Annotated in this window: 108 protein-coding genes, 4 tRNA genes, 1 other RNA gene and 1 riboswitch (1 of these 114 running past the window's edge); of the genes, 56 read left to right on the forward strand and 57 right to left on the reverse strand. The window is 65.4% G+C overall.

The features are described from left to right. The 5 genes from QF777_03885 to QF777_03905 all read right to left on the reverse strand — a co-directional run. The coding region (locus QF777_03885) for a delta-60 repeat domain-containing protein (protein MDP6910690.1) at positions 1-2,214 on the reverse strand (2,214 nt) is incomplete at its 3' end. Between the two features lie 14 nt (positions 2,215-2,228). Continuing rightward, the gene (locus QF777_03890; protein ID MDP6910691.1) at positions 2,229-6,662 is read right to left on the reverse strand and encodes a pentapeptide repeat-containing protein; all 4,434 of its coding nucleotides are present in this window, start codon (positions 6,660-6,662) and stop codon (positions 2,229-2,231) included. 161 nt (positions 6,663-6,823) lie between these two features. Further along, a complete protein-coding gene (locus QF777_03895) occupies positions 6,824-11,197 on the reverse strand; it encodes a hypothetical protein (protein MDP6910692.1) in 4,374 nt (1,457 codons plus the stop codon). A 215-nt stretch (positions 11,198-11,412) separates the two neighbouring features. Next, positions 11,413-12,048 (reverse strand): TetR/AcrR family transcriptional regulator, encoded by a 636-nt coding sequence (locus QF777_03900; GenBank protein ID MDP6910693.1) that lies wholly within the window; start codon positions 12,046-12,048, stop codon positions 11,413-11,415. A gap of 185 nt (positions 12,049-12,233) precedes the next feature. Then, complete coding sequence (locus QF777_03905; GenBank protein ID MDP6910694.1) at positions 12,234-12,620, reverse strand: PPOX class F420-dependent oxidoreductase; 387 nt, start codon at positions 12,618-12,620, stop codon at positions 12,234-12,236. Positions 12,621-12,761: 141 nt separating this feature from the next. Between QF777_03905 and QF777_03910 the strand changes: the two genes are divergently transcribed. Both QF777_03910 and QF777_03915 read left to right on the forward strand, forming a co-directional pair. Continuing rightward, positions 12,762-13,778 (forward strand): class I SAM-dependent methyltransferase, encoded by a 1,017-nt coding sequence (locus QF777_03910; GenBank protein ID MDP6910695.1) that lies wholly within the window; start codon positions 12,762-12,764, stop codon positions 13,776-13,778. 353 nt (positions 13,779-14,131) lie between these two features. Beyond that, on the forward strand, positions 14,132-14,881 hold the full coding sequence (locus QF777_03915; protein ID MDP6910696.1) for a hypothetical protein: 750 nt from the start codon (positions 14,132-14,134) through the stop codon (positions 14,879-14,881). A gap of 164 nt (positions 14,882-15,045) precedes the next feature. Here QF777_03915 and QF777_03920 read toward each other — a convergent pair whose 3' ends face one another. Beyond that, positions 15,046-16,188 (reverse strand): hypothetical protein, encoded by a 1,143-nt coding sequence (locus QF777_03920; GenBank protein MDP6910697.1) that lies wholly within the window; start codon positions 16,186-16,188, stop codon positions 15,046-15,048. 183 nt (positions 16,189-16,371) lie between these two features. Here QF777_03920 and QF777_03925 point away from each other — a divergent pair, with 183 nt between their 5' ends. Genes QF777_03925 through QF777_03940 form a run of 4 tightly spaced genes read left to right on the forward strand, consistent with a single transcriptional unit; the run spans position 16,372 to position 20,900 of the window. After that, entirely contained in the window at positions 16,372-17,523 is a 1,152-nt protein-coding gene (locus QF777_03925; protein ID MDP6910698.1) for a LysM peptidoglycan-binding domain-containing protein, read from the forward strand. Between the two features lie 28 nt (positions 17,524-17,551). After that, positions 17,552-18,247, forward strand: coding sequence for a nitroreductase family protein (locus tag QF777_03930; protein ID MDP6910699.1), 696 nt, complete (start codon positions 17,552-17,554; stop codon positions 18,245-18,247). Between the two features lie 43 nt (positions 18,248-18,290). Further along, on the forward strand, positions 18,291-19,130 hold the full coding sequence (locus tag QF777_03935) for an LLM class F420-dependent oxidoreductase (protein MDP6910700.1): 840 nt from the start codon (positions 18,291-18,293) through the stop codon (positions 19,128-19,130). Positions 19,131-19,133: 3 nt separating this feature from the next. Further along, entirely contained in the window at positions 19,134-20,900 is a 1,767-nt protein-coding gene (locus QF777_03940) for a PEP-utilizing enzyme (GenBank protein MDP6910701.1), read from the forward strand. Position 20,901: 1 nt separating this feature from the next. On the opposite strand, the gene serC is transcribed toward QF777_03940, so the two are convergent. The 3 genes from serC to QF777_03955 form a co-directional block, all read right to left on the reverse strand. Then, positions 20,902-21,993, reverse strand: coding sequence for a 3-phosphoserine/phosphohydroxythreonine transaminase (serC, locus tag QF777_03945; GenBank protein MDP6910702.1), 1,092 nt, complete (start codon positions 21,991-21,993; stop codon positions 20,902-20,904). Between the two features lie 198 nt (positions 21,994-22,191). Then, positions 22,192-23,457, reverse strand: a complete 1,266-nt coding sequence (locus QF777_03950; protein ID MDP6910703.1) for a CapA family protein — start codon at positions 23,455-23,457, stop codon at positions 22,192-22,194. Further along, positions 23,454-25,082: an amidohydrolase family protein gene (locus tag QF777_03955; GenBank protein MDP6910704.1), complete on the reverse strand. Its 1,629-nt coding sequence runs from the start codon at positions 25,080-25,082 to the stop codon at positions 23,454-23,456. The genes QF777_03950 and QF777_03955 overlap by 4 nt, the downstream gene beginning before the upstream one ends. 62 nt (positions 25,083-25,144) lie before the next feature. Between QF777_03955 and QF777_03960 the strand changes: the two genes are divergently transcribed. Together QF777_03960 and QF777_03965 are read left to right on the forward strand one after the other, a co-directional pair. Further along, positions 25,145-26,203: a hypothetical protein gene (locus tag QF777_03960; GenBank protein ID MDP6910705.1), complete on the forward strand. Its 1,059-nt coding sequence runs from the start codon at positions 25,145-25,147 to the stop codon at positions 26,201-26,203. A 146-nt stretch (positions 26,204-26,349) separates the two neighbouring features. Then, positions 26,350-27,900, forward strand: coding sequence for a site-specific DNA-methyltransferase (locus tag QF777_03965; GenBank protein MDP6910706.1), 1,551 nt, complete (start codon positions 26,350-26,352; stop codon positions 27,898-27,900). Here the strand turns inward: QF777_03965 and QF777_03970 are convergent, their stop codons facing one another. Continuing rightward, positions 27,901-28,791, reverse strand: a complete 891-nt coding sequence (locus QF777_03970) for a glutaminyl-peptide cyclotransferase (protein ID MDP6910707.1) — start codon at positions 28,789-28,791, stop codon at positions 27,901-27,903. 86 nt (positions 28,792-28,877) lie between these two features. Between QF777_03970 and QF777_03975 the strand changes: the two genes are divergently transcribed. Together QF777_03975 and QF777_03980 are read left to right on the forward strand one after the other, a co-directional pair. Beyond that, positions 28,878-29,858, forward strand: a complete 981-nt coding sequence (locus QF777_03975; GenBank protein MDP6910708.1) for an alpha/beta hydrolase — start codon at positions 28,878-28,880, stop codon at positions 29,856-29,858. Next, a complete protein-coding gene (locus QF777_03980; protein MDP6910709.1) occupies positions 29,855-31,207 on the forward strand; it encodes an alkyl sulfatase dimerization domain-containing protein in 1,353 nt (450 codons plus the stop codon). Before QF777_03975 ends, QF777_03980 begins: the two co-directional genes overlap by 4 nt. Positions 31,208-31,255: 48 nt before the next feature. Here QF777_03980 and menC read toward each other — a convergent pair whose 3' ends face one another. Genes menC through QF777_04005 form a run of 5 tightly spaced genes read right to left on the reverse strand, consistent with a single transcriptional unit; the run spans position 31,256 to position 37,035 of the window. After that, a complete protein-coding gene (menC, locus tag QF777_03985) occupies positions 31,256-32,266 on the reverse strand; it encodes an o-succinylbenzoate synthase (protein MDP6910710.1) in 1,011 nt (336 codons plus the stop codon). Further along, positions 32,263-33,099, reverse strand: coding sequence for a 2-succinyl-6-hydroxy-2,4-cyclohexadiene-1-carboxylate synthase (gene menH / locus QF777_03990; GenBank protein ID MDP6910711.1), 837 nt, complete (start codon positions 33,097-33,099; stop codon positions 32,263-32,265). The genes menC and menH overlap by 4 nt, the downstream gene beginning before the upstream one ends. Continuing rightward, positions 33,096-34,871, reverse strand: coding sequence for a 2-succinyl-5-enolpyruvyl-6-hydroxy-3-cyclohexene-1-carboxylic-acid synthase (menD, locus tag QF777_03995; protein MDP6910712.1), 1,776 nt, complete (start codon positions 34,869-34,871; stop codon positions 33,096-33,098). Before menD ends, menH begins: the two co-directional genes overlap by 4 nt. Then, a complete protein-coding gene (locus QF777_04000; GenBank protein MDP6910713.1) occupies positions 34,868-36,247 on the reverse strand; it encodes an isochorismate synthase in 1,380 nt (459 codons plus the stop codon). The genes menD and QF777_04000 overlap by 4 nt, the downstream gene beginning before the upstream one ends. Further along, the gene (locus tag QF777_04005; protein MDP6910714.1) at positions 36,238-37,035 is read right to left on the reverse strand and encodes a MerR family transcriptional regulator; all 798 of its coding nucleotides are present in this window, start codon (positions 37,033-37,035) and stop codon (positions 36,238-36,240) included. The genes QF777_04000 and QF777_04005 overlap by 10 nt, the downstream gene beginning before the upstream one ends. 110 nt (positions 37,036-37,145) lie before the next feature. Here QF777_04005 and QF777_04010 point away from each other — a divergent pair, with 110 nt between their 5' ends. Genes QF777_04010 through QF777_04020 form a run of 3 tightly spaced genes read left to right on the forward strand, consistent with a single transcriptional unit; the run spans position 37,146 to position 39,075 of the window. Then, on the forward strand, positions 37,146-37,649 hold the full coding sequence (locus QF777_04010) for a glycine/sarcosine/betaine reductase selenoprotein B family protein (GenBank protein ID MDP6910715.1): 504 nt from the start codon (positions 37,146-37,148) through the stop codon (positions 37,647-37,649). A 54-nt stretch (positions 37,650-37,703) separates the two neighbouring features. Further along, positions 37,704-38,069 carry a hypothetical protein gene (locus QF777_04015; GenBank protein MDP6910716.1) on the forward strand — a complete coding sequence of 122 codons (366 nt, stop codon included), beginning with the start codon at positions 37,704-37,706 and terminating at the stop codon, positions 38,067-38,069. Positions 38,070-38,118: 49 nt separating this feature from the next. Further along, positions 38,119-39,075, forward strand: a complete 957-nt coding sequence (locus QF777_04020; protein MDP6910717.1) for an alpha/beta hydrolase — start codon at positions 38,119-38,121, stop codon at positions 39,073-39,075. A 48-nt stretch (positions 39,076-39,123) separates the two neighbouring features. Here the strand turns inward: QF777_04020 and QF777_04025 are convergent, their stop codons facing one another. Beyond that, positions 39,124-40,383 carry a CoA transferase gene (locus QF777_04025; protein ID MDP6910718.1) on the reverse strand — a complete coding sequence of 420 codons (1,260 nt, stop codon included), beginning with the start codon at positions 40,381-40,383 and terminating at the stop codon, positions 39,124-39,126. Positions 40,384-40,508: 125 nt separating this feature from the next. On the opposite strand from QF777_04025, the gene QF777_04030 reads away from it, so the two are divergent. The 3 genes from QF777_04030 (at position 40,509) to QF777_04040 (ending at position 43,574) form a co-directional block, all read left to right on the forward strand. Continuing rightward, entirely contained in the window at positions 40,509-41,066 is a 558-nt protein-coding gene (locus QF777_04030) for a hypothetical protein (GenBank protein ID MDP6910719.1), read from the forward strand. 64 nt (positions 41,067-41,130) lie between these two features. Next, positions 41,131-42,342, forward strand: a complete 1,212-nt coding sequence (locus QF777_04035) for an acyl-CoA dehydrogenase family protein (protein ID MDP6910720.1) — start codon at positions 41,131-41,133, stop codon at positions 42,340-42,342. 80 nt (positions 42,343-42,422) lie between these two features. Continuing rightward, on the forward strand, positions 42,423-43,574 hold the full coding sequence (locus tag QF777_04040) for an acetyl-CoA C-acetyltransferase (GenBank protein ID MDP6910721.1): 1,152 nt from the start codon (positions 42,423-42,425) through the stop codon (positions 43,572-43,574). A 31-nt stretch (positions 43,575-43,605) separates the two neighbouring features. On the opposite strand, the gene QF777_04045 is transcribed toward QF777_04040, so the two are convergent. Genes QF777_04045 through QF777_04055 form a run of 3 tightly spaced genes read right to left on the reverse strand, consistent with a single transcriptional unit; the run spans position 43,606 to position 46,495 of the window. Beyond that, positions 43,606-44,592: an enoyl-CoA hydratase/isomerase family protein gene (locus tag QF777_04045; protein ID MDP6910722.1), complete on the reverse strand. Its 987-nt coding sequence runs from the start codon at positions 44,590-44,592 to the stop codon at positions 43,606-43,608. Positions 44,593-44,602: 10 nt separating this feature from the next. Beyond that, positions 44,603-46,132: a class I adenylate-forming enzyme family protein gene (locus QF777_04050; protein MDP6910723.1), complete on the reverse strand. Its 1,530-nt coding sequence runs from the start codon at positions 46,130-46,132 to the stop codon at positions 44,603-44,605. A gap of 57 nt (positions 46,133-46,189) precedes the next feature. After that, positions 46,190-46,495 (reverse strand): hypothetical protein, encoded by a 306-nt coding sequence (locus tag QF777_04055; protein MDP6910724.1) that lies wholly within the window; start codon positions 46,493-46,495, stop codon positions 46,190-46,192. Positions 46,496-46,605: 110 nt separating this feature from the next. Between QF777_04055 and QF777_04060 the strand changes: the two genes are divergently transcribed. The 5 genes from QF777_04060 (at position 46,606) to QF777_04080 (ending at position 50,205) form a co-directional block, all read left to right on the forward strand. After that, complete coding sequence (locus QF777_04060; GenBank protein ID MDP6910725.1) at positions 46,606-47,751, forward strand: CoA transferase; 1,146 nt, start codon at positions 46,606-46,608, stop codon at positions 47,749-47,751. Positions 47,752-47,824: 73 nt separating this feature from the next. Continuing rightward, complete coding sequence (locus QF777_04065; protein MDP6910726.1) at positions 47,825-48,493, forward strand: TetR family transcriptional regulator; 669 nt, start codon at positions 47,825-47,827, stop codon at positions 48,491-48,493. Positions 48,494-48,546: 53 nt separating this feature from the next. Continuing rightward, entirely contained in the window at positions 48,547-49,887 is a 1,341-nt protein-coding gene (locus QF777_04070; protein MDP6910727.1) for a glutamate--tRNA ligase family protein, read from the forward strand. Positions 49,888-49,972: 85 nt separating this feature from the next. After that, positions 49,973-50,044: transfer RNA gene (locus QF777_04075), tRNA-Gln, on the forward strand. A gap of 85 nt (positions 50,045-50,129) precedes the next feature. Further along, positions 50,130-50,205 (forward strand) — tRNA-Glu (locus QF777_04080). A 51-nt stretch (positions 50,206-50,256) separates the two neighbouring features. Here QF777_04080 and QF777_04085 read toward each other — a convergent pair. After that, complete coding sequence (locus tag QF777_04085; GenBank protein ID MDP6910728.1) at positions 50,257-50,622, reverse strand: hypothetical protein; 366 nt, start codon at positions 50,620-50,622, stop codon at positions 50,257-50,259. A gap of 173 nt (positions 50,623-50,795) precedes the next feature. Further along, positions 50,796-50,921, forward strand: a riboswitch (SAM-I-IV-variant riboswitch). An 89-nt stretch (positions 50,922-51,010) separates the two neighbouring features. Between QF777_04085 and QF777_04090 the strand changes: the two genes are divergently transcribed. Beyond that, a complete protein-coding gene (locus QF777_04090; GenBank protein ID MDP6910729.1) occupies positions 51,011-52,327 on the forward strand; it encodes a bifunctional o-acetylhomoserine/o-acetylserine sulfhydrylase in 1,317 nt (438 codons plus the stop codon). A gap of 232 nt (positions 52,328-52,559) precedes the next feature. Here the strand turns inward: QF777_04090 and QF777_04095 are convergent, their stop codons facing one another. Continuing rightward, a complete protein-coding gene (locus QF777_04095) occupies positions 52,560-53,150 on the reverse strand; it encodes a histidine phosphatase family protein (protein MDP6910730.1) in 591 nt (196 codons plus the stop codon). A gap of 111 nt (positions 53,151-53,261) precedes the next feature. Then, positions 53,262-53,909: an alpha/beta hydrolase gene (locus QF777_04100; protein MDP6910731.1), complete on the reverse strand. Its 648-nt coding sequence runs from the start codon at positions 53,907-53,909 to the stop codon at positions 53,262-53,264. 139 nt (positions 53,910-54,048) lie between these two features. Here QF777_04100 and QF777_04105 point away from each other — a divergent pair, with 139 nt between their 5' ends. After that, entirely contained in the window at positions 54,049-54,318 is a 270-nt protein-coding gene (locus tag QF777_04105) for a hypothetical protein (protein ID MDP6910732.1), read from the forward strand. A 150-nt stretch (positions 54,319-54,468) separates the two neighbouring features. Beyond that, on the forward strand, positions 54,469-55,299 hold the full coding sequence (locus tag QF777_04110; protein MDP6910733.1) for an SDR family oxidoreductase: 831 nt from the start codon (positions 54,469-54,471) through the stop codon (positions 55,297-55,299). A 33-nt stretch (positions 55,300-55,332) separates the two neighbouring features. Here QF777_04110 and QF777_04115 read toward each other — a convergent pair whose 3' ends face one another. Then, entirely contained in the window at positions 55,333-55,641 is a 309-nt protein-coding gene (locus tag QF777_04115; GenBank protein MDP6910734.1) for a DUF5654 family protein, read from the reverse strand. A 290-nt stretch (positions 55,642-55,931) separates the two neighbouring features. On the opposite strand from QF777_04115, the gene QF777_04120 reads away from it, so the two are divergent. Continuing rightward, a complete protein-coding gene (locus tag QF777_04120; GenBank protein ID MDP6910735.1) occupies positions 55,932-57,113 on the forward strand; it encodes an FAD-dependent oxidoreductase in 1,182 nt (393 codons plus the stop codon). A 217-nt stretch (positions 57,114-57,330) separates the two neighbouring features. On the opposite strand, the gene QF777_04125 is transcribed toward QF777_04120, so the two are convergent. Next, positions 57,331-57,407, reverse strand: a tRNA-Pro gene (locus tag QF777_04125). A 133-nt stretch (positions 57,408-57,540) separates the two neighbouring features. On the opposite strand from QF777_04125, the gene QF777_04130 reads away from it, so the two are divergent. Beyond that, positions 57,541-59,121 (forward strand): AMP-binding protein, encoded by a 1,581-nt coding sequence (locus tag QF777_04130; GenBank protein MDP6910736.1) that lies wholly within the window; start codon positions 57,541-57,543, stop codon positions 59,119-59,121. A gap of 51 nt (positions 59,122-59,172) precedes the next feature. On the opposite strand, the gene QF777_04135 is transcribed toward QF777_04130, so the two are convergent. After that, a complete protein-coding gene (locus tag QF777_04135; protein ID MDP6910737.1) occupies positions 59,173-59,964 on the reverse strand; it encodes a crotonase/enoyl-CoA hydratase family protein in 792 nt (263 codons plus the stop codon). Between the two features lie 63 nt (positions 59,965-60,027). Further along, positions 60,028-60,570: a methylated-DNA--[protein]-cysteine S-methyltransferase gene (locus QF777_04140; GenBank protein MDP6910738.1), complete on the reverse strand. Its 543-nt coding sequence runs from the start codon at positions 60,568-60,570 to the stop codon at positions 60,028-60,030. Positions 60,571-60,597: 27 nt separating this feature from the next. Here QF777_04140 and QF777_04145 point away from each other — a divergent pair, with 27 nt between their 5' ends. Continuing rightward, positions 60,598-60,807 carry a hypothetical protein gene (locus tag QF777_04145; GenBank protein MDP6910739.1) on the forward strand — a complete coding sequence of 70 codons (210 nt, stop codon included), beginning with the start codon at positions 60,598-60,600 and terminating at the stop codon, positions 60,805-60,807. Between the two features lie 38 nt (positions 60,808-60,845). Here the strand turns inward: QF777_04145 and QF777_04150 are convergent, their stop codons facing one another. From QF777_04150 to QF777_04165, 4 genes are all read right to left on the reverse strand, one after another. Next, entirely contained in the window at positions 60,846-61,310 is a 465-nt protein-coding gene (locus QF777_04150; protein ID MDP6910740.1) for a universal stress protein, read from the reverse strand. Between the two features lie 95 nt (positions 61,311-61,405). Then, complete coding sequence (locus QF777_04155; GenBank protein ID MDP6910741.1) at positions 61,406-61,882, reverse strand: CarD family transcriptional regulator; 477 nt, start codon at positions 61,880-61,882, stop codon at positions 61,406-61,408. 97 nt (positions 61,883-61,979) lie between these two features. Then, positions 61,980-62,360 carry a hypothetical protein gene (locus QF777_04160; GenBank protein ID MDP6910742.1) on the reverse strand — a complete coding sequence of 127 codons (381 nt, stop codon included), beginning with the start codon at positions 62,358-62,360 and terminating at the stop codon, positions 61,980-61,982. Positions 62,361-62,413: 53 nt separating this feature from the next. Then, positions 62,414-64,129, reverse strand: coding sequence for a proline--tRNA ligase (locus tag QF777_04165; GenBank protein ID MDP6910743.1), 1,716 nt, complete (start codon positions 64,127-64,129; stop codon positions 62,414-62,416). Positions 64,130-64,267: 138 nt separating this feature from the next. On the opposite strand from QF777_04165, the gene QF777_04170 reads away from it, so the two are divergent. Next, on the forward strand, positions 64,268-65,539 hold the full coding sequence (locus tag QF777_04170) for an acyl-CoA dehydrogenase family protein (protein MDP6910744.1): 1,272 nt from the start codon (positions 64,268-64,270) through the stop codon (positions 65,537-65,539). Here QF777_04170 and QF777_04175 read toward each other — a convergent pair. Then, positions 65,536-66,294, reverse strand: coding sequence for an alpha/beta hydrolase (locus QF777_04175; protein MDP6910745.1), 759 nt, complete (start codon positions 66,292-66,294; stop codon positions 65,536-65,538). The genes QF777_04170 and QF777_04175 overlap by 4 nt on opposite strands. A gap of 55 nt (positions 66,295-66,349) precedes the next feature. Then, a complete protein-coding gene (locus QF777_04180; GenBank protein ID MDP6910746.1) occupies positions 66,350-67,645 on the reverse strand; it encodes an O-acetylhomoserine aminocarboxypropyltransferase in 1,296 nt (431 codons plus the stop codon). A 240-nt stretch (positions 67,646-67,885) separates the two neighbouring features. Between QF777_04180 and QF777_04185 the strand changes: the two genes are divergently transcribed. Further along, a complete protein-coding gene (locus tag QF777_04185; protein MDP6910747.1) occupies positions 67,886-68,869 on the forward strand; it encodes an NAD(P)-dependent oxidoreductase in 984 nt (327 codons plus the stop codon). Next, the gene (locus QF777_04190) at positions 68,866-70,041 is read left to right on the forward strand and encodes an alcohol dehydrogenase family protein (GenBank protein ID MDP6910748.1); all 1,176 of its coding nucleotides are present in this window, start codon (positions 68,866-68,868) and stop codon (positions 70,039-70,041) included. Before QF777_04185 ends, QF777_04190 begins: the two co-directional genes overlap by 4 nt. Positions 70,042-70,113: 72 nt before the next feature. Here QF777_04190 and QF777_04195 read toward each other — a convergent pair whose 3' ends face one another. Continuing rightward, positions 70,114-71,217 carry a beta-ketoacyl-ACP synthase III gene (locus tag QF777_04195; GenBank protein MDP6910749.1) on the reverse strand — a complete coding sequence of 368 codons (1,104 nt, stop codon included), beginning with the start codon at positions 71,215-71,217 and terminating at the stop codon, positions 70,114-70,116. Between the two features lie 245 nt (positions 71,218-71,462). On the opposite strand from QF777_04195, the gene QF777_04200 reads away from it, so the two are divergent. Together QF777_04200 and QF777_04205 are read left to right on the forward strand one after the other, a co-directional pair. Continuing rightward, a complete protein-coding gene (locus QF777_04200) occupies positions 71,463-72,047 on the forward strand; it encodes a disulfide bond formation protein B (protein MDP6910750.1) in 585 nt (194 codons plus the stop codon). After that, entirely contained in the window at positions 72,044-72,709 is a 666-nt protein-coding gene (locus QF777_04205) for a TlpA disulfide reductase family protein (protein ID MDP6910751.1), read from the forward strand. Before QF777_04200 ends, QF777_04205 begins: the two co-directional genes overlap by 4 nt. 130 nt (positions 72,710-72,839) lie before the next feature. Here QF777_04205 and QF777_04210 read toward each other — a convergent pair whose 3' ends face one another. Both QF777_04210 and QF777_04215 read right to left on the reverse strand, forming a co-directional pair. Beyond that, on the reverse strand, positions 72,840-73,256 hold the full coding sequence (locus QF777_04210) for a cupin domain-containing protein (GenBank protein ID MDP6910752.1): 417 nt from the start codon (positions 73,254-73,256) through the stop codon (positions 72,840-72,842). A gap of 130 nt (positions 73,257-73,386) precedes the next feature. Beyond that, positions 73,387-74,052: a VOC family protein gene (locus QF777_04215; GenBank protein ID MDP6910753.1), complete on the reverse strand. Its 666-nt coding sequence runs from the start codon at positions 74,050-74,052 to the stop codon at positions 73,387-73,389. A 92-nt stretch (positions 74,053-74,144) separates the two neighbouring features. Between QF777_04215 and QF777_04220 the strand changes: the two genes are divergently transcribed. After that, on the forward strand, positions 74,145-75,128 hold the full coding sequence (locus QF777_04220; GenBank protein ID MDP6910754.1) for a ZIP family metal transporter: 984 nt from the start codon (positions 74,145-74,147) through the stop codon (positions 75,126-75,128). A 180-nt stretch (positions 75,129-75,308) separates the two neighbouring features. On the opposite strand, the gene QF777_04225 is transcribed toward QF777_04220, so the two are convergent. Genes QF777_04225 through QF777_04235 form a run of 3 tightly spaced genes read right to left on the reverse strand, consistent with a single transcriptional unit; the run spans position 75,309 to position 77,891 of the window. Further along, positions 75,309-76,109, reverse strand: a complete 801-nt coding sequence (locus tag QF777_04225; protein MDP6910755.1) for an ABC transporter permease — start codon at positions 76,107-76,109, stop codon at positions 75,309-75,311. Then, a complete protein-coding gene (locus QF777_04230; protein ID MDP6910756.1) occupies positions 76,106-76,906 on the reverse strand; it encodes an ABC transporter permease in 801 nt (266 codons plus the stop codon). The genes QF777_04225 and QF777_04230 overlap by 4 nt, the downstream gene beginning before the upstream one ends. A 10-nt stretch (positions 76,907-76,916) precedes the next feature. Beyond that, positions 76,917-77,891, reverse strand: coding sequence for an ATP-binding cassette domain-containing protein (locus QF777_04235; protein ID MDP6910757.1), 975 nt, complete (start codon positions 77,889-77,891; stop codon positions 76,917-76,919). 170 nt (positions 77,892-78,061) lie between these two features. Between QF777_04235 and QF777_04240 the strand changes: the two genes are divergently transcribed. The 4 genes from QF777_04240 (at position 78,062) to QF777_04255 (ending at position 82,578) form a co-directional block, all read left to right on the forward strand. Next, positions 78,062-78,913 carry an alpha/beta hydrolase gene (locus QF777_04240; GenBank protein ID MDP6910758.1) on the forward strand — a complete coding sequence of 284 codons (852 nt, stop codon included), beginning with the start codon at positions 78,062-78,064 and terminating at the stop codon, positions 78,911-78,913. Between the two features lie 283 nt (positions 78,914-79,196). Next, on the forward strand, positions 79,197-80,306 hold the full coding sequence (locus QF777_04245) for a Zn-dependent alcohol dehydrogenase (protein MDP6910759.1): 1,110 nt from the start codon (positions 79,197-79,199) through the stop codon (positions 80,304-80,306). Positions 80,307-80,477: 171 nt separating this feature from the next. Beyond that, complete coding sequence (locus tag QF777_04250) at positions 80,478-81,665, forward strand: CoA transferase (GenBank protein ID MDP6910760.1); 1,188 nt, start codon at positions 80,478-80,480, stop codon at positions 81,663-81,665. Next, positions 81,658-82,578, forward strand: a complete 921-nt coding sequence (locus QF777_04255; GenBank protein MDP6910761.1) for an alpha/beta hydrolase — start codon at positions 81,658-81,660, stop codon at positions 82,576-82,578. Before QF777_04250 ends, QF777_04255 begins: the two co-directional genes overlap by 8 nt. Before the next feature lie 116 nt (positions 82,579-82,694). Here the strand turns inward: QF777_04255 and ssrA are convergent. Beyond that, positions 82,695-83,084, reverse strand: a transfer-messenger RNA (tmRNA) gene (gene ssrA, locus QF777_04260). A gap of 193 nt (positions 83,085-83,277) precedes the next feature. Between ssrA and QF777_04265 the strand changes: the two genes are divergently transcribed. Then, a complete protein-coding gene (locus QF777_04265) occupies positions 83,278-84,555 on the forward strand; it encodes an aminotransferase class III-fold pyridoxal phosphate-dependent enzyme (protein MDP6910762.1) in 1,278 nt (425 codons plus the stop codon). Between the two features lie 12 nt (positions 84,556-84,567). On the opposite strand, the gene smpB is transcribed toward QF777_04265, so the two are convergent. Further along, positions 84,568-85,041: an SsrA-binding protein SmpB gene (gene smpB, locus QF777_04270; GenBank protein ID MDP6910763.1), complete on the reverse strand. Its 474-nt coding sequence runs from the start codon at positions 85,039-85,041 to the stop codon at positions 84,568-84,570. Between the two features lie 87 nt (positions 85,042-85,128). On the opposite strand from smpB, the gene QF777_04275 reads away from it, so the two are divergent. From QF777_04275 to QF777_04285, 3 genes are all read left to right on the forward strand, one after another. Beyond that, positions 85,129-85,587: a M67 family metallopeptidase gene (locus QF777_04275; GenBank protein MDP6910764.1), complete on the forward strand. Its 459-nt coding sequence runs from the start codon at positions 85,129-85,131 to the stop codon at positions 85,585-85,587. Positions 85,588-85,689: 102 nt separating this feature from the next. Next, positions 85,690-86,424, forward strand: coding sequence for a ribonuclease PH (rph, locus tag QF777_04280; GenBank protein ID MDP6910765.1), 735 nt, complete (start codon positions 85,690-85,692; stop codon positions 86,422-86,424). A 35-nt stretch (positions 86,425-86,459) separates the two neighbouring features. Beyond that, positions 86,460-87,074: a non-canonical purine NTP pyrophosphatase gene (locus tag QF777_04285; protein MDP6910766.1), complete on the forward strand. Its 615-nt coding sequence runs from the start codon at positions 86,460-86,462 to the stop codon at positions 87,072-87,074. A 99-nt stretch (positions 87,075-87,173) separates the two neighbouring features. On the opposite strand, the gene QF777_04290 is transcribed toward QF777_04285, so the two are convergent. The 7 genes from QF777_04290 to QF777_04320 form a co-directional block, all read right to left on the reverse strand. Next, positions 87,174-89,696 carry an EAL domain-containing protein gene (locus tag QF777_04290; GenBank protein MDP6910767.1) on the reverse strand — a complete coding sequence of 841 codons (2,523 nt, stop codon included), beginning with the start codon at positions 89,694-89,696 and terminating at the stop codon, positions 87,174-87,176. A 1-nt stretch (position 89,697) separates the two neighbouring features. Then, positions 89,698-89,779 (reverse strand) — tRNA-Leu (locus QF777_04295). A gap of 38 nt (positions 89,780-89,817) precedes the next feature. Further along, positions 89,818-90,420 (reverse strand): ATP-dependent Clp protease proteolytic subunit, encoded by a 603-nt coding sequence (locus QF777_04300; protein ID MDP6910768.1) that lies wholly within the window; start codon positions 90,418-90,420, stop codon positions 89,818-89,820. Positions 90,421-90,447: 27 nt separating this feature from the next. Further along, positions 90,448-91,116 carry a ribulose-phosphate 3-epimerase gene (rpe, locus tag QF777_04305; protein MDP6910769.1) on the reverse strand — a complete coding sequence of 223 codons (669 nt, stop codon included), beginning with the start codon at positions 91,114-91,116 and terminating at the stop codon, positions 90,448-90,450. Positions 91,117-91,125: 9 nt separating this feature from the next. Beyond that, positions 91,126-92,934, reverse strand: a complete 1,809-nt coding sequence (gene aceK, locus QF777_04310; GenBank protein MDP6910770.1) for a bifunctional isocitrate dehydrogenase kinase/phosphatase — start codon at positions 92,932-92,934, stop codon at positions 91,126-91,128. Then, positions 92,931-93,509: a nuclear transport factor 2 family protein gene (locus QF777_04315; GenBank protein ID MDP6910771.1), complete on the reverse strand. Its 579-nt coding sequence runs from the start codon at positions 93,507-93,509 to the stop codon at positions 92,931-92,933. The genes aceK and QF777_04315 overlap by 4 nt, the downstream gene beginning before the upstream one ends. Continuing rightward, positions 93,506-93,988 (reverse strand): nuclear transport factor 2 family protein, encoded by a 483-nt coding sequence (locus tag QF777_04320; protein MDP6910772.1) that lies wholly within the window; start codon positions 93,986-93,988, stop codon positions 93,506-93,508. Before QF777_04320 ends, QF777_04315 begins: the two co-directional genes overlap by 4 nt. A gap of 43 nt (positions 93,989-94,031) precedes the next feature. Between QF777_04320 and QF777_04325 the strand changes: the two genes are divergently transcribed. The 5 genes from QF777_04325 to QF777_04345 all read left to right on the forward strand — a co-directional run bounded on the left by QF777_04325 (position 94,032) and on the right by QF777_04345 (position 99,752). Then, positions 94,032-95,240 (forward strand): aminotransferase class V-fold PLP-dependent enzyme, encoded by a 1,209-nt coding sequence (locus QF777_04325; protein ID MDP6910773.1) that lies wholly within the window; start codon positions 94,032-94,034, stop codon positions 95,238-95,240. Positions 95,241-95,259: 19 nt separating this feature from the next. Next, positions 95,260-96,150, forward strand: a complete 891-nt coding sequence (locus QF777_04330; protein MDP6910774.1) for an SDR family oxidoreductase — start codon at positions 95,260-95,262, stop codon at positions 96,148-96,150. Further along, positions 96,147-97,421: a CaiB/BaiF CoA-transferase family protein gene (locus QF777_04335; protein ID MDP6910775.1), complete on the forward strand. Its 1,275-nt coding sequence runs from the start codon at positions 96,147-96,149 to the stop codon at positions 97,419-97,421. Before QF777_04330 ends, QF777_04335 begins: the two co-directional genes overlap by 4 nt. Positions 97,422-97,500: 79 nt before the next feature. Next, positions 97,501-98,547 (forward strand): selenide, water dikinase SelD, encoded by a 1,047-nt coding sequence (gene selD, locus QF777_04340; GenBank protein ID MDP6910776.1) that lies wholly within the window; start codon positions 97,501-97,503, stop codon positions 98,545-98,547. Positions 98,548-98,561: 14 nt separating this feature from the next. Next, on the forward strand, positions 98,562-99,752 hold the full coding sequence (locus tag QF777_04345; GenBank protein MDP6910777.1) for a phosphotransferase: 1,191 nt from the start codon (positions 98,562-98,564) through the stop codon (positions 99,750-99,752). Between the two features lie 43 nt (positions 99,753-99,795). Here QF777_04345 and QF777_04350 read toward each other — a convergent pair whose 3' ends face one another. Continuing rightward, the gene (locus QF777_04350; GenBank protein ID MDP6910778.1) at positions 99,796-100,629 is read right to left on the reverse strand and encodes an enoyl-CoA hydratase/isomerase family protein; all 834 of its coding nucleotides are present in this window, start codon (positions 100,627-100,629) and stop codon (positions 99,796-99,798) included. Positions 100,630-100,694: 65 nt separating this feature from the next. Here QF777_04350 and QF777_04355 point away from each other — a divergent pair, with 65 nt between their 5' ends. Beyond that, complete coding sequence (locus QF777_04355) at positions 100,695-101,912, forward strand: amidohydrolase family protein (GenBank protein MDP6910779.1); 1,218 nt, start codon at positions 100,695-100,697, stop codon at positions 101,910-101,912. 33 nt (positions 101,913-101,945) lie between these two features. Then, positions 101,946-103,577: a carboxyl transferase domain-containing protein gene (locus QF777_04360; GenBank protein MDP6910780.1), complete on the forward strand. Its 1,632-nt coding sequence runs from the start codon at positions 101,946-101,948 to the stop codon at positions 103,575-103,577. A gap of 40 nt (positions 103,578-103,617) precedes the next feature. Here QF777_04360 and QF777_04365 read toward each other — a convergent pair whose 3' ends face one another. After that, positions 103,618-103,842, reverse strand: a complete 225-nt coding sequence (locus QF777_04365) for an acetyl-CoA carboxylase biotin carboxyl carrier protein subunit (GenBank protein ID MDP6910781.1) — start codon at positions 103,840-103,842, stop codon at positions 103,618-103,620. Between the two features lie 114 nt (positions 103,843-103,956). Between QF777_04365 and QF777_04370 the strand changes: the two genes are divergently transcribed. The 5 genes from QF777_04370 to QF777_04390 all read left to right on the forward strand — a co-directional run bounded on the left by QF777_04370 (position 103,957) and on the right by QF777_04390 (position 107,184). Further along, complete coding sequence (locus QF777_04370) at positions 103,957-104,190, forward strand: helix-turn-helix domain-containing protein (protein MDP6910782.1); 234 nt, start codon at positions 103,957-103,959, stop codon at positions 104,188-104,190. 384 nt (positions 104,191-104,574) lie between these two features. Next, positions 104,575-105,648 carry a SufD family Fe-S cluster assembly protein gene (locus QF777_04375; GenBank protein MDP6910783.1) on the forward strand — a complete coding sequence of 358 codons (1,074 nt, stop codon included), beginning with the start codon at positions 104,575-104,577 and terminating at the stop codon, positions 105,646-105,648. After that, on the forward strand, positions 105,645-105,980 hold the full coding sequence (locus QF777_04380; GenBank protein MDP6910784.1) for a non-heme iron oxygenase ferredoxin subunit: 336 nt from the start codon (positions 105,645-105,647) through the stop codon (positions 105,978-105,980). Before QF777_04375 ends, QF777_04380 begins: the two co-directional genes overlap by 4 nt. Beyond that, entirely contained in the window at positions 105,977-106,831 is an 855-nt protein-coding gene (gene sufC / locus QF777_04385; GenBank protein MDP6910785.1) for a Fe-S cluster assembly ATPase SufC, read from the forward strand. Before QF777_04380 ends, sufC (QF777_04385) begins: the two co-directional genes overlap by 4 nt. 32 nt (positions 106,832-106,863) lie before the next feature. Next, positions 106,864-107,184 (forward strand): 4a-hydroxytetrahydrobiopterin dehydratase, encoded by a 321-nt coding sequence (locus QF777_04390; protein MDP6910786.1) that lies wholly within the window; start codon positions 106,864-106,866, stop codon positions 107,182-107,184. A gap of 24 nt (positions 107,185-107,208) precedes the next feature. Here QF777_04390 and QF777_04395 read toward each other — a convergent pair whose 3' ends face one another. The 7 genes from QF777_04395 to QF777_04425 all read right to left on the reverse strand — a co-directional run bounded on the left by QF777_04395 (position 107,209) and on the right by QF777_04425 (position 111,962). Continuing rightward, positions 107,209-107,616 carry a hypothetical protein gene (locus tag QF777_04395; protein MDP6910787.1) on the reverse strand — a complete coding sequence of 136 codons (408 nt, stop codon included), beginning with the start codon at positions 107,614-107,616 and terminating at the stop codon, positions 107,209-107,211. Positions 107,617-107,713: 97 nt separating this feature from the next. Further along, positions 107,714-108,154 carry a pyridoxamine 5'-phosphate oxidase family protein gene (locus tag QF777_04400; GenBank protein ID MDP6910788.1) on the reverse strand — a complete coding sequence of 147 codons (441 nt, stop codon included), beginning with the start codon at positions 108,152-108,154 and terminating at the stop codon, positions 107,714-107,716. Positions 108,155-108,173: 19 nt separating this feature from the next. Next, a complete protein-coding gene (locus QF777_04405) occupies positions 108,174-108,662 on the reverse strand; it encodes an SUF system NifU family Fe-S cluster assembly protein (GenBank protein ID MDP6910789.1) in 489 nt (162 codons plus the stop codon). Positions 108,663-108,743: 81 nt separating this feature from the next. After that, the gene (locus QF777_04410) at positions 108,744-109,982 is read right to left on the reverse strand and encodes a SufS family cysteine desulfurase (protein ID MDP6910790.1); all 1,239 of its coding nucleotides are present in this window, start codon (positions 109,980-109,982) and stop codon (positions 108,744-108,746) included. 14 nt (positions 109,983-109,996) lie between these two features. After that, a complete protein-coding gene (gene sufC, locus QF777_04415) occupies positions 109,997-110,791 on the reverse strand; it encodes a Fe-S cluster assembly ATPase SufC (protein MDP6910791.1) in 795 nt (264 codons plus the stop codon). 74 nt (positions 110,792-110,865) lie between these two features. Continuing rightward, complete coding sequence (locus QF777_04420) at positions 110,866-111,252, reverse strand: hypothetical protein (protein ID MDP6910792.1); 387 nt, start codon at positions 111,250-111,252, stop codon at positions 110,866-110,868. Next, the gene (locus QF777_04425) at positions 111,249-111,962 is read right to left on the reverse strand and encodes an MBL fold metallo-hydrolase (protein MDP6910793.1); all 714 of its coding nucleotides are present in this window, start codon (positions 111,960-111,962) and stop codon (positions 111,249-111,251) included. Before QF777_04425 ends, QF777_04420 begins: the two co-directional genes overlap by 4 nt. A 192-nt stretch (positions 111,963-112,154) precedes the next feature. Here QF777_04425 and QF777_04430 point away from each other — a divergent pair, with 192 nt between their 5' ends. The 3 genes from QF777_04430 (at position 112,155) to QF777_04440 (ending at position 114,872) form a co-directional block, all read left to right on the forward strand. Next, positions 112,155-113,270: an acyl-CoA dehydrogenase family protein gene (locus tag QF777_04430; GenBank protein MDP6910794.1), complete on the forward strand. Its 1,116-nt coding sequence runs from the start codon at positions 112,155-112,157 to the stop codon at positions 113,268-113,270. Between the two features lie 95 nt (positions 113,271-113,365). Continuing rightward, positions 113,366-113,845 (forward strand): hypothetical protein, encoded by a 480-nt coding sequence (locus tag QF777_04435; GenBank protein MDP6910795.1) that lies wholly within the window; start codon positions 113,366-113,368, stop codon positions 113,843-113,845. Between the two features lie 76 nt (positions 113,846-113,921). Beyond that, complete coding sequence (locus QF777_04440) at positions 113,922-114,872, forward strand: GDP-L-fucose synthase (GenBank protein ID MDP6910796.1); 951 nt, start codon at positions 113,922-113,924, stop codon at positions 114,870-114,872. A 62-nt stretch (positions 114,873-114,934) separates the two neighbouring features. Here QF777_04440 and QF777_04445 read toward each other — a convergent pair whose 3' ends face one another. Then, positions 114,935-115,343, reverse strand: the 3' portion of a protein-coding gene (locus tag QF777_04445) for an HhH-GPD-type base excision DNA repair protein (protein ID MDP6910797.1). 200 nt of this gene lie beyond the right edge of the window; the window shows 409 of its 609 coding nt (coding positions 201-609); the start codon falls outside the window, past its right edge; the stop codon is at positions 114,935-114,937.

Consider the following 115,343-nt stretch of genomic DNA (forward strand, 5'->3'; position numbering starts at 1 on the left):
ACCGGCCACGGTGATGACCACGTTCGACGTCGGCTGGGTGTTGAGCACGACTGACACCACGTCGGCGGTGCCGGCCTCGGAGACCACGGTCGAGCCGTCGCTCTGGGAGACGGTGACGCCAGCGGTGTCGTCGTCGGTGGTCTTACCGTTGGTCACCTGGTCGCCGAGGGAGTCCCAGGCGTCGTGGGATGCAGCGTCGTTGACGGCAACAGTGACGGTCCAGTTCTGCCTGGCGTCGTCGAGGTCGTCGTCGACGCTGCTGACGGTGATGACCTGCGGTGTGTCCCAGTTCGAGTTGGTGAATGTGAGCGTGGCCGTGGAAACGGTCGCTTCGGTGGTGTCGCTGGCTGTCACGTCGAATACGACGTTTCCGGCCGGGGCGGTGCCCAGGACCACCGAGATCGTCCCGGTGTTGCCTCCCTCGGCTAGGCCGATGGTCGCGCACCCGGTACTGCAGGTGTTGCCGGCGGTAATCGCTGTGGTGAAGGCCGGGGCCAAGTCGATGTCAGTCGTGGTCACCGACACGGTCTTGTTGGCCAACGAGTCGTAGTCGTCGTCTGAGCTGCCGTCGTTGACCGAAAGCGTGACTGTCGAGGTCTGGTCTCCGTCGTCGAGGAAGTCAGGGATGCCGGTGACGGTGATCGTCTGCGGTGTGTCCCAGTTCGAGTTGGCGAACGTCAGCGACGACGCTGACACGGTGGCCTCGCCGGTGTCGTTGCTCGCCACGTCGATGACGACGTTTGAGGACGGCTGCCCGGTCAACACCACGGTGAATGTCTGGGTGGATCCTGTCTCAGACACCGTCCGTGACGTTTCGGACACGGTGAAGCCCGGTGTGCCGACCTGGGTCGACGAAATGAACTGGGCCATACCCCAGTCCGTGTCGCCGCCGGACTTCGTGGAACCGACCAGTAGGACGTTGCCGTTGGCGGCGATCCCCATGGCACGGGCCTTGTCGATCCGGTTTGAGCCGAAGTCGTGGGTAGCGACACCGTCGGAGTTGAACGTCGTGTCGAGAACGCCGGTCGACGTGTAGCGAACCAACGCGAAGTCATGGTTCCCGGCAGCGTTGGTGTAGCCGCCGAGCAGGATCTTGCCGTCCGATGCGACGATCACCTCGGTTGCCTCTTCGGTGCCGCCGAAGTTGGTGACGGTGATGCCGTCACCACCGCCGAACGAGGTGTCCATGGCCCCGCTGGTCGTCAGACGGGCCACCGCCCAGTCGTTGCCGGAGTAGCCGCCGACGACGATCTTGCCGTCGGACTGCAGGTCCATGCCCTCCAGGTAGTCCACGCCCCCCATGCTGAACACGTGGATGCCGTCACCGCTGAAGCTCGTGTCGAGAACGCCGGCTGACGTGTAGCGGGCGACGAAGAAGTCGTTGGTCCCCGAAGCGTTCGTCGTACCGGCCACGAGGATCTTGCCGTCAGGCTGGACGTCTATGGCCTTGATGTGTTCGCCGTTGCCGCCGGCGTTGTAGGTCACCTTGCCGCCCGAACCGAAGCTCGTGTCAAATGAACCGTCCGACGGGTTGATCCTGGCCAGCGCCAGGTTCCGACCGGTCGAGCTTGACGTGTACACCCAACCTCCGACGAGGATCTTGTCGTCGGACTGGAGCGCCCCCGCGTAACACTGGTCGTTGTTGGAGGTGCTGAACCGGACGGACTTCTTCCCGTTTCCGGAGAAGTTGTTGTCTAGGAACGCGTCGGCTTTGCGCACCATCACGACGCAGTCGTATTTGTTGATGCTGTCACCGGCATGTCCGACGAAGGCGTAACGGCCGTCGGAGAGCAGCAGGACCTCTTCGGCCGAGTCGGTCAAGGGGCTCCAGAAATGACGGTCGGTCTGGGGGTTGGCACCATCTGCCGTCTGAGTCCATGGCGTGGCAACTCCCGGGTGTGAACTGGAGAAGGGGCCACTGCCGGTGCCATCGGCTGCAATGGCGATGGTCACCATCCGCAACGCTTTCCACGAAGAATGGTTGTTGTCGTCCCAACCACCGACCACCACCGAACCGTCGGACCGGAACGCCAGGCTGCGGGCCTCGTCGTTCTTGGACGTCCGGTTGAAGATCCTGGCCCCGTCGTCGGAGAAGCTCTCGTCCATGTGCGTGTCAGCCCAGGCAGGCCCGGCGAAGGCCACCAGCGTCGCCAGCGCCAACACCAGCGCTACCGCACCCCTGCCGGCCCTCCAGATCACAGAGGTTCGCTGCATGCTTCGGCTCTCTACTAGTTGCCTGTTATCCATGTGATAACTCCGGCTGCTAGTGGGTCAAACCCGGCCGGCCAGGTCGTTGTCGAAGAGGCAAACGCTCCGGTCAGGGTGGCGCCGGTCAGGGTGGCTCCGGTCAGGTCCGCGCCGGACAGGTTGGCTCGCTTCAGGTTGGCGTTGGTCAGGTCGGCGTTGGTCAGGTCTGCCAGATTCAGGGTCGCCCATGAAAGCTTGGCCTCGACCAGGCTTGCTGACGACAGGTCCGCTCCCAGGAGGTTGGTCCACCGGCCGCTCGCGTAGTTCAGCGACGCACCAGACAGGTCAGCTCCGTTGAGGTTGGCCTGGTAAAGGTCGGTGTACCCCAGGTTGGCCCGTGTGAGTATTGCGTCGGTGAAGTCGGCTTTGCGGAGGTCGCCTCCGTACAGCGACGCCCCGGTGAAGTTCGCTGCCTTTGCCGAAGCCCGACTCAGGTTGGCGTCCCACAGGTTGGCGTCAGTGAAGTCCGCCCCGTCCAAAGTGGCCGATCGAACGTCAACCTGTGAGAGCACGGCGCCGACGAAAGCCGAACCGGTCAGGTCGGACCCGGCAAGTGACGTGCCCTTGAGGTTGGATGCAGGACACGTCACTCCTGCTGCCGGTACGCAGGGTGCAGGTGGCGCGGGTGCTGCAGCAACGGTGATCGAAGACCAAGGCGGGGTGAAACGGAACCCGGCCGGCCATTTCGTGTCCGTATCAGCTGTAACGCCAGTCCAGCGCACACCGGTAAGGCGTGCGTACGTCAGGTTCGCTCCAGCCAGGTCCGCTCCTGACAGGTCAGCGCCCGTCAGGTCGGCCCGAGACATGTCAGCGTCCGTCAGGTTCGCTCCGGTCAGGTCCGCTCCGACGAGCGTGGCTCTAGACAGGTTGGCCCAGTCGAGCTGGGCACCAGCCAGGCTCGCTCCCGTCAACGTTGCTGAAGACATCCGGACCCGGGTCAGATCAGCGCCCGTCAGGTCCGCGCCGGCGAGGTCCGCCCCAGCAAGGTTGGCGAACTCCAGGTTCCTGGCCGCCAGGTCGACGTGGCTCAGGTCGGCGGTGTCGCAGTCGCCGAACGCCGACAGGTCGCACACGGCATCGGTGTCAGCCAGGACGCGGGACACCACACCCTCGGGGACCTCCATTGCCGACGGCCACCGGGTCCAGGCCTGTTGGCGGGCCCCGTACGTGCGTGCATTGGAGAAATCGACACCTGACAGGTCAGCGCCCGTCAGGTCGGCGCCAGAGATGTCCGACACGTGCAGGAACCCGGCGACGTAGGGCCCTGAACGGGTCATTACCGCCCCGGTCAGGTCCGCTCCGGCCATGTCGATGCCCCATCCGGAGGCGTCGGTAAGGATCGCCCCGGTCAGGTCAGCGTTTGAGAAGTCGGTGTACCAGAGGTTCGCTGCCGTCAGGTCGCTGTAGCTGACGTCAACGCCCGTGAGGTCGGCGGCCCGCAGGTTCACGCTCCCCATCTTCGACCTCGTCAAGGTTGCATCCGTCAGGTCTGCACCTGCGAACTTGGTCCGGTTGAAGCTCGAGTCGACAATGCTGGCCCCGGTGAGATTGGCGCCCCAGGCGGTCGCATTGTCGAAGTTCGACCACACCAGGTCGGCGTCCGTCAGGTCGACCCCGTCCATGGTGGCGTCAGCCAGGCTCGAGTACCTGCCGGTAACCCCGACCATCGATGCGTTGTTCAGGATCGCCCCGGTGAGGCTCGTGTTGATGAGGGTGGCCCCGTCCAGGTCAGCTCCGACGGCTGTCAGGTCCGTGAACGTTGTCGACTTCAGGTTGGCGCCCGTCAGGTCGACTCCAGCAGCTGTGGCGGTGGTCAGCGTGGCGCTGGTGAAGTTCGCCCCGGTGAGGTCGGCGCCCGTGAAGTCTGGTCGCCAGAGCGTCGCTGACGTCCACGTCGTGTAGGAACCCGTGACGTTCGTGAAGTCCGTGCCGGTGATGGTCGCCGTGTCGAAGTGGGTCACCAACATGTTGGCGCCAGCGAATGAACCGTGCAGCAGAGTCGACCCGGTCAGATTGGCAAAAGCCAGCGACGACCCGACGGCAGATACCGAGGTCAGGGTGGCCGACGTGCCCGTCACGCTGGACAGGTCGGCGTCGGTCAGGATGGTGCGCACCAGCGTCGCATACGAGATAGTGGCGTTCGTCAGATCCGCGCCGGTCAGGTCAGCGTCGGTCAGGTCTGCACTGGTCAGGTTGGTCGAAGTCGCCGTTGCGTCCGTCAGGTCCGCCCCGGTCAGGTCAGCGGTCGACAGGTTCGAACTGGCCAGGTTTGTGCCTACCAGGGTGGCGCCGGCCAGGTTCGCACCGGTGAGCGTTACCGAGAAGACTGTTGCACCCGTCAGGTCGGCTCCGGCCAGCGTCGCCCCGGTCAGGGTCGACCCCGCCAGGTCCGCTCCGGTCAGGTTCGCCGACCGGAAGCTCAACGAGGACAGGTCCTTGTTGCGCAGCTGCAGGCCGGACAGGTCAGCGCCGGACAGGTCACCCCGTAGTCCCGTGGCGGCCATGGTGTGGTTGGTGCCGGTCAAGTTCGCCGATTGGATCCCACTACCGGCGCGCATCGCCCATTGGCGAGTCGCTCCGTCGAGGGTGGTCAACGACAGGCGCCCATCGGTTGGCCCGGCGTCGTCCATGTATGCGCCAGTGGTGGTCGCCATGTACAGGTTCGACCGGGCAAGCGTTGCGTCGGTGAGGTTGGCGTTGGTGAGGTTCGCCCCGTAGAGGTTGACGTCCGACAGGTTCGATCCGGTCAGGTCGGCCCCGGTCAGGTTCGCACCGGTCAGGTCGGCCTTGGACAAGTCGGCGTAGGACAGGTCAGCTCCGGCCAGGTTGGCGAACCGGAGGTCGGACCGCACCAGGTCGGCTCGCACCAGTTCGACGTTGCCGGCATTGGTTGCGACGAGGTTCGCGTACCGCAGTGTGGCGTACGGAAGTTCGGCGTTGGTGAGCGTCGACAGGTACATGTTCGCGTTTGAGAAGTTCGCTCCGTAGAGGAACGAGCCGGTCAGGTTGGTGCTCGTCAGGTTGGCGCCCGTCAGGTCGGCCTGGGCCATGTCGGAGTTGACGAGTGTCGCCGACGACAGGTTGGCGCCCTTCAAGTTGGCGCCCTTCAGGTTTCCGTAGAACATGATCGATGACGACAGGTTGGCTCCGTCGAGGGTCGCGTACGACAGGTCCGACGGGATCACGACCCGGTTGGAAAGGTCGCCGTTCCGGCAGTTGACGTACGGGGCCGGGTCACAGGTCTCACCGGTTGACGGCGTCGCCGCAGGTGGCTGCGTGGTGGTAGGCGGAGGCAGCGTCGTCGTCGGTGGTGCAACGGTCGTAGTCGTCACGACCGGGGCGTCGTCATCGGCAACAGAAGCGCTGATGGTGTAGTCGGCGACCGTGTCGTAGGTGTCGTCAGAGGACGCGTCGACGACGGCCAGGGTGACGGTGAGGGACTGGGTGCCGTCGATGTCGGTGTCGTTGACGCCGGTGACCGTCACCGTCTGCGGTGTGTCCCAGTTGGCGCTGGTGAACGTCAACGAACCCGCCGACACGGTGGCCTCCCCGGTGTCCGACGACGTCACGTTGACGACCACATCTGAGGTCGGGGCCTTGTTGAGCACGACGGTGAACGTGTCGGTGTTGCCGACGACGGTTGCCGTAGCGACCGTGGAAGCCTCGGTCACGGCGATCGAACCGCCGGTCTCAACCACCGTGAAGCCGGCACTGTCGTCGTCACTGACCCGGACCGACACGACGGTGTCGGCAGTCGAGTCGAAACAGTTGTCCGACGAGGCGTCGACGATGGCCAGGGTGACCGCCGGCGTCTGGTTGCCGTCCCCTAAGGCGTCGTTGACCCCGGTGACGGTGACCGTCTGGGTTGTCGACCAGTTGGCGTTGGTGAACGTGAGCTGTGCGACATTGACCGTGGCTTCGGTTGTGTCGCTGCTGACCACCGAGACGACAACGTCGGTGGTCGGCTGGGCCCCGAGGGCCACCGTGAACGTGTCGAGGGTGGCTGCCTCGGTGACACCCGTCGACCCGTTTGACTCGACCACCTTGAGGCCGCAGAAGTCGTCGTCGACGACAGCGACGTCGACAACGACGTCCGGTAAGTCGTCGAAGGCGTCGTCGCTCGTAGCGTCCAGGACCGCCAGGGTCACGGAGGCCGGCGCAGTTTCGTTCTCCGTCGTGTCGTCGATAGCCGTCAACGTGACGGTCTGGGCTGTGTTCCAGTTGGCGTTGGTGAACGTGAGGTACAGCGGGCTGACCGTCACCTGCGTGGGGGCCGAGTTCGTTACCGAGAACGTGACGCTCGACGAAGGTTGGGTATCTAGGACCACGGTGAACGAATCAGCTGTCCCGGCTTCGGTGGGGGCCGCAGAGTTCTTGGAAACCGTCACACCTGCAGATTGGGCGACTGCTGCCATGGGCCATGAGCCAAGCAGGGTGGAGAACACTGCCAGGAAGGCAACGGCGCGTGTTGCGCTGGACCTTCCCAGGGGCGTCATAGTTGCCACTGTTTTCGCCATGTTCTTACACATGCTCAGATTCCCCATCTGTCTTAGACCCCAGTGCCTCCGCCGACCGTTCATGTGTTCTCCGGGCTCTCTTCGACCGGAAGTGCGGTCACCTCGTCGGACGGCTTACCCATGCCATGTTCGTTGGCTGCTCTGAGACGCCAGGCCTGAGCCCCTTCGGTCTCAGACGTGGGGATGGAAACCCTGGTGTTGTTCACGTCGAAGTCGAGCTCTTCTTGCCATTTTTCGTCCCTGCGACCTTCGAGTACGTACTTGTCCGGCGGGCCGCCTGTGGTCGGTGCAACCCATGACAGGCGGGTTATCAAACCTTCCGTGGAAACGGAGAAGTCGATGGGTGGTCCGGGGCGCTTGTCGCGGCGGAACAAGCCGATCAGGAACAACCCGAAGCCTGTCCCGGACAGGAACCGCACCAGGCCGGCGGCGATCTTGGATCCGAATCCGGTCAGCCCCAGGCCAGCTGCCGCTACCAAACCCGCAGCTGTTGCGAGGACACCAGGGTTGGTAAGGAAGCTGCCGTCATCGTCGGAGCCAGGATCATTCGCGTCCAATGGGTCTGTCAGGTCAGCTACTTCCCTGCCGTCGCTGATCCCGTCTCCGTCGGTATCCGGGTTGGTGGGGTCAGTGCCCCTCTCTGCTTCTACGTCGTCGGTGAGGCCGTCACCATCGGTATCTCCTTCGCTCAGGGCGAGTTCCGTTTGGTCTTCAGTCGGAGCCGCTGTCGTCGGTGACGGTGCGGCCGTTGTCGGAGTCGCCGTTGTCGGTGCAGGAGGCGCTGTCGTCGCCGGTGGTGCCGTGGTCGCCGGTGGTGCCGTGGTCGCCGGTGGTGCCGTGGTCGCCGGTGGTGCCGTGGTCGCCGGTGGTGCCGTGGTCGTGGTTGTCGTAGGCGGTGCCGTGGTAGTCGTAGTCGGCGGTGGTGGTGCGGTCGTGGTTGTCGTAGTCGGCGGTGGTGGTGCGGTCGTGGTTGTCGTAGGTGGTGGTGCCGTTGTCGGTGGTGGTAGCACGATCACCTGGCAGTCGGCAACTGTCACAGCTCCGACGTTGGAGGCCTTCGAGGTCCCGTCGGTGTAGGTGGCCAGTATCTGGAAGCTGTGCTGCCCGCTGACCATGTTGTCGATGGTGGCCGTACGGTCACCTGGCAGGTGGGTGCTGTGGGTGACCCAGCCTCCGGTAGGCGACTTTGCTGCCAGTGTGAACGACTGCAGTCCCGACGTGGTCCCTGGAGCCCAGTTCAACGTCGCTGACGCACATGACGGTGTAGCTGACAGGCTGACCGTCCCCAGCGGCGGAGTCGTAGTCGTCGTAGGCGGTGCCGTGGTAGTCGGTGGTGCCGTCGTCGTCGGGGGTGGGGCTTCGTCGTCGTCGGTGGTGGCCGACAGGGTCTGGTCGGCGAGGCTGTCAAAGGCGTTGTCCGAGCTGCCGTCGTTGACCGTCACGGTGAGCGTCGTGGTCTGGTCGCCGTCAATGTCGGTGTCGTCGATGCCTGTCACGGTGACGGTCTGGGCGGTATCCCAGTTCGACGCGGTGAACGTCAGGGACGCCGTTGACACGGTCGCCTCTCCGGTGTCCCCGGAAGAAACGTCGAGCACGACGTCCGACGTCGGTTGGGCGTTGAGGACCACGGTGAACGTGTCCGTTCCCCCAGATTCTGTGACCGTCGTGTCGCCCCCTGAGGCTGCGACGGTGAAGCCCGGCGAGTCGTCGTCAGCGGTGGTCACGGCGACGGCCTGGTCACCAAGAGCGTCATATGTGCTGTCAGCGGTCGACGAGTCGTTGACGGTCACGGTGACGTCGGTGGTCTGGTTGCCGTCCGACGCTGAATCATCGATCCCGGTGACGGTCACGGTCTGGGCGGTGTCCCAGTTAGACGAGGTGAACGTGAGAGCCGCAGGTGAGACGGTGGCTTCGCCGGTGTCGGCGGACGACAGGGAGAACACGACGTTGCCGGTCGGTTCGGAGTCCAGTACCACGGTGAACGTGTCGGTCGTTCCGGTCTCAGACACCGACGCGGTGGTGCCTGACAGGGTGAAACCGGCGGTGTCGTTGTCAGTGGTGGTCACCGACACCGTCTGGTCAGCCAACGGGTCGAAGTTGTCGTCTGAACTGGAGTCGTTGACTGAAAGTGTGACTGTCGACGTCTGGTCGCCGTCGTCGACGTCGTCGTCGATGCCGGTGACGGTGACGGTCTGGGCGGTGTTCCAGTTGCCAGTGGTGAACGTAAGGGACGCCGTTGACACGGTCGCCTCGCCGGTGTCGTTGCTTGTAGCGCTAATGACGACGTTCGAAGACGGAGCGTCGGTCAACACGACGGTGAACGTGTCGGTCGTTCCGGTCTCAGAGACGCCGGTGGACCCGGCTGACGGGGTCACGGTGAAGCCCGGTGACCCACAGCTCGAGTGCGAGATGTTGAGCTGCTCGCTGGTCAACGTCCGGGTGGTGTTCCGATTCTTGGCCGCGAAGGCCATGTAGACGCTCCACCCTGACGGGACCACTCCGGTAGCGGAGCTACCCGAACCGTCGTAGTCGACAGTGCTCGCCGACCACGCCGACTCTCCGGTCTTGGTCCACTTGAAGCTGCCGTCGCCGTCGCGTTGGAACGTGATCGGATCCTGAGCGTTGTACACGTCTTTGTCGAAACCACCGCCCCACCCGAGAGGCTTGAACGCACCCCTTCGTGCCGACGTGCCGCCGTCGTGGTCGATCTGGCTGGTGGTCCACAACAGGTTGTGGTCCGGGATCGTGGAACCTGCGAACTTGTAGTTCGACTTGATGTAGGCACCGATCCCCAGGCCCGACGCCGCCAGGGCCGAGTCCTGGACGACGTAGTGGCGCACCGACGTGCCGTTGTGTGGGTGGTCCATCTCCCACTTGCCGCCGGCGCACAACGGTGTGGCGAGGACGACCTCTGCGTTGAATCCCTGGAGTTCGGCCCCGTCCACGGGCCCGTCGATGACGTCGAAGCCCGACGGCGGGTTGGCCGTCTCCGCCGGGTTGCCGGTGGCCAGTGCGCCGGCCGACGTGTACTTGGCGACGAAACCGTCGGAGTTTCCTCCTGAACGGATGGTGGAGTCACCCGCGGACGGGTCGAAGTCCATCCAGTCGGCAAAAAAGCCCGACATGTACACGTCTGACCCGCTGGTTGTCAGTCCGTAAGGGAACGTATTCCCGTGGGACGTGAAGTCCTTCTCCCACACCGGGTCGCCGTCAGCGTCGTGTTTCAGGAGGAACGCCTGATGCTTGGACCCTCCAGCGTCGTAAGCGGTGACGATGTTCGTCCCCGAACTGGAATCCAGGTCGGCTGTCCCCCGGTAGTTGCCGGAGGTGTACACGTTGCCGGACCCGTCCACGGCAACGGCCCAGCCGGCCGGAGTACCGACCGTGCCGGACCCGCCGATGGCGCGCACCCACTCGGTGAGTCCGGAAGAGTTGAGTTTGATGGTGTACGGGTCGTAGCTGCTGGAACCGAGGGTGGTGATGCCGGCCCCGGTGTCCCAGTCGCCGTTTGGGCCTGTCTGGATGCCGGTGGCGTACACGTAGCCGCCTGCAGCGGCCAGGGCGTAGGCCTTGTCGTGGCTGCTGGAACCGAAGTTCTTCGCCCACTGGAGATCCCCCATCGGACTGAACTGCGAGATCCACGAATCGTTGCCGCCGTTGCCGCCGGACGTGCCGCCAATCAGTACCACGCCGGACCCCGGGTTGTAGTCCGACGCCTGGTTGCCCAGGTGCCCGCCGATGTAGATGTCGTTGTTGTCCCGGTCGACCGCTAGCCCGTGGACTGCGTCGGTGCCGGTTCCACCCCACGTCCTGTTCCACTTCACGGTGCCGGCTGCACCGCCAAACTTTGTAAGGAAAGCATCCTGGCCGCCCGCCGACGTCCGATTCGTCGCACTGTTGCGCTTCCAGTCGATATCGGCTGTGTCTTCAAAGACGCCACCTACGTAGATGCTGCCGTTTGGGCCGTAGTCGACCCCTCTTGCTTCGTCGACCCCTGGGCCGCCGAGGGTCAAGCCGCGCGCGACGCCGTTCGGAGGCGTCGTGTCGGTATTCGACGTCGTTGTGCTGATCCACGCCACGTAGGCGTCGTAGTCACCGTTAGACGTGATGTTCGGCTGGGAGGGGAAGTTCATGGTTCCCTTGAACTTCCCAGCAACAGCCAGATAGTTTTCGCTCGGGTGCAGGGCGCAGTCGAGGATCTGGTCGTCTTCGGTCGCGTCCAGCAGCACATGCCACAACAGGTTCCCGGACGGGCTGTACTTCGAGACCACAGACGAGCCGCCACCTGTCACCGACAACTGGTTCGACACCGCAGGGTTCGGATCGATGTCTCCCGTCCCCCGGTAGTTGCCGCACGCGTAAATGTTGCCCTGGGAGTCCACCTGGACCTCTCCAACCGAACCGGAGTAGCTGCTGTCGGAATGGATCGCCACAGCCCCGCCGTCAGGCGACCATGCGGCCGCCGGAGACGAGGCACCTACGACCGCGCCAGCAGAAGCCAACCCCAGTACGACCAGGCGGAGAGCGCGACGCAACGTTATTGGGCCGAACCCCCACGGACCTCTTGAGCGCAGAGGTAGCGCCAAGGTGTTGCCGCCACTTCTGCGGCGGGCTTTCAGGGGGCGTGACGGCTGGTGTCGTGTGTACATCACAGATTCCCTGCTCGCCCGGCTTCTTCGGACCAGACTCGGCGTTGGGCCGCCACCAGGTCGGCCACCTTGCGGAGATCGGCCCTGAGGGCTTCCTTTGACGTTTCTTCGACGGCCCAGGTGAAGAGGGCTCCGCGGAACAGGGTCAACGACAGCCAGGCAGCATCATCGGCCGAGACGGCGGACCGCTTTTCCAGCACAGGTAGCACTTCTTCCCATGACAGTGAGGCCGGTGAACCCCTTCGACCCTGTGAGGCTGAGACGAGCAGTACCTGGCGGTTCGGGATCGGGTCTGCCAGGGCGATGTCGGCCACCCGGTCCGCATACTTGTAGGGGAAGTCGGAGGCGTCTGCGTCCAGTTCGGTTCCGGCACGCTGGAAGGCGACGGTCACCTCGTCGGCGATGGCGAAGATGAGGTCGCTCACCGATGGGAAGTACGTGTGGACCGTCTGGCGGGTGGTGCCAGCCGCGTCTGCTACCACTGCGAAAGTCAGATCAAAGACCGTGTGCTCCCGGAGCACCGCCCGGGCGCCTGCAAGTATGCGACCAACCGTCGCTTCGCGCTCGACTGAAGCGCGTTCACGACGAGCGGCCCCACGGCCGTCGCTGATGTCGAATCTCTCTGCTCTTGTCATTCCTCAAATTCCCGCCGCAGACAATGTCCAACCAGCAGGCTGACATTACACACGTCATCTGTCAGACGACAAATGGAATGCCGGAAGTTTCCGTCTGGTGGCAGGTTTCCCGTCCGCTCACCAACACATGGGATGTCGTCGTGACGGCGTCGGCTGGGGCTTCTTCGGCCGGCTGTCGACGGCGGTCAGTCGAGCGTGACGATCACGGCACAGTCCTCGACGGGTTTCCTTCCAAGGAGTCGTCCTAAAGCACCGGCCAACGAGATGACGACATACTGGATTCCGTACTTTCGCCGTATGGCGGTGCGAACTTCCCGGTAGGCGACACCGTCGACGACCTCGGCCGTGCCAGACACGGCGGTGGATCCGTCAGTGACGGTCCCACCCATGTTGCTGGCCTGAAGCTCGACGGCGGGGTCGTGGCGGAGCCTGCGGACCTTCCATGAACCCGACCCCGTCGTGAAGCCCACACGGCTGCCACCGAGTTCGACTACCCAGACAGGGACGTGTCTGGGATGACCGTCCGTGGTCCAGGTGGTGAGGCGTACGTATCTCTGGTCGGCGATCGACATGGGTCCTTTGGATCTTTCGATCTTGTGCTCTGTGGAGTCTGTCCGATCGCCTGATCCGAACTAAACATCTACTTACGGCTTGCGCCGCGAAGCCCGTAACTGTCAACAGAATCGGGACAGGAACACGAGCAGGGAGAAGATGTGGATCACAAGCCGACAACCGTGCTCGATCGACTTGGAGCCCTATGGGGCCTGCTCACAATCAGCGACGATGATTTCAATGCCTACATGCGGTCCTACGACGAGTTGTTCGTCGACTCGCCTGAAAACACCAAGGCAGACCATGACAACGGTGTTCCGCTAAAGGGATATCCGCAGGGCAGCAGTGACGAACTCCAGGAGTTGTACAAGGTCATACATCTACTCTGCACCCTCGGCTCGGTTGAAAAGATGTACATGCCACCTGAGATCGATCCGGAACAATCAGTGCTCCAGAATCAGATCCTGTTCGAGCGGATTGTTGCCGACGATCTCAATTTGGACCAAGGAGACAAAGTGCTCGACCTGGGGTGTGGCTGTGGCGCCATCGCCGAACACATCGCTGAACTCACCGGCGCGACGCCCTACGGCATCAACCTTGACGGATCTCAGATCGAGAAGTCCTGGAAGAACCCGAACCTCTCAAGCGCCAACTTCACCGTTGGCGACTTCAACAAACCACTCGAATTCGATGACGGCGCGTTTGACGCCGTCTATGCCATCCAGCCGATGACCTACGTCAGCGACCATGAGTTCACCTTCAAGGAAGTGTTTCGCGTCCTGAGACCAGGAGGAATGTTCGTCATCAATGACGTCGCGGCACTCGACGCCTACGACCGCGAAAACCAACATCAGAAGACTCTGATTCAGCACACCCGCGAACTGTGCGTGTTCGGAGGGTTCTGGTACCACGAATACTGGGAAGACTCGTACAGGAACGCCGGCTTCAATCTGATCTCCTCCCTAGGGCGGCCTGCGGTGGAGATGATAAAAAAAGAGGTAGCACTGTTCGACAAGTACGAGGTGGTCTTCAAGTTTCTCGCCAAGGTCCACCTGATTCCGAAGAAGACCAACGCATTGATGAACCGATTGAATGAAAACAGCCAGTCCTACATCCAAGCCGAGGAAGAGGAACTGTTGACGCTCAACTGGCACTGCGTTGGACAGAAGCCGGAGTGACTCGAGGCCGTTCTGGCAGGCCGCGTGCAGGTCGCGAGACGTCGGGAAACGACGCGAACTGTTGATAAATCAGAAAGGCAGACCAGAGGCGAGACGTGCGTAGGCCCCCAACATCGTTGGCCGTCGCCGTGATCTTGGCCGTTGCCTTCTCCTGCGGCTCTGACCCGTCCGAGTTGGTGCCCCGACCGGCCGCAAGCACCTCGACGACCGTCGCTCCTACGACTGCTCCTTCGACGACCGTTGCTTCTACGACTGCTCCTTCGACGACCGTTGCTTCTACGACTGCTCCTTCGACGACCGTTGCTCCTGCGACTGCTCCTTCGACGACCGTTGCGTCTGGTGCAACGACTGTTGTGCCCGCCGCTGAGATTCCTTCGACCACCCTTGTTGTATTAGAAGCTCCGGCCACCCCGATTGACCTTGAGGCCAACGAACTGCTCCGGGTTGTCTTGGCCGGAGACTCCATTACCGACCAGGTAGCGCCGTACCTCGAATGGATTCTGAGTGAGGCGGCCACCATCGAACATCGACACCTGTGGGGAACGGCGCTCTGCGATTGGTTTGCCGACATCCGAGGCGAAATGGGCCTGGAGTACCTCGAGTCGTGGCAGCCGCACCTCTATATCGTCGACCACGGCGGGAACGGCATCACGCCGTGCATGGCCGACGCTGCCGGCCTTCCGCTAACCGGTGAGGCTTACACGGCCAAGTATTTGGCCGACACCGAGTACGTACTGGAGTTGGCGTCGCGGACCGGGAGCCGTGTGCTCTTGGTGGACCAACCGGTTAGCCGTGGCGATTACCGATCGGGGACCGGCGAGATCTACCGTTCGATGCCCGCCAGACATCCTGGTGGGCTGGTCCGCTTCTTTTCCACCTGGCCGGCGCTGACCCCGGATGGCCAGTTCGTCCAGTCGGCCCCCTGCGAGGTTTTTGAGCCGGGATGTGTCGATGGTCGAGGCGAACTACGAGAGCCGCCGCCCAATGTCCACCTGGAGGCGCTCGGTGCATGGCGCTACGCAGTGGCCATTGTGGATGAGTTGGTTGCCGCGGGATGGGTGGATGCCGACTTGGTGGACGTCACTGACCGTGTGATGCCCTGAAACCGTTGCTTTAACGGTTTCGCCGTCGAACCAAGGGGCGTGGATGGCGAGGTTGCGTCGAGCAACCTGGTCCGGACCTACGCGGTGGCTCCGTTCTGAATGATGCGTGAAGTCGTCTTCGTCATTCTGGCTCTGGTCGTCATCGCCGAACTGATGGCGATCTACTAGGAGTCCCACTTCTTGTCGACGGATAACTGTCGAGCGACGACAGCTGAACCTATGGCCGCTACAGCGGCCATAAACATGGGGATCCGGTAGGAACCGGTCACTTCGAATAGATGGCCGGCCCCCACGGGCCCGACTAAACCAGCAGTTCCCCAGGCGGTGAAGACGCGGCCGTAGGCCCGGGAGTAACCGTCCTGACCGAATCTCTGGGCAACAGCGAGAGGGTAGATAGCTATTAGCGCTCCGTAGGTGAAAGCAATCCCGGCTACGGAGACCATCAGGACGACACCATGAGACACCACGGCAGCGATGACGAGCACAACGGCCGATCCGAGTGGCAGTAGGCGTAGCAGACGGTCCGTCGCCGTTCGGTCGGCGACAAGCGCGATCCATAGGCCTCCTGAAGCGCTTGCCAGTCCGGCGGCCACGACAGCGGCGCCACCTGGGCCACCAGCGTCGTCAACGATGGCAGCGGCATGTCCGAGTGCCATCAGACCGGCAAGCACAGCGAGCAGGTAGGCCGTCCAGAGAGGCGCGAGTATGCGCAGATTCGCACTCGAGAGGCGAGCGGGCGATCCATGTACCGGAGAGTCGTTGTTGGTGAGTAGGACAGAGGTGACGATCCCGGTCACAGCTATGGCAACGGCGAGCCAGCGAAGGCCACTGGTAGCGCCACTTGCAGCGACCTGCTTGTCGAGGACCAGCGCGGTGGATGCGCCACCGAGGGCGTAGGCCGCAGTGACAAGGCCGAGGGCGAATCCGCGACGGTCCGGGTTCGACTCAGAGGCCCGCTGGAGCGAGAAGGCGTAGCCGAGGCCGTTAAACGCACCGAAGACAACGCCGTACCCAAGGACAACGCCAGCCAGGGAGTTGGCTGACGCAGCAAGCAGCAGTCCGATGGCAGCCCCTCCTGAAGCGATCAGGACAACCAGAGGGCCTGGTACTAGCCGGAACAACAGGTGGCTGACTAATACAACGACGGTGAGGCTGGCCAGGGCTACGGAGTAGGGGGCACCCGCCTCGCCGCGTCCAACGCCGAGATCGGACTCGAAGGACTCGATGAACAGGCTGTACGCGTGGATGCTTCCGAGAACACCGCTCAGGAGCACGCATCCCACAAGCGAGCGGGTCGGCGGTCGCATTGCCCGCGACTTTACGCCGGGTGCCGGTGTCAAATGGCGCTGATGGTGACCTCGGCGCCCATGTGGCTACCGCACCGGCATCGTCATGGGCCATCTGGGGCCCGGCTGACGTCCGGCTAGACATCTGGTTGGGTTCAGTCCGCGGCATTTCACCTGTCACGCTGCCCCTACCATCGACGACCTATGGGATTTCCCTTCCGGGTAGCCGCTCCGACAGGCGGCATCGGCTTGCTGCTCGTCGTCGCAGTATCGGCCTGTGGCGGCGGCGGAGGAGGAGCGGCGCCGCCGGCCACGACAGTGGGTGAACTGTTCGCCGGTTCGGCAACCACCACGACGGTGGGGGGCCTCTCCGTGGCCGGATGGACTCACCGTGACCTGCCGGAGATGCGTACAGCACTGGATGCCTGTGTCGCCTCGGTCGACGTGCGGGGGGCTTCGACGGACGAGGAGGAGGGGCCCCGGACGGTGACCGTCGAATCGGGCGACAGTCTCGGCAAGATCGCGGCACGCTTCGATCGGACCGTGGACCAGTTCATGCGGGCCAACGGAATATCGGATCCGAATCGCCTTCAGGTCGGTCAGATCCTGGTTGTCCCGGCCCAGCGACTCGAGACCGAGCCCGAATACGACGGCCCAACGGTGCTTCTCGAGCCCGTCTACTGCGAGGTCGATACGGGCGTTCCAGCATTCGGTCCTGACGGCGCCCAGATCGGCGGCCCCGGCATAATCGAGGTCTTCGCGGACTGGAAACGCCTCGAGGGCCCCGACGAGGCACCCCGCGTGAACGGTCGGATTCGGGGACTCGTCCAGGCCTCGGTCGGGGGGTTCGCCGAGGACGTGGCCAACGAGGTGGAACGCCACGGCTTTGCCTGCCGTGACGGCTCCCATGGCCGGTGTGCCTGGCTCCAACATCGTCAGGAGGTGCTGTTGGCTACCGACGAACTCTTCAGCGTCCGAGACGTCGTACGACGCCTGATGCCGGGTGCATCGGCTGTCGAGGAGGAGATCCGCACCGAAACGTTCGACCTGGAAACCGGCCGTCCGATCACCGTGGCTGAGCTCTTCGACCCGATGACCGACTGGGTTGCAGCGGTGTCCGTCGAGGCCATCAGCCGATTGGCCCGGGAACCGTGGACCGACGAGCGCCGGGTCGTCGGCGCATCATCTGAGTCGGGCAACTTTGAGCGATTCAACCTCACCCACGGGGGGCTGGTGCTGTCCTTCGCTCCAGGCTCCATTGGTGGCCACGGCAGCAACACCGTGTCGATCACCATCCCATACCGGTCTCTGGACGGCTTCTGGGCTGAGGACGGCCCGGTTTCCCGCATCGAATAGCCGGAGGTCTACCGCCTAGTTTTCGGTCATGGGTATTGAAGAGACCAACCTCCTCGAGGCGATGCGAACCACGTTCTCGTGTCGGGACTTCACAGATGCTCCGGTCGCCGACGACCAGCTCCACCGGATCTTGGACGCGGCCCGCTTCGCTCCGTCAGGCGGCAACCGGCAGGGTTCGCACGTGGTCGTGGTCCGGGACCGCGCCCTGCGCCAACGGCTTGGCGAACTTTGCGGTCCGACCATGCGCCTCTATGCGGCACAGGGCGCCGCGGGCGAGACGCCGTTCAATGCCGTCGTCGAATCTGCGGTCGACCCCGAGGTGGTGATGGCAGGCGACGACTCGACCCCCACGGGCCCCCCGGGTCTGTTCGAACGCCTCGGCGAGGTGCCGGTGGTCCTCGTCGTCACCGTGGACCTGTCGGTCGTGGCGTCAATGGACAAGGACCTCGACCGGGTCGGCGTGGTCACTGGTGCATCGGTGTACCCATTGGTCTGGAACATCCTTCTAGCGGCCCGCACGGAAGGCCTGGCCGGCGTGGTTACCACCGCCGTGGTGCCCGCCGAGGATGAGGTGCGAAGCCTCCTGGGGCTGCCCGAACATCACGCGGTGGCAGCCATGGTGCCCCTCGGCGAACCCGTCAGGCAACTCACGAAACTCTCCAGACGGCCGGTGGAGAACTTCACGACCATCGACCGGTTCGACGGGCCACCGCTCACCGCCTGACCGGGCACCGGCGACAGGGCGACTGGCCGATGGGAACGATCTGATGGAACTGGGCATCACCATCCACCTAACCGACCGGTCAATGGATGTTCGTGATCTTGCCTTGGCGGCAGAGGAGCGGGGCTTCTCGTCGCTCTGGGTGCCTGAACACACCCACATTCCGACCAACCGGCTCACCTCGGCTCCGGACGGTGAATCCGAGTTGGCTGACGAGTACGCGCGGTCACCCGACCCCTGGATCTCCCTCGCGGCAGCGGCAGCCGTCACCGGGCGGATCCGGCTGGGTTCCGGCGTGTCGCTGGCCGCCCAGCATCACCCGATCAATCTCGCCAAGGCCGTGGCCAGCGTGGACTGCCTGTCGGCCGGCCGCACGGTGTGCGGTGTGGGCTTTGGATGGAACCGGGAGGAGATGGCCGACCACGGGGTCGACTTCGTCACCCGCCGGGCCCGGGTGCGTGAACACGTGGCCGCTATGCGAAGCCTGTGGGCTGACGAGGAAGCGGAGTTCCACGGCGAGTTCGTCGACTTCGACCCCTGCTGGTCGTGGCCGGTACCCGTCCAGCGGCCCGGGCCATCGGTCCTGATCGGCGGCGGGGGAGGACCCCGCCTGCTCGCCGAGGTGGCGGCCTGGGCCGACGGCTGGCTACCCATTGGAGGATCTGGTCTGCAGGCAGGAATGGAGGCGCTCCGGGTGATTTGCGACGAGGTGGGACGGGACGTGGCGGACCTGGCGGTCATCCCCATCGGCACCATTCCTGAATCAGGGAAGTTGGAGCACTACGCGTCGCTCGGTATCACCGAGACGGTGCTCCGTGTTCCGTCCGCCGGTCGCGACGAGGTCCTGCCGGTACTCGACGCCTACATGCGGTTCCTCAAGGTCTGACCGGTGGCTCGGCAGCACATGGAAGGGGACGCTCAGGGCGAACTGGCTGACTTCGGACTGGGGCCCTACGTACACGGGACGCCGAGCCGACGGTTTCCGGTCTACACCCGTGGAAACGCCGGCGAGGTCTATCCGCAGCCGGTCTTTCCGCTTACCTCTGCCATGGCCAAGGCGTTGGCCGGGGATTCGACGGGTGACTTTCTGCGATCCACCGGGATGCTCACCGACGCTGAGTGCGACGAGGATGCCGATGTCTTCATGGGTGTGTTCGGTGGTTACACGTACATCAATCTTTCAGTCACCCGGGTGGTGGCCATCCGGACGCCCGGAACATCCATCGACGATGCCGATGCACCGTTCCTGGGGGCAGAGGGACTGGCCCCCGAGCACGTAGCGGACCGTCGCGACCGGAACTGGAGCGCCACGGTGCGCGGCCTCCGGTACGGCTGGCGGGTGTTGGCCAACCCGGACCTCCCGGCGTTGGACGATGCGGCGGCCGAGATCGCCACCTGGAGGGCCGGCCTCACACCGATCGGCGAGGCCTCCGACGACGAGTTGTTCGACGAGACGGCGCAGATGCTCCCAATGATCAGCCGGATCTTCGCCCTCCACCTCTCGATCACCGGGGGCACTGGAATCGGTCTCGACGCCTTGCGACGGACAGCGGGTCGCCATGGCGAGGACCTGATGGTCCTGCTTGGCGGACTGGGCGACGTGGATTCGGCGGTTCCTTCCGATGCCCTCTGGGATCTCGGACGCCTGGTACGAGGTGATCCCCGTTTGACCGCCCACTTCGACGAGGGGCTCGATGGCCTCGAGACTCGGCTTCTCGGCGATGCCGCAGCGGTGGATTTCCTGGCGGCCTTTAACGGGTTTCTCGCTCGACACGGTGCCCGCGGCCCCAACGAGTGGGAGATGGGCTGTGACGTGTGGGGGACAAAGCCGGCGTTGCCGTTGGCCCTCATCGACCGCATACGCCATGCCGACAATGACCATTCTCCGGGTGTCCGGGGGGCTCGACGGGCGACGGACCGTGAAGATGCGGTGGCAGCGGCCCGGCGCCGTGTCCGCCGCCACGAGCGATGGCTGTTTGACCGGGGGCTGCGATGCACGGTGGTTCGCACCCGGGGCCGGGAGCGGTGCAAGACGATTCTGGTGGAGGCCATCCACGAGGGTCGACTCCGACTCCGGGAACTCGGCCGCCGCCTGGCCGAACGCCATCCCGGCGTGGCTCATGATGACCTGTTCTTCGTGACCCTTGACGAGGCCCCCGCCTACCGGGCCGAGCCCGAGGCGTTCGTCGATGTGGTGTCCGCACGACGGGCCATCCGAAATCAGCTGGAGGCGCTCGAACCGCCGTTTTCCTTCACCGGCCGACTCCCACCGACGGACACCTGGCGGCGACGTGCAGATGCGACGACCGTCGAGGTGCTGGCGCCGGGAACCATCCTCACCGGCACGGGCGGCTCACCCGGCGTGGCCCGAGGGCGGGCACGGGTGGTCACCGACCCGTCAGACCCCGGCGACCTAGGACCGGGTGACGTCCTGGTGGCACCGTTGACCGATCCGTCGTGGACACCGTTGTTCGTGCCCGTGGAGGCCGTGGTGGTCGACGTTGGCGGGCAGATGAGCCACGCGGTGATCGTGTCGCGTGAGCTGGGCCTGCCGTGCGTGGTGGCCGCCACCGGAGCGACCACCGCCATTCTCGACGGCACATTGATCGAGGTCGACGGTGCCGCCGGGACGATTCGGATTCTGGGCGACGACTAAGTCAGCCGTGGGCGGAGCGGAACCCGTCCATGAAGTCGACGAGCATCCGGACACTGTCCACCGGGAGGGCGTTGTAGACGCTGGCCCGGATACCACCCACGCTGCGGTGGCCCTTGAGGTTCACCATGCCGGCGTCGGCGGCCTCGGCCACAAACCGCTCCTCCAGGTCCTCGTCGGGCAGGCGGAACACGATGTTCATCTGTGATCGGCTGGCCTCGTCGACCGGGCAGGCGTACCACCCGTCGCTCCCGTCGATGGCTCCGTAGAGGATTGAAGCTCGCTCTGCGGCCCGCTGCTCGAAGGTGGCCAGACCGCCCTCGGTCTGCATCCAGCGAAGCACCTTGCCCATGACGTAGATGGCGAACATGGGGGGCGTGTTGGCCATTGAGTCGTTGGAGTCATGGGTGGCGTAGTCGAGGTAGGAGCTCAGGTCGCGGCCGTGGCTCGACAGCCGATCCTTCCGGACGATCACGACAGCCAGACCGGCGGGCCCGAGGTTCTTCTGGGCGCCGCCGTACACGAGGTCGTGGACGTCCCAGTCGATGGGGCGGCTCAGGAAGTCCGAGCTCATGTCGGTCACCAGCGGTACGTTCGCCGACGGCAACTCGGGGAATCGGATGCCGCCGATGGTCTCGTTGCTGGTTAGGTGGAGGTAACGGCTGCCGTCACTTACCTCGATCTCGTCTGTGCCCGGCATGCGGTCGAAAGCGCCCTCGGCGTCGGTCCACGCTTCGTACACAGGAGCGACCTTGCGGGCGTCGCCGAGGGCCTTCTTGCCCCAGGTGCCGGAGTTCACGTAGCCGGCCGTCTCGCCGTCGGCCAGCAGGTTCATCGGAACCTGGGCGAACTGCAACGAGGCGCCGCCCTGCAGGAACAGGATGGAGAACTCGTCGGGCACCGAAGCCAACGAACGGAAGTCGGCCAGGGCGTTCATGTGGACGGCGTCGTAGGCCGGGGCGCGATGGCTGGCTTCGATGATCGACATGCCGGTGCCGTCGAAGTCGAGGAGTTCGTCACGCACCTCTTCGAGGACCGACACCGGAAGGGTGCACGGGCCCGCGCAGAAGTTGTGGACACGGGTGGACGTGGTCATCGGGGTTCTCCCTTGGTCGAGCCCGGGCCGGCCGTAGCGGACACGAGGTCGTCGGTAGATGTCTCCGTGAGGGGACAGGGCCTGAATGGACTAGCCCATCCTACTTGAGTGGTTTCGGCGGGGGGAGAGGGGTCGGCCCCGGGCCGCTCGTTGGCGTGACCCGGTCGACCGGTGATCTGGGTCAAAGGGTGGTAGGTATCAGCCGGTGATGAACGTGAGGCGACGCAGGACGGGTTCGACCACCGCGGCGGTCCGGGCGGCCGAGTCGGCCAGCATGTCGGGATCGGCCAGATCGGGTTCGTTGATTCCGATGGGCACCACCTCGTGGGTGGTTTCCCGATCAACCCACGTCGGGACATAGCCCAGGTCGGTGATTTGGGCGCCATCAGCCGTCTCGGTGACCTGGAACCAGGCGATGAGGCCGTCTTGGGTTTCGGGTGGGCAAGAACTGCAAGGGTTGGTCTCGTCGCCGGGCTGGTTGGTGAGCAGATTGCCCAGTCCGAACGCCACAGCGTCGCCACCACGTCGGACTACCGGCTGGACGACGTGGGCGTGGTGCCCGAGCACCAGGTCGACCTCGGGGGCGGCTAGCAGACGTTCAGCTGCCGAGCGTTGTCGGTCCGTGGGGTCGGCCCGGTACTCCTCGCCCCAGTGCACGCTGACGACCACGAAGTCGGCACCGCCGGATCGGGCCGCCGCCGCCTCGTCGATCACCCGGTCCACGTCGAGGTGGGGGACCATCCATGGTGGGTCCACGGGAAGGTCCCGGCCGTTGATGAGGTCGGTGACCGAGAGGTGGGCCACCCGGAGGCCGCCGGGATTGAACCAGGCTGGCCCGTTGGCGTCCTCTGTGTCGGCCATGCCGGCGGTGGCCAGTCCGACCCGCCGTAGGTGGTGAAGAGTGGCCGTCACGCTGGATGGACCCGAATCCAGAGCGTGGTTCGACGCGAGTGAGCAGCCGTCATAGCCGGCGTCGGCAATGGCGTCGGCCAGCGATGACGGCACCCGGAACGTGCCTCGGAAGCTGAGGTCCTGGTCGTCCATCGACAACGGGCTCTCGAGATGACAGAGGGCCAGGTCTGCACCACTGATGATCGGGCGAATCCGTGCGAACAGGGGAGTGAAGTCCCATGCGTTCTCTCTGGCGGCCCGTTCAGCTACTGCACCGTGGCTGATGATGTCCCCGGTTGCCACCAGCGTGAACGACAGCGGCGTCGGGGCGGTACTCGTCGGTTCGACCTCATCGGTGCCGTTGGTTGAGGTCACGGCGCTTGACCCGGCAGCAGGAACCGTGCTGTTGACCGGTGTTTCAACCGGGGCCTCGATCAGGGCCGACGGTTCCGGGTCGCCGCTGTCCACGAGGTCAGCCACGAGGAGTATTAGGAGGGCCACCATGGTGACGACCTGGAGCCGCCAGGCCAGTCGCCGTTCGGAACGGAACAGAGGGTGGACGGGTTCGCTCACCCGGCGTCGACCTGGCTCACGAGAGGCACGCCGGGACGCGCTGACCGGTTGGTGGTACCGGCCTCCCGAACAACCTGTCCGTTGACCACCACGTGGTGGACACCGACCGACTCCAGCCACGTCTTCTCAATGGTTGCACGGTCGGAAATGGTGGCCGGGTCAAAGACGGTCACGTCGGCTGCCGCTCCGGCCGAGAGGCGGCCCCGTTGGGCCATGGCCGGGCTGGAACCCTCCAGCAGTCGGGCCGGGAGGATGGTCATCTTGGCCAATGCCTCAGGCAGCGTCAGTACGCCCTGGTCGCGCACGTAGTGGCCCAGCACCCGACTGAAACAGCCCGATGCCCGGGGATGGTTGTTGTGGGGCCTTTCGAGGATGGCGTCGGACCCCACCATGATCCAGGGGGTGGTGAGCGGCAGTTCGATGTCGTCGTCGGACATGGCGAACGCCGCGGTGAGAAGGTTGTCCTTCCGAGCTGCTTGCCAGCCAGCCTCGTCAAGGCGCGTGGACGTGGCCGCGATCTGGAGGTCGGCCACCGTGATGCCGTACTTCTCCCGGAAGTTGTCGAACCGGGCGCTGTTCGCGTAGGTGGCCCAGAAGGTGTAGGGGTAGGAGCAGGCTGTCAGGGCCAGCCCGTCGGCCCGCGCGGCTTCTATCTGGGCTATCGCCTCGGCCATCCGCCCGGTGCCGCCGGTCGAGTTGACGTGCTCGATGTGGACGGCACAGCCCGTTCGCCGTGCCACGGTGACCGCCTCGGCAATGGCCTCCTCCTGGGTTCCCGGTTCCAGGTTCTCCGAGTACCGGAGGTGCAGGCAGAGGGGTACGCCGTGGGAGGCGGCGAGGTCGCCGTGACGGAGCATCTCGTCGAGGGTGACGCCGGGGACGTATTCCGGTTGTTCGTGGATGCCCAGTGCGCCCCCTCGTAGGTCAGCGTCGGCTCGTCGGATCAACTCGTCGAGATGGCGATCGGTGGCGTAGTCGATGCCCGCACCGATGGCTGCCCGGTGGCTGTACTGGTCGGTGGCGCCGCCGTAGTTGACCGGCGGCCGGTGGGTAGACGAGCGCGACAGGAATGCGTCCATTGGGTCATTGATGCCGTGCATGCAGAGGTTGGAGGTGACCCCGTCGGCGATCTTGTTCCATTCTCCGTAACCGTTCACGGGGTAGGAAAGGATGTCGATGAAGCCGGGAGCGACCACCAGTCCCGTGGCGTTCAGGGTTGAACGGCCAACCAGCGGTGTGGTGGCCACGGTCATCACGGTGTCGCCGTCGATGCCCACGTGGGCCACAGCGTCGAACCCGGTCTCCGGGTCGATGACCCGCCCGCCGGCAACCACCAGGTCGTAGCGGTGGGTATCGACCGTGGTGGTGGTCTCATCAGCCCCAACGGTCGACGATGTCGGTGGTTCCGGGGGCCGGCTGGTGGATGAGCGAGGAACCGCCGGAATGGTGGTCGGGCCAACGGCGGTTGCCCCACCATCTGGTCTGCCCGGAAGCCGCCGACCAAGCGCAAGGAGGGCGCCGCCGAAACCGATGCCGAGGACGACTCGCCGTCTGCCCACTGCTTGGGGCCGCAAGTCGGAATCCGGGTACGGGTCGGGGTGCGGGTCGTCGGCAGCCTCGTCCACGGAGCCAGACGCTAGTGGTGGGCCGCCCCGGACCGGGTCCAGGCGGTGGCTACCGTGGCCGTGTGGTCGACGGGACGCTACGACGCGTCGGGCTCCTGCTGGGGACCGGCCTGCTGGTGGTGACCCTGACCGTGGTGGCCGGGCTGGAACGAGGCGGGTCCGACCACTGGGTGACCGGTCGACCATTGGCTGTCGTCAGTGCTCGACTGGTCGTCGAACCCGCCCCGGCACGCAACCTCGATCCCTACCGTGGAACCGGTACGTGGGCCGACGCCTACGACTTCGATCCGGCCTATGCACCGGGGAAGTTGACGGTGGTGCCGACCGATCTGGCTCTCATGGCCGAGACCGGTGTCCGCACCCTGTTTATCCAGGCGTCGAGGTCGGACCGTCGTGCCGTGGGCCTCGTCGCCGACCCGTGGCTACTGGCCGGCTTCCTCCTGGCCGGCGATGCCGCCGACGTGGCGGTCGTTGCCTGGTACCTACCCAAGTGGACTGCTGACGACGAGGACCTTGAGCGCCTCCTGGCTCTGGACCGCTTCACCGTGCTGGGACGGCGGTTCGCAGGGATCGCGGTGGACATCGAGTGGAACCGAGACGACCTGGGGGCCATTGAACGGTCGGATCGGCTGGTCGACCTGTCGGATCGGCTGCGACGAACGGTGGGCGACGATCCGCTGGGGGCGATCGTCATGCCACCGGTCATCACCGACGAGATCAATCTGGCGTACTGGCCCGGCTTTCCGTGGGTCGAACTGGCCGGCCGCTACGACGTCTGGCTGCCCATGGGCTACTGGTCGTTCCGGACCGAGGAGCATGCAGACCCGGCATTCTACACGACGGACAACATTCGTCGGCTGCGAGCTGACCTGGGCGACCCGGGCGCCGTCGTGCACGCCATTGGCGGTATCGGGGCGGCCGACGGGACGGCGGTGGTGGACCCCGGTGAACCGTTGACGTCGATCGACGACCTCGAACCTTTTGTGGCTGCATTGGTTGGCGAGGGGGCGATCGGCGGTTCGATCTACGACTGGGCATCCATGGGTGTCGACGCCCGGGTCCGGTTCGGCCAACTCATGGGCGACCCGTTTTCGGCAGATTTAGCGGCCTGGGCGGGCTGAGGCCGAGAAGTCAACGTTGTGCCCACGGGCGGACGATTCCCTGTGGTGGTCGACCGCAATTGGTCCGCGCGCGCGGGTCGCGTACCATGGACGGTCCAGATCGGCCCGAGGGTGGATGGGGCTGAGTGATGGGGAGGCGACACCTGATGACTGAACGGCGCGGCGCGACCGAGAGTCCGTCCACGACGACGACTTCGACGACCAGCTTCGGCGTGGGACGTCGCGAGAACCATGACGCCTCGGCGTTCTACGCCCGCTTCACCCCGCCGACCGTGTCCGACGACGACGTGGTGGTCCGGGCACCCGACTTGGGCGACGGATGTCTAAATGGCGACGCCCGCGATATGCACCAGATTCCGGATGCATCGGTCGCCCTGGTGGTCACCTCCCCGCCCTACTTCGTGGGCAAGGACTACGAGGTGGAGATGGAACGTGACGGCGTGCCGTCCTCCTACCTGGAGTACCTGGGGATGCTGCGTGACGTGTTCGCCGAGTGCGTGCGGGTGCTCGAGCCGGGCGGCCGGATCGCCGTCAACGTGGCCAACCTGGGTCGCAAGCCGTACCGGAGCCTGTCGGCCGACGTCATCGGGATCCTGCAGGACGAACTGGGGCTGCTGCTCCGGGGCGAGGTGGTGTGGCAGAAGGCCGAGGGGGCGACCGGCTCGGTGGCCTGGGGTTCGTTCCGGCGGGCCGCCAACCCGGTGCTGCGTGACATGACCGAACGGGTGGTCATCGCCAGCAAGGGTCGGTTCGACCGCGCCGTGCCGACTGCCCGCAGGACCCGTGACGGCCTCCCGTCGGAGAGCACCATCACCACCGACGAGTTCATGGAAGCCACCCTTGACGTGTGGCGGATCGACGCCGAACAAGCCACTCGGGTGGGCCATCCGGCGCCCTTTCCCGTCGAGCTGCCACGACGACTCATCGACCTTTACACCTACCGGGACGACCTGGTGCTGGACCCCTTCCTCGGGTCGGGCAGCACGCTGGTGGCGGCCGCCCGCTCCGGTCGTCGCGGCGTGGGCTTTGACCTGGATCCCGAGTACGTGACGTTGGCCAAGCAACGCCTAGCCGACGAGCAACGTCGCCTCGCCGAAGAGCCGGTCGCAGCGTGGCGTCGGGCCGACCTGTCCAGTGCTACGGCCGCCCAGGAGGGGTTGTTCGCAGAGGTGGGGGCGCTCGGGCCCGATCAGGCGCTCGACCGGGCTACGGCATCGGGCAAGAAGGTGGCTGACATTGCCGAGGCCGCACTCCTCGAGGCCGGTTTCGAGGTCGTCAAGGCTCCGGCGGTCCGCCGCGACCTAGGTCTGCAGTTCCCGTTCTTGGTGACCGATGGACATTTGGGTCGTCAGTGGTACGTCGACGTGGCAGGAGCGTTCACCAACGCCCGGGCGGGAATGCGGCGCGCCGACGTGTTGTGGCGGACTCTCGGGCGGGCCCACGTCCTGTCCAGCGGGCATGCCGCCGACGGCCCGCACGGCCGGCCTCGACTGCTGGTGTTGACCCCTCGTCTCCCGCGTTCGGGAACCGAGGGCGATCGTGCCCTTCGGGCCGCTGGAGGCCACGGGGTGTTCGACGTGTTGGAACTGTTTGATGGGCCGGCTACCGAGCGGCTCCGCCACTACGCCGAGACGTCCCCCGATCGTCCGCTGCCGGGATTCTGGGGGGAGGACGAGGTGGAGGCCCGCTTCACCTGATCAGCCGTCGGGTTCGTCAGACACCGGTTCGAAGACCACCTCGAACAGCACCGGCCACCGTTTCCCCGTCAACAGGAACCTGCCGGTTTCGGGGTCGTGGGCGATCCCGTTGAGTACGTCTTCGTCGCCCAGTGTGGATCGGTCGGCCAACAGGCCTGATGCGTCGACCACCGCGGTGACCGCCCCGGTCGACGGGTCGATGGCCACGATGGTGTCGGTCAGCCAAACATTGGCCCACACGGTGCCGTCCACGCACTCCAACTCGTTGAGGCGTTCCACCGGTCGGCCGTCGAGCCGCACAGCAATGTCCCCACTGCGGGCGAGGTCGAGGTTCCGAAACGTGAGGTGATCCGAGCCGTCGGACATGACCAGCGAGTGGGCTGCTCCATCCGGGCCGGTCTCGCCGAGGCCGCAGAGCCCCCAGCCCTGACCGCCATAGGTCAGGACGTCCACCTTGCTGAGAGTCGCCAGATCCCAGACCACGGCCCGACCGGCCTTCCAGGTCAACTGGATGGCCCGATCGTCGCCGATCGACGTGAGGCCCTCGCCGAACCACGTGGCGTCGAGGAGCGTAGACCGCAGCACCCGTCCGGTAGCCCGGTCGACCTCACGGATCCCCGATTCCCCATAGCGGCCGGTGGTCTCCAGGAGTCGACCGTCGACCAGTTCGAGCCCCTGGGTGAAAGCCGTCGGGTCATGTGGGTGGGTGGCCACTACCCGGGGAACAAGGCGAAGAACCGGATCGACGATCGGATCGCCGGCCGATGACGGCTCGGCTACTTCCCCGGGGCCCGGCGAACCGCAGGCGACCAGGGCCATGCCCATGGCCGGGATCAGGAGCACCCGCAACAGGGCCCATGCGGCGCACCTGATCGGGTGGTGTCGGTTCACGGCTCCCCATCCTCGTCTCGTCGGTCCGAAGGCGGTCCGGCCAGACTGCGATCCATGACCGGACGGTGTGATCGTAGGACCCGCTGATGGGCTCCATCGGCGGGGATCGGGTCTCCGGGGATCTCGGCGCCGGCGACCCGCTGGCCGGGCGCATCGAACGCGACGGGATCGGCACCTCGTGGCTGGACTGGGGTGGGGACGGCCCAGCGGTCGTTCTCCTCCATCCCAACGGGTTCTGTGCCGGCGTGTACGACCCGTTGGCCCGCCGGCTGGCATTCCGACACCGGGTGGTGGGGATCGACCTCCGGGGCCACGGAGCCAGCGACGACGTCGTCGAGTCGGCCCTCCTAGGAAACGACGCCATGGCGCTCGACGTGCTGGCCGTGGCCGACCACCTGGGCCTGGACCGATTTGCCCTCGTCGGGGTCTCCTTTGGCGGAGGCGTTGGCATCGAGGTGGCGGCCGTGGCACCCGAGCGGGTGGCCGCTCTCGTTCTCTGCGAGGCCATCGCCATCGAGGCGGAGGCCCGAGAACAGCAGCACTTCGGCTATCGGAACGGTCCTGACGGAGGGGACCACCCACTGGCCGTGGGGGCCCGTCGTCGGCGTGACGTCTGGGACGACCGGGAAGCCGTGCTGGTCTCCTACGGTTCTCGTCCCCCGATGGACCAACTGGCTCCTGAGGCGCTGGCCGGGTACGTGCGTTGGGGCTTCCGGGACCGCTCCGACGGCTGTGTCGAGCTGGCCTGTCGCCCAGAGACCGAGGCCCAGATCTTCGGTTCGACGGACCGCCACGGCCCCGTGCAGGCATTCGACGCGCTGCGATGGGTGGCCGCCGACGGGCGGGTGCCCACAGCCGTCATGGCCGGCAGTCATACGGACCTCGACCCGGAATGGTTCCGGGCACAGGCCGCGGCGCTGGGTGTCCACCTGCAACTGATCGACGGTGGGCACTTCTGCCTTTTTGAGGACACCGCCCGGGCCGAGCAGCTCGTGGGTGCCGCCCTCGCTGGTATGGGACATGGACGGCCAGTGGTGGCCGGACGCGAGCATGAGGAGATGAAATGAGCGGGCAGCGGAGCATGCATCCTGTTGACGTGGCCAACCGGGTCATCGACTCGGGGATGGCGGAGTCGCCCCACAACCGGGTGACCCATGAACTCTCGGTGATCGAGGACGACGTGGCGGTCATCGAATCGTTCTCTCACTGCTGGGTGGTGGACGCAGGAGAGGGGCTGGTGTGCTGGGACGCCAGCGGCGTGCAGTCCGGGCCGACGGTGGTCGCCGCATTACGACAGTGGACGGATCGACCGGTGCAGAGCCTCGTCTACACCCACGGACACGTCGACCACGTGGGTGGTAGCGGGGCCTTCGTGGCCGACGCACAGGGCCGAGGCGACCCCCGCCCCCGCTTTCTGGCCCATGAAGCGGTGCCGGCCCGTTTCGAGCGGTACCGGGCCACCAACGGCTGGAACCTGGCCATCAACCGTCGCCAGTTCGGGGGAATCAGGAACCCTGCCAATCTGGGCATCGGTGGTGATGGTCCGCGTTTCCTGACCGACGATGTGGCCGAACCTGACGAGACCTTCCGTGACCACATGTCGTTCACCGTCGGTGACCGCACCTTCGAGTTGCGCCATGCCCGCGGTGAAACCGACGATCATGCCTGGGGCTGGGATGCCGAACGTCGCACTGCCTGGACGGGGGACTTCACGTCGTGGGTGTTCCCCAACGCCGGAAACCCCCAGAAGGTCCAGCGATACCCCATCGAATGGGCGGCCGCCATGCGCGACATGCTGGCCGTCGGAGTGGAGCGGGTATATCCGGCCCACGGGTTGCCCATCGTCGGTCGCGAACGCGTCGAGATCGTGCTGGGTGACATCGCTGAAGCACTCGAGCACCTGGCGGGCCGGACGCTGGACCTGATGAACGAGGGTGCATCCATCGACGAGATCATCCACACGGTGCGGGTACCGGAGCATCTGGCTGATCGACCGTGGCTGGCTCCGCAGTACGACGAACCGGAGTTCGTGGTGCGAAACGTGTATCGGCAGTTCGGCGGTTGGTGGGATGGCAACGCGGCCAACCTGAAGCCGGCGCCGGAGGCCGCGGTGGCTGCCGAGGTGGTCGGCCTGGCCGGCTCGGTAGAGGCACTGGTGGACAGGGCGAAGGCTCTGGTCGAGGCTGGAGACGTCCGTTTGGCCTGTCATCTGGTGGAGATGGCCGTGGCGGCCGAACCGGAACACGAGGGGGCACAGCGGGCCCGGGCCGACGTCTACTGGCACCGGCGGGCCGCCGAACGGTCACTCATGTCCAAGGGCGTGTACGCGGCGGCGGCCCGTGAGTCCGAAGACGCCCTCGGTGAGGACGTGGCCGGGGATTCGATCGCGACGTCGATTCGGGGTTCCCTGGGTTGAGTTTCGACTCAGGCCTCGGCTGTGGTCGCTGTCTGGTCCCGGGTGGGATCAATCGAGGTGGAGAGCGCCGCGTCTCGGCAGCAGCGACTGGCTGTTGTCGGTGTGCAGCAGGCTGGCGGTAGCCAGCCCGGGTGCCGGGTCCAGTGCGCCGAGCGCAGACGCCAGGTGGGCCGCCGCACCGATGCCCACCGACCCCTCGAGTAGCGAGGTCACCACGACGGTCAGGCCGGCTTCGGAGGCGGTCCGGGCCGCGGCGGCGGTCACCAACGGTCCACCCATGGCGGACGGCTTGAGCACCACGACGTCGGCGCTGACCAGACTGATGGCCCGGTCGAGATCCTCCTGGGTGGTGATGGACTCATCCACGGCCAACGGGATCGGCGACGTGGCCCGGACGGCTGCCAGGGCGTCGAGACCGGACACCGGTTCCTCCACGAACTCGATCTCTAGGTCGGCGAGGCGTTCCAGGTGACGGGGGGCCTCGTCGATCGTCCAACCACCGTTGGCGTCGATCCGTAGACGGGCGTCACCAATGGCGTCCCGGACGGCTTTCAAGCGGGCCAGGTCGGCCTCGAACAGACCGGCAGCGACCTTCACCTTGACCGTTCGGTGTCCGAGGGCGACGGCGGAAGCGGCGGCTGCTGCTGCCTCGTCTGGAGTGGCGCCAACCACCAGTTTCGAAACGGGCACGACGCCGGGACTCCCGGGAGCCAGCAGGTCATGGAGGGGCCGCTCGGCGGCTTTCGCGGCGAGATCCAGCAGGGCTCCGTCGATGGCGGCCCGAGCGGTTGGACTCCCCGTGGGTTCGGCGCCGTCGTCGGCCCAGCGCCGGAGCGCCCGTTCCGCCCCGTCGACGGTCTCGGGGGTGAAGGCCGTCAGCGGGGCGGCTTCACCGCGGCCGGTACGTCCCTCGGCGTCGACCAGCGTCAGCACCACGACGTTGCGCTGACTGATGGTGCCGTGGGCGGTCACCATGGGGGAGCGGTAGGCCAACGCCACCCGGTCGACCCCGATCTCCCTGACGTCCGGAGGTTCGAGGTCGGTGAAATCCGTGATCATTGCCCGTCGACCTCGTCGAGCATCTCCCGTATGGCAGCCACCACGTGGTCGGGGTGCTCGAGGTGGGCTGCGTGCCCGGCCTCGGGGACCACCTCAATGGCTGACCGCACCAACCCGGCGGCCATACGCATGGCGATGGCTCTGAACTTTGGGTCCTCGTCGCCTACCAGCAGGAGGACTGGCACATCGATGCCCGCCAGGTGGTGCCAGTACGACGGCTGGGCGCCCGTGCCGGAGCCTCGGAGGCTGGCGGCTAGTCCGTCTGGATCGTTGGTCAGTCGCTGGGCCCGGGCGTCGGCCAGCGAGTCGGTGCCGAGACGTTTCTGGCTGGCGAACAGCGGGCTAGCCATCCACCGGTCGACGAAGGCGGGAAGGCCCTGTTCCAGAAGGTCGTCGGCCAGTTCGTCGTCGGCTCGTCGACGTGCCGCCCGTTCTACGGGATCCGACAATCCTGGGGACGCCCCGATCAGAGAGAGGGAGGTCACCTGTTCGGGGTGTCGGATCGCCAGGCCGAGGGCCACCCGTCCACCCATGGAGTAGCCGACCAGGTGGGTCGGTCCAAGGTTGTGCTGGTCGATCACCTGGGCCACGGCGTCGACGGTGTGTTCGAACCCGTAGGTCTGGGCGTCGTCGGTGGAGCGGACGGTAGTGCTACGGCCATGGCCCGGTAGATCGACCACCGCCACCGACCGGGTGTCAGACAGCGGTCGGGCCAGGGGCCACATGGTGATTGTCGAACCGGTGAAACCGTGGAGGACCAGGATCGGGCGGCCTTCGGCATCTCCGTCGGAAGGTCCCTCGAATTCGACGTGGAGTCCCAGCTCGTCGGTCATCCAATCGCCTCTGGGCCTCGGAGCGCACGGTCGGCTACCCGGGCGGCTTCGCGGTGGAGTTCGACGTTGGTGGTGGCATCGGTTCGAACGTGGACGAGGTGCAGGCCCGGTGCGCCCACCGACCGGATTAGTGCGTCCTCCAGCGTCGGTCGATCCGCCGGTTGGTGGAGGGTGGCGCCAGCTAGACGGGCCGCGTGGCTGAGGTCCAGTCCATGGGGCGTGTGGAAGAGGCGCTGGTGGTCGACGTGCTCCCGTTCGACGATGGGAAGGAAGGAGAAGATTCCGCCTCCGTTGTTGTCGACGATGACCACCGTCAGGTCGACACCTAGGCGTCGGGTTGCAGTGAGTCCACCAAGGTCGTGGAGCACGGTGAGGTCGCCGGCCAACAGCACCGTCGGGGTGCTCGAGCCGGCTGCCAGGCCGATGGCCGTGGAGACCTGTCCGTCGATGCCGTTGGCGCCCCGGTTGCCGCGGACCGACCACTCCCGCTGATCGACGGGCAGGAAGGCGTCGAGGTCGCGTAGCGGCATGGAGTTGCCCACCACCAGTGTGACCGCGTCGGGCAGGGCGTCGTCAAGGGCGGCCACCACGCCGGGCTCGTCGAACGGAGCATCGGCCACGAGAGTTGCCACGGCGGACGCGGCGGTCGCCTCGGCATTCAGCCAGGTGCCCATCCAGGTGTCTGGCTGGATCTCGGTCCGGTCGTCATCGGTGAAATGTCTGAGGAGGTGCCCGGCTAGACGACCCGGCTCGGCTTCCACCCGGTCGGTGATCCGGCGCGCAGCATCCGGGAAGCGCCCGAGGTGGTCGACGGCGACAATGCGGTCGGCTCCCACCCGGTCCAGCCACAGGCGGTAGCCCTTGCTGGTCGGCATAGCCCCCAGTTGGACGACCACGTCGGGGCGGTGGTCGTCGGCCCACGAGGAGCGTAGGAGGTGGTCGCCGGTGGCCAGCACAGGGGCGTTGGCGACGTGGCCGCCGCGGCGGACACCGGACACAGGGTCAGCGAGGATCGGCCATCCCGTCCGGCGGGCCAGCTTGGCCAGGGCGACGAGGCCGGCGGGCGAGAGGTCCATGGGGCCGGCCACGATGAGGCCCCGCTCGGGGCGGTCGTTGCCGGCCACCAACTCGTCAAGGCAGCCTGCCTCGATGGGCACCCGGTCGGGAGGGAGGGGAAGCAACCCAACAGAGGTCAGGCCAGTCTGTGAAGGATCGCCCGAGGGGGGCTCCAGCGGTTCGCGTAGCGGCACGTTGAGGTGCACCGGGCCAGGGGCCGGCCGGGTTGCTCGCACCACGGCCTGATGTGCCACTGATGCCGCCTCGCCGGCCGGTTCGCTTCCGGCCACCGCGGTGGTCGTTGCCCAACGCACGTGGGTCCCGTAGATACCGTCCTGGTCAATGGTCTGGGGAGCGCCGACGCCCTGCAGCTCGGCCGGTCGGTCGCTGGTTAGGACAATGAGCGGCACCCCGGAATGAAAGGCTTCGATGACTGCCGGCAGGTAGTTGGCTGCTGCGGTTCCCGAGGTGCACAGCAGGGCTACCGGACGGTCGGTGGCCCGGGCCAAGCCCAGGGCGAAGAAGCCACCGGAGCGTTCGTCAAGGTGCATCGACATCTCGAGCCCGGGGGTGCGGTCGGCGGCCACCGTCATCGGTGTGGACCGTGATCCTGGCGATGCGGCGACGTGGTTCACCCCGCATTCGACCAACTGGGCGAACAGGGCGCGGCACCAGGCCTGGACTGCGACCGGGTCGGCGGCCGGGAGGAGGGTCATGGCGTGGCCCCCATCGCCCCGGGTTCAGCGCTGACGGATGGCGGAGTAGCCAGCACGAGTCCAAGGAGGGTTCGCAACTTCACGTCGGTTTCGGCTAGCTCGCGGTCGGGATCCGAGCCGGCCACCACGCCGGCGCCCGCGTACAACGTGGTCCCCTGATCGTGGATGAGGCCGGTCCGCAGGGCCACCCGGAACTCGCCGTCACCCGATGCATCCATCCAGCCCACCGGGCTGGCGAACCATCCCCGTTCCATGCCCTCGTGGGCGGCCCGGAGGTGGGCGGCTTGGCCGCCGGGATGGCCGGCCACCGCCGGTGTGGGGTGGAGGGCGCCCACCAGGTCCAGCAGTCCTACGCCGGCGGGAAGTTCAGCGTCGATCGGCGTATGGAGGTGCTGAATGCCGTGCAGTCGGAGCAGAGTCGGATTCCGTGGGTGGCGGTCGGCCACGCCGAGGCCGTCCAACGCCCGGTCGACGGCCTCGACGACTACGTCGTGTTCGGCGCGTTCCTTAGGGCTGGTCAGCAGGCCCTGGCCGAGGGCGGCGTCGATCGCCGGGTCAGCATCTCGTGGCGCAGACCCGGCGAGCGCCGCGGTGTGGAGGTGTCCGACGTGCACGGCGGCCAAACGTTCTGGGGTGGCCCCGATGAAGATCGTGTCGGCTCCAGCTGGTCGTACAGCCAGCGTGGCGCACGCCGGATAGGTGTCACGCAGGCCGGCCAGCAGCGGTGAGGTTTCGGGCCGGTGGTCGACGTGGATGGATCGACATGGCACGGCCTTGGCGAGGTCACCACGGTCGATGGCGGCTAGCGCCAGACGAACCAGTTGGCGGTAGTGCTCGCGGGCTTCCGGGCCGGCGTGTTTCGCTGGGTCCACCAGTTCTGCCGGTGTGGGAATCGGGGCGTCGAGCAGCGGGGTGGGCCGGTCGTGGTTGTCGATACGGGTCACCCAGGTGCGGTCGGCGCGACGTACCACCTGGACAGCGGGTAGGACCAGCCGGCCGGCTCCAAACGCCTTCCAGGGGCTGGGTTCTCTGAAAGGAACGGCTGCTTCAGGAAGGTGCTCGTCAAATGCGAAGCCACCGGCGATCCTTGGAGGTGGGGCGCCGTCTGGGGCCCGCAGGTGGACGGATTTCCAGAGTCGAGCGGCAGCCTCGGCGGCATCTAGAAACCGGGAGTCACCGTCCAGTTCGAGCACGGCTGCCGAACCGAGGCCGACCCACGAGGTGTCGTCGTCAGGGACCTCCCAGAACCACGCCTCGTCGTCGCTTGGAGCCACGGTCAGCCAGGCCAGCGGGTCGGTGGCCGGTCCGGTGTGGACCTCGACGGTGGTGGCCCGTATCGGCCCTGCAAAGGGCGTCGGGTTGGCGGTCAACGCCATCGGACGTCCACCTCCAGCCGGTCGGCATCGGCAGCCAGGAGGGCGTCGGCCAGCCCGGTCCCCGCGTCGGTTCCCACCCGCTCGCGGGCTCGGGTCACCAGCGTCCTGTGGAAGTGCTGGGCCACCAGACGGGTGACGGCTGGCAGCAACGAGCGGACCACTTCGACCAGGTCCTGGGTTGCATCAGTCCGTTCTCCGGTAACGGTTGTTCCGTGGTGGACGTGGCGTTCGAAGAGGTCGACGGCACGCTCGGCCACCTCGTCGACGTTGGCACCGTGGTCTGCGGCCAGGGCAACCAACTCGTCGAGCGGGACGCCGGCAGCGCTGATGGCCAGACCGGCCCGCACCATCGAGACCGCACCCTCGTCGAATCGGGGATCGGGGTCTGTGGTGAGGGGCGCGAGGAGACCGTTGTCGACCAATAGGGCAATGAGCCCCTCAGGAACCCCGGCCTGCCCGGCCACCTCGGAGCGCGAGAGGCTGCGATCCAGAGCGTCGTCGGCCAGGCGACGGAGCTCGTCGACGGCTCCGCTGGGAGATGACTCGGAGCTGAGCACACCGATCTGGGCCAAGGTGAATCCGTCCTCGGCCAGGCGACGGATCTCGGCCAGTCGGGCCACGTGGTGGTCGGAATAGACAGCTCGTCGTCCATTGCGGACCGGCGGAGCCAACAGGCCGAGGCGCTGGTAGTACCGCACGGTGTCGATGCTCAGGCCAGCGGTCGTCGCCACCTCGTCGACGGCCAGACCGGCAGGAGGGTTCCCGTTTTCAGCGTCTACGTCGGCCACGGACCTATTCTAGAAGTGATTACTCTGAGTGTCGATGCTCGCACTGTAAAATTGGATCTTCCGAGCTTCCGGGTCGTCGCCCACCGGGTCGTGGATGCCACGATGAGGGCATGGAAGCCCGACCGGAGACGTCAACGCCGATCGACTACATCGCCCTGACCCGCGACCGGTACGACCTCCTGGGCTACCCCCCGTACCAGTGGGCCAAGTTGACCGATACGCCGCCGTGGACGCCGCTGGCCCGACCCCTCGCCGAGTCGACGGTGGCCCTAATCGGATCAGGCGGCGCCTATCGCGAGGGACAGACGGCCTTCCACTGGAAGGACGACACCGGTGTCCGGCGCATCCCATCGGCCGATCCGGCCACCGACATCCGGGTTACCCACTTCGCCTACGACCTCGAGCCGGCCCGCGAGGACCCGAACATCGTGTTCCCCGTGGACCGGCTTCGCGACCTGGTCGACGAGGGCGTGATCGGCGGCTTGGCTCCCACGGCACTGGGGTGCATGGGTGGCATCTACTCCGTCCGTCGGGCCACCGAGGAACTGGCCCCAGCCGTTGTTGCTGAGATTACGGCCATGGACGTCGACCTGGCCCTGCTGGTGCCCGTCTGACCGGTCTGTCACCAGACCGTGGGTCTGGTAGCGAGGGCATTGGAGGCTGCCGGCGTGCCGACCTTGTGCCTGACATCTGCGTACAGCATCACCGCGTCGGTGAACCCGCCGAGGGCCGCTTTCTCGGACCTGCCGCTGGGCCATACCGTCGGTCGGCCCCACCAACCGGAGTTCCAACGCGACTTGCTGCGTCGGGCACTGAACGCGGCAGTCAACATGGACGCCCCGGGGACCATTGCCACCACCGGCGTGACCTGGGACCGCGACGGCTCCTGGAAGCAGCGGGCCACGCCCACCGGGATGGAGTCCGAGGAGGATGCGTCGAGGGACGGCGACCCGGGAGACTCCCGCAACGTCCGCGTCGACACCCCGCAGTACCAGTATGAGTCCGACCGGCTGGCCGCCGGATCGGGTTCGTGATTCCCGTTTACTGACCAACTTTGCTGACTCCCAGTCCCGGAGGAATCCCATGCCCGTCGCTTCCGACCTGCAACCACTGTTGGATGTCATCGCCAATCGGCGGGATCCCGATGGCCCCATCGATGTCGAGGAACTCCGGGAGGGTTACCGGGCCCTCTGCACCAGTGGGCAGCACCTCGCCGCCGAGGTGTCTGAGGTAACCGAACGGATGATTCCCGGGCCCGATGGCGACCTCCCAATACGCGTCTACCGGGCGGAGGGGCTGGGCGACCGGGCCCCCGTGGTACTTCACCTGCATGGTGGCGGGTGGACGATTGGCGACCTGGAGGGCTACGACGAGCAGTTTCGGGCCGTGGCGTCAACCGCTGGAGCGGTGGTGGTGGCCCTCGAGTACCGGCTTGCCCCCGAGCATCCCTTTCCAGCGGCCGTAGACGACTCCTGGGCGGCCCTCTGCTGGGTGTCGGAGCACGCAGCCGAACTCGGGATCGATCCTGAGCGACTGGTGGTGGCCGGTGACAGTGCCGGCGGCAACCTGAGTGCGATTCTGTCTCTGCTGGCCAGGGATCGTGGTGGTCCGACCATCGCCCACCAGTTCCTGATCTATCCGGCCACCGATTTCGACTACGACTCAGGACGCTGGCCGTCGTTGGAGGAAAACGCCACGGGGTACTTCCTGGAGTTGAGGACCATGCGGTGGTTCGCCGAAAACGTTGCCGGAGATCAGGATCTGACCGCAGAGCCCCTAGCCGCGCCGATACGCGCCGAGAACCATGTGGGCCTTCCGCCGGCCACCTTGATGGTGGGCGGTTTCGATCCGCTACGAGATGAGTGCCTGGGCTATGCCGAGGTGCTCCGATCGGCTGGCGTGCCGGTCGATGTGATCTATCACGAGGAGCAGATCCACGGGTACTGGATCGTCGCTCCGCTGGTGCCGTCATCGGAAGCGGCACGAGATACCGACCTGGCGGCCCTACGAGCGGCCGTCGGGGCGCTGCCTGTCGGTTAGCCCCGTCGGTTAGGCCCAGTCGGAAGGCCCGTCGACCAGGCCCGCAGGTCAGTTCGGTTCGGCCACCGTTCCAGCAGCCACCAGGGCATCGATCTCGGCACCGGTACGACCCATGGCCATCAGTACCTCGCGGGTGTGCTGGCCGATGGTAGGCGCCGTCGACCGGGCCGCCCACGGTGTCCCACGGAAGTCCACCGGCGTGGCCACCATGGTGGTCGACGACACGTCGTCGGGAACGTCGACCAGAGCGCCCGAACCGTGGAAGGCAGGGTCGGCCAATAGGTCGTCGGGTGAGTTGATGGGCGCCCAGAAGAAGTCGGGTTCCGTGGCGAACACCTCGGTCCACTCGTCCAGCGTCTGGGTGGCGAAGATCCCGTCCAGCATGCTGACGAGTTCAGATGCATTGGCCGCCCGCTCCCGGGGTCGGGCGAACCGCTCGTCGTCCAACCACTCGGGGTGGCCGACTGCCCGGGCCAACGGCGGCCAATGGCGCTCGCCCTCCAGCCCGACGATCCAGAACCGTCGACCGCAGCCCGCCGTGTAGTTGTTCATGGCCGGATTACCCATAGACGTGCGTTCGCCGATCTCCAGGGTGACGCCCCACATCAGTAGCAGGTTCAGGTCGAAACTGATGGTGTAGGCGCCCTGGCGAATGAGCGACGTTTCGACGAGTTGGCCCTGACCGGTCCGTTCCCGGTCAAACAGGGCGGCTGACACTGCGGCGGCAGCGGCGAGGCCGGTCGAGTGGTCGCCCATCCCACCACGTTGGAAGGGAGGATCGCCGCCCGGTGGCGTTAGCAGGCCGGCCACCCCGGACCGAGCCCAGAAGGCGCCAATGTCGAAGGCCGCCCGGTCGGCATCGGGACCCTCGGAGCCGTAACCGGTGATCTGGCAGTACACGAGGCGAGGTAGTCGCTCGCTGACCGACGCGTGATCGAGGCCCAGGCGTTCGAGCGCACCGACCCGAAGGTTGGTCACGAACACATCGGCATCGGCCAGGAGTTCCATGGCGATAGCCATACCGTCGTCGGTTCCGAGGTCGACGGCGATGCCCTTTTTGGATCGGTTGTCCATCTCGAATATCGGGTTGGTGGGCATGTCGCCGCCCAGCATCCACTGGAACATGCGGCACGGGTCGCCCGACGGGGGTTCGATCTTGACCACGTCGGCCCCCCAGTCGGCGAGGATCCCGCCGGCGGCGGGGCCGGCGACCCACACACCGAGTTCCACGACCTTCACGCCTCGCATGGGGCCGGTCGCCACTCCCTCGTTCGGAACCGTGTCCCGACCAACTCCTGTTTCAGTCATGTCCGCCACTTCCTCCTGAGGCTGCGACAGACAGGATGGTGATAATCAACGGGAAAACGTTCTCCATGATTGAGTGTCCCATGGGACCGACGGTCCGACAAGAACACGCCGGGTACCGTCGGACGGTGATCTTGTTCGTGTGTACCGGCAACACCTGCCGGTCGGCCATGGCTGAGGCGGTGCTGCGGGCCCGCCTGAACGAGCGCGGCGGGGACGTTTCGGCATTGTTCCCGACGGTGGCATCAGCTGGGACCGAGGTCCGTGGGGGCGCGGACGGAGCCGGGGCGCACCCATTGGCTGTTGAGGTGCTCGCCGAGCGAGGCATCGACCTCGGTGGGCATGTCAGCAGGTCGTTGACCTTTGAACTGGTGGCCGGCGCCGACCTGGTGGTGGCCATGACCCGCCTCCATCAGGCAGCCGTTTCTGCGCTCGATCCCCCGGTCCGTGCCCGGAACTTCCTGGCCGGCGAGGTGGTACGGCTTGGAGGGCTGGTCGGTCCACGGGAGGATCGACCGTTGGACGAGTGGATCCGGGTACTGGACGGGGCCCGGGGCGGCCACTTCACCACCGGACGGGTGGCCGACGAGGTGGCCGATCCATGGGGCGAACCGATCAACGAGTACCGACGATGCGCCGATCGACTAGATGGCATTGCCACAGCTCTTGCCCGGCTGCTCGCCTAGTCGAAGGAAATAGGTTGATCTGACGGACCGTCAGATCAATGGAGGGCCGGAGTACCGTTTGGCCGTGGACTTCACCCGTACCCCGACCGAAGAGGCCTTCGCCGACGAGGTACGCACCTGGCTAGCGGAACACCTGGTGGGCGAGTTCGCTGACCTACGGGGTCGTGGCGGGGTAGGCCAGGAAGACGTGGCCCCCGAACTCCTCCTGGAGTGGGAGCGCGAACTGGCCTCCGGCGGGTGGCTCGGCATCGACTACCCGGTCCACCTCGGAGGACGTGACGCCACCCTGACCGAGCAGGTGATCTTCCACCAGACGTACGTGGAGGCCCGGGCCCCTGGACGCTTTCCCAACATCGGACTGAACCTGCTCGGACCGACCGTGGTGGCCTACGGGACCGAGGCCCAGCAGGAACGGTTCGTCCGCCCGATCCTCGCCGGTATCGAACACTGGTGTCAGGGGTATTCCGAGCCCGACGCCGGCTCGGACCTGGCCAACGTGGCCACCCGGGCCCGCCTGGACGGCGACCGGTGGTTGGTCACCGGCCAGAAGATCTGGACGTCGCTGGCCCAGTTCGCCCAGTGGGCCTTCGTGGTCTGCCGGACCGACCCGACCACCGAACGCCACGCCGGACTCTCCTACCTCCTGGTGCCCATGGACCAGGCTGGCATCGAGATGCGACCCATCGTGCAGATCACCGGTGGCACCGAGTTCAACGAGGTGTTCTTCGACGACGCCGAGACCGACGCCGATCTAGTGGTCGGCGAGGTGGGCGGCGGCTGGGCGGTGGCCATGGGAACCCTCGGATTCGAGCGGGGAGCCTCGACCCTCGGCCAGCAGACCGGGTACCGACAAGAACTTGATGCCCTCATGGACCTGGCCCGGAACAACGGGTCGATCGAGGACCCGTCGCTTCGCCAGGACCTCATGCGGGCATGGAGCGAACTGGAAATTCTCCGTTACAACCAACTCCGGATGCTCACCGCGCTGGTGGCTGACGGCGTGCCCGGCCCGGAGATGTCCATCGGGAAGCTCTACTGGGCCTCGTGGCACCGTCGCCTCGGTGAACTGGGAATCCGGATTCGTGGAGCCAGCGGCATGATTGGGGTCGACGCCACCTCACCGCTCGAGGATCCCCTCGGGGCCAACTACCGGTTAGACCGCCTACAGCGCACCTTTCTTTACAGCCGGTCCCACACCATCTACGGCGGGTCAAACCAGGTGCAACGCAACGTGATCGGCGAACGAGTCCTCGGCCTGCCACGGGAGCCCCGTTAGGCCGATCGGGGCCACCGACTCGCCGTCCCGTACGCTTTTCGCACTGATCCCTTTCCTCTCCGCAACCCAGGAGCAGTCCCATGTCCGAGGCCTACATCGTCGACGCCATTCGAACGCCCACGGGCAAGAAGGGCGGCGGGTTGTCCCAGGTGCATCCCGCCGACCTGGGAGCGCACGTGATCAGCGGCGTCTTGGAACGCAACGACGTCGACCCGATGGCCGTCGACGACGTGGTCATGGGCTGTGTGGACAACCTCGGCCCCCAGGCCGGAGATATTGCCCGTACGGCCTGGTTGGCTGCCGGTCTGCCCGAGGCCGTCCCCGGCACCACCGTGGATCGCCAGTGCGGTTCGGGCCAGCAGGCCGTGAGCTTCGCGGCGATGGGCGTCATGGCCGGAGTACAGGATCTGGTGGTGGCTGGCGGCATGCAGAACATGAGCATGATTCCCATCGGCCTAGCCCTCGAGGCCGCCAAGCCGTTCGGCCATGAAGACCCCTTCAGCGGCTCGACCGGGTGGGTGGATCGCTACGGCACTCAGGAAGTGTCCCAGTTCCGGGGCGCCGAGATGATCGCCGAGAAGTGGGACTTTTCTCGCGAGACCATGGAGGCCTTCGCCTTCGAGAGCCACCAGCGGGCCATCAGGGCCATCGACGAGGGCCGGTTCGATTCCGAGGTCAGCCCGTTAGCCGACGTCGAGGCCGACGAGGGCCCTCGTCGAGGCGGCAGCCTGGAGAAGATGGCGCAACTGGCGCCACTGGTCGAGGGTGGACGGATCACCGCAGCGCTGGCCAGTCAGGTCAGCGACGGCGCGGCCGCCCTGTTGATCGCGTCGGAACAGGCGGTCGCCGATCATGGCCTGACCCCCCGGGCCCGAATCCACCACATGAGTGTTCGGGGCGATGACCCGATCTACATGCTCACCGGCCCGATTGCAGCGACCACCCACGCGCTAGAGAAGACGGGCATGTCGATCGACGACTTCGACCTCTTCGAGTGCAACGAGGCGTTCGCCCCGGTGCCGCTGGCGTGGATGCTCGAACACAGCGTGCCGCACGAGAAGGTCAACGTGAACGGTGGAGCGATCGCGCTGGGGCATCCGCTGGGATGCAGCGGCGCAAAGCTCATGACGACGCTCCTGTACGAGTTGGAGCGCACCGGTGGCCGCTATGGCTTCCAGACCATGTGTGAGGGCGGCGGCCAGGCCAACGTAACCATCCTCGAGCGGCTCTGATCTGGTGGTCCGCACGGCCTGCCCCAGGAGTTCAGTCAAGAAACGTATCGACCAGGCCCCAGTCGAGTGCCGTGGCGACGTCGATGGTGGTGCCGGTCAGGCACAACCACGCGGTGCGTTGGCGACCAATCCGCCGGGGCACGCTGACCGTCCCGCCAGCACCCGGGATCAGTCCCATGGAGACCTCTGGCAGCCGGAACGTCGCTGCAGCAGTGGCCTCGATCCGATCGGCAAAAGCGGCCAACTCCACGCCCGACCCGACCGCCGGTCCCTGGACGGTCACCGTCAGGCGTGGGGCCAGCCGATCCAGCCACGAAGCGGCGTTGCCCGACGACCGGATCAGGTGGGCCGTCGCCGAGTTGTCGACTGTTCCGAACTCGGCCGGGTCTCCGCCGCAGCAGAAGGCTGACCCGGCGCCGGTCAGGTGAACGGGCCGATCATCGCCCGAGACAGCGAGCGGGCGAAGTGCTTCGACGAGGGCGTCACGCATGGCCGCCGACCAGGCGTTGCGGAGCCGGGGTCGATTCAGCGTCAGCCGGACGACATCGCCGGAGGCATCCACCAAGACCGGCGGGTCGGATTCCCCGGGGCGGGCCCGACGTCCACGGCCGTCCAACCAGCGGGCGAACTCCGGTCCGCCCTGCAAGGTGCCAAAGGCCGTGCTCTCGAGGAGCAGCCCACCATCGGTCGACATGCCACCACCGTGACGGAGCACCTGGCAGCAGGTCACGGCGGCCATCGGGTTGGCCATCACCCCGTCGACCACCGCGGCCGCCGCATCGGGATCGGCGACCAGGACGTCCAGGGCAGGTGCCGTGCCCACAGGAGCGATGCCTACCGAGACGAGTGGAAGCCCATCCAGCACGGCTGTGGTCCCCGCAGTCAGACGGTCGGCGTCGTCGATCACCAGCACCGGTGCATCCCTTAGGGCGCCAAGGTCCAGGTCGACGGTCGGTGCGCTCAGCAGATCGGTGGCCTCAGCAGCGGACCAGACCCGGACGGAGCCCGAACCAGTCACGAGGTTGGTTTCATTGGGTCGAACCGTCGCCGAGGTCGGCCAGGTCGGCCCGCAGGACCCGCCGGAGGAGTTTCCCGGTGTCGTTGTAGGGGAGGGCGTCCACGAACGCCACGTGGTCCGGCGTGCGGTTGGAACGCAGCTCGGCCCGTACGGCTTCCTGCAACTCGTCGGCACCCACCGTCGAGCCGGTGGAGCGGACCACGGCGGCCACGATCCGTTCGCCCCACTGCGCATCAGGCAGGCCAATGGCTGCCGCATCGGACACCCCGGGGTGGTCGACGAGCACGGCCTCAATTTCGCTGGGGGAGATGTTCTGGCCGCCCTTGACGATGACGTCGTCGATCCGGCCCGACACGTGGAGGAAGCCGTCGTCTCCCATCCAGCCGCCGTCGTGGGTGGGGAACCAGCCCTCAGAGGTCAGGCGGGGCGCCAGGCCCCGGTACTCGCCGGACACCTGTTCGCCCCGCACCCAGATCTCCCCCGGCTCGCCGGTGGCCACTTCGGTTCCGTCCTCGTCGCGGATCGACACCTCGATGCTGGGCAGCGGACGCCCTGCCGAACCGAGGCGGGCCCGGATGGATTCGTCGTCGCTGGCCAGGGCCTCGCGGTGCTCCTGTGGACCCAAAAGGGCCACCGTGGAGCTCGTCTCGGTCAACCCGTAGGCGTTGACGAAGGCCGTGTCGGGAAGAAGTTGGAGGGCCCGTTCGATGGTTGGGCGGGGCATCTTCCCCCCGCCGTAGGACAGCGACCTGAGGCTGGGCAGGTAAGCCCCGTCTGGAGTCGCATCGTCCGCGACCTCCGCGTCGAGGTATTCGACGATCCGGGTCAGCATGGTGGGTACCACCATGGCGCTGGTGACGCCTTCAGTGCGCACCAGATCGACCCAGGCGGCAGCGTCGAAGGCGGGTAACTGCACGATGCGCCGACCGGCATAGACGTTAGACAGGATGGCTGCCATGCCCGCCACGTGGTAAGGCGGCACGCTGACCAGAGCCGCCTCCTCCTCGCCTGCCCCCATGAACTCGACTGAGCCGAGCACGTAGGACACGAGATGCCGGTGGCGAAGTACGGCGGCCTTGGGATCGCCGGTCGTGCCACTGGTGAACAAGAGGATGGCCGTTCCCTCACCCTCCATGTCCCATTCGGGAGAAGGCGCCAAGGCGTCGACAAGGTCGGCCAGCAGGGCGTCCCTGTCCACGACTGACACGCCGTCCACCCCGGAGAGGCGACCGGTGGCCTCAGGACCCACCACGGCGATCGCCGGGGCGATCCGTCCGGCGAGCGTGGCCAGCTCATCGTCGGTGAGGCGGTAGTTCAGTGGCACGAACGGAAGGTCGGCCCACGCCGCGCCGAACAGGGAGATGGGCAGGGCGGCCGACGACACATCGGCCATAGCCACCGCGTCGACCCCGGCGGCCCGAAAACGATCAGCTGCCACTCCGGCCCGGTCGAACAACTGCTGGAAGGTCAGGCCGCCATCGAGGGACCCGACGGCGATTCGGTCGCCGAATCCGGCAGCCGCCATCTCCAGCAGCATCATCAGGTTCACGGTTGGGTCGGCTTCCTGGTCGGCTATCTGGCGGACGTCTGGTTCGCCTCAGTCTGAGGCGGGGAGGGGCTTAGCCTCCTTGAGGTCCAGCAATGTGTCGCCCAGACCGAGCGAGCCGTCACCAGGCTTGGTGCAGAGCACCTCGACGGTCTCCTCGGCATCGACGTACCGCTTGCCCATCAGGGTTCCGCCGTCGGCGCCCGAAACGGGGGTGCCGGTACCAGAGGCGGAACCGGCGGACGCCATGGGTACTCCGCCACAACGCAGGTCGGCCTCACCGGCGCCCTTCACGACGATCACCTCGGTGGTGCAGACGTCGCTGGTGAACCGGCTTCCGGGCTTGAGGTTGGGCATGGGGACTCCAGGGCATGAGTGGTGGTCGGAGGCCAAGAGCATCGCCTATTGACGGCCGTCGGGCCACTCCGGCCCGGAGCCGATCCACAGCAATGAGTAGCGTCGATTCGATGTCCCGGTCCGACAGCACGCCGATGCTCGACGAGGTGTTTCGCCGGACCGGCGAGCCTCCTCGTGTAGACGATTCAGGGTCGGCAACCCGGAGATGGGAGGCGTCACGGGCCGCAGTGCTGAGTGGCCCGGCCAATGGTCCGCCCCGAAGGGTGCCCAACGGGGTGGCCAACGGACTCGCCGTATTGACATCGATGCTCGAGGCGCTAAGCGGCCTGGTCGTGGAGGGGCCGGTGCTGGTTGCCGAACGGGCGGTGGCGGCCGGTCTCGGCCGTCGAGGGGCGACGTCGGTTGGGGGTGAGGCCCACCTCGTCGAGGCCGCCGACGGGCTCGTCTGTCTGAATCTGGCCCGGCCCGACGACGTGGCTTCCATTCCGGCTCTCCTGGAATCCACCATGGATCCGGCTGACTGGCCGGCAGTGCGTCGGGCTGTCTCCCTTCTTGCAGGTGCAGAACTGGCCAAGAGGGCCGACCTGCTCGGCATGCCCCTCGGCGTACCGGGTACTGCACCGGATCGACCGCTAGTGGTGACCATCGGTGCTGACCGGGCCGAGGTGAAGAGGCAGCCGCTGGTCGTCGAATTCGGTTCGCTCTGGGCGGCCCCGCTCTGCGGCGCGCTTCTGGCCCGGGCCGGATGCCGGGTCGTGAAGGTGGAGAGCGTGCAACGACCGGACGGTGCACGGCGCGGCCCAGCGACGTTCTTCGAATCGCTAAACGGAACTAAGGAAGAAATCAGCGTGGACCCATCGACGGCTGACGGCCTCGAACTGGTTCACATGCTGGTTGATGCGGCCGACGTGGTGCTCGAGGCCAGTCGACCCAGGGCATTGGCTCACTGGGGGATCTCCGCTGCCGAAGAGGTGCAACGCGGCACGGTGTGGGCCTCGATCACCGGCTACGGGCGAACCGGTCCGAGGTCGGGTGGGGTGGCCTTCGGGGACGATGCTGCAGTTTCCGGAGGACTGATGCTGCACGACCCGCCGGGCTTCGTGGCTGATGCTGTTCCCGATCCGGTTACCGGTTTGTTAGCCGCCGTGGCAGTCCAGGCCGCCCTGGCGGACGGGGTTGGTGCCCTCCTGGACCTCTCGTTGGCCGGTGTCGCCTGTTGGCTCGCCGATCCGCAAGTAGACCAGAGTGCGGATTGAAGCACTCCAAAGCGATGAAGTTCTCGTATTCCTGACGGAGCATCAGATACCCCTTCCGGCCTACCATCAGCCCGTGAGCGAACAGATGACCGACGACGATGATGCTCAGGACCTGGACGATGATGCCCAGAACCTGCGAGCGTCCGATGGTCGGGTGCCCGGGCGCCGAGGTCTGGCCACCCGCCAGAAGATGCTTGATGCCACCGGCGTCCTTCTTGACACGGTGGCCTACCGAGACCTCAAAGTTGTCGACATCGCCCGCGAGGCCGGCACGTCGCCGGCCACCTTCTACCAGTACTTCCCTGACGTCGAAGCGGCTGTGCTGGCCATGGCGTCCGACCTCGGCGACGCCTGGCACGAAGATCTCTCCAAGCTCGTCACCAACCGGGACTGGGAGGGCGACCCCGACGGGTCGGCCCACCGGGTGGCTGACGGCATGCTCGAGTTCTGGACCCTCCACAAGCCGGTCCTGCGGGTACTGGACATGGCTTCGATGGAGGGTGATCTCCGGTTCCGGGAGATCCGGGCCAACCTGCTGGCCGGGGCCACCGAGGCGCTGATGGACCTGGCGGCTGAACGGCACATTCCTGGCGATCCGATGGCGTCCGCCGGTGTGGTCGTCGGGATGCTGGCCCATGTGGCCAACCACCAGCACGGCCTTGAGCGTTGGGGTGTCTCCCACGATGTACTGGTGGACACGGTGGCCGGGATCATCCGCCGAACCATCCTCGGGGTGGTCTGATCCCTGAGACCTGACCCGGAGCCACCTGACGGGTCACCGGTAGTCTCCATCGGGTGACCCCCCGAGTTCGCTTCGCCCCTTCTCCCACCGGCTACCTGCACGTAGGTAGTGCCCGCACCGCACTGTTCAACTGGCTACACGCCCGCTCGACTGGCGGCACCTTCGTGTTGCGTATCGAGGACACCGACGCCGAGCGGAACCGCACCGACCTGACCGACAGCCTGCTGGCCGAGCTGGAATGGTTGGGTCTCGACTGGGATGAGGGCCCGTACTTCCAGTCCGAACGCTGCGACCGGCACCGAGAGGTCGTCGAGGACCTCCTCGGCCGGGGTCTGGCCTACCTGTGTGACGCGGACAACCAGGAAGTGGCGGGATCGACACTGGTCGAGGGTCTAGCCGTGCGGTTCCGGATGCCGGTCGGAGCGACCATGGCCTTCGCCGACGTGGTTCGGGGCGAGGTCTCGTTCGCCACCGACGACCTCGAGGACTTCGTCATCTGGCGCTCGAACGGGTCGCCCATGTTCCTGCTGGCCAATGCGGTGGACGACGCAGACATGGGCATCACCCATGCCATTCGTGGTGAGGACCTCTTGTCGGGGGTGCCCAAGGTCCTCCTCCTATTGGATGCCATCGGGGTGTCCCGGCCCACCTACGCCCACCTGCCCCTACTCGTCAACGAGCAGCGCAAGAAGCTCTCCAAGAGACGAGATGACGTGTCGATCGGCGACTACAGGTCCCGTGGCTATCTCCCGGAGGCCATGGTCAACTACTTGGCCCTATTGGGGTGGGGCCCGCCTGATGACGTCGAGGTCAGGCCGCTTTCCGAAATCGTGGAACTGTTCCGGATCCAAGACGTGAACAAGGCGGCTGCCTTCTTCGACCTCAAAAAGCTTGAGCATGTGAACGCCAGCCATCTAAGAGGGTTGTCCAAGCCGGACTTCATGGAGCGGGTGGCCCCCTGGGTCGGCACCGATGCGCCATGGCCGGCTGACCGGTTCGACACCGGCCAGTTCTCGACCATGGTCGACCTCGTCCAGGAGAAGCTTCGGACGTTGAGCGACATGCCCCGATTCGTGGACTTCCTCTTCCTGGAGGATCCGGTCGATGATCCCGACTCCTGGGAGAAGGTGATGGTGAAGGGTCCATCTGCTGCCGCCATGCTCGATGGAGCGGCGGTGGCGCTGTCGGATTGTGCCTGGGACACCGATTCGGTCTTGGCGGCAGTCGCTGCTGTGGGGGAGTCGTTGGACCTCAGGCTCGGGAAGGCTCAGGCCCCGGTTCGGGTAGCGGTGACCGGTCGCACCGTCGGACCTCCGCTGTTCGAGACGATGGCCGTGTGCATGGAGCGCGACGAGGTGCTTCGGCGGATCGCCCGGGCGAGAGCTCGTCTGTAGTACCCGTCACGACCGCGACGACGACCTGTCGCGTTGGTCGTTGCAGCCTCGCCGTTACGCTTACCGGGCCCTCAGGGGTCCACCTTCGGGGGTGGTGTAATTGGCAACACAGCTGGTTCTGGTCCAGTCGTTGGGGGTTCGAGTCCTCCCCCCCGAGCAAGAGGCGGCGTCTGACGTCGTCGCTACAATGACCGCCGCTCTGACGGTTCCGATCCCCGGATCGGTGGCGTCGGACGGCTCTGGCCCCGTTCGTCTAGAGGCCTAGGACGCCAGATTCTCAATCTGGTAGCACGGGTTCGAATCCCGTACGGGGTACCAAGAGGCCGGTCCAATCGTGGGCCGGCCCTTTGGTTTCAAGGCGAAGGCCGTTTAGTAGATGGCCAGGAGTTCGGCTACGACGATGAGCGCCGAAAATACGATGCCCATTGCCCGCATGGGACCGATGGGCAACTTCTGTAGGGCGGCTCCGAAGTTGGAGGAGGCCACGCCGTCGGGCATGTCCTTCCTAAGCGCGGCAAAGTCGGCGAACACCCCGTCGAAGTTCAACGTTGTCCACATCGACCCGATCACCGCGATGGCTGCCACCGCCAGTTGAACGCTCGAGTCACCCAGCGCATCCCCGCCGAAGGCGATGATGACCAGCACCACGCCGTGCATCAGCACGAACGGGAGGATCAGGGAACTGCCCGCCTGTGACCTCATTGAGGTGATCCCCACCCACGTCGACTCCTGCATGTCACTACCCCCGTGCTCGCTTCCGCCGAGCCTGTCGGCCCGCCTCTGACGACAGTACCGCCCAGGCAGCCCTCGATGCCGGAAGTTGCACGGCGGGCGGGACATCGCCCTCTATTCGGTGATTGATAGTTCCATCTGAGTGTTGTCAAAGCTTGTCAAGGTTGATTCACTGGTTTCCACATCAAGAGCGGTACGCCTTCGGGTGTGCCCAGCAACCTGGGATGGACACCCAAGGTGCTGTCCGCTTCGTGCGGAGATGCGGTCCCGACTAGATATTCGGGGCAACTAAGTGTCTGAACTGTCGATGCCGCGAGGCTTCGAACGTTCATCGCCGGCGATCAGGGTGTCCTCCCGCAACTAGAGCCCTGCGGGGCCGGGAGGAAATCCAATGAGCGCCGAATGGGGCTTTGAAACGAAACAGATCCATGCCGGGCAGGACCCTGATCCGGCAACCGGTAGTCGGGCCGTGCCCATCTATCAGACAACCTCATACGTCTTCCGTGACAGCCAACACGCCGCGGACCTCTTCGCGCTAGCCGAGGTTGGCAACATCTACACCCGGATCATGAATCCGACACAGATGGTGCTTGAGGCTCGCCTCCAGTCACTAGAGGGAGGAACGGATACAGCGATTGGGATCCCAGGAGCCTTGGCGCTTGCTTCGGGTCAGGCCGCGGAGACAATCGCGATCTTGAACCTTGCTGAGTCAGGCGACCACATCGTTTCATCGGCTTCGCTCTACGGGGGGACCTACAACCTGTTCCACTACACCCTTCCCAAGTTGGGGATTGAGACGACCTTCATCGACGATCCTGACGACCTTGATGCGTGGAGGGCGGCAATCCGGCCGAATACCAAAGCCTTTTACGGCGAGACGATTGGGAATCCGAGAAACGACTGCCTCGACATCAGAGGGATTTCAGAGTTGGGTCACGAGGCGGGCATTCCCCTCGTGGTCGATAACACCGTTTCAACCCCGTTCCTGTTCAACCCACTAGCCCTAGGGGCGGACATTGTCGTGCACTCCTTGACCAAGTTCATTGGAGGTCACGGCAACTCGGTCGGTGGCGTAATCGTGGACGGCGGGACCTTCGACTATGGGGCCAGCGGCCGGTTTCCCAACTTCACCGAACCTGATCCCAGTTACCACGGGCTTGCCTACTGGCCGGCCCTCGGGAACGGGGCGTACATCATCAAGGCCCGCGTACAACTGCTCCGTGACATTGGTGCGGCGGTTTCTCCGCAGAACGCCTTCTACTTCCTCCAAGGACTCGAAACGCTGAGTTACCGGATGGAACGGCACTTTGCGAACGCCCAGGCGGTTGCCGAGTACCTCGACTCCCACGACCAAGTCGAACGAGTCCAATATGCCGGACTGTCGAGTAGTCCGTGGCATGACCGACTAACCGAGTACGGCAGCGGCCGAGGTTACGGCTCTGTCCCGGCATTCATCATCGAGGGAGGACATGAGTCCGGGGCTCGCTTCGTTGACGCCCTCCAGTTGCACAGCCACGTCGCCAATATCGGCGATGTGCGCAGCTTGGCTATCCACCCGACGTCGACTACCCACTCACAGCTCACTAAAGAGGAGCAGTCGGCGACTGGAGTTGAGCCGGGACTGGTTCGACTCTCAGTTGGGTTGGAGACTCTCGATGACATCATTGCCGACCTGGAGGTGGGGTTTGCCGCGGCGCGAACCCGCTAATGGAACCAGATTCTGATTGGGGCCGGTCACTCCCGGATGTGCTCCACTCACAGGAAGCGATCTAGGCGACACAGTGCTATAGCTGCCAATACCTCAGCGGAAATCCTTACGCAGCCGCCATCGGCGGCTGCGTAAGGCCGCGGAGGGTACCGCAGAGGACGGGTTTGCCAGATGGTGCTTGCTCAGACCGGCCTGATCGACCCCGGGCCTCAGCGCTGCTTCGGTGCGATCCTCAGACCAGGTGCCGGAGATGGGCGGTCTCGTTGACACTTCGCAACGTCCGGACCCCGGTAGACGAGGCGCTAATTCTAGAGATCCCGCAGTAGTCACTGATCAGAGCGAACGGGTCGTCGTGGCCGAGCAGCGTCTGGATGTAGACGCTGGCCACCATGCTGTGGCAGAACACGGCCACCGTGCGACCCCTTTGGGTGGCCACGATCTCGTCAAACGTCTTCTGGACCCGGTCGCGGAAGGGCTCGTAGCCGTCGGAGAACATGCGGTGCGGGTCCTCCATGAACTCGCGGATCACCTCGTGGTCGGCGTCCATGTCCTCGGCCGGCGTGTAGCTGGAGCGACGGTGATCGGATTCCTTGAGGCCGTCGAGCCGTTTCAGGGTTAGGCCGAGTCGGTCGGCGAGGGGCTGGCCGGTCTGGATGGCCCGACGCATAGTGCTGGTCACAATGGCATCGACCGTCTCGTCGGCCAGGAACTCGGCGGTCGCCTCAGCCTGTTGTATACCGAGCGCCGACAATGGTGGATCGGCGGGGCCGTCGGACCGAACCTCGGCCTCGGGAAGCGCGTGCCTGATGACGAGGAGTTCCACGATCCCGGAACCTACGGGCCGATGCCTTTCTAGCCGTTAGTGGGCTTGCGATGTCAGGAACTCCCCACGTCCAACCCTTGCTGTCCGCTGTCCTTGTTCGAGTTGTTGAGGTCAGTTCGGGTTGCTGAGGCCGAGTTCAGCCAGTGTCCGGAGCCAGAGTTCGTGTCCTGGGTCCAATACATCAAAGTGGGTGCCGGTGTCAGAGAAGATCCCGGTTGCTTCGGGAATCAGCGAACTCTGACTGATGGGCACGGTCTGGTCATAGCGCCCATGAACGACGATGATCCGTGGGCCGTCAAAGACTGGTTGGGCGACCCTGTAGTGATCGGAAACCTCATCGGGCTCACCGCCTAGCAATGCTTGCACTGCGCCCGATCCAAGGTTCACTTCAGCGGCTAAACGCAGGTCAACAACTGCGGCCTGAGCAACGACGGTGTGTGGTGTGATGGCCGGACTCGCACCTGGGTCGCCAGAAGACAGCCGGTCCCGACTCCCCGCCCAGAGCGCAAGGTGACCACCAGCCGAGTGCCCGATCACGATCACATCGTCGAGTGCTAGCGGCTCGTCTAGGTGGGCGAGATGGTCAATGGCCCGGGCGACGTCTTCCAACGTCCCCGGATACCCCCCTCCCGAATCACCCACCGACCGGTAATCGATGTTCCAGGTCACGACTCCCCGCTCAGTCGCGTCCTCGGCCAGAAGCGTCATCAATGAACTATTGAAACCCGACCGCCAGAATCCCCCGTGGATGAGGACCACGACCCCAAAGGGTCCGTCTCCCGGCGGAACCCTGAGATCGCCGGCCTGAAGAGGATCAGGTCCGTAGGAAATGCGGAGAAGCCGATCGTGGCCGACGGCATTGAGATCGGACTCCTTCCTTGCTCGAGGAGCGACGGATGTGGATGCTCCCGCATCCGTCGCTGTCGTTGTGGCTGGCGCTGTCGTCGTGACCGGCGCTGTCGTTGTGGCTGGCGCTGTCGTTGTGGCTGGCGCTGTCGTTGTGGCTGGCGCTGTCGTTGTGGCTGGCGCTGTCGTCGTGACCGGCGCCGCGGTCGTGACCGACACCGCGGTCGAGACCAGCGAGTCTGGGGCGTCGCTGCTGCACGCGGCTTCGATGGCACACATCGAAAGAATCCCCAGGCAGGCGACCACCCTTGTGGGCCGGTAGTAGCGGGGGTGAACACCTCTCGTCGTCAGGCGATACGTCACAAGCGTTGTTCCTTACGAGACAAGGGCGCCTCTAGGTGGATCAGTGTGGGATCCGGTAGGTGCAGATACGTGCAGCGAACTGTGCGCGAAGGATCGTATATTCCACCGGATGGCGACCATCCTTATCACCGGCAGTAACAGTGGTTTCGGCAGGTTGGCCGTGTTCACCCTTGCCAGGCAGGGCCATCAGGTGGTGGCCACCATGCGGACCGTCTCCAAAGGTGACGACCTTCGACGGCTTGCTGAGGGCGAAGGTCTTGATATTGAGATCCGTCAACTCGACGTCACCGATCCCGACTCAGTCGAAGCAGCTATCGCCGACCCGGCAAGCATCGATGTGCTGGTCAACAACGCCGGTTTCGAGGTCCAGGGAGCGATAGAACAGATTGACGATGTTCTCATGCAACGTCAACTGGAGACCAACGTCATGGGTCCCCTACGCACCATGAGAGCGGTTCTCCCAGCATGGAGCGAGCGTGGAAGCGGAGTAATAGTAAACGTCAGCAGCATCGCCGGACGGGTGGCCCCGCCCTACAGCGGCGCTTACGCGGCATCGAAACACGCTCTCGAAGCCCTGACTGAATCGCTCCACTTTGAGGTATCCCATCTTGGGATCCGGGTCCATCTCATCGAACCCGGGCGTTTCCCGACCAACTTCTCCGACAACATTGTCTTCCCCCCGGCCTGGGAGGGTTCGCCTCACGAGGACCGGGCCCTCATATTTCGGGATTCGTTGACGAGCCTCGACGGAGACGGGACCGGGACCCCAGCCGACCCCCAACTCGTCGCCGATTCCATTGTTCGTGCTGCCACTGACCCCTCGACACCATTTCGAACGCTGGTTGGCGGGGACGCCGAACTTATCGACGCAACCAAGACCTCCATGAGCTTCGAGGATTTCGAAACCACGATGCGTGCCGCCCTCGACTGGCACGACTGACATCGACTAGCTGAGCAGGGGCCTGAACCAGTGTCAGTCCCTCTCGAAGAGGTCGCCCACCTTCTCGAGTTGGTCGGTCAAACGCTCCAGCTGACCCTCCAGCCGACGGTTTATTCTTAGGGCTACGGAGGCCAGCACGACCACGAGCAGGGTCACTGCACCCGCCGTGATGAACAGGCTGAGCAGCGAACCGCCATCGGAGTTCGGGAGGATCCGGGCCACCAGACCGTTGATGGCGTCCTTCCAGGACAGGGCAACTACCAGACCGAACGCCGTCATCACCGACGACATCACGATCCCGCGGATATTCAGTTTCTCGACGTTCTCTCTGAAGTCGCTCATGTTCGCCGCTTCTCTCCGTCAGACCTTCGGCCCGCTGCTCGGTCATCGTAGGCGAGACCCGCAAAACTGCAGTCCAGACAAGTCGACGGTGCCGCATACGGTTGGATTGGACACCGTTTTGGGCTGAAAAAGCAGAAAGACCGCCCTAAGGCGGCCGAAATGATGTCGACGACCCCAATTATACCACACCTAATTTTTCGATGTCGGATCGTGGGTGGCGTTTCTTCTGAACCCCCCGCCCACAGGGGGGGTGGGGGTTGACCACGACCCCACCATCACAGGCAAGACCATTGATCTCCCTGCCTAGTGTTCCGAGGATCAACACGAACACAAGTGACGTCATAGTCATCGGGGCAGGCATCGTCGGGCTTGCCGCCGCTCACGCCCTCCTGCTTGCGGGAAACAGCGTTCGGATTGTTGAACAGTCCGAACCAGGGATAGGCCAATCGACCAGAACCGGTGGAGGAATCCGCCTCGCCCACGGATCCGAAATGAACGTCCGGTTGACCCAACTCAGCCTGCCGACTTGGCTCAACTTCGAGGAACAGTTCGGCATCGACCCCCACTACCAAGAAACCGGCCACCTCTTCCTCTCCACGGAGGACACCGGAGGTTTGACAACCCAAGCCGGCCTACTCGAGTCGCTGGGAGTCCACTGCGACGTCCTAAGCAAGGGAGAGATCAGCCAGCGCTGGCCAACGCTGGACTCCATGGATTTCACGGCTGGCAACTACTGCAAAACCGGCGGCTACCTCGACCAGCATCGAGTGATCAAGGGATTCGCCCAAACCATCCAAGCCGGCGGAGCTCACCTTGAGTTGCGCACCCGGGTCGAAGGGATCCTTCGTGACGGAGACAAGGTCACAGGGGTCCATACCTCGGAAGGTTCGTTTACCAGCGGAACCGTCGTCAATGCTGCTGGGCCACACGCCGGGGTGATCTCCGCACTCGCCGGGCTTGAGATCCCGTTTGTCTCGCGTCGCCACGAACTCCTGATCCTGGAACAGACAGCCCGTGTTCCCGAAGGCATCCCGTGGCTCATCGACACTGACCATCAGGTGCACATGCGTCCTGACGGCTCGGGTCGAGCACTCGTTGGCGGTTTCCTCGGCCATGACGACCCCGACGACCCCGACGACTATGACCCAGCCTTGTCTGAACGATGGTCAACCACCGTCCGCGAACAGGCATCCCAGTCATTTCATCTCAGCCGTCCTGACTCTCCAGTCCTGAGAGGGTGGGCTGGCCTTTACCCGGGAACCGTCGACTATCTCCCAGTCCTCGAGCAGTCGACGCCCGGCCTCGTTACCGCTGCAGGGTTTTCGGGCACCGGCCTCATGCACGCACCTGTCGTAGCCCAGATCGTCGCTGACCTGATCCGAGAGGGATCCACCTCAGTCTTAGATATCGCTGCTCTGCGATCCCGCCGCTTCGACAACGAGCAACTGGTTGTGGACTCCACAGGCTTCTGAGGCTCTCGGGAGTCGAAGAGCGGACAGCAATGCCTCGGCGGTCTGGCTGTACACCCACGCCAAACCTGGCCTCGATACCGGATCTACAATCAATAGTGCCGCAGAGGCATTGATCCGTGAAAACACAGCTTGGCTACCAGAATGGCTACCAGCAGCGTTTCGGGCAAACCCAAAACCGCAGGTGACCTGCGTTTCCGCAGGTCACCAAACGATTTGCTGGTCGGGATGGGGAGATTTGAACTCCCGACCCCCTGCTCCCAAAGCAGGTGCGCTACCTGGCTGCGCCACATCCCGGATCGGCAGCCAGTGTACGAGTGGGTTGCGGTTGCCCTCGGGGTCGACCAGGACTGTCCGAAGGTGACGACACCGGACTGGTGCGCGATCCTCTTGATCGGACGACGCCACGATCACGGAGGCCCCGAGCAACATGAGTGAACCGATCTACGACGCCCGGACGTTCTGGGAGCTGGTCGAGCGGCGGGTGGCCGACAGTCCGGATCGGGCATTCCTGATCGACCCTGGCGGGGATGAGACACCGGAGCGAACGGTGACCTTTGCCGAGGCCAGGGCGTGGGCTGAACGCACGGCCGCCGGATTCGCCGCCATGGGTATCGGCGAAGGCACCCCCGTGACATGGGTGCTGCCCACCCGTATCGAGACCATCGTGGTGTCCCTTGCCCTGTCGCGCCTCGGTGCCGTCCAAAACCCGATCATTCACATCTACCGGGACCGCGAGGTCGGCTTCTGCATCCGTCAGACAGCCGCCGAGGTAGTACTCACACCGGGGGAGTGGAATGGCTTCGACTACCGGGCCATGGTCGAGCGGGTTACCGCTGACCTCGACTCGCCGCCGACCGTGCTGGACACCTACGACACCCTGCCCGAAGGAGACCCGGCTGAACTCCCACCGGTCCCGGCGACACTGGCCGACGGAGAGCCGCCCATCCGGTGGACCTATTACACGTCAGGCACCACTTCGGATCCCAAAGGCGTGCTGCATACCGATGCCAGCCTCATGGCCGGAGGCGTAGGTCTAGCTCGGGCATTGGACATGCAGCCCACCGACGTCGGGTCGATTGCCTTCCCGTACGCCCACATTGGTGGCCCCGACTACCTGGTCTGTCTCCTGGCCAGCGGCTTCCCGGCCGTGCTTGTCGAGAAGTTCGACCTAGGTGCGGTGGTAGACGCCTACCGCCGCCACAGAGTGACGATGGCTGGTGGCAGCACTGTCTTCTACACGATGTTCCTCGGGGTCCAGCGCCAGCAGCCCGACGAGCCGATCATCCCGACACTTCGCCTCCTCTCGGGAGGCGGAGCTCCCAAACCTCCCGAGATTTTCTTCGAAGTGCAGGCCGAGATGGGCATCCCGGTGGCCCACGGCTACGGCATGACCGAAAGCCCGATGATCTGCCAGGGATCGCCCGCTGATTCTGACGACCAACTCGCCCACACCGAAGGTCATCCAGTGCATGCCGCGCAAGTAGCCATCTGTCGACCCGATGGAAGCGAATGCGACCGTGGAGAGGAGGGCGAGGTCCGGATCTCGGGCCCACAGCTCTTCAAGGGCTACCGGGACCCCTCTCTGAACGCGGATGCCTTCGACGATCTGGGACGGTTCCGCAGCGGCGACCTAGCCGTCATGCGTGATGACGGCCACGTCACCCTCACCGGTCGATTGAAGGACGTGATCATCCGCAAGGGCGAGAACATCGCCGCCAAGGAGATCGAGGACGTCCTCTACACCCACCCGGCCGTCGGTGCCGTGGCCGTCATCGGCCTTCCCGACACTGAGCGTGGTGAACGGGTCTGTGCGGTTGTCGAGACAGCGGAGGACTCTGAACCACTGACCCTCGACCAAATGGCCGAGGCGTGCGCCGACGCCGGCCTCATGCGCCAGAAGGTGCCTGAACAACTGGTGGTGTACGACGGCCCGCTGCCCCGCAACGCCACCATGAAGATCCTGAAGTACGAACTAAAGGAAGCCATGGCTGAAATTCCTTGGCCGTAGGGGCCCCAGCCCGGGAGGGGCTTCTGGTCCCAGGCGGGTGGGCCGCACGATTTACCGGCCGGTGAACCGGCCCTTACGACGATCCCGGAAGGCCGCCACACCCTCGGCGGCATCCTCGGTGGCTGCCAACCCGGACTGGGTGACCCCCAGTGCCTCGATGCACGCCTCTTCGCCCTCGCGGACGTAGCGGGCGGACGAGGCCTTGGTGGCCTGGATGGCCAACGGGGCGTTAGTGCAGATCACCTCGGCGATCTCGATGGCCCGGTCCAACTGGGTGCCGGTCGCTACGACCTCCTGGACGAGACCGATCCGGTAGGCCTCGGCCGCGTCGAACTCGTCAGAGGTGAGTAGGTGGTACATGGCGTTACCCCATCCGCCTCGGTCGACGAAGCGCATGGTGGCGCCGCCCGCAGCATGGATGCCCCGCATCGGTTCGAGTTGGGAGAATCGGCAGTCATCGGCGGCCACAACGATGTCGCCGGCCAGCATCAGTTCGATCCCCAGGGTGAACGTCACGCCCTGCACCGCGGTGACGATCGGTTTGCAGCATCGACGCCCGAGCGACATCGGGTCAATGCGGCCACTAGTCGATCGTCGCCCTTCCTTCATGCCGCCGTGGAACTTCGGGAGGTCCAGCCCTGCCGTGAAGTGGGCGCCGTGGCCGAACAGCACCCCGCACCACAGGTCGTCGTCAGTGTCGAGACGCTCGAAGGCGTCGACCAACTGACGGGCCATCTGTGGCGTATAGCCGTTCATCTTGGCTGGTCGGTCCAGCCCGATGAGCAGGATCCGACCACGTACCTCGGTGGTGACTCCGCCTTCGGCGGGATCGAGTTCGGTCATGGTGGGTCCTCCGTGTCGTGCGTTTGACCCGAAGTCTGGACGACCGGGAGGGTCCCCGACGGATCAGGCGGCGGCCCGCACCGCCTCGCGCTCCAGCAGGCGTTCCTTGATGGGCAGGCCGAACGCGTAGCCGCCGAGGCTGCCGTCGGTGCGAAGCACTCGGTGGCACGGGATCAGAACCGGGATGGGGTTGGCGCCCAGTGCTGTTCCCACGGCTCGGACTGCCCTAGGGCGATGGATCGCCCGGGCCAGATCCGCATAGGTGTGGGTGGTTCCCGCCGGGATTGCCAAGCAGGCCTCCCAGACCGACATCTGGAAGGGCGTGGCACCACGAAGGTCGAAGGTCAGGTCGCTGCGGTCGCCGGTAGTGAAGGAGTATTCGATGGCGTCGAACAAGTCGTCCGGCATGGTCTCAGCGCGTGCAGCTCCACGGCCGGTGCGGTCATGGTGCTCCTCACGGAACCGGGCGAAGGTGGTGGTGTTCGCGAAACTCGCCCCCGAGATGCCGTGGTCGTTCCATGCGATCCAGAGGCCTCCGACTGGTCCGGCAACCTTCGCGATCTTGTCGACGGGTTGCTCGTCGAAGTCCTCCTCGGTGCCGATCATGCAAGTCCCCCTTCGAGGGTCGTGGGTGTGAACTACCCACTCTCGCGTACAACCCTGTTGCGTGCATCTCGCTACTGGCTGAAAAGCGACGGGACCAGCGCGTCTGGCGGCATGGTGATTCGGCTGGTATCAGAGGAGATGGAGAAGCGACGCTATTCGGGTGCCCCACCTGTCGACCTGGTGCAGGTGTTCGCTGAGGCCCGGGCGCCGCGAATGCTTGCCGCGCTAACTGGTTGAGTGGCCGGTTGAGTCACCCGACTGAGTGGGCAACCCGGTCAGTCGGTGTCAAGGCCTGATCGGACGATGACTAGCGGACACGGACTGTGGTGGGCGATGGCTTGGCTGACCGAGCCCAGGCGGAGTCCGGCGAATCCGCCTCGTCCCCGGTTGCCGACCACCAGCATGGACGCACCTTCGGCCGAGGCCATGAGGGTGTCGGCAGGCCGGCCCTTCTTCAGGGTGCGCCGAATCTCAACCTCATCTCCGTATTTCGAGGCCTCAAGGGCGGATTCGATGACCTCGCCCTGCATCTTGTCGACTTCGGTCGCCAGGTCGAACGAATCCAGCGGGACGTACCCCAGATCGGGGGCGGCGGGTACGTAGGTGGGGGAGAAGCACGTCACCACTTCTACCATGGCGCCTCGATGGTGGGCTTCTTCAATAGCCCAGATCAACGCCTCGCGGGCGTACCCCGAACCTTCGATGCCGACGACGATGCGCCGGTCGGACCCGTCACCCATCAGGTATGCCTCCGTCTTGGTCCCCGACTACCTATCCGCAAGTGTAGGACAGGAAAACGGTCGGGGTCCCGGGCATTGGTGGGCCGGGTGCTAGCTCAGGAGAGGGCTTCTTCGACCTTGGCTATGGCCTTTTCTTCCGGCGTGTTCAACGCGAAGGCCAGTTCGGACACCAGCACACTGAGGGCCTTGGTGTAGAGGGTCTTTTCACCGGCCGACAGGCCCTTGGCCTGGTCGCGCAAGGCGAGGTTTCGGACCACTTCGGCGACCTGGTAGACGTCACCGCTCTTGAGCTTTTCCTGATGGTTCTTAAACCGTCGCGACCAGTTGGCCGGCTCGCGGATGTCCCGCTTCTGGAGCACCTCGAACAGGTCCTCCACGTCGTCCTTGTCGATCGGCCAGCGCATGCCGACGTCTTCGGCCTTGTCGACCGGAACCGACAGCGTCAGTTCGCCGTGAGCCATCTCGAGCACCAGGTACTCGGTGTTCTCGCCGAAGGCCTTCTTCTTTTCCTTCTTGACGATGACCGCAGCACCGTGGTGCGGATAGACGACCTTGTCGCCGGGCTTGAACATCGAGGGGGCCTCCGGGGCTGCTGGGGGGGAGCATTCAGGATACCGCCGTGAGACGGTGGACGAGCTGGGAATGAGTTGGCTCGAGGGGTCGGACCGATCAGGCTCCGAGACGCTCGCGGGCCGCCTTGCTTCGTTCGAGCAGGTGCTCGGGCACACCGAACTGGTTGCCGGCCGCTCCGCTGCCACTGTCGCCCTCGCCGTCGTCGGCGGATTCCTCTGGAGCCTCGGCGGCACGTCGTTCTGCTTCGGCCCGGTCGATCCGGTATGCGTCCCAGTCGGTGGCCAGGCAGACCTGTTGGTGGCCGACCTGTCCGAGCCGAACGCCGTTATCAAAGTCGACCCAGTAGCGATACCAGGTCACGCCATTGGCCACCCGGACCTTGCCGGCTGTGCCCTCGGGGACGCCGGGAAGGTCGACGGTTGCGATGACTTTCTTGTAGCGCTTTATGGGCAGCGTGCGATCAATGGTTTTGGCCATGGGATTCCCGGGAGTCTCAGGTGGCTGGTTTCAGTGGGCAGGTGGCGGCAACGCTAGCGGCCCGCCGACCGCCCGGTGACGACAGCGTCGACCACTCGGGCCACCACTTCGTCGATGGGCACGTCGACCTTCTCGCCGTCGGCCCGGCTGGTGTATTCCAGTTGTCCGTTGTCCAGGCCGCGGGGCCCGATGGTGATCCGCAGTGGGATGCCGACCAGTTCGGCATCGGCGAACTTCACGCCCGGACGACCGTCTCGGTCGTCGAGTAGAACGTCGACGCCGGCGGCCTGGAGTTCTCCGTAGAGGCGTTCGGCGACGGCCATCGATTCCTCGTGGTCGACCTTTACCACGGTCAGGACCACCTCGTACGGGGCGATCGACATGGGCCATATCAGGCCGTGTTCGTCATGGTGGGTCTCGGCGACGGTGGCCATGGCCCGGCCCACGCCAATGCCGTAGGACCCCATGGTCGGCACTCGGTTGACGCCTTCGACGTCCAGGACGGTGACCCCCATCGCATCCGCGTATTTGCGACCCAGCTTGAAGATGTGGCCGGCCTCGATGCACCGGACAACCCGCAGGGCATTGCCGCAGGTGGTGCAAGCTTCGCCGTCGAGGATGCAGCGAATGTCTAGCCAGTGGTCAACGGCGATGTCGCGTTCGACGTCGACACCTTCGAGGTGCTGGTCGTCGACGTTGGCCCCGGTGGTCATACCGGACCGGCCACGAAGTGCCTCGTCGGCATAGATGGGCAGTTCGGTCACGCCGACCGCGCCGAGGCTGCCCGGTGACGCGCCGAGGGCTGCCTTGATCTCGTCTGCGTCGGCAGGCACCACTTCGGTGGCTCCGGTGGCATCGGTGAATTTCTGCTGCAGGAACGGATGGTCGCCCCGCAGCAGGACCAACGTGAGCACTCCATCGACCTTGTAGACGAGCGTCTTGATCTGATGGACCGCCGGATGGTCGAGTTCGGCGAGTGCTGCGATGGTCCGCACTCCAGGCGTCGGAAAGCTCTGCGGTGCGTCGCTGGACGAGCGGTTCTCCACCGGTTCGAGCGCCGCAGTGGCCCGCTCCACGTTGGCGGCGTATCCACATCCATCACAGATCGCCACGTCGTCCTCGCCGGCGTCGGACTCGACCATGAATTCGATCGAGGCGCTGCCGCCCATAGCGCCCGACGAGGCCTCCACTGGACGGGTATCTAGGTCGAGGCGCCGGAAGATCCGCTGGTAGGCGTCGTGATGGAGGTCGAAGGATCGGTCGAGGCCGTCGTCGTCGAGGTCGAACGAGTACGAGTCCTTCATGGCGAACTCGCGTACCCGCAGTAGCCCGGACTTGGGTCGGGGTTCATCCCGGAACTTCCACTGGATCTGGTACCAGAGCTGCGGTAGTTCCCGGTAGGAGTTGAGCTCTTGGGAGATGGTGGCGAACACTTCTTCATGCGTCATGCCGAGGGCCAGGTCGGCACCCTTTCGGTCCGTCAGGCGGAACATCTCGTCGCCCATCGACTCCCAACGGCCCGAGGCCTGCCAGACAGAGGCGGGGTGCATGGCCGGCAGCAGGAACTCCTGGGCGCCGATGCCGTCCATCTCTTGGCGAATGACCGCGGCCACCTTCTGGTGGACCCGCCAGCCCAGTGGCAGCATTGAGTAGTGGCCGGACTGGAGTTGGCGCATGAAGCCGCCGCGGGCGAGCAGGCGATGGCTCACCGCCTCGGCCTCGGCCGGGGCGTCGCGCAGGGTGGGAATGAAAAGGGATGACCAGCGCACCGGCCGTCTCCTCTCCGGCTGTCGGGCCGTTCGGGGCGAAGGCAGATCTTACCGCCTCCCATCGGGGGCGACGGTAGCCAAACGGCGCTAGTCCGGCCGGGTAGGAAGCGGTTGGCGGGCCCGTGTCAGACTCGATCCATGACCGACACCGTTACCTCCGTGGCAGCGACCGGGACTCCTGACGAGGTCCGCGCCGAACTTGATGCCTGGCTTTCAGAGAACTGGGATCCTGACCTGACTGTCGAGGAGTGGTGGGCCCGTCTGGCTGGCGCCCGGTGGACGTCGCCGGCCTTGCCCCCCGAGGCTGGTGGCCGTGGCTACGGCCGGGACCTCGCCGCGGCGGTGTCGACCGGACTGGCGGAGGCCAATGTGGTTGGTCCGCCAATGGGGTTGGGCCTGATGCTGGCTGCACCGACCATTGGTGTGCACGGCACCCCCGAACAGATTGATCGCTGGGTGCCGCCCATCCTTGAGGGGACTGATGCCTGGTGTCAGCTGTTCTCCGAGCCGGGCGCCGGATCGGACCTTGCCGGCCTGCAGTGCAAAGCCATCCGCGATGGTGACGAGTGGATCATCACCGGTCAGAAGGTCTGGACGTCAGGCGGTCACACGGCCCAGAAGGGGATGCTCATTGCCCGGACCGATCCCGAGGCTCCCAAGCACCAAGGCATCACCTACTTCGGCATCGACATGGACCAACCGGGCATCGAAGTTCGACCGCTCCGGGAGATGACCGGGCAGGCATTGTTCAACGAGGTGTTCCTCGACGAAGCCCGGGTTCCCCACGACGCCGTCATTGGCGGCCTAGGCGTCGGCTGGGCGGTGGCCAACACCACGCTGGCCTTTGAGCGGGCCAGCCTCGGCGGCGGCGGAAAGCAGCCGGTGTCGGTGCCTCCGGGTCCGACGGCCGGCCGGCTTCAGGCGCGCGCCGGTGATTACACCGAGCGGGTCAACCGGGGTCCGGACGGTGAGGGCGGTCGTGGCATGGGCACATCGGCCATGATCGACCTGGCCCGTGCAGTGGGCAACGCTGATGACCCGATCGTGCGTCAGGAGATCGTGCAACTGCACATCCTTGGCGAGGTGAACCGACTCAACATGCAGAGGGCCAAGGCCGGCGGTAGCCGCACCGGGGCCGAAGGCAACCTGGCCAAGTTGGCCATGAGTGAACTGGTTCGACGTAGCCGCGACGTGGGCAACCTGATTATCGGAGCCGACGGGATGCTGGCCCCGGCTAACTGCACCACCGGCGGGGTGGTCCAGGAGGTCACGGTGTTCAGCCCGGCGCCGGCTATCTACGGCGGCACCGATCAGGTACAGCGAAACATCATCGGCGAGCGGGTGCTCGGCCTTCCCAAGGAGCCGGGCCCGGACAAGGGAACGCCGTTCCGGGACCTCCTCCAGAACTAGTTCGGAAACAGGTGGGCCAGAAGGGCTGACCGGACGGCGTCCGGATCCTCCATCATCGGGGCGTGTCCCGAGGTGGCCAGTTCGACCAGTGTGGCGTGACCAAGCGCGTCGACCAGCGGTTGGGCGCCCCGGCGTGGGGTCATCCGGTCGAGCGTGCCCAGTACCACCGTGGTCGGGCAGGTGATCGCGGCTCCCGCATCCACAGCGCCGTCGTACGCCCCGCACAGCGCCAGGTCGCCGGCCAGCACCCCGTCGGGCGAGGTCTCGATGACAGCCCGACTGGTTCCCGTCATCGACATTCCCGGGGTGGGGTTGGTGCCGAACTTCTGGTCGGGTCCGTGCATCCAGCCGGCCATGAGGTCGGCGGCCAAGGGATCGTCGTCGTCGGCGGCGGTTTGCAGGGCGGGATGCACGGGCATGGCTGCTCCGAGTCCCATCACGACCAGCGAGGCGATCTTGTCACCGAGGGTGGCAGCCGCTTCGAGACCGATGAACGCACCCATGGAGTGGCCGATTACGTGCAGTGGCCCGCCGAGGGCCTCGGACAGGTCGCCCACCCAGGCAGCCAGTCCGGCTATCGACCCCAGCGCCGGCCCGTCGGAGTAGCCGTGTCCCGGCAGGTCGACAGCCACCGCCCGGGTGTCGTGGTGGGCCAACCAACGGGTCTGGTGCGACCAGACGGTTCGGTCCATGCCGGCCCCGTGGATCAGGACGACGAGCGGGGCATCGGCCACCTCCGGTCGATTGATGGCCATTGCGCCAGTCGCCGCGTGCACCGATTGGCCTGCTACCTGGATTCTCATCGGTCGATTACGCCTTCTGAGAGGCGCGTAGGGCCCGCGACAGGTCGGCACAGATGTCGTCGGGGTCCTCGAGTCCGACAGAGAGGCGGATGAGTTCCTCGCCTATTCCGGCGGATGCGAGGTCCTCGGCGCTCATCTGCTGGTGGGTGGTCGACCCGGGATGGATGACCAGTGTCTTGGCATCGCCCACGTTGGCCAGGTGCGAAGCCAGTTCGACGGCTTCGATGAAGCGGCGTCCGGCCTCTCGTCCCCCGTGCACGCCGAAGCTCAGGATGGCACCAGCGCCCTTCGGGTAGAGCCGGGCGGCTAGTTCGTGGTCGGGGTGGCTGGGATGCGCCGGATGGCTGATCCACGACACGGCGTCATGGGCGTCCAGCATCTCGATCACCCGGTGGGTGTTGTCGACGTGGCGGGCCATGCGCACTGGGAGGGTCTCGACACCCTGCAGCAGGTAGAAGGCGTTGGCCGGGCTCATGCAGCCGCCGAAATCGCGCAACCCCTCGGCTCGGGCGCGCATAGAGAGGGCGGTGGTGCCGAACTCCTCGGTGAAGGTGATGCCGTGGTAGCCCTCGTAGGGCTCCGACAGCGTGGGGAACTTCCCGGTGGACGCCCAGTCGAAGCGTCCACCGTCCACCACTACGCCACCGATCGCCACGCCGTGTCCGCCCAGAAACTTTGTCACCGAGTGGATGACGATGTCGGCTCCGTGGTCGATGGGGCGCATCAGGTATGGCGTGGCGAACGTCGAGTCGACGGCCAACGGCAGGCCGTGGGAGTGGGCGACCTCGGCCACCGCGGTTACGTCGAGTACCTCGATGCCTGGGTTGCCGAGGGTCTCGGCGAACACCAGGCGGGTCTCTGGGCGGATGGCCGCATCGAAGGCTCCGGGGTCACGGGGATCGACGAAGGTCGTGGTGATCCCGAACCGGGGCATGGTCAGGTTCAACATGTTGTGGCTTCCGCCGTAGATATTCCGGCTGGCTACCACGTGGTCACCAGCGTTCAGGATGGTGGCCATGGCCAGATGCAGGGCCGCCTGCCCGCTGGACGTGCACACGGCGCCCACTCCGCCTTCCAGTGAGGCGATCCGCTCCTCAAGCACGGCAACGGTTGGGTTGGAGATCCGTGAGTAGAGGTGGCCACTGACCTCCAGGTTGAACAAGCCCGCTGCGTGGTCGACCGAGTCGAACACGTACGAGGTGGTCTGGTGAATGGGCACAGCCCGCGAGCCGGTGACAGGGTCGGGACGTTGTCCGGCGTGCAGGGCACGTGTGTCGAATCGGTGGTGATCAGGTTCGACCATGGGTGGAACCTAGGCCAGTCGGAGCGACACGATGGTGCTGGTCCGACTATGCCCGTTCAGTGCGAGACCCACTGGGCCAGTCGGTCAAGGGCCTCGTCGGTGTGGAACCGGGGCGCGGTGTCCCGCACGCTGAGCACCACGGCGCCCGTGTCCTGGCGGATCCGGGCGAACATGACCTGAGGGCAGGACACGACGAGGGTCGGCTACCCCGTTGGTGTGCCGTGTCTAGAGTGCGCGGTCATGCGCATCGGATTTATCGGATTGGGCAACGCCGGCGGCAAGTTGGCTGGCAGCCTCCTCCGAAACGGCTACGACCTCACCGTTCGTGATCTCGACCCCGAGGTGGCCCGCCCGTTTGTCGATGGCGGTGCCTCGTGGGCTGACTCGCCGAGGGAGATGGCTGAGGCTTGTGATGTGGTGATCACGTGTCTCCCATCGCCCGCGGCCTGCTCGGCGGTCATGGAAGCCGATGACGGGGTCCTCGCCGGGCTGCGCGCCGTGGCTGAAGCGGGGGCTGATGCCGGCGGGTCGCGGATCTGGCTGGAGATGAGCACGACCGACGAGTCCGAGGTTCGACGTATTGGTGCCCTGGTGGTTGAGGCGGGGGCCGAACCGGTGGACTGTCCGGTCTCGGGGGGCTGCCACCGGGCGGCCACCGGGAACATCGCCATCTTTGCGGGGTGTGAACGGGAGACCTTCGAGCGGATCCTGCCCGTGTTGACCACCATGGGGCGGCGGATCTTGCACACCGGTCCGTTGGGCTCGGCGTCGATACTGAAGGTGGTGACCAACTACCTGGCGTCGGCCAACCTCCTGTCAGTCAGTGAGGCGCTAGTGACCGCATCGGCCGCTGGCATGGACCTCAACACCTCGTACGAGGCCATCCGGATCTCTTCGGGCAACTCGTTTGTGCACGAGACCGAGGGTCAGGTCATTTTGAACGGCAGCCGGGACATCAACTTCACCATGGACCTGGTGGCCAAGGACGTCGGCCTGTTCGATGCTTTGTCCCGCAGGCTCGACGTGCCGTTGGAACTCTCACCGTTGCTGGTCGAGGTCTTCGAGGACGGTCGGGCCCGCTACGGCGATCGGGAGTTCTCACCCAACATCATCCGGCGACTCGAGGAGGCCACCGGTCTGGACGTGCGGACGTCCGGCTTCCCGGCCGAGATCGTCGATGACGAGCCAGAGGAACCCGGCTACGAGGTGGTGCCGCCTCGATGAGCACGATTCCCGAGGTCATGACTGCCCTCCAGTTGGTGGGCAACGGTGGGCCGGAGATGCTCGTTCTACGCCACGACGTACCTGTCCCGGTCCCGGCCGACGACGAGGTGCTTGTGCGGGTGCGGGCGTGCGCCATGAACAACACCGACGTGAACACGCGGGTGGGTTGGTATTCCAAGGCAGTGACCGGGGCGACGGCCACCGAGGGGTTCACCGCCGTCGATTCGGTGGGAGAAGTGGCCGACGACGCCGCGTGGGGAGGCAGCGGCCTTGCTTTCCCGCTCATTCAGGGGGCCGATCCGTGCGGTGAGGTGGTGGCCGTGGGGGCGACGGTCGACGCTGAGCTGATCGGACGACGGGTATTAGCCGACGGCTGGATTCGTGACCCCGACGACCCGTCGGACCGCTCGAAGGCCGGTTACCTCGGATCTGAACGGGATGGCGGTTACGCCCAGTACTGCGTCATTCCGGTCCGAAACGTCTATCCGATCGATCCGGCCGACGGACCCCCGCTCGACCTCACTGACGCCGAGTTGGCGTCGTTCCCTTGTTCGTGGGCAACCGCGGAACACATGCTCTCCCGCCCGGCGGTGGGTCTGTCCGACACGGTGGTGGTAACCGGGGCGTCCGGCGGGGTGGGATCGGCGCTGGTGCAGCTGGCCAGGCTGCGGGGCGCCCGGGTGGTGGCCGTGACCAGCGCCGCCAAGTTCGCCGCCGTCTATGCCATGGGGGCCGATGCCTGTGTGGATCGGGCCACTGATGATCTGGCCGCAGCGGTGGTTCAAGCGGCAGCCAGTCTGGTCGACAAGGGGTCCGACGGAGGATCCACCATGGCAAGCGGCCGGGTCGACGTGCTGGCCGACGTGGTAGGTGGCCCCGACTTCGCTCCCCTGCTCGAGGTAGTGCGCAGGGGAGGGCGATACACGACTGCCGGGGCCATCGCTGGACCCATCGTGGACCTGGACCTTCGGACGCTGTACCTCAACGATCTCGAGTTGTTCGGTTGCACCGTGTACGAACCGTCGGTGTTCGAAGCGCTCGTCGCCTACATCCAGCGGGGAGAGGTGTACCCGGTGGTGGCCGCTACGTGGCCGCTCGCCGACTTCCATGCCGCCCAGGAGGCGTTCACCGCCAAGTCCCATGTGGGGGCCATGGTCGTCGAGATCCCCTGAGGTCTCGTTGTCGGACACCCGTCCGATCGGAGCCGGTGTCAGGACAAGGGCCGGCTCCCGCGCATGGAAGGGTCAGCCGATGGGTGGGTCGTTGGCGTGGAGCGGGGCGTAGAAGTCCAGGTTCTGCCTGAGTAGGTCCATCGACGTCATGTTGGTTGGGGGCAATTCGCCCTCGTGTACGCCCACCGGTTCGGTGCGGTCGCCCCACGTCAGGGCTATCGACCCCCAGGTGACCCCGCCGCCGAAGGCCGTCAGTACGACGGTGTCGCCAGGTGAGATGCGGCCCGCATCCAGCGCATCGGAGAGGGCCATGGGGATCGATGCCGCTGCCGTGTTGCCCAGGTCGGCGATGTTGACGAAGACTCGTCCCGCTTCGATGCCCAGTCGCCGCGTCGCCGAATCGATGATCCGGGCATTTGCCTGATGGGGGACAACCAGGTCGACGTCGTCGGCGGTTAGTCCGGCCCGTTCGAGCACGCGGGTCGCCGACGCCGAGATGCCCTGGACGGCGATCTTGAACACGGCCCGTCCTTCGAAGTGGAGGCGGGAAATTTCTGGGTCGTTCGTGGCCTGAGGTTCTCCGGCCGATCCCATGGACCTGATGACCATGGTGCCGCCTTTGCCGCCGTCGGCCCCTAGATCGACGGACAGCACCCCGGCCCCATCCTCGGAGGGCTCGAACACCGCGGCACCTGCGCCGTCGCCGAACAGAATGGCCGTTCCGCGGTCCCGGTAGTCCATGGCGAAGTGGAGTTTCTCGGCGCCCACCAGAAGCACCTTGTCGGCGTAGCCCGATTCAATCATCGAGGCGACCACCGACGTGCCGTACACGAAGCCCGAGCAGGCGGCGTTCAGGTCGAAGGCGGCGGAGTTGGAGGCACCGATCCGATCCTGGACCATGGCGGCCACGCTCGGGCAGAGGATCTCCGGGGTGCAGGTGGCCACCACGACAAGGTCGACCTCGTCGGCGTCCAGACCGGAACAGGCCAGGGCCCGACGGGCGGCCAGCTCGGCCATATCGGTTACCTCGACGTGGGAGAGCTGGCGGTTGCGGATTCCGGTGCGTTCGACGATCCACTCGTCGTTGGTGTCCATGAGCTGCTCAAGGTCGGCATTGCTGAGCGACACGGGGGGAACACATTTCCCCCACCCGGTGATCACGGCACGTCGGGACATGGGGAATTTCCTACCACGCACGGACGTTCGGACTCGTTGTCGGTGGCGGCCGGTCCTGTTTCCCGGGTGTGGTGGTTCGTGGTGCTTTGGCTTCGCTACGCCGGTAGGGACGTTCGGCTCTTGTGCCCCCGTAGGCCTGTTCCTACGGTCGAGGACATGGAGCGCCATCTGATGGTCCAGACCGTCGAGTTGCTGGCGCTCCGGGGATACATCGACTTCACGTACGCCGGTAGGTTCGTCTACGTATGTCGGTCGATCAGATGAGCCTGTTCACGGCGCTCCTGGCGTTGGTTGCCGCAGCGGTGGCCTTGGTAGGGGTGGTTCTGTTGACCACCGCTGCCGGCCGGGTGGTACTCGTAGGGTTTCGAACAGACGCCCGACGGCTGGCTTTTTCGGTGGCCGGCGTCTCAACCGCGGCCAGTCTCTGGTTCTCCGAGGTCGGCGGCTTCATCCCCTGTGAACTCTGCTGGTATCAGCGGATCCTCATGTACCCGCTGGTCCTGGTCCTGGGTGCAACCGTCTGGGGAGGTGACGATCTTCTACGTTGGAGGGTCCTCCCGTTCTCGCTCCTCGGGGTGGCCGTGTCGGGCTACCACGTGCAGTTGCAGTGGTTTCCCGACCAGGCGTCCTCCTGTGAGGTGGCGACACCGTGCACCCAGCAGTGGGTCGACGAGTTCGGCTTCGTGTCGATCCCCGTGATGGCGTTCTTCGGTTTCGCTGCCATCACGGTGCTCGTGCTGGCCGCCACTGTTCGCGAGGATGCGGGCCTTCCGGACGGCCCGCGTGCTGGCCGGGACGTGGATTTCGTCACTTCGAAAGAGCGACCATGACCGACAAGATGACTAGTGGCGGAGGTCAGGGACGGACCATCGCGTACGTGCTGGTGGGGGCGGTTGCCCTAGCGCTGGTGGCCGCGCTGACCCTCGGGGGAGGCGAGCCGGTCGGTGATCTCGATGGCAATGAGACCGGTCCGGTGGTGGTGGCAGGCGAAGTCCTGCCCGAGTTTGGCGGCACGTCCGGCGATTCGGCAGTCGGGATGATGGCGCCTGACTTCGACGCCACCTCGTTCGATGGTCGAGAGGTGCTCATCCGTCCCGGTGAAGGGTCGGGCTACGTGTTGGCCTTCTTCGCCCACTGGTGTCCCCACTGTCAGGACGAGGTCCCCAAGCTCGTCGATTGGATCGGACGGGGCGGCATTCCCGACGGGGTCGAGGTGGTGGCCGTATCGACAGCGGTATATCTAGAGCGCGGCAACCCGCCACGGGCTTGGTTGGCCGGTGAGGGTTGGCCGGCCGTCGCGGTGCGAGACGACGACACGGGCACCGTGGCCGACGCGTTCGGGCTTCGGAGTTTCCCGTACTTCGTTGTCGTCGGAACCGACGGGAAGGTGCGCGGTCGGATCAGCGGAGGGCTGGCTCTTGAGGACTGGAACTGGGCGCTCGACCAGGCGGGGCGTTCAGGTGCAGTGCGCACTGGCTCCGGCTCCGCCTGAGTAGGGGACCAGAGAGGCGACGGCCGGCTCGGGACGCTGGCTGCCTGTCTAGACCTGGCGTTGGTGACGGTGAGAGTCGCGCCTTGCGTTAACTACATGAGCCCTAACTGAGGTTTGGATGGGTCCGAACCTACGAGCGGGGTGAGGGGATCACCCTGCCGGTCGCCAATTCCCCCAGGATCCAGCGCGTTGCCGGGGAGTAGACGTCGATAAACACCGCCTCCTCTTCGCCCAAGATCTCGCCCCCGTGAGGTACGCCCGAAGGGGCGTACCAGCCGTCGCCCGGTCCAATCTCCCGGCTTTCCTCTCCCACGGTCAGCCGCATCCGGCCGGACAGCAGCAAGCTGAACTGCTCATGGGGATGACTGTGCATCTCGTAGGTCGAACCCGGCGCGTAGGCGGCCCGGATTAGGTGCATGTGCTCGCCGGTGACTATCTGTGCATCAAGCCCGTCGTCGTCCCAGCGCACCGTGTCGACCTCATCCCAACGAAAGATGCGCCGTGTGAAGATCTCGACACCATGCTCGTTTGTGAGTGATTCGCTCATACTGATCCTCTCTTTTCCCGTTAACTGACCAGGTCGGCACCGCACCTACGAGCCCCAGTTTCGAGTCTGCACCTGATGTAACCCACCCCACCGGCCGGGGCGGCTTCACCTTGGGTCGACTGCAGGAGGCTCAATGGGTGCGACCGAACTGCAAGCGGGAAGTCGCATTTGTGGTCGCGAGCACCACTTCACCTCGAGGGGAGTCAATCGTGACGAATATTCCCGGTGGCCCTTCAGATACTGCGATGTCGAGATCGATGGCACGCAGGGTGCCTGCGAGATCATCGGCGTCGGGCGTTGTGATGGCTAACGCCCTGAGCTCACCCCCGACGGGATTGGTGTCCTTCGGATTGGCACACTCGAGCCAATCGATGAAAAACGGTAAGCGCCCACCGTGTGGACTTCCGATAGGGAACAACAGATCCCACACAAGGAGTTCACCTGATTGCGTCGTGCGCTGGGTGCGATTGGGACCCTGACTCGATACGCCGGCTAGTTCCAGTGCCTTGGCTATGGCGTTGAGATCACCTTCGGCCACCCAGGTGACCATTCCGCCACTCGTCAAGTTGGCGAACTGTGCGCCGGAGTTGCCTTCCTGAGACTGTGCCGGGTCAGGTGCGATGATCTCGAGATAGGTGGAGCCCAGGGACAGAAGTGCGTTGCGAGTTCCGAGACCCACATGCTCTCCTCCGTAAGCCGCTGCTACCCCGAACGTGTCCGCTGCCCACTCGATGCCTTCGTCTAGCGATGCCACGGCGTACATGAAGTGATCGATCCGCGTGGTCAAGATGCTCACCCCCTCTGCCGGCAACGCATCCTTGCAGTCCTCGAGAGAAAGAAACTGCGAACACGTGTGGAAATAGGAATGGTTCTCATTAGTATGAGTTGATGGAAATCTTCTACCTAGTCCTACTCATCGTTGTGGTTTCTCTTGGTCCTGGGCTACTGCCCCAGGTGTTCGTCAACAGGGTCTCATCTCAAGGGCTTGCAGACCTGACTGGCTTCGCGTCCGGGCTCTTGTTGGTTTCGGCGTTTGTAGTCGTAGTCCCTGAGGGCTTTCATACCGCTGCTGAAAGCGGTGGCGGGTTCGCGTTCGATCCCGTGGTCCTTGGTCTTGCTGGTTTGGCGGGATTCAGCTTGCTGTTGGTGTTAGAAGGCTGGGGAATCGGTCACGCTGTTCACGAGGAGCATCACGACCACGAAAGCGGTCACGGCCACGAGCATGTACATCATCCGTACTCATCAGGAGTCGTTGCACTAGGGCTGTCGGTCCACGCTTTGGCAGATGGCCTTGCTATCGGAGCGGCCGCAACATCTGGCGAAACATCGTTCTCGCTGCTCGTAGCGTTTGCGGTGATCGTTCACCGCGTGCCGGCCGCCCTCAGCCTTGGAATCTTCCTGCTACATCAACCGGGGGGTAGGAGAGCAGCCATAAAGGGGCTTTTGTTATTCACTCTCGCCACGCCCGTGGCCATCGTCCTGTCATACCTGGTGCTCGACGGCGCTGATAAGTCAGTTCTGGCCCTCGTGTTGCTTTTCTCGGCTGGGACCTTCGTCTACGTAGCAACGGTCGACACTCTCCCGGCTATACACAATCTGACGACTGGTCGGCGGTCAGTGCGCAACGTGCTGTCAAGTGCGGCAGCGTTCTCCATGCTTCTGATAGTGCTGAATAGCGCTGGGATCTTGGAGCATGGCCATCATGAGATCGACGGTCATCACGATGATGGTCACGTAGGTCATCACGATGATGGTCACGATGATGGTCACGATGATGGTCACGATGATGGTCACGACGATGGTCACGACGATGGTCACGACGATGGTCACGACGATGGTCACGACGATGCCCACGCAGAAGACAGCCGTTGACCATCAAGACTCGAGCCGGTAGTTCGTAGCGCGAATCCAACACCAGGGCGTTTAGGCAGTTTCGAGAAGGCATTGCTCTTGGGGCTGCCTTCTCGAGTTTCGGTGCCCTATGGCCTCTAGAGGGATCGCGTCGCCGTGGGCAGGGGATTGACCGTCGTCGACTAGGCAATCATCCGGTGGTCACGCTCCCAGTCGACGCAACTGGTGGGCAGCGAGAGACCCGGCGACAGCCACCATGACACCAAGAGCTACGAGGCCTGGCCACGTCGTCGACCAGGTGAGGTCACCCAGGAACCCTTGGCGGGCAAACCGCAGCACGTTGGTGACTGGATTCACTCTGGCGACGGTGTGTAGCCAGCCGTTCATGAAGTGAATCGGCACCTGGCCGGTGGACAAGAACATCAAGCTGAACCCGCAGACCTGGATCAGGATCATGGAGCGCATTGTGCGAAACCGATAGACGACTGCCAGGCCGAGAAGGCAGAACGCTGAGGCCATACCCGCCGTAGCCACGTAAACAGTCACCAGGGCAAGCGGTCCGCCGGGCAACCTGAGTCCACCAAGAGCCGAAACTAGTAACACGCCTGTAGTCGGAATCGTCGACCTCAGCGCGCTGTAGGCCATCGTCCCAACCAAGATCGGTACTCGGCTGCCAGGAGTCAGCAACAGCCGATCAAAGAAGCCGTTCTCAATGTCCTCAGCGGTAGTCGATGCACCACCCACCCCTGCAAACACCGCCCCCTGCATGGCGGCGTATACCGCCATCCAATTGAAAACATTGTCGGTCCCATAACCCTCGACCCGAGTGAGCGATCCGAATGCGCCTGTGAAGCTGACAACGAAGATCAGCGGCATCAGCAGCACCGGCATGATCAAGGTTGGCCGCGCCATGATGCGGCGCATCCCCCGACCGCAGATTGCAGAGGCCACCATGCCGGCGAATCTCAGGTCCGTGGAGTGATCGACCGTGACGGCGCTCACGAGGAACCGAGCTTCCGATTCAGGGCGACCACTGCCATCGTCACCGTGGCAACAGAAATCACCAATGGAACGACAAGTGCCTGACCAACGTCTGCCCACGACCAGCCCTCGAGTATGAGGCGCCTGACCGGGTCGATAATCCAAGTCACCGGGTTTGCTTCGGCCACCTCGCGGAACCAGCCGCTCATCAGGTTGGTCGGGAAAAACGCCGAGCTCATGAAGATGCTCGTGAATACCAGCGGAAACGTGGCGTTGACGGCCTCCTGGCTGCCCGTGAAGATCGCCAGCATCTGGCCCAGCCCCCCAATGGCGATGACGAGGAGGACCGCTGCGGCCACCAGCACGACAGCAGCAGCCGGACCACCGGCGATCTCGGCGCCAAACAACAGGAATATGGCGATGATGAGAACCCCTTTGACGGCGGCTACTACTACGGCCCCGCCGAGTCGCCCCAACAACAACGGAAGGCGCGTGCAGGGCGAGGCCCGTAGCCGATCAAAGAAACCGTTTTCGATGTCACGGGCTAGTTCCGTTCCGGCCTCGGTCGCACCGAACGACACTGATTGAACGAGGCTGGCCGGCAGTACGAAGTCGAGAAACGAGTCGACGGCAGGGAAGCCGGGCAACAGGATGGCGCGGGTGAACTGGTGCGTGTAGACGGCGGCCAGCAGCAGCGGAAACACGATCCCTGGAACTACGTTGCCGAGCTGGCGCCATTCCGAGACAACGGATCGGCGGGTAAGGGCCAGAGTTTGGGCTCCGGCGAGGCGAAGCCCTGTTGCCGCACCTCCGCTCACAGTTGAAGATTCACTTTTCGGCCCCCTCGAGGCGACGGCCGGTCGCGTCGGCGAACACGTCATCAAGACTGGGCAGGTCAAGTTCTAGGTGTGAAACGGTTACTCCGGCGTCATCTAGGGCCCGAACCACCTCGGCCACCCGTGCAGCACCTCCGTCGAGACCAATGGCGCAGCGACCCTCGAAAGCCGGACGCTCGGGTCCGAAGCCGATAAGAACGCTCCGAGCCGACTCGAGGAAGACAGGGTCGACGTCCACCCGCAGCGTCGGAGAACCGACCGTCGACTTGAGATCTGCCGGTGAGCCTTCGCGAACCAGCCGGCCATGGTCGATGATGGCGATCCGGCCGGCCAACTCGTCCGCCTCTTCGAGGTACTGGGTGGTGAGGAAGACCGTCGTTCCCAACTCGCTGTTGAGCCTGCGCACCTCCTCCCAGAGAGCAAGTCGGCTCGTGGGGTCGAGTCCAGCAGACGGCTCGTCGAGGAAAAGGATGCTGGGCTCATGCACCAGCGAGAGAGCCAGGTCTAGGCGCCTCCGCATGCCCCCCGAATAGGTGGCCACACGCCGGCTCGCCGCACCCGACAGTCCCACCCTCGCTAGGAGTTCCGCTCCACGATTCTTGGACTCCGATCGAGAGATGCCGTGGAGCACCGCTTGAAGTCGCATCAATTCGTTCCCCGTCATGAGCGGATCAATAGAGGCGTCCTGCAAGGCCACACCGATAATCCGTCGGACAGCGGCGGCCGACTTCTCTACGTCGTGACCGTCGATTCTCGCAGTACCCCCGGTGGGTCGAAGCAGGGTGGTCAGCATCCGAACGGTGGTCGACTTGCCGGCACCGTTAGGTCCGAGAAAGCCAAAGATCTCACCACGGGCAACGGACAGGTCGATTCCTTCGACGGCGACCACCTCACCGAAGGTTCTCTTGAGGCCACTTGCCTCAATCACGACGTTGTCCGCCACTCGTAACCCCGTGTTCTCGTCCATATGCGGCTCTTCCTACTCGCTGAACCCCACCCCGATGCCAGACGAGCGACGCTCTACTGAGCGGAGTCGTAATATCTCCCTCAAGTCTCACCTTCTTTACCGCTTAATCCGGAGTCGTCGTGTCGCGCTGGGCTGAGAATCTGATGAGGTCGCTGGATGGGCGAGCCACCATGGTCGAAACTGACCTTGGGCCAGTCCAGGTCGCCCGAGAAGGCGATGGACCCAGAGTGTTGAGCATCCACGGTTCGCCCGGTGGGTTCGACCAGGGCCTGGTCTGGGCCCAACGCCTGCGCACCGGCGGCTGCCAACTGATCGCTCCGTCACGACCCGGGTATCTCCGGACACCACTTGATTCCGGTCGAAGTCCGTCCGAACAGGCCGACCTATACGCATCAATGCTCGACGCCCTCCACATCGACAAGGTGACGATCCTGGGCATCTCGTCAGGCGGCCCGTCGGCAGTCCATTTCGCCGCCCGACATCCAAATAGAACCAAAGCGCTGCTTCTTGACGCAGCCGTACTGTTGCCGATCTCCCCAGTGAGCAACGCGATCGAGCGAGCGATCTTTGAGTCCGGTGCCGGGGTCTGGCTCTCATGTCAGATAGCGAAAAGGTGGCCAAGGCTGACGGCGGCATTCGTGGTTGACGTTCTGTCAGCCGGGCTGAGCAAGGACCGCAAACGGGATGCAGTGGATTGGATCACTTCCAGTCCGGCACGACTCGACTGTGTTGTTGAACTCCCCGCCTCCCTCGCACCGAGGAGATTTCGAAAGTCTGGGCAGAGGAACGATGAATCAAATGAGATCAACCTTGAGCCACTCCCCTTCGCCGAGGTGACGGCGCCAACGCTTATCGTCCAAGGCAACAACGATGCCTTTCCTCTCATCGACCACGCCATCAGCGCTGCCAGCAAGATTCCTGATGCCGAGTTGATGTTCGTCGAAGAGGGCCATCACGGATTGCCTTGGTGTCGACACATTGACGCAGTTGCTCGGCGGCAACTCGAACTCTCGCTCGCCTAGTAGGTCTCTATTGACTAGTAGGTCTCTATTGATCGGAACCGAACCTGGACGATGACGATCTAGGCCAAGACCTGGGGCTCTCTAATGTGCACGTAGAGGCTTTCTGGGTGGCGCTGAACGAGCGCGAAGACACAGCGGACTTGGTCGAGATTACGGCTCTGCTGCGAGTGGCCACCCGTGTAGGGGCTTCCGAAATATGGTTACCAGCGCAGCTCCCAATAGAACTACCTATAGCGCAGACGTATCTGGGAGGTCGGATCGCGGAACCGAGAGGTGGAGGCCAATGAGAGCAGCGGTGCTCCACGGGGTGGGTGAACCGCTCACCATCGAAGACGTCAAGTTGGACAACCCGTGGCCGCACGAGGTGGTCGTACGGACGGCCGCCTGTGGCGTCTGTCGTAGCGATCTGCACTTCATCGAGGGCCACTACGGCACTGACCTCCCTGTCGTCCTAGGTCACGAGGCCGCGGGTGTTGTCGAGGCTGTTGGGTCTGAGGTGACCTACGTGCAGCCCGGCGACCGGGTCATCACCTGCATGTCGGTGTTCTGCGGACGCTGCGCCGATTGCACCGGTGGCCGCCCCTATCTGTGTACGAGCCCGGACGTGCGCCGTGGCCCCGATGATCCGTCTCGGCTGACTCTCGACGGCGAACGGGTCGCTCAACTCTACGAACTGTCCGCATACGCAGAGCAGATGCTGGTACACGAGAACGCCACAGTGAAGGTACGTGACGAGATGCCACTGGATCGGGCGGCTCTCATCGGCTGCGCCGTGATGACTGGTTTCGGTGCCGTCGTCAACACCGCTCGAGTGTCTCCGGGTGCCACCGTGGCGGTAATCGGTTGTGGCGGCGTCGGTCTTTCGGCGGTTAATGCCGCCGCTATCACCGGCGCTGGACGGATCATCGCCGTCGACGTGGCCGAAGCCAAACTGAGCCTGGCCAGCTTGGTGGGCGCTACCGACGTGGTCGACGCCTCTCGGGAGAACCCGGTCGAGGCCGTCCTGGAGCTGACCGCGGGCGGGGTCGACTTCTCGTTTGAGGCATTGGGTCGCCGTGAGACAGCGGAGCAGTCGTTCCAGATGTTACGTAGTGGCGGCACCGCAACGGTGATCGGCATGGTGCCCGAAGGCCAGATGATGGAGGTCGAGGCGGCCAAGCTCCTCGAGGAAAAATCACTCCAAGGTTCCAATATGGGCTCGAACCGGTTCCGGGTGGACATGCCGCTACTCGTCGAGCACTACCTCGAGGGGCGCCTCCTCCTCGACGAGGTGACTGCCCGGCACATCCACCTCGACGAGGTGGATGAGGCCTTCCACGAGATGCGTACCGGTGGCCTTGGCCGCAGCATCGTCGTGTTCGATGGGACTCGTAGGGGAGGCTTCACCCGTTAAGTGGGGGAGGCTCTACAGTTTCGTAAATCTGTGAAAACCTGTGTGTGCTACACCATGCTCTCTTGATGTCTGCGTCCGGGAAGGCCTTCGATTCGATCGAGCGCCAGTGGTGCGCGGCGTCGTAGGCCCCGTCGGGTCGAACCACCAGACCCCAGCAGCAAGGACCTCACCATGACTTCCCGTCCACTCGACGGCATCCGGATCGTCGATCTCACTCATGTTCTCGCCGGGCCGTACTGCTCGTACCAGCTCGGCCTGCTCGGCGCCGACGTGATCAAGGTCGAGCCTCTCTCCGGCGATCTTGTCCGCCCGTGGAGGGGTACCCGGGAGCAGGTTATGTCCGGCATGGGCACCGGGTTCATGGCCCAGAACGCCGGCAAACGCAGCCTGTCGGTCGACATCTCCCAGCCCGAGGGGAGCGACCTCGTCCTCGAACTGGCCGCTGGCGCCGACGTGTTTCTCGAGAATTACCGTCCCGGCTCGCTCGCCCGCCACGGCCTCGGCTACGACGACGTCGCTGCGGTGAACGACACGGTCGTGTACGCCTCGATCTCAGCGTTCGGCCAGACCGGACCGCACGGCCACCGCCCGGGGTTCGACGATGTCATCCAGGGGACATCCGGCTTCATGGCCACGAACAAGCGCGACCGGGGCCCGGTCCGTACCGGTGGCCCGGTACTCGACTATGCGACCGGCATGCACGCAACCTCCGCGATCCTGGCCGCGCTGATGCTGCGCAACCAGACCGGCGAGCGCCAGCGAGTGGACGTCGCGATGCAGGACGTCACCATGCTGCTCGTCAACTACGACACCACTGCCGCCTCTCAACACGGCGGCGTCTCCGAACTGAACGAGGACATCGAAGCCCCCATGCTCGGGCGGTTCGCTACCGCCGACGGTTACGTGATGCTCGCGGGCTACCTACCCCGTCACTGGCAGGCCATCGCCGCTGCTATCGGTCTCGATGAACTCACCGACGTGGAGTTCGAAGACCTCTTCGCCCGCAGCGACGAAATTCAAGCCCTCGTCGAGGCCCGTCTCCTGGAGAGAACCACCGACGAATGGGACCGAATCTTCGCTGAAGCTGGTGCGGTCGGCGGCGGCGTCCGCGAGCTCGCCGAAACCTTCGCCTCCGGCCAGCCCGACGCCCGCGGCATCACCGAACCGCTCCACACACCGGTCGGCGAAATCCACGTCACCACCAACGGCTACCGGATCAACGACCAGGCCTGGGGCCCTCGCTCCAGCGTGCCGATGCTCGGCGAACACTCCCGCGACCTGCTCGGCGAACTCGGCCATGACGACGCCGCCATCGACGCCCTCATTACCGACGGCGTGATCCGCCAGCACGATGCCTGAGCCCAAGATGCGCTGGTCCGAGAGGCTGCGGACTGACCTGGGTCGCCGCGCGGCCGTCATCAACACGGAGCGCGGTCACGTAGAGGTCGCCCGAGAAGGCTACGGAACTCCTGTGCTGGTGATTCACGGCGGCCCCGGCGGTTTCGATCAGGGGTTGATGTACAGCCGCCACCTCCGCGACAACGGGTGCGAGCTCGTCGCCCTGTCTCGTCCCGGCTATCTACGCACGCCGCTCTCGTCGGGTCGAACGCCGACCGAGCAGGCCGACCTGTACGCGGCCGTACTCGACGCCTTGAAGATCGACCGAATCACAGTGCTCGGCTACTCCGCAGGCGGCCCATCAGCGCTACATTTCGCGGCCCGCCACCCCAGTCGGGTCAGGTCGCTACTCCTCGATTCGGCGGTACTAGACCACTACGACTCATCAGAAAGCCTGGTCGAGCGGTTGTCGCTCTTCTCGACCTTTGGTGCGTGGTTCTGGCACACGGTGGGCCATCGCTGGCCGAAGGTTGCAACGTCCGTGCTCATCGACAGCACCACTACAGGCCTCGACAAGGTCCAGAGGCGAGCAGCAGTGGAGTGGATCATGACTGACCAGGAGCGGGTCGAGTCTGTTCAGGAGATGTTGACCTCGTTCGCACCGTGGAAGCTACGGCGAGCAGGGTTCGACAACGACGTAGACAACGAAGACCCTCTGGCACCACTGCCGATCGCAGAAATCACGTGCCCGACCATGATCACCCACGGGATGAATGACGGTGCAGTCCCCGTGGAACTCGCCATACGGGCGAGCGAGTCCCTCAAGAGTGCAGAACTCGTACTGATCGATGAAGGTCATCACCTCCTGCCTGTCGCTCGGCACTTCGAGGCGGCAATGGAACGGCGCCTCGAGTTCGTTCACTCCGACAACTGACTGAGGCCCATCGTCCACTTCCCCTAGTCATTGGCTGAAAACCCGAGAAGGCAGCGCCAAAAGCGCTGCCTTCTCGAAACTGCGAACACGTGCACGCAAAAACTGCGAACACGCCGTGGTGGAGCTGGGGGGAATCGAACCCCCGTCCGTCGAAGGGTGACCGTGCGTGATACGACCGTTCCCGAGACTGTGGCTTAATGGCTGCCACCCCGCCGGGTCGGGCGGGCCACGAGGGCCCCGCCACGGGGTCTTTCCCCCGGGTCAGCGTTCTTTCACGCCGTCAGCAGTCTGTCCCAGCTGTCTCCACCGCTTCTGTTGCCGGGTTGCGGTGGACCGACCCCGCGTGCCGTTACCGGTCGCGATGACTCTCGGTCACCTGACTAGGTCAGGCGGCGAGAGCGAGATCGTCCGTCTTGGCGTCTCTGTTGGTGCCCCGTTTAAGGAGTCTGGGCCACTCCGGTCGCACGTCACGACCACTGCAATCGGCGTCGAAACCGATCAGCCCCGTGGTCGGTGGCCCGCAGGCCACCATGTGCGGATATCAAGTGCTCGGTTGTCAAGTTGTCCGGATTCGTCCCGGTCCGGTATCGGGAACCGGTGCTTCATCCGCTTGACAAGGGTATCGCCGGCCTGTGACCCCCGGTTTCGATGGACCGGTGTCTGAGAACCCCACTGGGCAGACAGGCCTGCCAGACTCCGGTGATCGACGACCAACGTGCTGCCTCCTACGCGTTCATCCCCTCCACTGACGTCCCCCCGGTCGTCGAGCGGGCCGAGGGCTGCACACTCTTTTTCGCCGACGGACGCGAGGTCATCGATGCTGGTGGGGGAGCCATTGCCGTCAACATCGGGCACGGACGCTCCGAGGTGGCCGATGCTGTAGCCGAAGCCACCCGACGGGTGTCGTACGTGATCCCGCCGTGGGTGACGGAGGAACGTGTCGCCCTGGTCGAACTGCTCCGTAACCGCTGGCTGCCGCCAGAGTTGACCCGGGTGGGCTTCACCAGCGGAGGATCCGAATCAGTCGACACGGCCATCCGGCTGGCCATCACCCACTTCACGTCAGTCGGACAACCTCAACGCCGCAAGGTCATCGGCCGAGAAGCTTCCTACCACGGGGTGACCCTTGCCTCCCTCGCCGTCGGCGGCCACCGGGCCCGCCGGTCCGGGTTCGAACAGGTGCTCGTTGACCATCCACGGATGCCGAACTTCGATACCGAGGGTCTGGTCAGGGTGATTGAGACTGAGGGGCCGGAGACAATCGCCGCGGTGATCGCTGAGCCGGTCATCGGAGCCACGGCGGGCGCCCTGATCCCCCCCGATGACTGGTGGCCCGACGTTCGGACGATCTGTGATGATCACGGGATCCTGCTGATCACAGATGAGGTCATGACCGGCTTTGGGCGTACCGGCCGGAAGTTCGGCATCGACCACTGGGATGTCGTGCCCGACATCCTGGTGGGCGGCAAGGGCCTATCCGGCGGCTACGCGCCGCTCGGCGGGGTAGTCGCCACCGACCAGGTGGTCACACCCATCGCCGAGGCCGGTCGTGGCCTGATGTTTTTCACCTATTCGGCCCACTCGGCGGCCTGTGCGGCCGGTATCGCCGCATTGACAATCCTTGAGGACGAGGACCTGGTGGCGGCCAGTACCAAGAAGGGCGCCGACTTCTTGGAACGGCTGCGCCTCCTGGAGGCCCATCCCAACGTCACCGAGGTGCGGGGCCTAGGACTGATGATCGGTATTGAGCTGACGGCCAACCCAGTGACCGGTGATTCCGTCAGCGAGTCGTCAGGCGGGCTGGGCGCCCGGGTGGTAGCCGAGGCCCTGCGGCGCGGCGTGTGGGTCTATCCGGCGGGGGACGGCCACGTGCCCGATGCCCTGCTCATCGGACCGCCGTTCACCATCACGGACGTCGAGATGGACCGGGTGGTCACCGTGGTGACCGAGTCGATCACCACCGTCTGTGGCGTCTGACGGCCTGGACTTTCAACGCCGGCGTACGGCCCCCATGGCCCGGTCGGCCTCGCGGTCGGCCTCCTTGCGGGCCAGCGCCTGGCGCTTGTCGTGCAGCTTGCGGCCTCGCGCCAGGGCTACCTCGACCTTGGCGTTGCCACCCTTGAAGTAGAGCTTGAGTGGCACCAGTGTGAGACCCTCGAGGTTCATGCGCTCGATGATGCGGCGGATCTCGGCGCGGTGCAACAGCAACTTGCGGGGCCGGTCGGGGTCGTGGCCCATGGACTCACCGCCGCTCATGGCGTACGGCGGCACGTGCATGCCGACTAGCCAAAGCTCGCCCTTGTCCTCGCGTCCGAACGCTTCGGCGATCTGGACCTTGGCACCCCGGATCGACTTCACCTCGCTACCGCGCAGGACGAGACCCGCCTCCCACGAATCAAGGAGGTCGTACTCGTGCCGGGCCCGGCGGTTAGAGGCGACCGTGCGGTCGATTTCGTCTGCCACGGGCCAGATCGTACCGGCGACCCCTGTTGAGGCTGGGTCGGAACAGCGTCCCGACGGGCCCCGGGGGCGCCGTTAGCCTCGTCGCCGATGGGAGACGACCGGCCGGAGATCCTGACGCTGACCAGCGACGTGCATGCGGCGATGGTCGATCGGGCCCTGACGCAGATGCCCGCCGAAGCCTGCGGTCTGTTCACCGGTGCGCCCGGCACACTGCACGTCGACGGCTACCACCCAATGGCCAACAAGGCTGGTCCCGACGAGGCATGGAAGCTCTACGTATTGGACGGCCAGGAGATGCTCGACGTCGAAGCTGAGGCTGACTCGGCGGGCCGGGCCGTGCTCGGCGTCATGCACAGCCACACCCACACCACCGCCTATCCGTCGCCCACCGATGTTGCTGACGCTGGCCGGTTCGACCCTTTCGGGTCGTGGATCTTCGTGATCGTGTCGCTCAAACATCCCGATCCGACGCTACGGGCCTACCGGATTCTGGACGGCGGCATCACCGAGGTGCCCGTCGAGACCGAAAGCCTGATTGTCTCCTAGATTCTCTCTCGTTCTCCCGCCGACCCTCTCTCGAACCCAACAATCGGACCCACCGCCGCTCAGCGGCGCAGGTAAATCGATCGACTAGCCCATGGAGGCACCGTGTCCCAGTCCAGTCCCCGTCCCGACGGCCGTGCCGATGACGAACTCCGGCCTATGTCCTTTGAGCGGGACTTCACCGAGATGGCCGCCGGTTCGTGTCTGGTCACCTTCGGCCGCACCCGTGTGCTGTGCACCGCGTCGGTGGGTGACGGCGTGCCGCCATGGCTTCGGAACACCAACCGCGGCTGGGTGACCGCCGAGTACTCGATGCTTCCAGGGTCCAGCCCAGAACGCATCCGACGCCGTACCTCGGGGCGTGATCAGGAGATCCAGCGCCTCATCGCCCGCTCGCTGCGGGCCGTCGTCGACCTTGAGGCGATGCCCGAGATGGAACTCACCGTGGACTGCGACGTGCTCCAGGCCGATGGCGGCACCCGTACCGCGTCGATCTGTGGTGGTTTCGTTGCCCTTCACGACGCCTTCACCCGGCTGGTGGCCGCCGGCGACTTACCGGTTTCACCAATCATCGAGGAACTAGCCGCTATCTCGGTGGGCGTCGTCGACGGTGCCCCCCGGCTCGACCTGCCCTACGTCGAAGATTCCACGGCCCAGGTCGACTTCAACGTCGTCATGACCGGCTCGGGTCGTTTCGTCGAGGTACAGGGCACCGCCGAGGGTCAGGCCTTCGAACGCTCCCAACTCGATGCGCTCGTGGACTTGGCCACCGGCGGAATAGCCGACATCGTCGAGGCCCAGCGGGCCCTTTTGGCTACGCCGCCCGCCACCCGGACCTGACCGACATCGAAAACGAGGCCGAGACCGGGGCGCCAATGGGGGACTCTGCGGCGCTGCCCCGCCTGGTGATAGCCAGCGCAAATCCCCACAAGGTGGCCGAGATCAGCTTGGTCATGGAGGGTCTGGCCCACCTCGAACCCCGACCGGCCTGCGTGCCCGATGTGGTCGAGGACGGCGACACCCTGGAAGCCAACGCCCGCCTGAAGGCCATGGCCATCTGTGAAGCCACCGGAGCGGCCGCGGTGGCCGACGACACCGGTCTGGAGGTCGACGCCCTCGGTGGTGCGCCCGGCGTGCACTCGTCCCGCTACGCGGCGGATGGGGGTACCGGCGCCGAGGGCGACGCGGCGGCCAACACCGCTCGTCTACTCGGTGAACTAGCGGGCGTTCCGGCCGGTCGTCGGACGGCACGGTTCCGAACCGTGGCCCTCGTGCGGCACCCCGACGGCACCGAGCTGATCGCCACGGGCACCGTTGAGGGGCACGTCATCGAGGAACCGGCTGGTGATGGTGGCTTCGGCTATGACCCGGTGTTCGTACCCGTGGAGGGCGACGGTCGAACGTTTGCTGAGATGGGCGACGACAAGCACGCCATCTCACACCGTGGCCGGGCCTTTCGCGATCTGGCGAGGCGCCTAGATCGCTCCTGAACTTCCGGTTCGTCCCGTCGTCCCACTGCGGCGGTTTCGGGACGTCTCCCGGTGGCGGGTATCTCAGTTCGAGGGACTGGTGGACCCGAGGGTCGACCGTCAGTTCTGGGAGATGTCCGCGCCAGTCAGGCCCGGTCCGAGGAACCGATCGAACTCCGCGTCGGTGACCGGTTCGGAAAAGTGGAAGCCCTGGGCCTGGTCGCAACGCAGGCGTCGGAGAATCCTGAGCTGCTCATCGGTCTCCACTCCTTCGGCTACCACCCGCAGACCAAGGCTGTGGGCCAGCGCAATGGTGCCGGTCACGATGGCTGTGTCGTCGCCGTCCCGTTCGGCTGCCGGCACCGGATCACGGACTTCGTCCTCTCGGAGACCGGCCACGAAGGACCGGTCGATCTTCAGGAAGTCGATGGGGAATCGCTTGAGGTACGCCAGGGACGAGAACCCGGTCCCGAAGTCGTCCAGGCCCATCCGTACGCCGAGGGCAGTTAACTCGCCGAGCACCGACCCGGTCACCGGATTAGCTGCAATCAGGGCACTCTCGGTGAACTCGAGGGCCACGTGGGTCGGGTCGACCCGGTTGTCAGCCAGCGTGGATGCGACCAGACGGGGGAACATCGGATCCGACAGCTGACGAGCCGACACGTTGACGGCCATCGATAGCGGCTCGTCGCCGGAGCTCACCTGGGACCGCTCATTCCACGCGGCGAGGCGACTCACGGCAATGGTCAGCACCCGGGCACCCAGATCGGCAATGAGTCCCGTGTCCTCGGCGATGTCGATGAACTGGGCCGGCTGGAGCAGTTCGCCGCTCGAGGCCCGGATCCGTGCGAGGGCCTCAGCGCCAACCACCCGGGCATCGGCCAGACGAATCACCGGCTGGAAGTGAACCTCGATTCGGTCCTCGTCGAGTGCCGAGCGGAGCTCCTGCTCGACCGAATGGCGGCGCACCGCCTGGGCCCGTAGGTGGGCACCGAACATGACCGCACGGTCGCGGCCACCCTCCTTGGCCCGGTACATGGCGGTGTCGGCGTCGCGTAGCAGGTCGGCCGGGGTCTCGGTGCCGTGGGCCACCGCTATGCCCACGCTGGCCGACATCACAGTGGTGTCGGCACCGAACGCCACTGGGCGGGCCAGAGCGGTTCGGACCCGTTCGGCGGCGGCCAGGGCATCAGTGGTCCGAACCATGTCGGCAATGACCACCACAAACTCGTCGCCACCAAGACGGGCCACTAGGTCACCGGGACGGATGGTCCGTTCGAGGCGTCGGGCAGCCTCCCGGAGCAGGTCGTCGCCGACGCCGTGGCCCAGGGAATCGTTAACCACCTTGAATCGGTCGAGGTCCAAGAACAGCACGCCGACCATCCGGTCGTGGCGGGCCGCTCGATGCAACGCATCTTGAAGTCTGTCCAACAGCAAGGCTCGGTTAGGGAGCCCGGTGAGCTCGTCGTGATAAGCCCGCTCCTCGAGCTGGGCGGCCACCTCAACTCGTTCAGTGACGTCCCGGGCGTTGACCACCACGCCGGCTACCGCCGGATTGCCGAGCAGATTGGTGGCCACGATCTCCATGTGGCGCCAGCCGCCCTCGGCGTGGGCTACTCGCGCCTCGGCGGCCGGTGACATTCCGGGGCGGGCCACCACCTCGGCGGCCCGGGCGCCCAACATTCCGACATCGTCGGGGTGGACCACTTCAGTGACGTCCAGACCCTCGAGTTCGTGAGCTTGGCTTCCGAGGATGCGGGCCACTGCCGGGCTGGCGTAGACGATGCGTCCGTCCTCGCCGATCACGCACACCAGGTCCGATGCGTGCTCGACCAGGGCGGCCAGGCGGATCTCGGATGCTTCGACGCGTTCCTGGGCGGCGTGCAGGTCGGTGAGATCGCGACCCATGACCGAGATGGCGTCCACGGCACCTTCCTCGTCGCGGTGGGTCACCAGGATCGCCGAGATAGGCACAGTCCCGCTGTCGCCCACCAGTCGGAGCTCGCCTCGCCACGTTCCCTCGGACCGGACTGTGGGCAGCGCCGCGGTGGCGTACCGAGCCTGGGACCAACCATCCAACAGGTCCAGGATGCGAACCGGCTCACCGGTCCGGGAGGTCGTTACGGCACCGTGGCGCTGTAGGGCGTCGTTGGCCCACACCACGTATTCGCCTGAAGGGTCGAGTACGGCCACCGGATCGGGTGTGGCCTCCAGCACTCGGGTCAACTCGTGGGCCCGACGAGTCTCGTCCATTTCGTCGGAGACGTCGACCACGGTCAGGAGAGCACCCGTGCCACCGGAAGAACCCGAAGTCACGGGTGTGGTGGACAGGTCAACCCAGCGGGTGGAGCCATCGGCGGCCAGGAACCGGAGTCGACCTCGCAGTGCTGTCCCATTGTCTAGCGAACGAGTCAGATCGGCCAGGAAGTCAACCCGGCCGTCGGGGTCGATGTCGGCGGCCCAGCCATCGCCCAGGGCATCTTCGGCGGGCTGGCCGGTGGTGGATTCCCAGTGGGCGTTCACCCGGACGGCCCTGCCCGTCTCGTCCAACCTCGCCGAACCTGTCGGAGCCGCGTCAACCAGGCCGTCGAGAACGTCAGGTGTCGCGGAATCAGACGTCGGGGGCGCGGGCAACTCGGTCACGTGCGGACGGGGGGATTCGAACCCCCACGCCTTTCGGCGCCGGCTCCTAAAGCCGGTGCGTCTGCCAGTTCCGCCACGTCCGCGTCACTGAACCCTATGGGGTTCGGTTCAAATGCCCGGTTCAGTGCATCTCGCCGCGGCGCACGATCACCTTGTCGATGATCCCGTATTCGCGGGCCTCGTCGGCGGTGAACCAGCGGTCGCGGTCGCTGTCGGACTCGATGGTCTCGACCGTCTGACCGGTGTGTCCGGCGATGCGTTCCTGCAGCATTTTCTTGGTGTAAGCCATCTGCTCGGCCTGAATGGCGATATCGGAGGCCTGCCCACGGACCCCACCGAGGGGCTGGTGCATCATGATCCGGGCGTGGGGGAGGGCGTAGCGCTTCCCCTGGGCCCCGGCGCACAACAGGAACTGGCCCATCGAAGCACCCAGACCCATGCAGATGGTGCCCACCTCGGGGCCCACGAACTGCATGGTGTCGTAGATGGCCATGCCGGCTGTGACCGAACCGCCGGGTGAGTTGATGTACATCCAGATCGGTTTCTCGGGATCCTGGGCCTCTAGGAAGAGCATCTGGGCAATGATGAAGTTCGCCATGTCGTCGTTCACGTCGGTGCCGAGGAAGACAATGCGGTCCTTCAGCAGCCGGGTGTAGACGTCGAACCTGCCGTGCTCGAGAGCATCAACGTCGGCGGCCATCGGTGAGAGTGAGGGGGCGTTCATGGAGGCGCAGGGTAGCGGCGCGGCCGGTCAGGCCTGCGCCGCCTCGGCGCGGGCACGCAGGTCCGACACGGCGTGCTCAAGGCCCTCCGGGTCCCGGAACAGGGCGCTTCCTGAAACCAGCCGATCAGCGCCGGCGGACACCACGTCGGCCACCGTCGATGGTCCGATACCGCCGTCGACCTCCACTGAGCAGTCGTAGTCCTCAAGCATGGCGGCCACTTCGGCGACCTTTGCCTCAAGGGGGATGTAGGCCTGTCCGCCGAATCCTGGGTTGACCGTCATGACCAGCACCACGCCCAGTAGGTCTCGTACATGGCGGATCACGCTGGCCGGGGTGTGCGGGTTCAACGCAACTCCGGGGGTGGCGCCCAGTTCGGCAATGTGACCCAGCGTGCGGTGCAGGTGGTCGCACGCCTCGGCGTGGACGAGCACCGTCGAACAACCCGCGGCGACGTAGCGGTCGATGATGCGATCGGGTTCAACCACCATGAGGTGGGCCTCGAACTCCAGGTCGACCAGCGGTCGGATCGACCCGATGACGTCGGGCCCGAACGTCAGGTTGGGCACGAACACGCCGTCCATGACGTCCCAGTGGATGAGATCAACACCGGCCTTCTCGAGTGTCTGGCATTCCTCTCCAAGGCGGGAGAAGTCGACGGGCAGAACCGACGGGGCGATCCTCACGGGGCGTGACATCAGCCGAGACTAACCCGGTGTCACGGAGTCGACGGCACGTGAATCGGCGGCTTCGACCGGTTTGCGGCGGAATCGCAAGCGCTCGGAGTAGGGGTAGAACTCGGGCAGGTCGCGGCGGGCCAGGCGACTCTGGACGTCCTTCCAGAAGGCCACCGTGTACAGGTCGGCATGCACCTCGTCGAACCGCTTGCGAACCTCTGACGACACGTCGCTGGGGAAGGCCATGAAGGTTGGGAACTGCTCAGGGAACACGTCACCCGGCTCCACCGAGAACCACGGCTGGGATCGCATCTCGTCGGCCGGATCATCGGTTTGGGGGATGGCCCGGAAGCGGCACTCTTCAAGCAGCACCAGTTCGTCGTAGTCGTAAAACACGACGTTGCCATGACGGGTCACGCCAAAGTTCTTGGTGAAGAGGTCGCCGGGGAACACGTTGGCGACTGCCAGATCCTTGATGGACCAACCCCAGTCGATGGCCGCGGCTACCGCCTTGTCAGTCGACATCTCTCGCAGGTACAAGTTCAGCGGGTACACCTGCCGTTCCGAGTAGACGTGTCGGATCACCACCTGGTCGCCGACTACCCGGACCGACTCGGCCGCCGTTGCCAGGAGCTCCTCGAGCAGGTCAGGATCGAAGCGGTCTTTCTCGAACGACAGGTTCTCAAACTCCCATGCTTCGACCATACGGCCCACCCGGTCATGGTTGTAGACGAGGTCGTAGCGACGCTTGACGGCGTCCCGGGTGGTGTTCTTCGGGGGGTCGAACCGGTCCTTGATGATCTTGAAGACAACGTTGAACGAGACCAGGGTAAAGACGGCCATGACCATTCCCGGGGTGCCGCGGGTGCGGACGAACTTGTCGTGGGAGTGGTCAAGATGCCGGTACAGCGAACGGTAGAGACTGGTCTTGCCGTGCTGAGGAAAGCCGATCGCCGTGTACAACTCGGCTAGTGACTTCATGGGCAGCAGTGACTTGAGGAAGCCGACCAGTTCAGACGGGTTGGGCCACTCCACAAAGAAGTGCGACCGGGTGAAGCTGAACAGACGGCTGGCGTGGGACTCGGTGACCAGGACCGTGTCGACCCGCAGGCCGTCGTCGCCGTGCACCACAGGGATGACAATGGGTGTCACTCGGTTTAGTTGTCGGAGACGTCCCACCAGGTAGGCGCCCTTGTTGCGGTAAAAGACGGGTCGGAGCATGTCGATGCCGTCGGCTAACAGGCTGTCCCACTCATCGAGGAGAAACGAGTCGATGCGGGCCGCTACTCGGCGGGAGTCACCGTCGATGTCGGCCCACGGGGCGTCGAAGGCCGCCGCTTCGAGGATCTCGCGGACCATGGCCGCGGTGTCGCGCACCCGGGTGGCCGTGGTGAACAACTCGGCCCGGCCTTCGCCCCGCGAGATGGTGGTGGCGCCGAACCATCGGAGTTCGACGTCGTTGTCGACTCCGATGGTGGTAAAGATCCGGCGGGTCACTGAGTTGAAGAATGTTTCGGCCAGACCGAAATCGCTGCGGTCGGCGATCCGCTCCTTGTAGTGGCTGCGTCCGGACCGCCAGATTCCACGCCGGTCGGCCACACCGTCGACCAACGGGCGGACCCGGTCCACAGTGGTCACCACGGTGGCCCGGTGCATGAGGAGTCGCCGGTCGGCGTCGTCGCCGCCGGCGCTCCAGTTTCGATCCGTGAAGTGCGCGCCGGCTCGACGTGACACCTTCCGGAAGCCGGCGATGTAGTCGACAAAGCCGGCCAGGATGGTGTCGGCGATCTGGTGACCGATTCGATCGTCGTCTCGCTCGGAGTTCTGGTGGTCGCTCACGCTGACGGTTCGTCCCCGTGCGCCTGACGTTCCTCCCAGAAGGCCTGCCAGGTCGGGTCGGCTTCGGGCAGGGTGCCCCAGCCGTCGTGGTTGGTTGGCCAGTTCGCCGGGGGCAGGCCAACCGGGTTGGCGCCAACCTCGGCGCCGTAGAACAACTGGTGCTTTCGGCCCACGAACAGCCACTGTCCGTCCACCCGCCGGTACCGGTCGTCGTAGCGGATCGTCTGGTGGATCCAGCGATCACCGTCCTGGATCTCTGCCCGACAGTAGACGTGGCCGGTGGCGTCGTCGTCGCCCTGAAGATCAATCTGGTGGGTGCCCACGTGGAGAATGGTCACCCCGATGGCGCCCAGCTGGCCGGCCAGATTCTCACGGAGGGCCTCGATGCCTCGTACCGGTTCACCGGATGGGTCGCGTCCCACCAGCACGTCGGGCACGAACAGGGCCACCAGAGCGTCGAGATCGCGCTGGTCGGTAGCCACCGCATAACGGGCGACCAATTGGCGGATATCGGCTTCGGCGATCAAACGGGCCAGGGGGCCGTCGTTCGTGCTACCGCCCACGAGACTGCTCACGAGGAATCCGTGCCTTGGAGTCGTCGATCGGCCCATCCGCCAGGGGTGGTGCCGTCGACCCGCACTCGCCGTGAGGCGAAGCGCCAACGACCGTCAATCACCCGGTAGGCATCCTGGTAGCGGCCCCAGTGGTCCACGCCCTGATCGGTCATGACCGTGAAGTAGGCATGACCCGAGGCCTCTGTCGGTCCGTCAACGGTAATAGCGGGTGCCGCGGTGTGGTGCTGGAGGTAGCGGGGGCTGGTTGACCCGTCGTCGGAGGTGTCGGAGGACCCGCCGGCGACCGAATCACGAGTACCGGTGAAAATGGTACGGATCTCGTCAACGCCGTCGTAGGTACGTCCATCACCGACGTCCATGACCGCATCGTCGGCGAACAGGGCCATCACCTCGTCAAAACGGCCCCGGTCTCCGTGGGCGTTGTACGAGGCGACCAGGTCGCGGATCTGTTCGCGGGCGTCAAGTTCCCAGGCCTCCACGCGGCTCCTTCCGGGGATGGGGACCCCACTAGCGTGCCCGACGATGAGCGACCTCCACGATATCCGACGCCGATTTCCCGGGATTGCCACAGGAGGTGCCTTTGAGGCGGTCTCTGGGAAAGGCTGCGAATGGGCCCGATTCGACGGCCCGGCGGGCACCCAGGTAGTCGACGTGGCCATCGAGGCGGCGGCCGAATGGCAGCGCAGTGGAAACAACGCCAACTCGCACGGGGCGTTCGCCGCGGCCGCTGCCTGTGACGCACTAGTGGACCGGACCAGCGCGGTCATGGGCCGCCTTCTGGGAGTCGACCCGACAGGCATGGTGTTCGGGCCCAGCACGACGGCCAACATGATGGCTCTGACACGGGCCATTGGACGGAGTCTGGGCCCTGACGACGAGATCGTCTGCACAACCTTGGACCACGATTCCAACGTGGCGCCCTGGCTGCTGCTGGCCGCTGATACCGGGGCCACGGTCCGTATGGCCGAGTTCGACTCGGCCACCGGTCGCCTCAGGGTCGACGCCGTCACATCCCTGATCGGACCGTCGACCCGCTGGGTGGCGGTCACCGGGTCATCCAACGCGGTGGGGACCGTTCCCGATGTCGGCGCCATCACCCGGGCCGCCCACGAGGCGGGTGCCCGCGTGGTGGTCGACGGCGTTCACCTCACGCCCCACCGGCCCGTCGACGTGGCGGCCATCGGGTGCGACGTCTTTACCACCTCGTCCTACAAGTGGTACGGGCCGCACGCCGGGATTATGTGGGTGCAGCCCGACCTGCTTGACGACCTTGAGGCCTACAAGGTGCGACCGGCGCCTGAACGGGGACCTGGGCGTCTCCAGTACGGCACGCCCTCATGGGAGGCGCTGGCTGGCATCGAGGCCGCAGCGGACTTTCTTCTGGACGTCGGTCTCGACGTCATCGCTGCGTCCGAGGCGGAACGGTTCGCTCGTCTGATCGGTGGCCTGCACGCCATCGACGGCGTCCGGGTGGTCGGACCACAGGATGTGGCGGACCGGGCACCCACGCTCATGTTCGAGGTGGCCGGCCAGACGCCGGTAGCGGTTTCTGAACGGCTGGCGACAGACCGTGTCGCCGTCTGGGACGGCCACAACTACGCCGTGGAGGCGATGGGGCCGCTTGGACTGGACGTCGAGGCGGGCGCCGTGCGGGCCGGCATCAGCATCTACACCACCGATGACGACGTGGACCGCCTGCTGGCTGCAGTGATCGACCTCGCCGCGACATGACCCCTGACACCGAGGCATCGTGACGGACGGCAGGGAGTCGGCTACCTCCAGCCAGGATCCGTCGAGGGTGCCGCCCATCGAGGACTGGCACCGTTTACTGGATGGTCGGGTCGCTGTCGTCACCGGAGGTGGAGCAGGCATCGGTGGTGCCATCTCGAGGCTGTTCGCCCAGCATGGAGCCCTCGTCGAGATCGTCGAGATCAACCCCGACCGGGCGGCTCTGGTCGTCGAGGACATTGAGGCTGTCGGGGGAGTGGCCCGGGCCCACGTGGTTGACGTCCGGTGCGACGCTGAGGTAGAGGACCTCCGTGGCGAGGTGCTCGGCGAACACGGGCGGATCGACGTGCTGGTCAACAACGTAGGCGACCATCGGCCGCTGGTCCGGTTCCACGAGTCCGATCCGGAGTCCTGGTCGGCCATGTACGCCGTGAACCTTGAGCACTTGTTTCGGGTCACCCGGGCATTCCTTGCGCCCATGATTGATGGTGGTGGCGGGTCGATCGTGAACGTGCACTCCGTGGAGGGCATGCGGGGATTCCCCGGCGAGCCCGTCTACGCAGCCATGAAGGCCGCGGCGGCCCATTTCACGACCTCGCTGGCTACCGGGTACGGCCACCGAGGGATCCGGGTGAACGGCATCGGCCCTGACCTCACCCAGACACCCCAGGTCGACTACCTGGCCCCCGACGGACCGTCGGGGGCGGGCGACCACCTATGGGAGTCGTGGGCACCGGTTGGGCGCCTGGGATGGCCCGTGGACCAGGCTCGGGTTGCCCTCTTTCTGGCCAGCGACCTGTCGGCGTTCGTGACCGGACACAACGTGCCCGTGGATGGCGGGACCCTGGCCGGTGGCGGTTGGTTCTTCTCGCCTGAGGCCCGCCGCTTCGTTAATCGACCGACTGGCCTGTGAGCATCGGGAGAGTGGAAGTACGAGACGAGATGGCGGAAGGGGGTGAGGAGGAGCCGTCCATTGTTCGCCCATTGCACGGCGTCCGGATCCTGGCGGTGGAGCAGATGGCTGCTCTGCCGTTCGCCACACAGCTGATGGCCCGCCTAGGTGCCGAGGTGGTCAAGGTTGAGCACCCGTCGACTGGGGATAGCGCCCGTGGTTCGCTCCCGGCCGTACACGATCCCGAGGGTCGCCCGGTGGGCGCCACCTTCCTTCGCAACAACCTCAACAAGCGGAGCGTGGCCATTGACCTAAAGCAACCCGAGGGCGTCGATCTGGTGTTACGGATGTCCCGCAACTTCGATGTGTTCGGTGAGAACTTCCGGGCCGGAACGGCCGACCGACTAGGCATCGGCTATCAGGCCGTACGGGCAGTGCACCCTGCGACGGTGTACCTATCAGTGTCGGGGTTCGGACAGGACCCTGCGTCGCCGTATCGAGACATGGGCGCCTACGCTTCGATCGTCGAGGGGATGTCGGGGATCTACGAGTTCAAGCGTGCGCCGGGACGGGCCCCGACCGCCAACCCCGTTGGGGCGTTGGGTGACATCAGCTCAGCGTTGTTCGGCGCGGTCGGCGTGCTTGCCGCGTTGCGCCAGCGGGACCGCACCGGTCTCGGCCAGCACGTGGATGTGGCCATGCTGGATGCGACGGTGGCCATGACCGACATCGTGGCCAACTTCTTCTCAATGGGTGTCGAGCGCGAGTGGGGAAGCGGCGTTGGCATCGTCGACACGTTTGCGGCGTCCGATGGCCACTTCGTCCTGCAGTGCGTGCGTGAACACCACTTCGCCGTACTGTGTGCTGAGATTGGTAGGCCTGAATTGGCCGATGACGAGCGACTGGCCACCCGGGCCGGTTGGCAGGATCACATGGACGGAATCCTGCGGCCGGCCATCGAGGCATGGTCGACCGGTCGCACCACCGTCGAGGCCGTCACTGCGCTCTCTGGTGCCGGGATGGCGTGCGGACCGTCCCTGACTCCGAGCCAGGTGGTAGCCGATCCGCACCTGGCGGTCCGCAACATGCTGATCGAAACTCTCCCCGGAGATGCCGAGGCGCCGGTCCTGGTGCCCGGCAACCCAGTCAAGCTCTCCGAGGTACCTGAGGCCGATGACACCCGGGTCCCGTGGCTGGGCGAACACACTGACGACGTGCTGGGTAGTGAGTTGGGCCTGGACGACACCGAACTGGACGACCTTCGAGCGCGGGGCGTCATCGGCGCTGTCTGAGTGGCGACCTACTGTGGCGAGATGCCATCGGATACCGGTGGCGTTAGATCACGAAACAGGTACGGGAGGGGGTGAACCCATGGTGGAGAATCGCCGGCTGACCCAGTTCAGCCATGGCGCTGGTTGAGGCTGCAAGCTCGCCCCCGGTGAGCTGGCGCACGTCGTGCGCCGTTTGGCACCCGTCAACCATCCTGACCTGCTCGTTGGCAGCGCCACCGGCGATGACGCCGCGGTGTGGCGTCTCGACGACCAGCGCGCTCTGGTGGTGACCACCGACTTCATCACCCCGGTCGTCGATGACGCACGGATGTGGGGTCGCGTGGCGGCAGCCAATGCGGTCTCCGATGTGTATGCCATGGGTGGCCGTCCGCTGCTGGCGCTCAACCTTGTGGGGTGGAACAGCGAGGAGCTGTCGACTGACCTGTTGGGTGACGTCCTGCTCGGAGCGCAGGACGTGGCCGACGCGGGCGGGTTCGTGATCGCCGGGGGCCACACGGTCGACGACCCGGAGCCCAAATTCGGCCTGGCTGTCGTCGGTGAAGCCGATCCCAACCGACTGCTCACCAACGCTGGCTTCCGGCCCGGCGACGTCCTGGTTCTGACCAAGCCGTTGGGCGTAGGGGTGATCACCACGGCTATCAAGCAGGGCGACGCTCCGACTGACGTGATCGATGCTGCGCAGGCCTCGATGACCCGTCTAAATGCGGAGGCGGCGACGGTTGCTCTGGGCTGCGGGGCCACGGGTGCCACCGACGTAACGGGCTTCGGTCTGCTGGGCCACCTGGGTCGGGCCGTGGTCGAATCGACGGTGGACGCCACCATTGAGGTGGGTGCGGTGCCCCTGTTGCCCGGTACCCGGGAACTGGCAGAGTCCGGCGCCATGCCCGGAGGCAGTCGCCGAAACCTGGACTGGGCCGATGACCTCCTCGACAGGGGCGGCTTCGGCGACCTCGATGCGTTGCTCATGGCCGATGCCCAGACCTCGGGGGGTCTGGTGTTCGGCGTGGCTCCCGACCGGGCTGACGAGGCGCTGGTTGCGCTTGCAGCCACCGGCCACGTCGCGGCGGTTGTCGGACATGTGGTGGCTCGAGGCAGTGATGGTTCCCATCGCCTTCGATTGGTCTAGGAGCCCTGAGGAACGTGGCCAAGCGACTTCCTCTCAACATCCCTCAGACGCCCGGTGAGATCACTGCCGACTGGCTAACCGACGTCGTGCAGTCCTCGGGCATGGTTACTGCCGCCCGAGTGGTCGACTTCGAGGTGGGGAGCCCCGGATCAGGCGTCGGGTTCACCGGCCAGACGCTGCGGGTCGGATTGACGTGGGACGTCGTGGAGGACGACGCGCCGAGCGCGGTGTTGGTGAAGTTCCCCAGCGAGAATGCGGGTAATCGTGGGTTGGCCGAGGCTGAGGGTGGATACGACCGGGAGTTCGACTTCTACGAGCGGCTGGCCCACCTGGTGCCCGTTCGGGTGCCTCGGCTCATCCACGCGGTGCGAGACCCGGGACCTTCAGGGGCGGCCCGGAAGCGTCGAGAGCGGATCATCGACGGGTTGCCGGCACCGGTGGCGAAGTTCATCGGCCGCCACGCCCGCAAGATGGTTCGGGCATCGCGCCGCCGCTACGCGTTGGTTCTGGAGTACGTGGCCGACACTCGGGTCACCACGGCCCAGACCTTCCCGCCTGCCGAGGACCTGACCGAGATCCTCCACACCCTGGCCCGCCTGCACGCCCACTTCTGGCGCCACCCGATGTTGGACGATGCAGCGGTCATCGAGTGGTCGATGGTGACCCAGATGCCCAACGTCATGCACGGCCTTTACCGGGCATGGCGCAACGAGGTGGTGGCACGACGTCCCGATCTTTTCGTCGAGCGGTTCATGCACCACGCCGACTGGTTTGGCGACAACATCGAACGGCTCGTGGCTCACCTCAACGAGCCGCTGGCCCTGCGCCACGGTGACAGTCGGACTGACAACATGCTCTTCACTGACTCGGGAATGGTGCTCATCGACTTTGGGGTGTCGGGCTCGGGTCGTCCGGCCGGAGATGTGGCCTACCTGCTTTCGGAGAGCATCCCGCCGGGTCCTGGGGCCCGGGAGGCTTTCTTGGCGGGTTGCTGCGATTACCACGCCGAACTGGTGGCCGTCGGGGTGGACGACCACCCCTTGGATGCCTTCCTCGTGGACTGCGAAGTCGTGCTGGCCGCACAGGCCTACCGGGCGGTACTTATGGAGGCGACTTACGAGGCCGACTATGACGGGGAGTCGTTGGCTGAGATCTGGGGACCCCGGATCGGTGCCCTGTTGGCCGAGGAACCGCCGGAGATCTGATCGGTCGGGCTGGCGCCCTCCCTCTACCGGATACTCGTTTCCCTTAGCGGACGCGCGGTTCGGGTCGCTCGCCGGAGCTGAATCCTTCGACTCCGGCGGACAGCGCGGCCTTATCGGTCGCCGCACTGAGGATCGACGCCGCCATGGTCCGGCTCCCGAGTCGGCCAAGGTCACGGGCGGCCCAGATGGCCCGCAGCGTTCCTTGCACCGCCCAAGGCGGGTTAGCGGCAATGGCGCACGCCAGTCGGTCGGCCGCCGCATTCAGTTCGTCACCTGGGACGACCTCCGACACCAGGCCCATTTCGCGGGCCGAGTCGGCTGAGATCCGTTCGCCGTTGCCGGTAAGGGACATCCGCATCAACTCGCCAAACGGCATCATCCCCAGCATCTTCATTGGCTCGTAGACCGCGGGCATCCCGTAGGTCACGTGAGGATCGAAGAACGTGGCGTGATCAGCGGCGATCAGGACATCGCACTCGCCCAACAGGTAGAAGGCGCCGCCGCAGGCCATGCCGTTGACGGCTCCGATCACCGGCTTCCAGAGGTCGTTGGACTTTGGTCCCAGCCAATCACCGGGGTCGTCGTACATGAAGTTGTTCGACGTGCCGTACAGCGCCGGCGAATCATCGAGGGCGGTGAACGGCTCGTTGCGGTCGATGCCGGTACAGAACGCCCGGTTGCCGGCCCCGGTCAGGACGATCACCCGGACGTCGTCATCGCCCCTTAGCGCCTCCCACAGGTCACGGCAGTCGCGCTTCATGCCGGCGGTGAAGGCATTGTGGGCGTCGGGGCGGTTCAACACCACCGTGGCCACGTGGTTGGTGACGGTCACCAGCAGCGTGTCAAAGATGTAGGACCCGCTCTCACCATTGCTCATCAGCCCGACACTAGTGCCGGGCCCCGTTCGGCCTCGTCCCCGGTCGGTCGGTACTGTCCCGCTTTGTGAACAGCGCAACGGCAGGGGAAAGCATCGGAGCGGACTTCCGCCCGTTCGACTGCGACAACCACTACTACGAGTGCGAGGACGCCTTCACCCGGCATGTACCTGAGGCCATGCGCCACCGGGTGGTGCAGTGGGTGGAGATTGACGGACGTCGACACCATCTGGTGGGTGGACGCCTATCCAACGCGGTGGCCAATCCGACGTGGAACCCGATCGCGCGGCCCGGAGCTCTTCACTCGTACTTTCGCGGGAACCCCGAGGGGAAGAACCCGTTGGAGCTCTTGAAGGACCGTGAACCGCTGCCTGACGCCTACGTGGACCGTGACGCCCGCCTGGTCGTGGTCGCCGAGCAGGGGCTTGAGGCCATCTGGTTATTTCCGACGCTCGGCGTGCTCTACGAGGAGCTGTTGAAACACGACGTGGAGGCCGTCGGAGCGCTCATGGTCGGATTCAACCGATGGTTGCTGGAGGACTGGGGCTTCGGTGCCGAAGGCACCATCTTCGGCGCGCCGTACCTGTCCCTGGCCGACGTGGACCTCGCGGTCACCGAACTTGAGTGGTGCCTGGACAATGGCGCCCGCACCATCGTGATGAGGCCCGCTGCTGTCGAGACGGCCACCGGCCCACGGTCTCCCGGTGATCCTGTGTTTGACCCGTTCTGGTCCCGGGTGAACGAGGCTGGGATCACCACGGTCGTGCATGCCGGCGACAGTGGTTACTCGACCCATGGGTACGCCGAGGACGGTTTCAGCTCGTCGGGGGTGTCCAGGGGTACGGGTCGCTACCGGCCGTCCATAAAGGCCTTCAACATCGAACGGGCGGCACACGACTGGCTCATCACGATGTCGATGGAGAAGATGTTCACCCGCTTCGGAAATCTCCGGATCGCCTCGGTGGAGAACGGTTCGGACTACCTCGGGCCGATGTTCCGCAAGCTTGAGCAGCAGGCCCGGAAGTCACCCCGCTGGTTCGATGAGGACCCGGTGGCCCTGTTTCGCGAACACGTCTGGATGAACCCGTTCTGGGAGGACGACGTCGACGAGGTGGTAGCCCTCATGGGTCCCGACCACGTCATCTTCGGATCGGACTGGCCTCACATCGAGGGCATGCCCACACCATTGGACTACTTGCCCGAGGTGGCGGGCCTGTCGGACGCCGACCGGCGGCTCGTATTGCGTGACAACACCCGTGCGTTGACCGAGTTACGGCCCGCCTGAGCGGTCCGGTCACGTGATGCAAGGAGAACGCCCATGACCGGAGACCAGCCCGGTGATGATCTGGTGGCGGGTGTCTGGCAGCCAGAGTTGGAAGAGTTGGCCCGCCGGGAGGCCTTGGCCGAACAGATGGGCGGCCCGGAGAAGGTGGCCCGACAGCACGATCGGGGAAAGCTCGACGTTCGCCAACGCATCGATGCCCTGGTCGACGACGGGTCATTCCACGAGATCGGGAAGATTTCGGGCAGCGCCTCCTATGACGCCGACGGCCAGCTGGCCAACCTCCGATCAGCCAACTTCCTGTTCGGTCGGGCCCGCCTCGACGGTCGCACCGTGGTGGTGGCCGCTGACGACTTCACCGTGCGTGGCGGCGCGGCCGATGCGGCCATCGTCGGCAAGCAGATCGGGGCCGAGAAAATGGCCGGGGAACTTCGCCTGCCCATCGTGCGCCTCATCGATGGCACTGGGGGTGGCGGTTCCGTCCGCACACTGGACACCGATCCCTCCAAGAAGGTGTCCGAGGGCGACGGCGGCTACGGCCGGGGTGCCCGCACCTACGTCCCGAGCAATCCAGGTTGGGAGCACGTGGTGTCGAACCTGGCCACCGTGCCCGTGGTGGCCCTGTGTCTGGGGTCGGTGGCCGGTCTGGGGGCGGCCCGGGCAGTGACCAGCCACTACTCGATGATGGTCAAAGGGACGTCCCACCTGTTCGCCGCCGGGCCGCCGGTGGTGAATCGGATGGGTGGGGAACAGGTCGACAAGGAAGACCTGGGCGGCAGTCGGATCCACACCCGCAATGGCGTGGTTGACGACGAGGTACGTAGCGAGACTGAGGCCTTCGAACGGACCCGTCGGTTCCTGTCGTATCTCCCATCGTCGGTGCACGAGTTGGCCGAACGAGGCCCGGTTTCCGACGATCCCGGCCGGACCGACGATGCTCTAAGAGATGTCGTGCCCCGGGATCGCCGACAGGTGTACCAAATGCGGTCGATCGTCTCGTCGGTGGTCGACAAGGGTTCGTTCTTCGAGATCGGCCGTGCCTTCGGTCGGTCGGCCATCTGTGGCCTAGCCCGGCTCGACGGCTGGCCGGTAGCGCTACTGGCCGGAGACCCCTACCACTACGGGGGCGGCTGGACGGCCGACTCGTCCCAGAAGGTGACCCGCTTCTTGGATCTGGCCGAGACCTTCCATCTCCCGGTCGTGCACCTCGTGGACAACCCGGGGTTCGTGATCGGGACCGAGGCCGAACAGCAGGCCACCATCCGGCATGGCTCGCGGGCTCTGGCGGCCGTCTACCAGCTCACCGTCCCTTGGTGTTCAGTGCTGGTCCGTAAGGCGTTCGGGGTGGCCGGTGCGGCCCACTCGCCGGCGCACCGCTTCCAGTACCGGTACGCGTGGCCATCTGGTGACTGGGGGTCACTGCCGGTCGAGGGTGGCGTGGAGGCCGCCTACCGGGCGGACCTCGAGGCGTCCGACGATCCCGAGGCATTGCTGGCCGAGATCACCGAGCGACTCAACAAGGTGCGGTCTCCGTTCCGCACCGCCGAGGCGTACCTGGTCGAGGAGATCATCGATCCTCGGGATACCCGGCCGCTGTTGTGCGAGTTCGCCAACCTGGCGGCGCCGCTACGCACCCCCGGGCCGGCAGGGTTTCCATACCGGCCCTGAAGCCTGTCTCCAGGGAGACAGGTGCCTTCAGAGATGCGGCTCAGTCCGTCTCGACGACGGCTACGGGATCGTCCTCGGAGACCTGATCGCCTTCGGCCACCAGGACCTCTTCGACCGTGCCTGCCTCGGTGGCCTCGACGGGGATTTCCATTTTCATGGACTCCACGACGACCACGGCGTCGCCGGCGGCCACCACGGCTCCGGGGCCTCTGGCTACCTTCCACACCACGCCGGTGACCGGCGATTCCAGTTCGATTCGTGCCATGGTTCGAGTTCAGCATCGGGTCGGCAGCCGCGCCACCATGGGCCGATGGGTGCCGTTCCGGGCAACGGGATCGGGGGCCGATCGCGGGATCAAGAGTCCACTAGGGTTATCAAGATGACTGTAGAGCCCATCAGCGATTCGCCAGTGAACCCGACCTGGCTGGGGGTTGGCGACGTGGCGGCTCGTCTGGGCGTCGTGTCTAAGACGGTGTACCGCATGATCGACAACGGAAGCCTGACGGCCTATCGGATCGGTCGGGTGATTCGGGTGAAGGAGTCGGACCTCGTGTCCTACGAGGACTCCTGTCGGATTCAACCGGGTGACCTGACGCATCTGATCGAGGGCTGATCGTCGGTCGGGGATTACACCTACGACGATAGGGTAAATCCCAAGTAACCGCCCATTGGCCAGCTTGACTGACCCCTCCGCCTGACTGACTCCTCCGCCCGACCGGCTCCCGAAAGGGGAGTCGGTTGTCTGGACCGGCTCCGAGGTACCGCCCTGAACGCCTTTTCTGCCAATGTCTCGAGTGGTCTCCCCGGACCGGACTGGCTTGCCGATCTTCGTCGCTCCACCCTCGAAGGCCTCGACGACGTCGAGCGTCCAGACACCGATGAAGAGGTATGGCGCTATTCCCGGGTCGGCGAAATCGATCTCGACGGGTATGCGCCGCTGAAGCGCCAGCGGGCCGCTGACACCATCGTTCAACGCGACCTGTCCGCCTATGGCGAAATGGCCGCCGTCGTGGTCGTCCGCAACGGCTGGGTGGTCGAGACCACCAGTTCGTCAGATGCTGTAGACGCTGGCGTGTACGTCGGTCCGGTGGGTGAGGCCCCGGACGGCGAATCGTTGTTCGGTTCGGCGATAGAGGCCCCGGTCGACCTCTTCAGTCACCTGAATCGGGGCTTCGGACCCGAACCGGTGGCCGTGGTGGTCCCCGACGGGGTACGCCTCCAAGCGCCGATCGTGGTCGTCGTGCTGACCGACGCCGATGGCGCGGCAGTCTTCCCCCGGGTGCTGGTGCGGTGCGGAGACGACGCAGCGGCCACGGTGGTCGAGCTCCACACGTCCACCGACGTGGACTCCCTCGTGGTCCCCGTCTTGGAGGCCACCGTCGGACGTAACGGACACCTCCGACATGGCCTGGTCCAGGAACTCGGCCCCCGGGTCTTTCAGTTGGGTCACCAGGCGTTCCGGGTCGGCCAGTCGGGTCGGATCGACGCCTTTGCCGCCGCCCTCGGGGGCGACTATGCCCGCACCCGTACCGACTGTCGTCTCGTGGGTCGGGGTGCCGAGGGACGACTGGCCGCCGCCTACTTTGGCGAGGACGACCAGACGTTGGACTTCCGGACCTTTCAGGACCATGCGGCGCCCGACACCCGGAGCGAACTGCTGTTCAAGGGAGCGTTGGACGGTGCGTCGCGTTCGATCTACACGGGTCTCATCCGGGTCCGCCCCGAGGCGGTTCGGACGGTGGCCAACCAGACCAACCGCAACGTGAAACTCTCGCCTGAGGCATGGGCTGAGAGCGTTCCCAACCTGGAGATCGAGACCGACGACGTGGTGTGCAGTCACGCCTCGACGGTGTCTCCCGTCGACGAGGATCAGCGCTTCTTCCTTGAGAGCCGTGGCGTGCCCACGGTGACTGCCGAGCGACTCCTTCTGGAAGGCTTCTTCGAGGACGTGGCCGCCACGGCCCCTCATCCGGCCGTGGCCGAAACCCTGAGGGAAGCATTGGCTGACCGGCTCGACCGACGTGATGCCAGTTCTCGTGAAGCCGTTGCTGAAATGGGGGCGACGGCGTGAATGCCGTGCCGGCCTGCGCACTGGGAGACCTAGCCGAGGGCAATGCTTTGCGGGTGGTTCTAGACGGCCGACCGGTGGCGCTGGTCCGTTTTGGCGACGAGGTGCACGCCATTGACGACACCTGCAGCCACGCCGAGGTCTCCCTCGCCGAGGGCGAGGTCGACACCGAGGAGTGTGCGCTCGAATGCTGGAAGCACGGCAGCCTGTTCGACCTGCGAACCGGGGAGGCCCTGACCCTGCCGGCGGTCAAGCCGGTAGCCGTGCACGTGGCTGTCATCGACGGTGGCGACGTGTTCGTAACACTCGCCGATGACGGGCGGTCGAACCGATGAGCGAATCAGCGGGGGACCGCGTGCTCCGGATCGAAGGCCTCACTGCTCGGGTGGGCGCTATAGACATCCTCCACGGCGTCGATCTGGAGGTGCGACCCGGCGAGGTGCACGCCGTGATGGGCCCCAACGGATCGGGCAAGTCGACGCTGTCCCACGTCCTGATGGGGCGTCCCGGCTACGAAGTGACCGGAGGGTCGGTCACCCTCGACGGAGTGGACCTGCTGGCCCTGCCCACCTGGCAGCGGGCCCGGGCCGGACTGTTCCTGGCCCTGCAGCACCCAACCGAGGTGCCCGGGGTCAGCTTGGAGTCGGTGGTGGCTGAGGCTGGCCGTGCCGCCGGCCGCCCCATCGAGGGCATCCACGAGTTGCTGGTTGCTGAGGCGACCCGCATCGGGTTCGACGAGCGGCTCGTGTCCCGACCGATGAACGTGGACCTGTCAGGCGGTGAAAAGAAGCGCAATGAGATGCTGATGCTGGGAGCCCTGGAGCCGAAGTACGCGGTGCTCGACGAGATCGATTCGGGGCTCGACGTGGATGCTCTGGCCGCTGTGTCACGGAGGGTCCAGGAGGCAACTGAAGAAGACGGGCTCGGTGTGCTGGCCATCACGCATTTCAGTCGCCTGCTCGAGGTTCTCGAGCCTGACCGGGTGCACGTGCTGGCCGCTGGCCGGATTCAAGCCGTGGGTGGGAAGGAACTCGCCCAGAGGTTGGAGGCCGAGGGTTACGCCGGCGTGTTGGCCGAAGCCGGGGCGTCGGTGGGTCTGCCGGCCGGTGTGACCCATCCCCACAATCATGAAGCGGGCTTCGGCGAGGACCCGTTCGCCGATCCCTTCGCCGGTCCCACGGCCTGAGTTCGGCTCGGATCACTGACGAGTCAACCCCGATGGCTGACCGGACGCTACTGACCGATGGGGAACGGGCCGACCTGGCTACACGGCTGCCCGACTGGGAACTAGCCGGAGATCAGCTCCGCCGGACGTTCACGTTCGCCAACTTCGTGGAAGCGTGGGCGTTCATGGCTGAAGTGGCGGCCATAGCCGAAGATCTGCGACACCACCCCGATTGGTCCAACTCGTGGAATCGGGTGGACATGGCCATCACCACCCACCGTCTGTCCGGTCCTGATGGGGCCAACGGCGCCGGTGGTTTGACTCACCTCGACGTGACCTTCGCCGAAGCGGTTGGTCGACTTCTCGGGCCCTGATCGGACCCTTGTGGAGGGGTTGGGCTACTTCCACTCCCAGAGATCCCAGGATGCAACACCGTCTGGATCGACCTCCCAGTCGTAGACGATTGCGATTCCATTCAGGGACGAGAGAGATGGTGCAGCAGTATCGAAGTACGTGACCCCTCTGAACGAAAACCCGCCCTCGGGTGTTGGGGACCCGATTCCAGTCGCTCGGAAGGTGGCTACTCCATCTGCTGCCAGGATCACGCCAGAGTTTGGACACTCGCCGTAGAAGGAACCATCAGCCCGCATCGTCGCTGAATATGTTGCAAAGCTCGCTACTTCAGCACCGGCAAGGGTTCCTGATAGGCCAGAAGCGACAGTCTCAAACGACGGATACCCGCCTACGGCCGGGAGGGCCTTCATCGTGGTGGGTCCCGAAATGGAACCGACGTTGTTTCCCAACATGATTGATCTCCTCAATAGTGTCTGTTACTACAACCTGCTTTGCAGGAGGTGTTCCAACCCCAAACCCCCCTGTCGGTATTGCTCTCTCCGACGGAAGTTAGGACTGGCGGGAGGTGGGATGCCAATCCGTCAGCGTGACCACCACCGCGCAGTCGCTCAGCGGGCCACGGCCGCTAAGGCGGGCGGGGATCGCCTGGAGGCTGATCTTAAGATCCTCCAACCGGTACTTTCGCCGGACGGCCCGCCGGACGGCCCTGAACGCCGGGCCATGGACGACTCGAGCGCTCGCCGTGATCGGGAGCGATCCTGGGAGCAGGGCGCCATCGATGTCACTGGGCTGCAACTCGACGGCAGGGTTTCTGAGGATGCGCCGCACCTTCCACGACTTCGAACCCGTCGTGAAGCCGACCCGGACCTGGGAGTCATCCGACCCTCCGGGGGCCAGCCCGACGATCCAGACCGGCGTGTGTTTCGGACGCCCGTCGCTCGTCCAGGTGGTGAGGCGGACGTAACGCTCGTTAGGCAGGTCGCCGTTCAACGAGCGCCTGACCTGGTGGTCACTCGCTGGAGGATTCAGTGAGTGCTTGGTCAAAGGTATTCCAGCCGAGGGTGGCGCACTTGATGCGAACCGGGAACTTCACCACGCCCCGCAGGGCCTCCAGGTCGCCGAGACCGGAAGCGCCCGGCTGATCCGCAGTGTTATCACCGGCGCGATCGCCGTTGTCGCCATCCAGCCCGTGCTCGTGGATCGACATCATCTCCTTGAACTGCCGCAGCATGTCGCGGGCCTCGTCAATCGACTTTCCGATCACCGCTGTGGACATCATCGACGCTGACGACTGGCTGATCGAACAGCCCTGTCCGCCGATTCGCATGTCGCTGATTACCCCGTCGTCGACCTCGAGGTACACCCGGATCTCGTCGCCGCACAGCGGGTTGAAGCCCTCGGCCATGGTGGCCGGCGGCACCTCGAGCTCGCCACGGTTCCGGGGACTCCGGTAGTGGTCGAGGATGATCTCGCGGTAGAGGTCTTCGAGTCCGGCCATGGTGTAGGTGCTCCTGGGGCGGCTGGTCAATCGATGGGAATGCGGCGGATGCTGCGTCTGGCAGCGGGTCCAGAAATCGGGTCAGAGGGCGAAGAAGTCGCTGGCGTAGGCCATTGCATCGGCCAGCGCGTCGACATCAGATTCATCGTTGTAGAGGTAAAGCGAGGCACGGGCCGTGGCGTTGACGCCCAACACCTTCATGAGGGGCTTGGCGCAGTGGTGGCCGGCCCGCACACAGACGCCGTGTTGGTCGAGTACCTGGCTGAGATCGTGCGGGTGGATGTTCCGGTAGGCCAGCGACAGGGTGCCGCCCCGTTCCTCGACGGTGCTCGGACCGTGGATAATTAGGTCGTCGCCGAACCGTTCGGTGAGGGTACGAAGGGCGTAGGCCGTGAGGTTCCGCTCGTGGGCGGCCACGGCCTCCATGCCGAGGCCCTCGAGAAAATCAATTGCCGCGTTCCAGCCGACGATCTCGGCAATGGGCTGGGTGCCTGCCTCGAAGCGGGCGGGAACGTCGGCCGGGGTGAATCCTTCGAAGGTGACGTTCTGGATCATCGACCCGCCGCCTAGGAACGGTGGCATGGCATCGAGCAGCTCCTGACGGCCCCACAGCGCGCCGATGCCCGTCGGGCCACACATTTTGTGGCCGGTGACAGCCACGAAGTCGGCGTCCCAGGCGGTTACATCGGTCGGCAGGTGGGGGACCCACTGGCTGGCGTCGACCAGCACGGTGGCGCCCAAGGCGTGGGCTGCGTCGGCCAGATGGCGGATCGGAGGCAGTGCACCGGTCACGTTGGATGCCGCGGTGACGGCCAACAGTTTCACGTCGTCTAACAGAACGTCTAGATCGGCCAGGTCGAGGCGTCCGTCGTCGTCGACCGGGATCCAACGGATGTCCAAGCCCCGCTCGGTGGCCAACTGTTGCCACGGGACAATGTTGGCGTGGTGCTCAAGCGCGGTTAGGAGGATGACGTCGCCTTCCACCAGGTTGGCCCGACCCCATGAGTAGGCGACCAGGTTGATGGCCTCGGTGGCGTTCTTGGTGAACACGATCTCTTCTGCCGAAGGTGCGCCGAGGAACCGGGCGAGGGCGACCCGGGAGTTTTCCACGGCAGTGGTGGCCCGCTCGGCGATCAGGTAGGCGCCGCGGTGGATATTGGCGTTGATTTCGGCGTAGTACTGGTCCATGGCATCCAGTACTGACTGGGGCTTCTGGGAGGTTGCGCCCGAATCGAGGTAGACGATGGGGTGGTCGTTGACTTCCCGCTGCAGCAGCGGGAACTCGGCCTTGATGGCGGCGACGTCGAGGGTGGCGGACACGGGGAATCCCGGGCTCAGGTCCCGGCAGCCGATCCGGCCGGCCGGAATGCCTCATAGCCCTCGGCTTCGAGACGGGCGGCCAGGTCCGGGCCACCACGTTCGACAATCCGTCCGTCGACGAGGATGTGCACCATGTCGGGATGGAGCTTGTCGAGGAGTCGCTGGTAGTGGGTGATGGCTAGCACGCCGAGTTGGGGACGGTCGCTGCGGACCTCGGCCACACCTTCGGCCACCACCTGAAGGGCGTCAATGTCAAGGCCCGAGTCGGTCTCGTCGAGGATGGCCATCTCCGGTTCGAGGATGGCCATCTGAAGAATCTCGTTGCGCTTCTTCTCGCCACCTGAGAAGCCCTCGTTGACGTGGCGGTCGGCGAACGATGGATCCATGCCGAGGCGGTCCATCCAGTCCATGATCGAGAGGCGAAGTTCAAGCACCGAGAGGTCGATGCCCTTGCGGGCCGACAGGGACTGGCGCAGGAAGTTGATGACCGACACGCCGGTGATCTCCAGGGGGTATTGGAAGGCCAGGAAAATGCCGGCTTTGCCACGCACGTCGGGCGACCAGTCGGTGATCTCGTCGCCCCGGAACCGCACCGAACCACTGGTCACCACGTATTCGGGGCTTCCGAGAAGAACCGAGGCCAGCGTTGACTTGCCGGACCCGTTGGGTCCCATGAGGGCGTGGACCTCACCGTGCTGGACCACCAGGTCGACGCCCCGCAGGATCTCGACGCCGTCGGTGGTCGACGCGTGGAGATCCGTCACCTCGAACAGTGGGGCCACGGGTACGGGAATTTCAGGGGTGCTCACGATCTGAGTCTAGGAGGGTGCCCCCATTCCCACTATGGCGATAGTGGTAATCCTCGGCCTGTTCCTGAACCCCGTCAGAGCAGGCTTCGCTTCCATTCACGGAACCGTGGATAGACGGCTTCGTCGGCGCCCACCCCTGACCCGGTGCCGTCGGCGTAGAGCCGGAACGAAAGGTGGCGGTCGAGATCGTCGGCGTGGATGGCCATGTAACGGGCGTCGCCCTTGGCGGGGCCCGCCCGCCACAACAGCCACCCGCCGAGTCGCCGCTTGTAGGCGATTCGGACCGGCCGACCGTCGGCTGACGGAATTCCTTCGGCGGCGGCCAGTAGGGCGTCGGGAGCCTCCACCCACGCTTCGGCTGGCACGTTGCGGTCCCGGATCGGCGTGTCGGGCAGTTCCACGGTGTGGATCGGAGTGTCGTCAAACGGGCGATCGTCGGCCGGTAGGGAAACGTCCGTCACCAGCCCCGGTCCACCCACTCATCGAGCTTCGGCTGCTCGGCACCGATGGTCGTGTCCGCGCCATGCCCGGGCATGACGACTGTTTCGGGGGGGAGGGGAGCAAACAGCCGTCGGTCAATGGACCCGATGATGGTAGAGAAGTCGCCGCCCTCGAACGTGGTATTCCCGGGACCCCCGGGAAACAGGGTGTCGCCGCTGAACAGAATCGGTGAACCTTCGAGACGGAAACAGATGGACCCCGGGGTGTGGCCCGGCGTGCAGATGGTGTGCAGGCGAAGGCGACCCACCTCAAGCACCGTCTCGTCCTCGAGAAGGTCGTCGTAGCTGGGGAGCATCGCCGCGTCGTCGGCTGTCACGGCCACCCGGTAACCCGCGGCGCGCACGGCGGGTACGGCCTGGATGTGGTCCCAGTGACCGTGGGTCTCAAGTACCGACTGCACGTTGAGCGCCCGGCAGAGTTCAAGGAGCTTGTCGTGCTCGTTGGCGGCGTCGATCAGGACCGACTGGCCGGTCTGGCGGCACCTCAACACGAACACGTTGTTCTCGTAGTCACCGACCACGATCCGGTGGATCTCGGCCTGCTCGTCGCACCAATGGAGGGTCACCCCGGACACTGGCGGTCGGGGATGGTCGTGGTGGGTGCACGGCCCGGCGTGCGGTGACGTGGGCACCGTCATGGTGGAGTCGTCATCGGCGGAGGTTGTGTCCATGGTGAGATCATGACACTGAGAGTCCTGTGACGGGCGGCCAGTCGGCCCGATGTCGTACCGGTGGGGGCCGACTGGTAGAACGATGCCATCGAAACGGTCCATCGGGCCGTCGATCCAGTCACGTAACGCCAGTCATTGGCCACATGCCGCTGACCACAAACCACCGGCCAGCAACAAACAGGGAGCATCCACATGAACTTCGCATTCAGCGAGGAACAGGAACAGCTGCGGGAGTTCGTCCGCCAGTTTCTCGAGAACTACTCGCCGGAGACTGCCGTCCGTGAGCTCATGGAGACTGAGGTCGGCTACGACGCCGAGACCTGGTCGATGATGGCCGAGCAGCTCGGACTGCAGAGCCTCGTCATCCCCGAAGAGTACGGCGGTCAGGGCTTCGGCTACGTCGAGCTCATCGTGGTGCTCGAGGAGATGGGTCGGGCCCTACTGTGCGCCCCGTTCTTCTCCACCGTGGTGCTGGCTGCCAACACGCTCATCCACGCCGGTGACGAGGCTGCGGCTTCGGCTCTGCTGCCCGGTATCGCCTCGGGTGAGACCATCGCCACGCTGGCCTTCACCGAGGAGAGCGGCCGTTGGGACGAGGCGGGTATCACCATGGAGGCTTCGGCCAGTGATGACGCCTGGACCCTCTCGGGCTCCAAGATGTACGTCCTGGATGGTCACATCGCTGACCTGGTGCTGGTGGCGGCCCGTACCACCAACGGTGTGTCGCTGTTCCACGTGGCCGGTGACGCCGATGGCCTGACCCGCACCGCACTGGCCACCATGGACATGACCCGTAAGCAGGCCCGCCTCGACTTCGACGGCGTGTCGGCCACCCTGATCGGTGCCGAGGGGGCCGGCTGGCCGGTGCTCGAGCGGGTACTGGACCTGGCTGCGGTGGCTCTGGCGGCCGAGCAGGTCGGTGGCGCCCAGATCTGTCTGGACACCGCCGTTCAGTACGCCAAGGACCGCGTCCAGTTCGGTCGGCCCATCGGTTCGTTTCAGGCCATCAAGCACAAGTGCGCCGACATGCTGCTCGAAGTGGAGTCGGCGAAGTCGGCCGCCTACTACGCCGGTTGGTGTGCAGCAGAGTTGAACGACGAGCTTCCGTCGGTGGCCTCGTTGGCTAAGGCGTACTGCTCAGAGGCCTACTTCCACACGACGGCTGAGAACATCCAGATCCACGGCGGCATCGGTTTCACGTGGGAGCACCCGGCGCATTTGTACTTCAAGCGGGCCAAGAGTTCCGAGTTGCTGTTCGGCGACCCGACCTATCACCGGGAGTTGCTCGCCCAGCGAATCGGAATCTGAATCACGGCCCTGATCCGGGGCTAACAGTCCCCGCGTCCTCATCCCGGTGACGGTCCTGGCGCCACCGGCGTCGGTCGTGCTGGCATGATCCAACCGTGACCTGGTTCTTCCTCGCCCTCGGCGCGCTCCTTGTCGTGGGGATCGCCCTGATCGCCGTGGGTTCCGCTGTGGGTCGACTCAGCGGCACGTTGCGCCCCGCAGTGCTGGAGATCGACGACGCGGCGGACTGGATCGCCGAGCGGCTCCCCTCCGAGGCGGCCGGGCAGCTCAGCCTCGACGACGTGATCGCCGTGGTGGGTTGGTACCTCGAGGTGTTCGACGAGGCCGGTCTGGCCACCGAGCATGGTCAGGAACTGGGCGATGCGGCAGTCGACGAGCGTCCTGAAGTCGGGAACCGGACCGCCCAACTCGACGGGATTCTGGAACACGTGGTGGCCCGAGGGCTGGAACGTAGCGAGCCGCTGGACGCCGTATCGGTGGCCATGGTGGCCGAGTTGTTGGGCACCTACCTCCGAGAGTTGGGCGCCATCGGTTCGCCGGCCACGCCCCCCGGCGAGAACCCGGCTCAGGACTAGCGTCGGCCCATGACCATGCCCGTCGAGTTCGTCGACCACGTTGACGGTGTCGACCGATGACCGAGCCGGTTCGCGGATGATCGACCGGTCAGCGCCCCTGTTCGTCGCTGGACACCGCGGCCTCGTCGGCTCAGCGATCGTCCGGCGGTTGAAGGACGAGGGATTCACTGATCTGCGAACCGTCGGCCGTGACGACCTGGACCTTCGGGACCAGGCGGCGGTTGACGCCTGGTTCGATGCCGAACGCCCCCAGTACGTGTTCTTGGTGGCTGGCACGGTGGGCGGTATCCACGCCAACAGCACCCGACCGGCCGAGTTTCTCTACGACAACCTGATGATCCACGGCACAGTGGTGCAGGCCGCCCACCGGACCGGGGTGGACAAGTTGCTGTACCTCGGCAGTTCGTGCATCTACCCGCGGCACGCAACCCAACCGATTACCGAGGAGGCCCTGCTGTCGGGGCCGCTGGAACCCACCAACGAAGGCTACGCACTGGCCAAGATCGCCGGCATCAAGCTGTGCGAGACCTACCGGCGCCAGTACGGCGATGACTTCATCTCGGCCATGCCGACCAACCTCTACGGGCCAGGCGACAACTTCGACCTAGAGGGTGGCCACGTGCTTCCCGCCCTAATGCGACGCTTCCACGAGGCCCGTCTGGCCGGGGACGACTCGGTGACCGTGTGGGGAACGGGTACAGCCCGGCGGGAGTTCCTCCACGTGGACGACCTGGCCGATGCGTGCCTCCACCTGATGGACCACTACTCGGCGCCCGGTCACGTCAATGTGGGCACGGGCATCGACCTGACCATCCGAGAACTGGCTGAGGCGATCCGGGACCTGGTCCACCCGGACGGAGCGTTGGTGTTCGACACCAGCAAGCCGGACGGCATGCCCCGCAAGGTGCTCGACGTGTCCCGTCTGGCTGCCCTGGGCTGGACGGCATCGACGCCACTGTCCGACGGGCTCGCTGCCACCTACGACTGGTTCCTGGAAGCAGAGGCCGAGGGCAACCTGCGCCTCTAGCCGGAGCCCGGATTCGCCCGGATTCGCCCGGATTCGCCCGGATTCTGTCGGCGGAGTGTCCGCTACTGCTGCTTGGTCTTCCCGGCGGCCTTCTGGGCCTTCTTCCAGGCCCGCACGGTGGTGAGTGCTTCCGGGCCGTCGATGTCGGCCACCGATCGGGGTACGTCATCGGCGAACGGGCCGGCCGCAGCCTCCCAGCCGTCGGGCCGATAGCCCATCCGTTTGGCCAGGATGGCCACGAAGATCTTCGTCTTCTCGGCGCCGTAGCCGGGCAGCGCCTGAAGTCGGTGGGCCAGGTCGGCTCCGTCGGTAGCACCGACCCACACGTTGGCGGCATCACCGTCGTGATGGTCGACGAGGTGCCGGCACAGGTCCTGGATGCGGCCGGCCATCGAGCGGGGGAAGCGGTGGATGGCCGGCTTAGAGCTACAGGTTTCGAGGAACGCCTCGGGGTCGGCCGCCGCGATGGCT

Source organism: Acidimicrobiales bacterium (assembly GCA_030747595.1).
Taxonomy (GTDB): Bacteria; Actinomycetota; Acidimicrobiia; order Acidimicrobiales; family MedAcidi-G1; genus UBA9410.

Coding starts and splice junctions, on each gene's coding strand:
- QF777_04175 (MDP6910745.1), bottom strand. CDS start 66,294: ATGGCCATCAATCGACCGGAGGTGGCCGATGCCCCGCTCGTCGTCCTG.
- QF777_04285 (MDP6910766.1), top strand. CDS start 86,460: ATGGGGGACTCTGCGGCGCTGCCCCGCCTGGTGATAGCCAGCGCAAAT.
- QF777_04135 (MDP6910737.1), bottom strand. CDS start 59,964: ATGACCGAACTCGATCCCGCCGAAGGCGGAGTCACCACCGAGGTACGT.
- serC (MDP6910702.1), bottom strand. CDS start 21,993: ATGACCACGTCCACCCGTGTCCACAACTTCTGCGCGGGCCCGTGCACC.
- QF777_04170 (MDP6910744.1), top strand. CDS start 64,268: ATGACCGACACCGTTACCTCCGTGGCAGCGACCGGGACTCCTGACGAG.
- QF777_04365 (MDP6910781.1), bottom strand. CDS start 103,842: ATGGCACGAATCGAACTGGAATCGCCGGTCACCGGCGTGGTGTGGAAG.
- QF777_04050 (MDP6910723.1), bottom strand. CDS start 46,132: ATGATGCTGCTGGAGATGGCGGCTGCCGGATTCGGCGACCGAATCGCC.
- QF777_04085 (MDP6910728.1), bottom strand. CDS start 50,622: ATGCAGGAGTCGACGTGGGTGGGGATCACCTCAATGAGGTCACAGGCG.
- QF777_04195 (MDP6910749.1), bottom strand. CDS start 71,217: ATGTCCCGACGTGCCGTGATCACCGGGTGGGGGAAATGTGTTCCCCCC.
- QF777_04220 (MDP6910754.1), top strand. CDS start 74,145: ATGGAAATCTTCTACCTAGTCCTACTCATCGTTGTGGTTTCTCTTGGT.
- QF777_04250 (MDP6910760.1), top strand. CDS start 80,478: ATGACTTCCCGTCCACTCGACGGCATCCGGATCGTCGATCTCACTCAT.
- QF777_04160 (MDP6910742.1), bottom strand. CDS start 62,360: ATGGCCAAAACCATTGATCGCACGCTGCCCATAAAGCGCTACAAGAAA.
- QF777_04375 (MDP6910783.1), top strand. CDS start 104,575: ATGGCCGCCGTCGTGGTCGTCCGCAACGGCTGGGTGGTCGAGACCACC.
- QF777_04155 (MDP6910741.1), bottom strand. CDS start 61,882: ATGTTCAAGCCCGGCGACAAGGTCGTCTATCCGCACCACGGTGCTGCG.
- QF777_04115 (MDP6910734.1), bottom strand. CDS start 55,641: ATGAGCGACTTCAGAGAGAACGTCGAGAAACTGAATATCCGCGGGATC.
- QF777_04350 (MDP6910778.1), bottom strand. CDS start 100,629: ATGAGCAATGGTGAGAGCGGGTCCTACATCTTTGACACGCTGCTGGTG.
- QF777_04020 (MDP6910717.1), top strand. CDS start 38,119: ATGCCCGTCGCTTCCGACCTGCAACCACTGTTGGATGTCATCGCCAAT.
- QF777_04240 (MDP6910758.1), top strand. CDS start 78,062: ATGGTCGAAACTGACCTTGGGCCAGTCCAGGTCGCCCGAGAAGGCGAT.
- QF777_04150 (MDP6910740.1), bottom strand. CDS start 61,310: ATGGGTGACGGGTCCGACCGGCGCATCGTCGTCGGCATCGAAGGTTCG.
- QF777_03930 (MDP6910699.1), top strand. CDS start 17,552: ATGGGTATTGAAGAGACCAACCTCCTCGAGGCGATGCGAACCACGTTC.
- QF777_04205 (MDP6910751.1), top strand. CDS start 72,044: ATGACCGACAAGATGACTAGTGGCGGAGGTCAGGGACGGACCATCGCG.
- QF777_04060 (MDP6910725.1), top strand. CDS start 46,606: ATGTCCCGGTCCGACAGCACGCCGATGCTCGACGAGGTGTTTCGCCGG.
- menD (MDP6910712.1), bottom strand. CDS start 34,871: ATGACCCTCCTCCCGGCCGCCGACCCGGTCGCAGTCCAGGCCTGGTGC.
- QF777_04325 (MDP6910773.1), top strand. CDS start 94,032: ATGAGCGACCTCCACGATATCCGACGCCGATTTCCCGGGATTGCCACA.
- menH (MDP6910711.1), bottom strand. CDS start 33,099: ATGACCGACGAGCTGGGACTCCACGTCGAATTCGAGGGACCTTCCGAC.
- QF777_03965 (MDP6910706.1), top strand. CDS start 26,350: ATGACTGAACGGCGCGGCGCGACCGAGAGTCCGTCCACGACGACGACT.
- QF777_04090 (MDP6910729.1), top strand. CDS start 51,011: ATGAGCGCCGAATGGGGCTTTGAAACGAAACAGATCCATGCCGGGCAG.
- QF777_04140 (MDP6910738.1), bottom strand. CDS start 60,570: ATGATCGGCACCGAGGAGGACTTCGACGAGCAACCCGTCGACAAGATC.
- QF777_04210 (MDP6910752.1), bottom strand. CDS start 73,256: ATGAGCGAATCACTCACAAACGAGCATGGTGTCGAGATCTTCACACGG.
- sufC (MDP6910785.1), top strand. CDS start 105,977: ATGAGCGAATCAGCGGGGGACCGCGTGCTCCGGATCGAAGGCCTCACT.
- QF777_04430 (MDP6910794.1), top strand. CDS start 112,155: ATGAACTTCGCATTCAGCGAGGAACAGGAACAGCTGCGGGAGTTCGTC.
- QF777_03890 (MDP6910691.1), bottom strand. CDS start 6,662: ATGGCAGCAGTCGCCCAATCTGCAGGTGTGACGGTTTCCAAGAACTCT.
- QF777_04300 (MDP6910768.1), bottom strand. CDS start 90,420: ATGAACGCCCCCTCACTCTCACCGATGGCCGCCGACGTTGATGCTCTC.
- QF777_03980 (MDP6910709.1), top strand. CDS start 29,855: ATGAGCGGGCAGCGGAGCATGCATCCTGTTGACGTGGCCAACCGGGTC.
- QF777_04130 (MDP6910736.1), top strand. CDS start 57,541: ATGAGTGAACCGATCTACGACGCCCGGACGTTCTGGGAGCTGGTCGAG.
- QF777_04190 (MDP6910748.1), top strand. CDS start 68,866: ATGAGCACGATTCCCGAGGTCATGACTGCCCTCCAGTTGGTGGGCAAC.
- rpe (MDP6910769.1), bottom strand. CDS start 91,116: ATGTCACGCCCCGTGAGGATCGCCCCGTCGGTTCTGCCCGTCGACTTC.
- QF777_04440 (MDP6910796.1), top strand. CDS start 113,922: ATGATCGACCGGTCAGCGCCCCTGTTCGTCGCTGGACACCGCGGCCTC.
- QF777_04390 (MDP6910786.1), top strand. CDS start 106,864: ATGGCTGACCGGACGCTACTGACCGATGGGGAACGGGCCGACCTGGCT.
- QF777_04000 (MDP6910713.1), bottom strand. CDS start 36,247: ATGGCGTTGACCGCCAACCCGACGCCCTTTGCAGGGCCGATACGGGCC.
- QF777_04405 (MDP6910789.1), bottom strand. CDS start 108,662: ATGGCCGGACTCGAAGACCTCTACCGCGAGATCATCCTCGACCACTAC.
- QF777_04180 (MDP6910746.1), bottom strand. CDS start 67,645: ATGGTCGAACCTGATCACCACCGATTCGACACACGTGCCCTGCACGCC.
- QF777_04055 (MDP6910724.1), bottom strand. CDS start 46,495: ATGCCCAACCTCAAGCCCGGAAGCCGGTTCACCAGCGACGTCTGCACC.
- QF777_04395 (MDP6910787.1), bottom strand. CDS start 107,616: ATGTTGGGAAACAACGTCGGTTCCATTTCGGGACCCACCACGATGAAG.
- QF777_04010 (MDP6910715.1), top strand. CDS start 37,146: ATGGAAGCCCGACCGGAGACGTCAACGCCGATCGACTACATCGCCCTG.
- QF777_04425 (MDP6910793.1), bottom strand. CDS start 111,962: ATGGACACAACCTCCGCCGATGACGACTCCACCATGACGGTGCCCACG.
- QF777_03925 (MDP6910698.1), top strand. CDS start 16,372: ATGGGATTTCCCTTCCGGGTAGCCGCTCCGACAGGCGGCATCGGCTTG.
- QF777_04360 (MDP6910780.1), top strand. CDS start 101,946: ATGACCGGAGACCAGCCCGGTGATGATCTGGTGGCGGGTGTCTGGCAG.
- QF777_03935 (MDP6910700.1), top strand. CDS start 18,291: ATGGAACTGGGCATCACCATCCACCTAACCGACCGGTCAATGGATGTT.
- QF777_03905 (MDP6910694.1), bottom strand. CDS start 12,620: ATGTCGATCGCCGACCAGAGATACGTACGCCTCACCACCTGGACCACG.
- menC (MDP6910710.1), bottom strand. CDS start 32,266: ATGATCACGGATTTCACCGACCTCGAACCTCCGGACGTCAGGGAGATC.
- QF777_04200 (MDP6910750.1), top strand. CDS start 71,463: ATGTCGGTCGATCAGATGAGCCTGTTCACGGCGCTCCTGGCGTTGGTT.
- QF777_03920 (MDP6910697.1), bottom strand. CDS start 16,188: ATGCGACCGCCGACCCGCTCGCTTGTGGGATGCGTGCTCCTGAGCGGT.
- QF777_04235 (MDP6910757.1), bottom strand. CDS start 77,891: ATGGACGAGAACACGGGGTTACGAGTGGCGGACAACGTCGTGATTGAG.
- QF777_03900 (MDP6910693.1), bottom strand. CDS start 12,048: ATGACAAGAGCAGAGAGATTCGACATCAGCGACGGCCGTGGGGCCGCT.
- QF777_04370 (MDP6910782.1), top strand. CDS start 103,957: ATGACTGTAGAGCCCATCAGCGATTCGCCAGTGAACCCGACCTGGCTG.
- QF777_03975 (MDP6910708.1), top strand. CDS start 28,878: ATGGGCTCCATCGGCGGGGATCGGGTCTCCGGGGATCTCGGCGCCGGC.
- QF777_04255 (MDP6910761.1), top strand. CDS start 81,658: ATGCCTGAGCCCAAGATGCGCTGGTCCGAGAGGCTGCGGACTGACCTG.
- QF777_04275 (MDP6910764.1), top strand. CDS start 85,129: ATGGGAGACGACCGGCCGGAGATCCTGACGCTGACCAGCGACGTGCAT.
- QF777_04110 (MDP6910733.1), top strand. CDS start 54,469: ATGGCGACCATCCTTATCACCGGCAGTAACAGTGGTTTCGGCAGGTTG.
- QF777_04025 (MDP6910718.1), bottom strand. CDS start 40,383: ATGACTGAAACAGGAGTTGGTCGGGACACGGTTCCGAACGAGGGAGTG.
- QF777_04185 (MDP6910747.1), top strand. CDS start 67,886: ATGCGCATCGGATTTATCGGATTGGGCAACGCCGGCGGCAAGTTGGCT.
- QF777_04245 (MDP6910759.1), top strand. CDS start 79,197: ATGAGAGCAGCGGTGCTCCACGGGGTGGGTGAACCGCTCACCATCGAA.
- QF777_04040 (MDP6910721.1), top strand. CDS start 42,423: ATGTCCGAGGCCTACATCGTCGACGCCATTCGAACGCCCACGGGCAAG.